Genomic DNA, 113,467 nt, shown 5'->3' with positions numbered 1-113,467 from the left:
CGAAGAAAACGAGCAGTACGACCGGCGATGGCATTGCCTCGGCCACCAACAGCACCACCGGCGGCCAGGCCCTGGGCAAGGATGCGTTCCTGCAACTGCTGGTCACCCAGCTGAAAAACCAGAACCCGCTTGATCCGCAGGACAACAGCGCCTTCGTTGCGCAGCTGGCGCAGTTCAGCAGCCTTGAGGGCATCACCACCCTCAACAGCACCGTCAGTTCGCTGGCCGGCAACTACAACTCCTCGCAAGCCTTGCAGGCGTCGTCGCTGGTGGGCCGCAACGTGATCGTGCAGACCAACACCGTTCAATTGGACGACCCAAGCAAAGGCATGACCGGTTCGGTCAGCGTTCCGTCGTCGATTGCCGGCGGCACCGTCAGCATTACCGACAGCAGCGGCACGGTGGTTCGCACCCTCGATCTGGGCAGTCGCGCCGCAGGCAGCGCGAGCTTCACCTGGGACGGCAAGGACAAGGACGGCAACCTGGTGAAGACCGGTACCTACACCGTCAAGGCCAACGCCTCGATCAATGGCACCTCGACCGATATGGCGACCTACCTGCCAGCCACGGTCAACAGCGTGACCATCAGCCAGACCGGTGGCGAGCTGATGCTCAACCTGTCCGGCAAGGGCACCGTCGCCCTGTCCAAAGTACAAACCATTGGTATATAGAGCCGACCAACCGGCACAAAGGAGTGGAATATGTCTTTCAATATCGGCCTTAGCGGTCTCTATGCAGCCAACAAACAACTGGACGTGACCGGCAACAACATCGCCAACGTCGCGACTGCCGGTTTCAAATCGTCCCGTGCAGAATTCGAAGACGTCTACTCGGCCACTCGCCTGGGTAGCGGCAGCAAGGTCATCGGCAACGGTGTGCGCCTGGCCAACGTGTCCCAGCAGTTCACCCAGGGTGACATCAACAACACCGGTAACGTGCTGGACATGGGCATTAACGGTTCCGGCTTCTTCACCATGAGCAACAACGGCTCGATTTCCTATACCCGTGCCGGTACGTTCAAAGTCGACAACGCCGGTTACATCACCAACACCGATTACACCTCGCGTCTGCAAGGTTACGGTGTGGATGCCAACGGCAAGATCATCAACGGTGTGTTGACCGACCTGAAAATCGATACTTCCAACCTGGCGCCGAAGTCCACCTCGCTGGTGACCTCGACCATCAACCTGAATTCGTCGGCACCGGTGATCGACGACACAGTGGCGGCCGGCAAGTTCGATCCGTCAAAACTTGAGACTTACACCAAGCAGTTCAGTACGCCGATCTATGATTCCCAGGGCAACTCGCACGTCATGGATCAGTACGTGGTGAAGACTGGCCAGAACACCTGGAAGGTCTACACCCTGGTAGACGGTCGTAACCCGGACGCTACTGGCAGCGATCCGAAGGTCACCGCGCCGACACCTTCTACCATGACGTTTGACTCCGCTGGCAAGCTGACCCAGGTCAGCACTCTGCCAGGTCCTGTGATCAGCAGTGACCTGAAGCTCACTGGCTGGGTGCCGGGTACTGTGGTTAACGGGACGTTCACGCCTAACGGCGCTTCGGCGAACCCGGCCGGTATCACCATTTCGATGGCGCAGACCACCCAGTACAACGCAGATACCGCTCGTTCGATCCCGACTCAGGATGGTTACGCCACTGGCCAGATCACCAACCTGACCATCGACGGCACCGGTACGCTGTTCGCCAACTTCAGCAACAACCAGAGCAAGGCCATCGGCCAGGTTGCGCTGGCCAGCTTCACCAACGAGCAAGGCCTGCAGCCTGTCGGCGGCACAAGTTGGAAAGAGACGTTCGCCTCGGGTATCCCGGGTTACGACGCGCCGAAAACCGGTACTTTGGGTGAGGTGGTGTCCAACTCGCTGGAAGAGTCCAACGTTAACCTGACCAACGAGCTGGTGGATCTGATCAAGGGCCAGAGCAACTATCAGGCGAACGCCAAGACTATCTCCACCCAGAGCACCATCATGCAGACCATCATTCAGATGACCTGATTGCGGTTTCTGATTGTGCAAGGGAGCCCCTCTTTTTGAGGGGCTTTTTTGTGGGCTATTGTTTTGTGGGCTTATCCGTTGCTGCGGTAACGGCTACTTAGGGTTTCGCCCTTACGGCGAGTCACTTTTGCAGACGCCCAAAAGTAACCAAAACGCTTGGTCCCAACGTTCGGCCCTCGCCGTGGCTCGGGTTCCTTCGCTACGGTATTCATCCGGGGGGCATCGCCTACGGTTTGCTTCGCTGCACCTCCTCTCGATGTGTTTGGCTTCGCCAAACGGTCGCTACGCTCCCACCCCCGGATGAATCCCTCCACTCAGCCTGCCGACGGGCCCTCAGATCAAAAGCGGTACTCGAGCTAACGCTCATCGTGTTGGATGGCGGAAAAGCGAGCGCTTGGCTGTGGGAGTCAGCCTGCTGGCGATGGCGGCCTGACAGCCGACCAATCTCTGACTGAACGCACCCAGGCTCATGTAGGAGCTGCCGAAGGCTGCGATCTTTTGATCTTTGGCAGAGCACTAAAGATCAAAAGATCGCAGCCTCGTTGCACTCGACAGCTCCTACAGGTAAATGGCAGACAAAAGAAAACCCCCGACAAACCAGAAGTCTGTCGGGGGTTTTCTTTTGCCTGGAGGTATCAGGCGTCTCGCGACGCCTGACCCGGCTCAGCTTATTGGCAAGCTTCGCAATCCGGCTCGTCGATCGCGCAAGCCTTTGGCACTGGCGCCGGACCGGCCGGAGCGGCCAGAACCGAATCGTCGCCGTGGTTGCCGCCGCTGGAAACAGCGTTCAGCTTGCCGGTGTTGATGGTCGACTTCTCGGTGCTGGTCGCGGCCAGGGCACGGAGGTAGTAGGTGGTTTTCAGACCACGGTACCAGGCCATACGGTAGGTCACGTCGAGCTTCTTGCCCGAGGCGCCGGCGATGTACAGGTTCAGCGACTGGGCCTGGTCGATCCACTTCTGACGACGGCTGGCGGCGTCAACGATCCACTTGGTGTCCACTTCGAACGCGGTCGCGTAGAGCTCTTTGAGTTCCTGCGGGATGCGCTCGATCTGCTGAACCGAACCGTCGTAGTACTTCAGGTCGTTGATCATGACCGAGTCCCACAGACCGCGAGCCTTGAGGTCGCGAACCAGGTACGGGTTGATCACGGTGAATTCGCCCGACAGGTTCGATTTCACATACAGGTTCTGGTAGGTCGGTTCGATCGACTGCGAGACGCCGGTGATGTTGGCGATGGTTGCGGTCGGTGCGATGGCCATGATGTTGGAGTTACGAATGCCTTTCTGTACACGGGCGCGAACCGGTGCCCAGTCCAGGGTTTCGTTCAGGTCAACGTCGATGTACTTCTGGCCGCGCTGTTCGATCAGGATCTGTTGCGAATCCAGCGGCAGGATGCCTTTGGACCACAGCGAACCGTTGAAGGTCTCGTACGCGCCGCGCTCGTCGGCCAGGTCGCAGGACGCCTGGATCGCGTAGTAGCTGACCGCTTCCATCGACTTGTCGGCGAACTCGACGGCAGCGTCGGAACCGTAAGGGATGTGCTGCAGGTACAGCGCGTCCTGGAAGCCCATGATGCCCAGACCGACCGGACGGTGGCGGAAGTTGGAGTTCTTCGCTTGCGGCACCGAGTAGTAGTTGATGTCGATCACGTTGTCGAGCATGCGCACGGCGGTGTTCACGGTGCGTTGCAGCTTGGCGGTGTCCAGCTTGCCGTCGACGATGTGGTTCGGCAGGTTGATCGAGCCCAGGTTGCAAACGGCGATCTCGTCCTTGTTGGTGTTCAAGGTGATCTCGGTGCACAGGTTCGAGCTGTGAACCACGCCGACGTGCTGCTGCGGGCTACGCAGGTTGCACGGGTCTTTGAAAGTCAGCCACGGGTGGCCGGTTTCGAACAGCATGGAGAGCATTTTGCGCCACAGGTCTTTGGCCTGGATGGTCTTGAACAGCTTGACCTTGCCCGGGTACTCGGTCAGGGCTTCGTAGTACTCGTAGCGCTCTTCGAAGGCTTTACCGGTCAGGTCGTGCAGATCCGGTACTTCGGAAGGCGAGAACAGGGTCCACTTGCCGTCATCGAAGACGCGCTTCATGAACAGGTCAGGGATCCAGTTGGCGGTGTTCATGTCGTGGGTACGACGACGATCATCACCGGTGTTCTTGCGCAGTTCGATGAACTCTTCGATGTCCATGTGCCAGGTTTCCAGGTAGGCACACACAGCGCCTTTGCGCTTGCCACCCTGGTTAACGGCTACGGCGGTGTCGTTCACTACTTTGAGGAACGGAACCACGCCTTGCGACTTGCCGTTGGTGCCCTTGATGTACGAACCCAGTGCACGCACCGGCGTCCAGTCGTTGCCCAGGCCGCCAGCGAATTTGGACAACATGGCGTTGTCGTGGATCGCGTGGTAGATGCCCGACAGGTCGTCCGGAACGGTGGTCAGGTAGCAGCTCGACAGCTGTGGACGCAGGGTACCGGCGTTGAACAGTGTTGGGGTCGAAGCCATGTAGTCAAAGGACGACAGCAGGTTGTAGAACTCGATCGCGCGGTCTTCTTTCTGCTTCTCTTCGATCGCCAGGCCCATGGCCACGCGCATGAAGAAGATCTGCGGCAGTTCGAAACGCACGCCATCCTTGTGGATGAAGTAACGGTCGTACAGGGTCTGCAGGCCCAGGTAGGTGAATTGCTGGTCGCGCTCGTGGTTGATCGCCTTGCCCAGTTTTTCCAGGTCGAAGGAGGCCAGCACAGGGTTCAGCAGTTCGAACTCGATACCTTTGGCGATGTAAGCCGGCAGTGCCTTGGCGTACAGGTCGGCCATTTCGTGGTGAGTGGCGCTCTCGGCCACGCCGAGGAAGCCCAGGCCTTCGGCACGCAGGGTGTCCATCAGCAGGCGGGCGGTGACGAACGAGTAGTTCGGCTCACGTTCAACCAGGGTACGCGCGGTCATCACCAACGCGGTGTTGACGTCGTTCAGGGCCACGCCGTCGTACAGGTTTTTCAGGGTTTCGCGCTGGATCAGGTCGCCATCGACTTCAGCCAGGCCTTCGCAGGCTTCGGTGACGATGGTGTTCAGGCGGCCCATGTCCAGCGGCGCGAGGCTGCCGTCGGCGCGGGTGATGCGGATCGACGGGTGCGCGTCGACGGCGGCTTCGACCGGGGTATGGGCTGCGCGTTCTTTCGAACGGGCGTCACGGTAGATCACGTAGTCGCGAGCGACTTTCTGCTCGCCGGCACGCATCAGGGCCAGTTCGACCTGGTCCTGGATTTCTTCGATGTGGATGGTGCCGCCCGACGGCATGCGACGCTTGAAGGTCGCGGTGACTTGTTCGGTCAGGCGGGCAACGGTGTCGTGGATTCGCGACGAAGCGGCAGCGGTGCCGCCCTCAACTGCGAGAAACGCTTTGGTGATAGCGACGGTGATCTTGTCATCGGTGTAAGGAACGACAGTGCCATTACGCTTGATCACGCGCAGTTGACCAGGCGCGGTGGCGGCCAGATCCGAATTCGAATCGGCGGCCTGCGGCAAGGTGCCCTGCGGGTTCTCGCGAGTTGTGTCGGTTTGCATGGGGGGTGATCTCCACATTCTCTATGTTTGTTTGGGCACCATCATGGTGCTCACCGTTCTGGTCCGAAGCACTACAACCGACGGGCGTCGGGCATAACAACTTCGGATCAGTAGGAAAAAGGCTAATGACGCCGCATCCTTGCCGAAGTTTTTGGCTGCGAGCCAGGGCTCGAGCCGGATTCCTTCCCGGATGACAGTAATGACTGCAACACCCGTACCGTTCCGGTCGTTTCCGACCTGAAAAACGGCGCCATCCGCAAGTGCGGTTTGGGCTTTGAAAAACTTGCTTGGTTCAACCGGAAACTGGCAATAAAGCGCTTGAGTTTCAGGCCCGAAATGTGGTTGGTCGCCTGAGCGGAAAACCCTATATGTAGGGTCTCTCCTCGCGCCGTGCTACAAGATAATGCGTTTCGAGAGGGCTTGCAACGTGCTAGCTGTGGATAAACCTGTGCGTAAATTGTGTAAGAAACCAGGAATTCCCGTGTAGGCCGCGAACCTGCTGAGCCAGACCGTTTGTCACTGTTTTTCACGCGGGAAAAACGCTTCAGCGGATTTTTAAGGGCGCGAACCCTATCACAAAAAACCGCCTTGTCCGAACGCATTTGCCGACTTGTGTTCTGCCGGTACGCCGTTTATACAATCGGGCGGGGTTTACCCATTCTTATGCTCCCAAAAGATGACAAAAAGACGGGAGCGTCGGAATCTGCGGACAACCGCACGCCTGTGTAGGAGCAGCCGCAGGGGGCAGTGTGTTTCTGCCTTATTAATAACAATAGAAAGCAGAGGTCACCGGTGGAGCAAGAAGCCTGGCAGGTATTGATAGTCGAGGACGACCAGCGACTGGCCGAACTCACCCGCGAATACCTGCAAGCCAATGGATTGCGCGTGGAGATCGAAGGCAACGGTGCGCTGGCGGCGGCGCGGATCATCAAGGAACAGCCGGACCTGGTGATCCTCGACCTGATGCTGCCCGGTGAAGACGGCCTGAGCATTTGCCGCAAGGTCCGCGACCGTTACGACGGGCCGATCCTGATGCTCACCGCGCGCACCGACGATGCCGACCAGATCCAGGGCCTCGACCTCGGTGCTGACGATTACGTGTGCAAACCGGTGCGCCCACGGCTGTTGCTGGCACGGATTCAGGCTTTGCTGCGGCGCAGTGACAGCGCCGAGCCGGTCGCGGAAAAAAGCCGCCGCCTGCAATTCGGCCCGCTGGTGGTGGACAACGCCTTGCGCGAAGCCTGGCTCAGTGACAGCGGCATCGAACTGACCAGCGCCGAATTCGACCTGCTCTGGCTGCTGGTGTCGAATGCCGGACGAATCCTCTCTCGCGAAGAGATTTTCACTGCGCTGCGTGGCATCGGCTATGACGGTCAGGACCGCTCGATCGATGTGCGCATTTCGCGCATCCGCCCGAAAATCGGCGATGACCCCGATCATCCGCGCCTGATCAAGACCATCCGCAGCAAAGGCTATCTGTTCGTTCCGGAAGCCTGCGTGGATCTGGCGCTGTGAACTCGATCTTCCTGCGCATCTATGGCGGCATGTGCGCGGCGCTGATTCTGGTGGCGGTGCTTGGGGTGCTGGCATTGCACCTGCTCAATCAGGTGCGCAGCGAGCAATACCGCGAGCGCCTGGCCCATGGCACGTTCTCGCTGATGGCCGACAACCTGCAGCCGATGAACGCAACCGAGCGCCACCGGGCATTGTTGGTCTGGGAGCGCCTGCTGGGGATTCCGCTGGCGCTGAAGACGTTTTCCGAGACCGATCTGGACCTCTCTCAGCGCGCCCGGGTGCAGCGCGGTCAGGCACTTGTGGAGCAGACCGGTCCGCATGCGGCGCGGGTCTATCGGCTGGTCAGCGACAAGGAACAGTTGCTGCTGACCGGCGATGTCCAGCAGATCAGCGAACAACTGGCCCGTGCGACTATTTACCTGCTGGCCGATGAACTGGTGCGGGTGCCGGTTGGCGAACAGCCCAAGCGGCTGGCGCAGTTAAAGGAGGAGAAAGGTTTCGGTTTTGATTTGCGCCTGGTCACGGTCAACGAGGCCGACATGGACGAAGACCAGAGCCGCCGTGTGTCCGAGGGCGATACGGTGATGGCGCTGGGCAAGGGCGGCGACTCGATCCGGGTGTTTGCCGGCATGGTCGGCACGCCGTGGGTGCTGGAGATCGGCCCTCTGTATCAGATGAATCCGTATCCGCCGCAATGGCTGGTGCTGATTGCGGCCCTCGGCCTGAGCCTGATCGGGCTGATCGTTTATCTGTTGGTGCGCCAGCTCGAACGACGTCTGCGCGGTCTCGAAGCCGCAGCCACGCGCATCGCCAAGGGCAGTCTGGAAACCCGAGTGCCGGCTCGTGGCGCTGACTCGGTGGGGCGGCTGGCGGCAGCGTTCAATGGCATGGCCGAGCACTTGCAGCAGTTGCTGGCGATCCAGCGCGAACTGGTGCGCGCAGTGTCCCATGAGTTGCGTACTCCCGTGGCGCGTCTGCGGTTCGGGCTGGAGATGATCGGCTCGGCCACCACCCCGCAGGCGCTGGAAAAGTACCGCGAGGGCATGGATCACGACATCGAGGATCTCGATAAGCTGGTGGACGAAATGCTCACCTACGCGCGGCTGGAGCAGGGGTCACCCGCGCTGACCTTTCAACGCATCGACCTCGATGCGCTGGTCAATCAAGTCATCGAAGAACTGGCGCCGTTACGTGCCGAGGTCACTGTACAACGCGGGTTGTGCCTGTCCGCTGCCGATAATGACGGCGCCTGGGTCGAGGCCGAGCCGCGCTTCCTGCACCGCGCGTTGCAGAACCTGGTGAGCAACGCGATGCGCCATGCGCACTCGAGCGTCACGGTGAGTTATCAGGTTGGGCAACTGCGCTGCCGGGTGGATGTCGAGGATGACGGGCCGGGTGTGCCGGAGTCAGCGTGGGAGCGCATCTTCACGCCGTTCCTGCGTCTGGATGACAGCCGCACACGGGCGTCGGGCGGGCATGGGCTGGGTCTGTCGATTGTGCGGCGGATCATTCACTGGCATGACGGGCGGGCGCTGATCAACAAGAGCAAGAGTCTGGGTGGGGCCTGTTTCAGTCTGAGCTGGCCGAGGAATCAGGAACGCCGCTGAGTTTTGTGCTGGTTTTGCCGGCCCCCATCGCTGGCAAGCCAGCTCCCACATTGTCCGGGGGCAGCACACGTTTTGGATACACCCCTGAAACCTGTGGGAGCTGGCTTGCCAGCGATGGGCCCCTCACCGGCGCTGAAAAATCTTCAGGCAGGAATGCTGACCAGACTCAACAACTGCCCATCCTGCACCCCGAACTGCGCGTCCAGCTCGGTGCCATGACGCCATTCACCTGAAAGATCGGTCAGCAAGCGCAAGCGAACCTGACCCTGCTCCGTCCACTCCAGCACCTCGGCGTGCTCGAAATAAAAGCGCTTCTGCACAATCGGGTACAGCGCCTTGAACAGGCTCTCTTTCACCGAAAACGTCAGGGTCACCCACAACCCCAGTTGCTCTCGCGAGCCGGCGGCCATGCGCTGCAATTCCGCTGGCGTGAGGATCTCCCCGGCCAGGCGTTCGGCACGCTCGGTCTCGAGCAGGTTTTCCAGGTCCATGCCCAAGCCGCGCCAGTGTCGCTTGTTGGCGACAATCGCCGCCGCGCGTCCGGTGCTGTGGGTGATCGAGCCGCAGATGTGCGCCGGCCACACCGGCGCCCGGTCTTCGCCAATCGCCGGAATCACATTTGAGCCTTCCAGTTGCTGCAGCGCAGCCCGGGCACAAATCCGCCCGGCGAGAAACTCGGCCTGCCGTTTGGCCACCGAGCGCTGAATGCTCGGCGGCGGCTCGATGGCGCTGCGCTGGAAGTCATCGCCGAGCAGTTGCTTCGGATCGAAACGGGTGCTGAGCAGGACGGTGTCAGGCAACACGTTGGGCAACGGCCAATGGGCGTCGAGCGGGGTGCAGCAGGCGGGGAGGGGCGGGCTGGAATTCATGGCGGGCATTTTGCCGGTTGGCGCGGATGCTGGGTAGAGCCAAAACCTGTATCAGGCGTCGCTGACCCTGTAGGAGCTGCCGAAGGCTGCGATCTTTTGTTCTTGATCTTAAGAAGCAAGATCAAAAGATCGCAGCCTTCGGCAGCTCCTACAGGGGGCGAAGTGGGTCAGCTGAAGATTTTCTGGAAGAACGCCTTCATGTCCGCCCAGGATTTTTCATCGGCCGCTTTGTTGTAGCCGATATCCGGGCCACCGTGATCGCCGTGGCTCAAGCGATCGGCATCCGGATTGGTGAAACCGTGCTTGGCGCCGTCGAGGCTGACGAATCTGTAGTCGGCGCCGGCCTTGTCCATTTCAGATTTGAACGCAGTGACGTTGTCGGCAGTGACCATGCTGTCCAGCGCGCCGTGTTCGACCAGAACCTTCGCCTTCACACTGCCGGGCGTCGCCGGGGTGGTGGTCGCCAGCGCACCGTGGAAACTCACCACGCCCGCCAGCGGCTCGCCCTGACGCGCCGCATTGAGCACCACGCCACCGCCGAAGCAGTAGCCGATGGCGGCGATTTTATTGACGTCGGTCTGCGGCTGCTTTTTCAGCAGATTCAACCCGGCCTCGAAGCGCTTGCTGGAGGCAGCGGCATCCTGGGTCGCGGCCTGCATGAACGCCATCGCATCTTTCGGGTGCTCGGTGTTCTTGCCCTCGCCATACATGTCGATCGCCAGCGCGCTGTAGCCCAGTTCGGCGAGATCGCGGGCGCGGCGTTTGGCGTAGTCGTTCAAGCCCCACCATTCATGCACCACGACGACTCCCGGGCGTTTGCCCTTGATCGCGTCGTCGTAGGCGTAGTAGCCGATCAGCCTGGTGCCGTCGGCACTCTGGTAGGGAATCTCCTGAGTCTTGATCGCGGCGTTGGCCAGACTGCTGGCGGCGAGCAAGGCGAGGGCGAGGAACAGGCGCATGGTCGGTCTCCTTATCGAAAGTGGTCAGGACAGCCTAGTCGATTTGATTCAGCGCAGGTTCAGAGAGTGTTCAGGGCAGGTACAGGGGCAGGTCAGTAACCTTGCGCCATACCCAAACAGCACTGTGATAGAGGAAACGCGATGAATCGTCTGAACAAACTGCTGCTGGCTTTTACCTTGTTGGGCTCCAGCCTTGCGGCACATGCCGATGACACCAGCAACTTCGCCGGCCTGACCTTTGGCCAGACCAGTGACAAGGTCAAAAAGTCCCACGCGCTGAACGACAACCTTGGCCACCCGGACGCCAGCGGTGCAATCGACGGCAACAACACCTACGGCGTGCGCCTCGGTCAGCAAAACTCGCAAGGTCGCTACTACGCCACCTACGACAACGTGTCCGGTTCGCACAATGGCATTAAACTGCGCCAGGAAAATCTGCTGGGCAGTTACGATCTGTTCTATCCAGTGGGCGGCAGCACCAAGCTGTTCGGCGGCGCCACGGCCGGTTTGACCAAGCTGACCCAGGATTCGCCAGGCTACAGCCGTGACAGCGATATCGGGTACGCCGTCGGTGGCCAGTTCGGTGTGCTGCAACAGGTGGCGCAGAATGTGTCGGTCGAACTTGGCTACCGTTACCTGATGAGCAACGCCAGCACTGAAATGAAAGAGAGCGGTGGCAGCAAGCAAGGCTCGCTGGACTTGACCAGCAGCGCCCAGACTTACCTGTCGGCGAACTACGCTTTCTAAAGCGCGGTTCGCTCTAGACCCTGTGGGAGCGAGCTTGCTCGCGAAAGCGGTCTATCAGTCGACAACACTGTTGGCTGATACATCGCCTTCGCGAGCAAGCCCGCTCCCACACATGCGTTGTTGGAGTTTTTGATTTACCCGGGAGAGCGTTATGAAGCTGTTGGTCGTCGAAGATGAAGCGCTGTTGCGCCATCACCTGCAAACCCGCCTGACGGAGAGTGGCCACGTGGTCGAGTCCGTGGCCAATGCCGAAGAGGCGCTGTACCAGACCGGACAGTTCAACTTCGATCTGGCGGTGATCGACCTCGGTCTGCCCGGCATGGGCGGTCTGGACCTGATTCGCCAGTTGCGTTCGAGCGGCAAGACCTTTCCGATCCTGATTCTCACTGCCCGTGGCAATTGGCAGGACAAGGTCGAGGGCCTCGCCGCCGGTGCCGACGACTACGTGGTCAAGCCGTTCCAGTTCGAAGAACTCGATGCGCGCCTCAACGCCTTGCTGCGCCGTTCCAGCGGTTTCACCCAGTCGACCATCGTTGCCGGGCCGCTGTTGCTTGATCTCAATCGCAAGCAGGCGTCACTGGATGAAGAGCCGCTGGCGCTGACCGCCTACGAATACCGCATCCTCGAATACCTGATGCGCCACCACCAGCAAGTGGTGCCCAAGGATCGCCTGATGGAACAGCTCTATCCGGACGACGACGAGCGTGATCCGAACGTGATCGAAGTGCTGGTCGGCCGCTTGCGCCGCAAGCTTGAAGGCCCGGGCGGGTTCAAGCCGATCGATACCGTGCGTGGTCTCGGCTACCTGTTCAATGAGCGCTGCACTTGATTCGTTCTCTTCGCGTTCGCTTGATGCTCGCCGCCACCACGTTGGCGGTGTTGTTCATGCTCGGCTTGCTGCCGGCCATGCAAGGCGCGTTCAGCCTGGCACTGCAGGACTCGATCGAGCAGCGCCTGGCGTCGGACGTCACCACGCTGATCTCGGCGGCACGCGTCGACAGTGGTCATCTGGTGATGCCGGCGCAACTGCCGGATGAGCGCTTCAATCTCACCGACAACCGCCTGCTCGGCTACATCTACGACCGCGAAGGCAAACTGGTCTGGCGCTCGAAAGGTACGCAGGAAGAGCAGATCAACTACAAGCCGCGTTACGACGGCATGGGTAACGAGTTCGCGCGGATCCGCGAGAGCAACGGCCAGGAGTTTTTCGTCTACGACGTCGAAGTCAAACTGCTCGGCGGCAAGAGCGCGGCTTTCAGTATCGTTGCGCTGCAACCGGTGCGCGAATATGAAAACACCCTTGAAGGCCTGCGCGAGAACCTCTATCTGGGCTTCGGCGCTGCCTTGTTGGTGCTGCTGGCGCTGTTGTGGATCGGCCTGACCTGGGGCCTCAAGGCGCTGCGTCGGCTGAGTCAGGAACTCGACGAAATCGAAAGCGGCACCCGCGAAAGCCTCACCGAACAGCACCCGCGCGAACTGCTGCGCCTGACCGGCTCGCTCAACCGTTTGCTGCACAGTGAACGCCAGCAACGCAGCCGTTACCGCGACTCTCTCGATGACCTGGCGCACAGCCTGAAAACCCCGTTGGCGGTGTTGCAAGGGGTCAGTGAAGACATGGCCCAACGCCCGGAAGATCGCGATCAAGCCTGGGTGCTGCAAACCCAGATCGAACGCATGAGCCAGCAAATCAGCTATCAACTGCAACGGGCCAGCCTGCGCAAAAGCGGTCTGGTGCGCCATCAGGTGCGGCTGCGGCCGGTGCTCCAGAGCCTGTGCGATACGCTGGACAAGGTTTACCGCGACAAACATGTTCGAGTGGCGTTTGACCTGCCGGAGCAATGTTATGTGCCGATCGAACAGGGCGCGTTGCTGGAGATGATGGGCAACCTGCTGGAAAACGCCTATCGCCTGTGCCTGAGCGAAGTGCGCATCAGCGTGCGCGAGAGCCTGACCGGTATCGAGTTGTGCATCGAAGACGACGGCCCCGGCGTGCCGCCGAATCAGCGCGCGCGAATCCTTGAGCGCGGCGAACGACTGGATCGTCAGCATCCGGGGCAGGGCATCGGGCTGGCGGTGGTCAAGGACATCATCGAAAGCTACAACGCCAAGCTGATGCTCGGGGATTCGCCGATGGGCGGGGCGGCATTCAGGATTCAGTTTCCTGCGGTTTAGGTGTTGGTCTTTCGGGCGCCATCGCTGGCAAGCCAGCTCCCACAGTGTCCGAGTCGTATACAAATTCCTTGAACGACATCAACACCTGTGGGAGCTGGCTTGCCAGCGATGAGGCCAGTCAAGGCGCCACAGACGGCGAGCAGATCACTGCTCCTGCGCCCGATAAGCCCCCGGTGTCAGCCCCGTCCATTTCTTGAACGCCCGGTGAAACGCCGACGGTTCGGAAAACCCCAGTTGCTCGGCAATCTGTTGCAACGACAGATCCGCCCGTCCCAGATGATAAATCGCGATGTCGCGGCGCAACTGATCCTTCAATTCCTGAAAACTGGTGCCTTCCTCACGCAAATGCCGACGCAGGGTCTGCGGGCTGATGTGCAACTGCGCAGCCACCGCTTCCAGGTCCGGCCAGTGCGCGCTGTCGCGGCTGAGCAAACGGCGCAGGCGGCTGCTGAGGCTGTCGCCGTCGTCCGGGCGCGACAACAGGTCGGCGGGGGAGCGTTCAAGGAAATGCTTCAAGGTGCGTTCGTCCTGCAACAGCGGCATGTGCAGGTAGCGGCTGTGAAACAGCAGGCTGCTCTGCTCGGCGCAAAACACCAACGGACAGGGGAACAGCAGGTCGTACTCGGCACCGTGCGCCGGTTTCGGGTAACTGAAGGTGGCCTGCTCCAGACGAATCCGCTGGCCGATCAGCCAACTGCCGAGGCGATGCCAGATCACCAGCAGGCTCTCGCTGAGAAAGTGATCCGGGTCCCATAACTGCGCATCATCGAGGCTCAGGCGCACCCATTCGTCTTCGCGGCTCAGGCTCAGGCGCGGGGCCGCGGGGAATAGGCTATAAAACAATAAACCGCGTTGCAGTGCCTTCTCCAGATTGCGGCAGTGGATCAGCGCGTGGCACATCATCGCGAAGCTGCCGGGTTTGCTTGGCGCGTTGCCAAAGCCCAGGTATTCGTCATCCAGCGCCAGCCACAGGCTCTGGATCAGTTGGGTGAATTGCTCCGGGGCGATGCGCGCCCGTGGCTCGTCGAGCAACTCGGGGCTGATGCCCAGTTGCTGCAGCAGCGGCGCATAGTCGAATCCCGAACGGCGTGCGCCACCGAGGGCGGCGCGGGCGAAATGACTGGCGATGGTACGTTCGCGCATAAGCGGCTGATCCTTCCTCAGGCGCCGGATGGTAGCCGGGGCAAGCGCAGGGCAACAAGGCGGATTTCCGCCAAATTGTAGGACGGGATTCGCTGACTTGGCGGAAATCCGCCACGCCTGCGTCACCGGGCAGTGACAAAAAATACCCTGCATACCCTGATATCAAAAGGCTTGCAGCGATTCGCACCAAAGTGGCACGGCGTTTGCGATAAGAGCGACAGAAGTGTGCGTCTTTCCGCTGGAATAGCGCTGCTCGACACAACAAATCCCTCCAGTGCAGGAGGGTTCGCAATTCAGGTTCTGCGCTCAACAGATGGATGTTGCCCGCGGGACGCTTGAGGACACTTGCAATGACGACTCGTCAGCCACTGTACAAATCCCTGTATTTCCAGGTGATCGTCGCGATCATCATCGGTATTGCCCTTGGTCACTACTACCCGCAGTTCGGTGTGGCGGTTAAGCCGCTGGGCGACGGGTTCATCAAGCTGATCAAAATGATCATCGCCCCGATCATCTTCTGCACCGTGGTCAGCGGCATTGCTGGCATGCAAAGCATGAAATCGGTCGGCAAGACCGGCGGTTACGCACTCCTGTACTTCGAAATCGTTTCGACCATCGCCCTGCTGGTCGGTCTGATCGTGGTCAACATCGTGCAGCCGGGCAACGGCATGCACATTGACGTCAGCACCCTGGACGCCTCGAAAGTCGCCACTTATGTGCAGCAAGGCGCAGACCAGAGCGTTGTCGGCTTCCTGCTCAACGTGATCCCGACCACCATCGTCGGCGCGTTCGCCACCGGTGACATCCTGCAAGTGCTGATGTTCTCGGTGATCTTCGGTTTTGCCCTGCACCGCCTGGGTGACTACGGCCGTCCGATCCTCGACTTCATCGATCGCTTCGCTCACGTGATGTTCAACATCATCAACATGATCATGAAGCTCGCGCCAATCGGTGCCTTCGGTGCGATGGCGTTCACCATCGGTGCCTACGGTGTCGGCTCGCTGGTGCAGCTGGGTCAACTGATGGCCTGCTTCTACATCACCTGCCTGGCGTTCATCCTGATCGTGCTGGGCGCCATCGCCCGTATGCACGGCTTCAGCGTGCTGAAGATGATCCGTTACATCCGTGAAGAGCTGCTGATCGTACTGGGCACTTCCTCGTCGGAATCGGTACTGCCACGCATGCTGATCAAGATGGAACGTCTGGGCGCGAAGAAATCCGTCGTGGGTCTGGTGATCCCGACCGGTTACTCGTTCAACCTCGACGGTACCGCGATCTACCTGACCATGGCCGCCGTGTTCATTGCTCAGGCCACCGACACGCACATGGACATCACGCACCAGATCACCCTGCTGGTGGTATTGCTGCTGTCGTCCAAAGGCGCCGCCGGTGTGACCGGTTCGGGCTTCATCGTGCTGGCCGCCACCCTGTCGGCGGTCGGTCACCTGCCGGTTGCCGGTCTGGCGCTGATCCTCGGTATCGACCGCTTCATGTCCGAAGCCCGCGCCCTGACCAACCTGGTCGGCAACGCCGTGGCGACCATCGTGGTTGCCAAGTGGGTGAAAGAGCTGGACACCGACGTGCTGCAAGCCGAGCTGGCTTCGGGTGGTCGCGGTATTGCTGACACCCGTCCGGAAGACGACCTGGGTGTGGCTGAAGGTGCTACCCCGAGCAACGTCAAGTAATCTGAATTGGCTCCAGTGTAATGCTGGAGCCTGATAACCCTTGTGGTGAGGGGATTTATCCCCGATGGGTCGCGAGGCGGCCCCTTCTTAGATAGAAGGGGACTGCTGCGCAGTCCATCGGGGATAAATCCCCTCGCTACAGGGGTTTTTTATTGCCTGCGATTTGAGCATTACGGTCACTGCCGCTGATGCATCCGGTGATTGCCGTGCGCGGCATCGCTGCCTAGTCTGAGTGCATCGCCCAAGGAGTTCGCCCATGTCCGCACCGCTGGCCTCACTGAAGATCCTGGATTTCTCGACCCTGCTACCGGGGCCATTCGCCTCGCTGTTGCTGGCCGACATGGGCGCCGAAGTGCTGCGCATCGAGTCGCCCACGCGCATGGACCTGTTGCGGGTGCTGCCGCCGCACGATCAAGGGGGGTCCGCCAGCCACGCTTACCTCAATCGCAACAAGCGCAGTCTGGCGCTGGATCTCAAGCAGCCCGAGGCACTGGAAGTGGTCAAGCAGCTGCTGACCGATTACGACATTGTCCTGGAGCAGTTCCGTCCCGGGGTGATGGAGCGTCTGGGCCTGGGTTACGAGGCGCTGAAGGCGATCAACCCGAAGCTGATTTACGTGTCGATCACCGGCTATGGCCAGACCGGCCCGTACAAGGATCGCGCCGGGCATGACATCAATTATCTGGCGCTGGCCGGGCTCTCCAGCTACACCGGACGCACCGACAGCGGGCCGTTGCCGTTGGGCATGCAGGTGGCGGATATCGCGGGCGGTTCGCTGCATGGGGTGATCGGCCTGCTGGCGGCGGTCATCGCCCGGCAGCAGAGCGGGCAGGGCACGCATCTGGACGTGAGCATGACCGATTGCGCCTTCAGCCTGAACGCCATGGCCGGTGCCGGGTATCTGGCCTGTGGCGAGGAACCGCACTGGGAAGACCAGATGCTCAATGGCGGCAGCTTCTATGACTATTACCGCTCGCGCGACGGGCGCTGGCTGTCGGTGGGCAGTCTGGAACCGGGGTTCATGCAGCAACTGTGCGCGGCGTTGGGCCGGCCGGAGCTGGCGGCGCAGGGCTTGTCGCCGAAACCCGAACAGCAACGGTTATTGAAGGATGCGCTGAAAGTCGAGTTCGAGAGGCACGACTTTGCCGAGCTGTGCGAATTGTTCGCCGGAGTCGATGCCTGTGTCGAACCGGTCTTGAACCTGAGCGAGGCGGTGCAGCATCCGCAATTGCAGGCACGGGAGCTGGTGACCCAGGTGCCGCGTGGCGACGGTACGAAACAGGCGCAGATGGCCTGTCCGCTGAAATTTTCCGAGCCACTGCCGGCGCCGCGGCATGTTGGCGCGAAGTTGGGACAGCACACGGAGCAGGTGCTGGGGGAGTTGGGGTTTGATGCTGAGCGGATTGCTCAATTGCGGGCAGCCAAGGTGATTCTCTAGCGTCTGTACCGGCCTCTTCGCGAGCAGGCTCGCTCCCACATTTCCTTGTGGGAGCGAGCCTGCTCGCGAAGGGCCAGTCGGGGCAATACAAAAACCGCCTATTCCACCCGCATCTCACCACTGAACACCAAGGTGTTGCGACAGCGCCGGCACAAATACCGCCGCCCCTGGCGCACCAGGCCATGACGCTGCGCCGAAAACGGAAAATCACTGTCGGCGCACGGGCATTTGTAAATATAGCGGGTCACGCTGCGGCGTTTCACGGCGTAGGTGTGGCAACGATCCGGTGGCAGTTCATAAACCCCGCGCATGATCAGTTGCCACTCCTCGCCGTGCGGCTGGATGCGGTCGCCGAACAGTTGATGGGCGATCAGGTGCGCGACTTCATGGGCCACGGTCTGCTTGAGGAAGTGTTCGGTGTTTTCCCGGTACAGCTGCGGGTTGAAGCGCAGCAGGTTCTCGTGCAGATGCGCGACACCGGCTTTTTGCCCGCGCAGCTTGAGGCTGACGACCGGGCGTTGGAAATGACGTTTGAAAAAGGCTTCAGCGAGTTGGTAACAGTCTTCGACGCGGGTATTGAGTTGCTCGGGCATGCTTGATGGATCTCCAGAGGCGTCGAGTATGCCGCAACCTCCAGGACTTGCGAATCGTTGACCTGCCGAATGGTCATGCGCCAAACGAGAAGGCCGCCTTGCGGCGGCCTGTATTGGCAGATCTTGTTTTTCTCGGGGGATGAAACCTGTCAGTTGGTGTACACCGGTCCTACGCCGAGGCCCCAGACAATCACGGTGAACGCCATGATGGCCACTAGCACCACCAGACCCACCGCCAGCACCGAGCTGGAAAACAGGAAGCCTTCGTCCGACGGTATGTTCATGAACGTCGGCAGCCCCACGTACAGCAGATACACCGTGTAGCAGATGGCCGCCGTGCCGACGATCATCCCCAGCCACATATGCGGATACAGCGCCGCCAGCCCGCCAACGAACAACGGCGTCGCGGTGTAGGTGGCGAACGCCACGCAACGCGCCAGGCTTGGATTGGCGTCATACGTGCGGGCCATCCAGTGCACAAAGGCGCCCATCACCGCGACCCCGCCGAGCATCGCCAGGTACGACATCACCGTCATCCAGATCGCGCTTTCGACGGTGAGCATCACCGGTGCGCGGTTGCCGATCACCCAGCCAACCTGAGTGGTGCCGATAAACGCCGAAATGGCCGGAATCGCCGCCAGGATCAGCGTGTGCGTCAGGTACATGTGGCTGATGCTTTCCTCTTGGTCGCCACGGATTTCCTTCCATTCCTGATCGGGGTGGGTAAAAAGTCCCACTACGTGATGGATCATGCCAGTCACTCCTCTTGTTATTGCCATCGCCCCCCAACGGAGCGCCTACGGGCCAAGGTGGCCGAGCAAATTCAGGTCTTCAGATGTGTGCGACCTTATGTCGCAGTATAGAAAGGACTTAACCGCACAGGGACTAGGGGCTTAGAGCAAATTGCGCTGTAAACACGGGGCGTAATCGCGGCAGGGTCTTGCGCATTTGAGGCTGGGTCACCTCTGTGGCGAGGGAGCTTGCTCCCGCTCGGCTGCGCAGCAGTCGCCAATCCTTGCTGTTCGGTGAGTCAGGAAAATAGCGGCTGCAGGTTTGGGGGCGCTTCGCACCCCAGCGGGAGCAAGCTCCCTCGCCACAGGGGATCGGTTGAAAGGGACAGACCCACGGCCCTTCGCGCTCCCTGGGTTTTTGCGTAAAATGCCCGCCTTTCGTCACACCTCACGGATTTCGCGTCATGGGCACTCTTACGGTCAACCAGAACAAACTGCAAAAGCGCCTGCGCCGCCTGGCCGGCGAAGCGGTCGCCGATTTCAACATGATTGAAGACGGCGACAAGGTCATGGTCTGCCTGTCCGGGGGCAAGGACAGCTACACCATGCTCGACGTGCTGCTGCACCTGCAGAAGGTTGCACCGATCAAGTTCGAGATCGTCGCGGTGAACATGGACCAGAAGCAGCCGGGTTTCCCCGAGCACGTGCTGCCGGCCTACCTGAAAGAGCTGGGCGTCGAGTACCACATCGTCGAGAAAGACACTTACTCGGTGGTCAAGGAATTGATTCCCGAAGGCAAGACCACCTGCTCGCTTTGCTCGCGCCTGCGTCGCGGCACGCTGTACACCTTTGCCGACGAAATCGGCGCGACCAAAATGGCCCTCGGTCACCATCGCGATGACATCGTCGAGACGTTCTTCCTCAACATGTTCTTCAACGGCACCCTCAAGGCGATGCCGCCGAAGCTGCGCGCCGACGACGGGCGCAACGTGGTGATCCGTCCGCTGGCCTACTGCAACGAGAAAGACATCCAGGCCTACTCGGACTTCAAGGAATTCCCGATCATCCCGTGCAACCTCTGCGGTTCGCAGGAAAACCTGCAGCGTCAGGTGGTCAAGGAAATGCTTCAGGACTGGGAGCGCAAGACTCCGGGCCGCACTGAAAGCATCTTCCGCAGTCTGCAGAACGTCGTGCCGTCGCAACTGGCCGACCGCAACCTGTTCGACTTCACCAGCCTGAAGATCGACGAGACCGCGGCTTCGCGCTTCGTTAACGTCGTCAACCTGTAAACCCCTTCCCTGTGGGAGCGAGCCCTGTGGTGAGGGGATTTATCCCCGATGGGGCGCGAAGCGTCCCCAGAAAAGCTGGGGCTGCTGCGCAGCCCATCGGGGATAAATCCCCTCACCACAGGGCCTGCCCCCACATGGGGTTTTTCGTTTCATTCAATAGGAGAGGGCATGCGCGATTACAAGTGGCTGCACGAATACTGTCTGAACCGCTTCGGTTCGGCGGCTGAACTGGAAGCCCATCTGCCCGTTCCCAAGACCCCCGCGCAATTGCGCAAAATCAGCGACGACCGCTACCTCTCGACCATGGCCTTGCGCGTCTTTCGCGCCGGCCTCAAGCACAGCCTGGTGGACGCCAAGTGGCCGGCTTTCGAAGAGGTGTTCTTCAAGTTCGATCCGGAAAAAGTCGTGCTGATGAGCGCCGAACATCTTGAACGCCTGATGCAGGACGCGCGCATTATCCGCCACCTGGGCAAGCTCAAGAGCGTGCCGCGCAATGCGCAGTTCATTCTCGATGTCGAGCAGGAGAAGGGCAGTTTCGGCGCGCTGATCGCCGACTGGCCGGTGACCGATATCGTCGGTCTGTGGACTTACCTGAAAAAACACGGAAGTCAGTTAGGTGGGCTGTCGGCGCCGCGCTTCCTGCGCATGGTCGGCAAGGACACCTTCGTGCCGAGCTATGACGTGGTCGCGGCGCTGAATGCGCAGAAGATCGTCGACAAGGTGCCGACCAGCCTGCGTGATCTGGCGATTGTGCAGAACGCGTTCAATCAGTGGCATGAACAGAGTGGCGGGCGGCCGATGAGCCAGATTTCGATGATGCTGGCGTACACCGTCAATCATTGACATCGAGTTGCTTCAATCGCTGGCAAGCCAGCTCCCACAGGATCCTTGTTGAAACACAATTTTGTGATCGACACAAAAACGGTGGGAGCTGGCTTGCCAGCGATAGCGATCTGTCAGGCGACAGAGACTTCGCCCTCGCCAGCCAGCTTGCGATTCAACTGATACCGCCACCGCACATACAGCAGCGCCGAGCAGAACAGCGCCAGGCTCGCGACCATCTCCAGCACGCCAAACAGCTGCCGGTTCGGGTCATAGGCCGCCAGTGCGCCTTTGATGAAATACAGATTCACCACAAAGCACATCCACGAGTGCGCACGTGCGTTGCCCATCAGCATCCCCGGCGCGAGGATCAGCCACGGGATCAGCTCGACCAGCAGAATCACCCAGGGTCGGGCGCCATGCAGGTCGGCAAACACCAGGTAGTAAACGGCGAGCAGCCCGGCGAGGCCGAAGAAGCACAGCAGGCTGACGACCCGCATCGCCTTGACGCGGGGTTCGAGCCACTCGACAGAGGGCAGGACTTTCGGCTTCTTCGCCACCCTCAGCCCTCCAGTTTCTGCGCGGTCTTGGCCAGACGCAGGCCAAGGGCACGACACAGCGCCATCTCATGCGGATCCAGACCTTTTTTGCCATCGGTCCCGGCGTGATGACTGGCGCCATACGGCGTACCGCCGCCCTGGGTTTCCAGCAGCGCCGACTCGCTGTACGGCAGGCCGGTGATCAGCATGCCGTGGTGCAACAACGGCAGCATCATCGACAACAAAGTGGTTTCCTGGCCGCCGTGCAGGCTGGCGGTGGAGGTGAACACGCCAGCGGGTTTGCCGACCAGTGCACCGGTCAGCCACAGATTGCTGGTGCCATCGAGGAAATACTTCAGCGGTGCGGCCATGTTGCCGAAGCGCGTCGGGCTGCCCAGCGCCAGACCCGCGCAATTCTTCAGGTCATCGAGCGTGGCATACAACGCGCCTTCATCCGGGATGTCCGGCGATACGGCTTCGCATTCGGTGGAAATGGCTGGCACCGTACGCAAGCGCGCTTCGAGACCCGCCTGTTCGACACCGCGCGCAATCTGCCGCGCCATCTCATTGGTCGCGCCGTTGCGGCTGTAATACAGCACCAGAATATAGGGCGCGCTCACGGCAACAGCTCCAGCACATTTTCCGGCGGACGACCGATCACGGCCTTGTTGCCGACTTCAAGAATTGGCCGCTCCATCAGTTTTGGGTGCTGGGCGATGGCGTCGATCAATTGCGCTTCGCTGAGGCTTTCGTCAGCCAGCTGAAGCATTTTGTATTCATCTTCTCCGGTGCGCAGCAACTGACGCGCGCTGATCCCGAGCTTGCCGAGCAGTGCCTTGATTTGCACCGCATTCAGCGGGGTTTCGAGGTAACGCACCGCGTTCGGGGTCAGGCCACGGGCCTCAAGAAGTTCCAGCGCGCCGCGGGATTTCGAGCAGCGCGGATTGTGATAAAGCGTCAGATCGGTCATGGCAGGTCGCTTCTGGCGTAAAGTGGCGGCTATTCTAACTGTGCAGCGCGCAATCCAGAACCTTCAGAGGCAACGGGTCGCAGGCGCCTTCAATTTTTGACCAGGGAACATGACATGACACGGCGATTGGCAGCGGCATTGACGATAATCGGGGCGTTGATGCTGGGGGGCTGCGGCAACGACTACGGCATTGACCAGAATGGTCAGAAAGTGGCGTCCGAGCGTCTGGACAAGCAATGGGTAGTGCTCAACTACTGGGCCGAATGGTGTGGCCCGTGCCGCACTGAAATCCCGGAGCTCAATCATTTGGCGGACGAACTCAAGAGCAAGAATGTCGGTGTGTTCGGGGTGAACTTCGACAACGTCCAGGGTGAAGACCTGAAGAGCGCCAGCGAGAAACTCGGCATCAAATTCACCGTGCTGGCGCAGGATCCGGCCGACCTGTTCGACCTGCCGCGCAGTGAGGCCTTGCCGGTGACCTACATCATCGACAACAAGGGCAAGGTGCGTGAGCAGTTGATGGGTGAGCAGACGGCGGCGGGGGTGATGGCGAAGCTGGAGGCGTTGCAGGCGACAAAGTAGGGCAAGTGAGGTCTTGTGGTGAGGGGATTTAGCGAAACGTCGCACCGCCCCGATGGGCTGCGCAGCAGCCCTGAAACCCGAGAGCTCGGTTTACCCTGACCCTCCGAAGGGGGGGCGCTCCGCGCCCCATCGGGGATAAATCCCCTCACCACAGGGTAGTCTCAGCAGCAGGAGGGGGTTAACCCTCTTCCAGCCACCAACGCAACGGCTTGCCTTGCGCTGGCCAGAAGCGCATCTGCTCGATCGGGGAGATGTCCCAGCGCTCAACGCCTTGCAGCGCCTGCAGGAAGCGTTGTTCCTGCTCCATCAGCGCCGGGGCGCAGAGTTTGCGGGTCTTGCCGATCGGGCCGAAGCTCAGCTTGTCGCCGTCGAGGGTGTACGGCGCGAACCAGTGGTTGCAGCCGCCATTGCCGTAAGCACGACCATCGTCGCCGAGGGTCACGGTCAGGTGGCTGTAATCCATTAAGGGCCGCTCGCCGATCCATTCCAGAATGTAGCTGCGGTTCTGCTGCAATTGCACAGGCTCTGCGGCGCAGCCCACCAGACCGGCACCGACCAGCAGCGGCAGGGCAAGGCGTTTCATTACGCAGGCTCCTGGCATTTCGGGCACAGGTGCTTGTCGCCGACGGCTTTCCAGCCCAGCTCGGCGATGCGCGCGGTGGCGGCCGGCTTCTCGGCGCTCTTGCCCAGCTTGGCGTCCACGGCGAACTCGAAGTTCAGTTCTTTGGCGCAGCTGTCGCAGTTGACCTGCCAGGTGTGGATCGCCAGTTCGCCGAACACCGGGCCGGTGGTCATCGCGGTCCATTGTCCCGGCGGATTGATCAGGTGGCGCACAGTGTCGACGGTCAGGCGCATGGACAAGTCCTTGCTGCCTTTGAGCGTGACCAACAGGACGTCACCGTTGCGAATCGAGCCACCATTGCCGGTGACCTGATAGCGGCCCGGTACGAGGGCGCGGCATTCGGTGAGGGTGTGTTGCGGGTTCATCAGGGTGTAGCGGAAATCGTGTTCGACCATGGGTCCTCCAAATCTGCGCGACATGCTAGCACGGGCTGGATTGCAGGATGGCGTACGCGTGCGACCTTCGATCCGGTTCAAATCGGTTGGCGCTCATGGCAAACTGCCGCCCTTCAATCTGAGGGAACGGAACATGGCGCTGATCGAATGTTATGAATGCAAGCGGAGCATCAGCTCCGAAGCCAAGGCGTGCATTCATTGTGGCGCTCCGATGGCGGAGCAGCATGACCACAACTCGCCGCAGGCGACGGCAGCCGCCGCGACGATTTCATTCGGCAGCCTGCCGCGCAACAAATCCGTGCCCGACGCCTTTGTTCCGCCGCCAGCTCCGGAGCCGGCGCCGAAAGTGACACCGGCCGCTGTCGGCCGGCGCCGTCGGCAGCCCGAGCCCGCGCCGCAGCCTCAGGCCAACGCTGATGGTTCGCGTCCGGTGGAAGGCTGGTTGAAGATCATGGTGTTTCTGTTGCCGATGGTCTTTGTCTGGTTCCTGCTGCGCAACGGCCACTCGATGAAACAGCGCTTTTTCGGGTTCGGCTGGCTGGCGTTGCTGATCCTCGCTTCTTCGCTGTCGCCGAAATAAACCGGCAAGCCTTCAACCTTCGACCTGGTTCTGCGGCGTGCCTGCGGCCCAGGTCGCGATGTTGTGCAGGGTGGTCGCGGCAATCGCACCCAAGGCTTCATGGGTCAGGAACGCCTGATGCGCGGTGATGATCACGTTCGGAAACGTCAGTAACCGCGCCAGCACGTCGTCCTGCAGCGGCAGGTCGCTGCGATCCTCGAAAAACAGCTGCGCCTCTTCCTCATAGACATCCAGTCCCAGATAGCCCAATTGGCCGTCCTTCAGTGCATCGATCAACGCCGGTGTGTCCACCAGGCCGCCGCGCCCGGTGTTGATCAGCATCGCCCCCGGTTGCAGATGGGCCAGTGACTCACGGTTGATCAAGTGTTTGCTTTGCGCATTGAGCGGGCAATGCAGGCTGATGATCCGCGACTGTGCGAGCAGCTCCGGCAGGCTCAGATACTGCGCGCCCAAAGCCACAACCTCCGGATTTGGATACGGATCGTAGGCCAGCAACTGACAACCGAAACCGTGCATGATTTTCGCGAACGTCGCGCCGATCTGCCCGGTGCCAACGATGCCGACCGTTTTGCCCACCAGATCGAAACCGGTCAGGCCGTGCAGGGTGAAATCGCCTTCGCGGGTGCGGTTGTAGGCGCGGTGCAGGCGCCGGTTGAGCGCCAGAATCAGCGCCACCGCGTGTTCGGCCACCGCATGTGGTGAATAGGCCGGCACCCGCACCACGGCCAACCCGAGGCGTTTCGCCGCGAGCAGATCGACATGGTTGTAGCCCGCCGAACGCAGGGCGATCAGGCGCGTGCCTCCGGCCGCCAGACGCTCCAGCACTGGCGCACTGAGATCGTCATTGATGAAGGCGCAGACCACCTCGTGGTGCTCGGCCAGGGCGGCGGTGTCGAGACTGAGCCGGGCCTGCTGAAAGTGCAGTTCTATCCCGCCCGGGCAATCGACGGCGAGGAAACTGTCGCGGTCGTAGGTCTGGCTGCTGAAAACGAGCGTGCGCATGTATTCCTCCTGGAACGGGGTGGCGAGTCAATGTTGACCACCACCACTTTATCGGCGGTTGCCAACGCCGGTATTGCCATGGGTCAGGCGCTGATTCTGGCCTGGGTCGCGAGGCGATTGATCGCCCGCTCCAATTCCTCCAACGCCGCCGGTGCTTTCGGATCGCCCTGTTTGAGCAGGGTTTCGCTGCGCTGGCAGGCCGCGCGCAATTGCGGCACGCCGCAATACCGGGTCGCGCCGTGCAGGCGATGCACACGCTCGATCAGTGCATTGTGATCGCGGGCTTCACTGGCGGCGCGAATCGCTTCGCGGTCGGCTTCCAGCGAGGCAAGCAGCATCGCCAGCATGTCCGCCGCCAGATCGGCCTTGCCGGCGGCCAGGCGCAAGCCTTCTTCGTGGTCGATCACGGGCAGTTCGTTGCTGCCCGTCGCACTCTCGCTGGCGCGCTCCGCGCCTTGATTGCGCAAGGCCAGCCCCGTCCATTTCAGCACCACTTGCGCCAGTTGCCGCTCGCTGATCGGTTTGGTCAGGTAGTCGTCCATGCCGCTTTGCAGCAAGGCGCGTTTTTCGTTGGCCATGGCGTGGGCGGTGAGGGCGACGATCGGCAGCGGTGTGCAATGCCGTTCGCTTTCCCACTGGCGGATGGTTTCGGTGGTCTGGCGTCCGTCCATGCCCGGCATCTGCACGTCCATCAGCACCAGATCGAAGGATTCGCTCTGCACTGCCTTGACCGCCGCGTAGCCGCTTTCCACGGCCAGCACCTTGGCGCCCATGTCTTCGAGCAGGGTCTGCACCAGCAACAGGTTGGCCGGATTGTCGTCGACGCACAGCACTTTCGGAGCACGGCTCGACAGCGGTTCGCCCGGCTCACTGCGCGGCTGGCGCGGGTTGGCCAGATCCGCCAGCGCCCGACGCAATTTGCGCGTGCAGGCCGGTTTGGCCTGGAGCTGACTGTGCGGGTTGGGCACCGAGAGATGGAACAGCGTCTGTTCGGTGGTCGGGCACAGCACCAGCACTTTGCAACCGAGGTGTTCGAGATCCCAGATGTGCTGGTTCAGGCGCTCCGGGAGCATGTCGTTGCTGGTGATGCCGAGCACCGCAAGGTCGATCGCCTGATCGGTCTGGTGCGCGCCGGTGACCCCGTTGGTCAGGCTCTCCAGCGTATTGAATGGCGTGACATCGAGGCCACAGTCTTCCAGTTGATGCTGCAAGGCCTGGCGCGCCAGTTCGTGATTTTCCAGCACCGCCACGCGGCGTCCGAGCAGCGGTGGGGCCGGCAAATCTTCGGTGTCGTCGCGGGTTTTCGGCAGGCTCAGGCTGATCCAGAACTCCGAGCCTTCGCCCGGGGTGCTGTCGACGCCGATTTCGCCGCCCATCTGTTCGATCAGGCGCTTGGAAATCACCAGACCCAGACCGGTGCCGCCGGGCTGGCGCGACAGCGAGTTGTCGGCCTGACTGAATGCCTGGAACAACGCGCGCACATCCTGACTCGACAGGCCGATGCCGGTGTCCTGAATGCTGATGCGCAGTTGCACGCTGTCTTCGTGTTCTTCCTCAAGCATGGCGCGCGCGACGATGGTGCCTTCGCGGGTGAACTTGATCGCGTTGCTGACCAGGTTGGTGAGGATCTGTTTCAGCCGCAGCGGGTCACCGACCAGCGACAGCGGCGTGTCGCGATAGACCAGGCTCACCAGCTCCAACTGCTTGGCGTGCGCCGCCGGCGCCAGAATCGTCAGGGTGTCCTGCAACAGGTCGCGCAGGTTGAACGGGATATGATCGAGCACCAGTTTGCCGGCCTCGATCTTCGAGAAGTCGAGGATCTCGTTGATGATCCCGAGCAGGCTGTCGGCGGACTTTTCGATGGTACCCAGATAGTCGAGCTGGCGCGGGGTCAGCTCGCTTTTCTGCAACAGATGCGTGAAGCCGAGAATGCCGTTGAGTGGCGTACGGATTTCGTGGCTCATGTTGGCGAGGAACTCGGATTTGATCCGGCTCGCCTCCAGCGCTTCTTTGCGCGCCAGGTCCAGTTCGATGTTCTGGATCTCGATGGTTTCCAGGTTCTGCCGCACGTCTTCGGTGGCCTGATCGACGCTGTGCTGCAGTTCTTCGCGCGCGTTCTGCAGGGTCCCGGCCATGCGGTTGATGCCCGAGGCCAACTCGTCCAGTTCCTGACTGCCGAGTGGTGGCAGGCGGGTTTCCAGATGACCGTCCTTGAGTTGCGCAACGGCGTGTTTGATCTGGCTCAACGGGCGGTTGATGGTGCGGCCCATGCGCAAGGCGAGCAGGGCCGCGCCGGCGAGGCCCGCGGCGATCAGCAGCAGACTGGCAAACAGACTGCGATAACCGCGCAGCAGCATGCCGTTGTGCGACAGCTCCAGTTCGACCCAGCCGAGCAGGCGCTCGGATTCTTGCGGGATCACGTCGCCGGCGAGGTTGCGATGCTTGCCGAACACCGGCATCAGATAACGTGTGGCGTCATTGCCGCTGCGCCGTTGCAGTTGTGCACTGTCGCCACTGGGGGCTTGATTGAGCATGGTCGGACCGGCGTGCGCCAGCGGTGTGCGATCTGGGGCGAGGAAGGTGACGGCGCGCACGTCAGGCTGTTCCAGCGATTGGGTGGCGATGCGTTCGAGCAGATCGGTGTTGCCGTGGCCCATGGCGGGCGCCACCAATGGTGCCAGTTGCTCGGCGATCATTTCACCGCGCTGCATCAGTTGGGTCTGCAAATCGGACTGTTGCATCCAGGTGAAATAGCCACCGAGCACCAACGCCATCAGGCTGGTGGGCAACAGGGTCAGCAACAATACGCGACCTTTGATTCCCAGTTTCTTGAGCACACCCATCTCCTGCATCCCGCTGAACTGTTGACTCGCACGTGCGTCCGGCACGCGACATTGGCGCAGTGTAGCGATTTGCAGGCAGGCAATCTTCGGAAAAATCATCTCGCCCTCGGCCGCCAGGGCGAGGCGCGTTTGTCCGGCCGGTCAAGCTTGGGTTGCCCGATGGCGGGCAATCTTGAATAATCGGCCAACTGAGAATTATTTGCAGATACTCATGACTCCTGTTTCCACCGACCTGCCACGCATTCTTGCCATCGAGGACGACCCGGTGCTCGGTGCCTATGTTCACGAACACCTGGGCCGGAGCGGCTTTGCGGTGACCTGGTGCCAGAACGGGCAGGAAGGGCTGAACATCGCCCGCCATCAGCCGTTCGACGTGGTGCTGATGGACATTCTGTTGCCGGGGCTCGATGGCCTGAAGGTGCTGACGCAGTTGCGCCAGAGCCATTCGACGCCGGTGCTGCTGATGTCGGCGCTGGGCGCCGAGGCCGATCGCATCAGCGGCTTTCGTCTGGGCGCCGATGATTACCTGCCCAAGCCGTTCAGCATGGCCGAGCTGCATGTGCGGATCGAGGCGATCCTGCGCCGGGTGGCGCTGGATCGGCGCCCGGCAGCCATTGCACCGGCGGCGATTCACGGCGCGCTGCGTTTCGACGAAGAACAGTGCGAGGTCTTCTATAACGCGCAAGCTGCCGGTTTGACCCGCAGCGAATACCGCTTGCTGGAAACCCTCAATCGCAACGATGAAGAAGTCCTGAGCAAGGCCTTCCTGTATCAGCACGTGCTGCAACGCGGCTATGCGGCCCACGACCGCAGCCTCGACATGCACATCAGCCAGATCCGCCGCAAACTCAAGGCCATCGGCTACACCGAACGAGAAGTGCGCACGGTATGGGGCAAGGGTTATGTGCTGAGTGCGCCCGATGAAAGTCTCTGACTTGCCGGGGCGGCATTCGCTGTTCTGGAAACTGGCGTGTCTGCTGGTGGCGTTCTGTCTGCTGATGATCTGGCTGAGCTGGTCGTGGGGGCGTTACATGGAGGAGCGCAATCAGTTCCTCTCCGACGAGGCGCGCGGCACCCTCAGCCGTTATGCCGGCGAGGCCGAGCGGGCGTGGCAGCGCGGTGAGCGCGACGGTGTCGATAACTGGTTGCAGAGTATGGAGTTGCGCGAGGCGGCCTGGGTCGGGGTGATCGACCGCAATCTGCAATCGTTGAGCAGCGAGCCGCTGAATGAACAGGAAATCCAGCACCTGACCTTTTTGCGCGGCCTCGACTGGCCGATCCACAAAAAGGGCCGGCCGTGGCTGCGCGTGCCGTTTCCGAAGGACCCGTCCGCCGGCAGTCTGGTGATTGAGTTGCCCGAGCGTTTCCTGCCGGGGAAATACCGGGTGTTCTGGCGGGTGATCACCAACGGCGTGATTCCGGGGCTGTTCACCTTATTGCTGTGCATTGGCCTGTATCGCTTGCTGGTAGTGCCGTTGAATAACTTGCGTGAGCAGGCCAACGCCTGGCGTGCCGACCAATTGCATGTGCGTCTGTCGAGCGGCATCACCCAGCGCCCGGACGAACTCGGCGAGCTGGCGCGGGCCTTCGACTCAATGTCCGAACGCCTGCAATCCACCGTCGCCCTGCAACAGCAGCTGCTGCGCGACCTGTCCCATGAATTGCGTACGCCGCTGAGCCGGCTGCGGGTGGCCAGTGAAAGCGAACAGGATCTGCGCCAACTGCGCGAGCGCATCGGCCGTGAAGTCGACGGCATGCAGCGGCTGGTCGAAGACACTTTGCAACTGGCCTGGCTCGACACCGAACGCGCGCCCTTGGCGGACGAAGCGATCCAGATCCAGGCGCTGTGGGAAATGCTCACCGACAACGCCTGTTATGAAAGCGGCTGGCCGAGCCTGCAATTGCAGTGCGCGGTGCCGGCGTCGTGCTGGGTGCGCGGCAACCTCAATACTTTGGCGCAGGCGCTGGAAAATATTCTGCGTAATGCCATCCGCCATTCGCCCGAGGGCGGCATCGTGCGCCTCGATGGACGGCGTGACGATGATTACTGGCATTTGTGGCTGGAGGATCAGGGCGGCGGGGTGGCCGAGGGGGATCTGCAACGGATCTTCTCGCCGTTCACCCGCCTCGACGGCTCACGCCCGGGGGATGGCGGGTTTGGTCTGGGGTTGAGCATTGCCAGGAATGCGGTGCAGCGCCAGGGCGGGACGGTGTGGGCGGAGAATGCCGGGGCGGGGTTGCGGCTGAATTTGCGGCTGGTGGCGGATGACGCTGCAATCAGTTCCGACGCCATCGCTGGCAAGCCAGCTCCCACAGTGAACTTCTGTCAGACAAATACCGTGTGAACACCTGAAACCCTGTGGGAGCTGGCTTGCCAGCGATGAGGCCATTTGCATCGCTGTGGCAACTTCAGAACGGCCGGTCTTTTGTCTCACCAATGGTGAGACTTTTACCGCTTATTCCCATAAACCATAAGCACCGCACTTTGCGTGATATGGCCTGCGAACGTTTGCCGGTATGATAGGCGCCCCCGCACGTCTGGATTGCGAATACGCCATGACCCTGCAGTACCCAACCATCGCCGATTGCGTCGGCAACACGCCGCTGGTGCGTTTGCAGCGCCTGCCCGGTGCTACCAGCAACACCCTTTTGCTCAAGCTTGAAGGGAATAACCCGGCGGGTTCGGTCAAGGACCGTCCGGCGTTGTCGATGATCACTCGCGCCGAGTTGCGCGGGCAGATTCACGCTGGCGATACATTGATCGAAGCGACCTCGGGCAACACCGGCATCGCGCTGGCCATGGCTGCCGCGATCAAGGGTTACAAGATGATCCTGATCATGCCGGACAACTCCAGTGCCGAGCGTAAAGCGGCGATGACCGCATACGGTGCCGAGCTGATTCTGGTCAGCCAGGAAGAAGGCATGGAAGGCGCGCGCGATCTCGCCCAGCGGATGGAAGCCGAAGGCCGTGGCAAGGTGCTCGATCAGTTCGCCAACGGCGACAACCCTGAGGCGCACTACACCACCACCGGCCCGGAAATCTGGCGTCAGACTCAGGGCACCATCACCCATTTCGTTAGCTCGATGGGCACCACCGGCACCATCATGGGCGTCTCGCGCTACTTGAAAGAGCAGAGCGACAGCGTGCAGATCATCGGACTGCAGCCGATGGAAGGCTCGGCCATTCCCGGCATCCGCCGCTGGCCGCAGGAATACCTGCCGAAGATCTATCAGGCCGACCGCGTCGACCGCATTGTCGACATGGCGCAAAGCGAAGCCGAGAACGTCACCCGGCGTCTGGCCCGCGAAGAAGGCATCTTCTGTGGCGTGTCCTCGGGCGGTGCGGTGGCAGCGATGCTGCGCCTGTCCAAAGAAGTTGAAAACGCGGTGATCGTCGCGATCATCTGCGACCGTGGCGACCGTTATCTGTCGACCGGCATTTTCGACGCGGCCAACTGATGGCCAAGCACGAGAGAGGCCTGCGCTTCCAGCCCACCGGCGGCAGCAAGGCCGCGCAAATCCCGACTGGCAAAAAGCAGCGCCTGAGCATCGAGCGCCTGGCCAATGACGGTCGCGGCATCGCGTTTTTCGAAGGCAAAACCTGGTTCGTCCTCGGCGCCCTCGCCGGTGAAGAAGTCGAGGCGCGGGTGCTCGGTACCCACGGCAAAGTGGTCGAAGCGCGTACCGAGCGCGTGTTCAAGGCCAGTGAACTGCGTCGCCCGGCTGCCTGTCAGCACGCCGGCCGTTGCGGTGGCTGCAGCGTGCAGCATTTGCCCCACGCCGAACAGCTTGCCCTGAAACAGCGCATGCTCGCCGAGCAGCTGTCGAAGGTTGCCGGGGTCGCGCCTGACGAATGGGCGGCGCCGCTGACCGGAGCGGAATTCGGCTATCGCCGCCGCGCGCGGATCGCCGTGCGTTGGGACATGAAAGCCAAGCAGCTCGAAGTCGGTTTTCGCGCCGCCGGCAGTCAGGACATCGTCGGTATCAACGAATGCCCGGTGCTGGTACAGCCCTTGCAACCGATCATGACCCGTTTGCCGGAGATGCTCCGTCGTTTGAGCAAACCGCAAGCGCTGGGGCACGTCGAGTTGTTCAGTGGTTCTTCGCTGGCGGTATTGCTGCGGCACATGGCGCCGCTGTCCGAAGCCGACCTGACGATCCTCAAGGATTTCTGCCAGTTCCATGACGCGCAACTGTGGCTGCATGGCGACGGCGAGCCGCAACCGGTGGATGCCACGCAGTCGCTGGGTTATCGCCTGGAACAGTGGGATCTGGATCTGGCCTGGCGGCCGGGGGATTTCATCCAGGTCAACGCCGGGGTCAACGAGGCGATGGTCGCGCAGGCACTGGACTGGCTGAAGCCGACCGGTGACGAGCGCGTACTCGACCTGTTCTGCGGTCTGGGCAACTTCGCCTTGCCGCTGGCCAAAAGCGTGCGTGAAGTGGTGGCGGTGGAGGGCGTGCAGACCATGGTCGGCCGTGCCGCTGCAAATGCTGCTAGCAACAATTTGCATAACACAAAGTTTTTTCAAGCCGATTTATCCCAGCCTTTGACCGATGTCGAATGGATCGGAAACGGCTTTTCTGCGGTACTCTTGGACCCACCGCGTGACGGTGCTTTCGAGGTGGTGCGCAAGCTCGCGACCCTGGGTGCCGAGCGGTTGGTTTATGTGTCGTGCAACCCTGCAACTCTGGCGCGCGATACGGTCGAATTGATCAAGCAGGGCTACCGGTTAAAACGTGCCGGGATTCTCGATATGTTTCCTCAGACGGCGCATGTCGAGGCCATGGCGTTATTTGAAGCGAGCCAGGATGGCTCGTCTGAATCCGTCTGATCTGTCCGCGCAGCGCTCGCTTCAGCCCCGCGAGCGCAAACGGGCATTAGGGATCAGCGATTTGACGCATTGAATCTGCGTCGTAGGGAAGGTAAAGCAGCATGGTACAGGTGAGAGCACACCAGCCGATCAACACCGACGGCAGTATCAATCTCGAGGCTTGGCTCGATCACGCGGTCAGTGTCGACATGGCACTGGATCGCGAAGCCTTGAAAGAAGCCTGCGAGTTCGCTCGCGAGGCCGAACAGCAGTCCAATGCCAAGAAGAACCTGTGGGCCGAGGGCAGCGGCAGTTTCAGTACGGGCCTGGAGATCGCCGAGATTCTCGCCGACCTCAAGCTCGACCAGGATTCGCTGGTCGCGGCGGTGCTGTACCGCGGCGTGCGTGAAGGCCAGATTGAACTCGCGGCCGTCAGCCAGCGTTTCGGTCCGGTGGTGGCCAAGCTGATCGACGGCGTGCAGCGCATGGCGGCGATCAGTGCCAGCCTCAGCCCGCGCCAGTCGATGGTGATGGGCACCCAGGGCCAGGTGGAAAACCTGCGCAAGATGCTGGTGGCGATGGTCGACGACGTCCGCGTCGCGCTGATCAAACTGGCCGAACGTACCTGCGCGATCCGTGCAGTGAAAACCGCCGACGACGAGAAGCGTAACCGCGTCGCCCGGGAAGTCTTCGACATCTATGCGCCGCTCGCGCACCGACTCGGCATCGGCCATATCAAGTGGGAACTGGAGGACTTGTCCTTCCGTTACCTGGAACCGGATCAATACAAACAGATCGCCAAGCTGCTCCACGAGCGGCGGCTGGACCGTGAGCGCTTCATCAGCGATGTGATGACCCAGCTCAAGGATGAATTGCAGGCCACCGGCGTCGACGCCGACATCAGCGGCCGGGCCAAGCACATCTATTCGATCTGGCGCAAAATGCAGCGCAAGGGTCTGGAGTTCAGCCAGATCTACGACGTGCGCGCGGTGCGCGTGCTGGTGCCGGAAATGCGCGACTGCTACACCGCGCTCGGCATCGTCCACACCCTGTGGCGGCACATCCCGAAAGAGTTCGACGACTACATCGCCAACCCGAAAGAGAACGGCTACCGCTCGCTGCACACGGCGGTGATCGGTCCGGAGGGCAAGGTGCTTGAGGTGCAGATTCGTACCCACGCCATGCACGAGGAGGCCGAGCTGGGCGTGTGCGCGCACTGGCGCTACAAGGGCACCGACGTCAAATCCGGCTCCAATCACTACGAAGAGAAAATCTCCTGGCTGCGTCAGGTCCTCGAGTGGCATGAAGAGCTGGGTGATATCGGTGGTCTGGCCGAACAGCTGCGAGTCGATATCGAACCGGATCGGGTCTACATCTTCACCCCGGACGGCCACGCCATCGACTTGCCGAAAGGCGCGACGCCGCTGGACTTCGCCTACCGCGTGCACACCGAGATCGGTCACAACTGCCGTGGCGCCAAGATCAATGGTCGCATCGTGCCACTCAACTACAGCCTGCAGACCGGTGAACAGGTCGAGATCATCACCAGCAAGCACGGTACGCCAAGCCGCGACTGGCTGAACCCGAACCTGGGCTATGTCACCACCTCCCGGGCGCGAGCGAAGATCGTTCACTGGTTCAAGTTGCAGGCCCGTGACCAGAACGTCGCGGCGGGTAAAACCCTGATCGAGCGCGAACTCAATCGCCTCGGTCTGCCGGCGGTGGATTTCGACAAGCTGGCCGAAAAGGCCAACATGAAAACCGCCGAAGACATGTTCGCCGCCCTCGGTGCCGGCGACCTGCGTCTGGCGCAACTGGTCAACCTGGCGCAGCAACTGGTCGAGCCGGAACGCGGTAACGAACAACTGGAGCTGATTCCGCGCAAGGCGACCGGTTACAAGCCGGGCAAGCGCGGCGACATCCAGATTCAGGGCGTCGGCAACCTGATGACGCAAATGGCTGGCTGCTGCCAGCCGCTGCCGGGCGATGCGATTGTCGGTTACATCACCCAGGGCCGCGGCGTGAGCATCCACCGTCAGGACTGCGCCTCGGTGCTGCAACTGGCCGGGCGCGAGCCGGAGCGGATCATCCAGGTCAGCTGGGGTCCGGTGCCGGTGCTCACCTATCCGGTGGACATCGTCATCCGCGCCTACGACCGTTCCGGTCTGCTGCGTGACGTCTCGCAGGTGCTGCTCAACGAGCGGATCAACGTGCTGGCGGTCAACACCCGCTCGAACAAGGAGGACAACACCGCGCTGATGTCGCTGACCATCGAGATTCCGGGTCTGGATGCGCTGGGGCGTTTGCTGGGGCGGATTTCGCAGTTGCCGAACATCATCGAAACGCGGCGTAACCGTACCCCATAACGCGGTCCCCTGTAGGAGCTGCCGAAGGCTGCGATCTTTTGATCTTGAAAATCAAAATCAAAAGATCGCAGCCTTTGGCAGCTCCTACACGGTTGAGTGAGATTTTGTATGTACAGCCTTGAAGACCTGCTCCACCTGATGAACCGTCTGCGCGACCCGCAGTACGGTTGCCCGTGGGACATCAAGCAAACCTACGCAACCATCGTTCCGCACACCCTCGAAGAAGCCTACGAAGTGGCTGACGCCATCGAGCGCGGTGACTTCGATCATTTGCAGGGCGAGCTGGGCGATCTATTGTTTCAGGTGGTCTATTACAGCCAGCTGGCCCGGGAAGAAGGGCGCTTCGAATTCGCCGGGGTGGTCGACAGCATCACCCGCAAGCTGATCCGCCGTCACCCACACGTCTTCCCCACCGGCGATCTGTATGCGCCGCTGGATGTGCCGCGCCTGAGCGAAGACCAGGTCAAGCAGCGCTGGGAAGAGATCAAGGCCGAAGAACGTGCCGAGAAATCTGCCGCGCCCGAGCAGCTTTCACTGCTCGATGATGTGCCCGCCGCATTGCCGGCGCTGTCGCGTTCGGCCAAGTTGCAAAAACGTGCCGGACAGGTCGGGTTCGACTGGCCGGATGCCCTGCCGGTACTGGACAAGGTGCGCGAAGAGCTCGATGAAGTGCTCGAAGCCATGTCCGAAAATGATCCCCAAGCGGTGGCCGACGAGATCGGCGATCTGCTGTTTTCCGTGGTCAATCTGGCCCGGCATCTGAAGGTCGATCCGGAAACTGCGCTGCGTGGCGCCAACGCCAAGTTCGAACGACGTTTCCGTTTTATCGAACAGGCATTGCGCGACACCCGTCGTCCCATGGAAGATTGCACCCTCGAAGAGTTGGACGCCCTGTGGGGTGAAGCCAAACGCCAGGAAAAGAATCTGCCCAGCTGCGGCTGAGCCGTTGCCCAAGTGAGTAAGCATTAATGAGCCTTTCCCTTCGCGACCAGTTGCTCAAAGCAGGCCTGGTCAACCAAAAGCAGGCCAAGCAGGTCAGCAAAGACAAGCAGAAGCAACAGCGCCTGGCCCACAAAGGTCAGGCCGAACTGGATGATTCGCAGCAGCGCGCCGCTCAGGAAGCCATGGCCGAGAAGGTCAAGCGCGACCAGGAGCTGAATCGTCAGCAGCAGGAAAAGGCCGAGGCCAAGGCCCGTGCCGCGCAGGTCAAGCAGTTGATCGAAGTCTCGCGTCTGCCCAAGCTGACCACCGAGGACTACTACAACTTCGTTGACGACAAGAAGGTCAAGCGCATCTCGGTCAACACGCTGATGCGCAACAAACTCAGCAGCGGTTCGCTGGCGATCGTGCACCATGCCGGCGGTTACGAAGTGATCCCTCGTGAAGCGGCCCTGAAGATCCAGGAGCGCGACCCGCAGCGTATCGTGCAGCTCAACGTGCAGACCGAAGAGGTCAATGCCGAGGACGATCCGTACGCGGCCTATCAGATCCCTGATGACCTGATGTGGTAAACCGATAAAGCTGTAATAACGACAAACTGTGGCGAGGGAGCTTGCTCCCGCCGGGGCGCGGAGCGGCCCTTGTTTTAAAGCAGGGCCTGCTGCGCAGTCCAGCGGGAGCAAGCTCCCTCGCCACAGGTTCAATATCGCCTAAGCGGATTTCAGATCCCGCTGCTGTTCCTGCAGTTCAAGTTCGGCCTTGTAGTTGTGGGCATCGATCTCGTTATGGAACATGCCGACCAGCAAGTCTTGTTGATGCACATCCCAGATCCGTACACCGGCGGCTACGCCTTCATGGGACATGTGTGAATCGTCGCGTTCAGTTACTTTTACAGTCATCTGCTAGCTCCAATCTCTGTTATCTGCAGCAAGGCGTGTGCAGGCCTCTGTTATAGAATTTGTTAGCCTGCTAAGTAAACGCTTGATTTGCGCAAGGTGTTGTTGCGGTTTTTGCAACAGTGCTGCAGCCCGCTAAATCCGCGACATTCGGTCGCAGGGCGGGAAGTTGCATGACAGAAGTTTCATCTTGGAAGGTACTGATGTCCTCTGTAGGAGCTGCCGCAGGCTGCGATCTTTTGACTTTGATTTTTAAAAGACAAGATCAAAAGATCGCAGCCTTCGGCAGCTCCTACAGGGCTTATGCATTACTCAGTCATTTCTGCAGGCCAAAAAAAACGCCCCGAACCAGTCGGGGCGTTTTTATGTGCGGCTCAGCAGAAGGGAATTACTTGCCTTCCCAGCGCTTCAGCACGAGGGTGGCGTTGGTGCCGCCGAAGCCGAAGCTGTTGCTCATCACGGTGTTGATGGTGGCGTTCTCGCGGGTCTTGGTCAGCACCGGCAGATCGGCCACTTCAGGGTCCAGCTCGTCGATGTTGGCGGAGCCGGCGATGAAGTTGCCTTCCATCATCAGCATGCAGTAGATCGCTTCGTGAACGCCAGCGGCGCCCAGGGAGTGACCTGACAGGCTCTTGGTCGAGCTGATCGCAGGCGCCTTGTCGCCGAACACTTCGCGCACACCTTTCATTTCCGCGACGTCGCCGACCGGAGTCGAAGTGCCGTGGGTGTTCAGGTAGTCGATCGGGGTGTCGACGGTGGACATTGCCATCTGCATGCAGCGGATCGCGCCTTCGCCGCTTGGGGCAACCATGTCGTAGCCGTCGGACGTTGCGCCGTAGCCAACGATTTCGGCGTAGATCTTGGCGCCACGGGCCAGCGCATGTTCCAGCTCTTCAACCACGACCATGCCGCCACCGCCAGCGATGACGAAACCGTCACGGTCGGCGTCGTAGGCGCGGGAGGCTTGTTCCGGGGTGTCGTTACGCTTGCTGGACAGGGCGCCCATTGCGTCGAACAGGAACGACTGGCTCCAGTGCTCTTCTTCACCGCCACCGGCGAAGACGATGTCCTGCTTGCCCATCTGGATCTGTTCCATGGCGGTACCGATGCAGTGAGCACTGGTGGCGCAGGCAGACGCGATGGAGTAGTTCAGGCCCTTGATCTTGAACGGCGTGGCCAGGCAGGCGGAAACGGTGCTGCTCATGGTCCGCGTTACACGGTATGGGCCAACGCGTTTCACGCCTTTCTCGCGCAGGATGTCCAGCGCTTCCATCTGGTTCAGGGTCGACGCGCCGCCGGAACCGGCGATCAGGCCGGTACGCGGGTTGGACACTTGCTCTTCGGTCAGGCCGGAGTCAGCAATGGCGTCTTTCATGGCCAGGTAGGCGTAAGCCGCTGCGTGGCCGACGAAACGATAGATCTTGCGATCGATCAGTTCTTCAAGGTTGAGGTCGATGGAGCCGGAAACCTGGCTACGCAGACCCATTTCAGCATATTCCGGGTTGAACCGGATGCCAGGGCGGCTTGCACGCAGGTTAGCGGAGACGGTCTCTTTGTCATTGCCCAGGCACGAAACAATGCCCAGACCAGTGATAACGACGCGGCGCATGCGAATAACCCTTAGAAGTTGTCAGTGGAGGTGAACACGCCGACGCGAAGGCCTTCGGCGGTATAGATTTCGCGACCGTCGACAGTCACCGAACCGTCGGCGATGGCCAGGTTCAGCTTGCCCTTGAGGACGCGTTTGATATGAATGTTGTAGGTGACTTTCTTGGCGGTCGGCAGGACCTGGCCGAAGAATTTCACTTCGCCCGAACCCAGCGCACGGCCACGGCCCGGCAGGCCTTGCCAGCCCAGGAAGAAGCCGACCAGTTGCCACATGGCGTCCAGACCGAGGCAGCCCGGCATCACCGGATCGCCTTCGAAGTGGCACGCGAAGAACCACAGGTCAGGGTTGATATCCAGCTCGGCGACCAATTCACCTTTGCCGTACTTGCCGCCTTCTTCGCTGATCAGGGTGATGCGATCCACCATCAGCATGTTCGGGGCGGGCAGTTGCGCGTTACCTGGGCCGAACAGCTCACCGCGACTGCAGCGCAGCAGGTCTTCCCGAGTAAAGGCGTTTTGTTTGGTCATGCGAGCTCCTCAATAATCCCATGCGGCAGGTGGGGCAAATCTTCCCGGCCGATCGACGCGTTCATGCCTCGTACCGGCAGCCTACTCATAGACTATTGCGTTGTGGTGAAAGTCACAGCACCAAGGACATGAATGTACACTTGTGCACTGAAATTTTTATTCAAGCCTCTTTTGAGGCTCGTTCGGGTGCCTAAGACTGCCGCACTTTCGCTTTTCACGCCAGTCGCAGATGGTCGAAAAACCGTCACTACTGCACCCAGCGCTGCAGAATCTGTTGTAGGTCATTGCGTTTGAACGGCTTCGCCAGGTAATCGTTCATGCCCGCCGACAGGCAGGTTTCGCGGTCGCCCTGCAGCGCGTTGGCGGTCAGCGCAATGATCGGCACCTCGCCGCGCCCTGGCAGTTGGCGGATCTGCCGGGTTGCCTCATAGCCGTCGATGATCGGCAGCCGGCAGTCCATCAGAATCACTTCGAACTCATTGCCTTCGGCGCTGCGCACCGCCTGCGCGCCATCGGTGGCGACGCTGACGGTGAAGCCAAGGCTGCGCAGCATCGCCTCGATCACGGTCTGGTTGACCGGATTGTCCTCCACCAGTAACACATGGCGCCCCTCGCCATGCCCGTTGCCATTGGCCGCGCGCGGTGCCGCCAGCGGCGGCAATGTCTGCTTATATAAGGCCAGCGGGATTTCCAGGGTGAACACCGAGCCCAGGCCTTCTTCACTTTGCGCGCGCAACGTCCCGCCCATGCGTTCGGCCAGGGTGCGGGCGATCGGCAGGCCGAGGCCGGTGCCGCCATAGCGCCGGGAAATCGAACTGTCAGCCTGCTGGAAGGCGTTGAACATCAACTCCAGACTTTCCGAGGAGATGCCGATGCCGCTGTCACGCACCGAACAGGTGAACCACAGCAGTTCGTGATCCAGCGACTGCCATTGCGCTTCGATACTGACCCGGCCACGCTCGGTGAACTTCAAGGCATTGCCCACCAGGTTAACCAGAATCTGCCGGATCCGCGTCGGGTCACCTTGCACCTGCATGTCGCGCATGTCCTCGGGGATCCGCAGGTTCAGGGCCAGGCCGCGCTGCACCGCGCTGTGCTGGAACGACTGGGCGCAAGCGCCGATCAGGTCGGCCAGGTTGAATGGAATGTGCTCAAGCTCCAGCTCCGAACGTTCGATCCGCGAGAAGTCGAGGATGTCGTTGATGACTTTCAGCAGATGTTCGGTCGACTCCGAAGCGAGCGCCGCGTACTCGATCTGCTCCTCGGTCATGTCCGTGGTTTCCAGCAACTGCAACATGCCCAGCACACCATTCATGGGCGTACGCAGTTCGTGGCTCATCATCGCCAGGAAATCGGATTTGGCGTTGTTGGCCTTTTCCGCTTCCTCGCGGGTCTGGATCAGTTGCGCCATCGCCTGATGCTGTTCGCGACTGGCCTGCTCCAGTGCCTGGGCGAGGTTGTTGATGTGCTGCGACAGGGCGCCCAGTTCCGTGTCATCGACAATCGGCAGCGGGGTCTTGTAGTCGCCTTGCTGAATTGCCTTGACCGCGTTGCCGATATCGCGGATCGGCGCCGACAGGCTGCCGGCCAGACGCCGCGCCAGCACAAACGTGAAGAGCAGGGCGAACAACGCCAGAATCCCGGCCTTGAACAGAATTTCCTGCTGACGCTGACTGAAGGCATCGTTGGACAGGCCGACGATCACCCGACCCAGATAGTCCTCGCTGGTCACGTTATTGCTGGCTTTGGCGTCGTGGAAAAAATCACTGTTGAGGGCGATCCGTTGCAGGCGCACCGGGGCCTGAAACACCTCGACCTGATGCGGGCGGTTGTGCGCGTCGGCGGCCTGTTCTACGTAGGCCAGGATCCGGTTGGCGCTGTCCTGTACTTCCAGAAAACGCACGTTTGGTGTGGCCAGGGTCGCTTTGAGCAGGCTTTCCAGCACTTCGTTGTTGCCGGAAATCACTCCGTACTCGGTGGCGGGCGCCAGTTGGTTGGCGATCAGTTGCCCGGTGTGATTGAGCTCCTGCCGCAAATCCTGAATCCGCACAAAGGTAAAGAAACTGATCAGCAGCAGCGTAAGCAGCAGGGCCGGGCCGAGGCTGATCAATTGCGTGCGGGTGTTGATGTCCCAGCGGCGACGCAGATTCATGGGTGGCTTTCTCCTTCAGCCAACTGGCGGGCGACAGACGCTTCATCGATTGGCTCGATACCCAGGGAACGAGCGACCTGCGCATTACTTGAGACCTTGAAGCGATCGGGGTAGAGCGCGCGCGGCCATGTTGCCGGGGGACGGTCCAGTAACCCGTCAAGGATCGCCAGCCAGTCGGGCTGATCGCTGTAAGTGCTGGCGAGGCTGCCGGCACGCACGAACGCAACGTTCGGCCCGATCAGTGCCACTTGCCGGGAGTAACTGCTGAGCAACAGGTTTTTCACGGTTTTCGGGTTGTACAGGTCGGGGTCGTCGAGGCCCAGCAGCACCTCGCTGTTTCTCAGCACGCCTTGCAACGGGCGACTGTCCTGGGTGTTGTCCCAGCGCTGGCTGACGATTTGCAGATTCAGCGGCGCTGCGGCCTGATGCAGCTCCTTGAGCAGGAATTCGCTGTGCTGGTCGAACAGCACGCCGACCCGCCGCACCTGCGGCAGAATCCGCCGAATCAGCTGCAGTTGCCGCCCCAGCGGCGGATCGCTCCACAGCAGACTCAAGTGCGGTGGCTGTGCGGCACCCAGGCGTTGCCGCGCTTGCAAACGGCTGATGCGCAACACCAGCGTCGGCGGCCCCTGGGACTCCTGCAGGCGCCAGTCGAGGCTGGGCAGATCGAGCAGAATCATCCGCAAATTGCCCGGCAACTTGCCCGGCGCCGGCAGGCTGGCCAGCGGCTGAAACCGCACGTTGTCAGTGGGGCGCAGCTCGCTCAGGGCCTGGACGAAGGCTTGCACCCCGGGGCTTTCTTCGGCGCCGGTCAACAGGATATCGGCGGCTTGCACCGCCACGCCGTGCAGCCACGCGGTCAAGAACAGACAGGCACCCGCCAGCCAGTGGCCAAGGGTGGGCGTCTTGTTTGCCGTGGCGTAGCGCACCCTAGAACTCCAGCTCGGCGCTGAAATACAGCACCCGGCGCTCGTCGTACTGGTTGTCGACGAAAGTGGTCGGTTCGTTGTCGAGCCGCTGCTGCAGCACGCCGGCCAGTTGCAGTTGGGCTTTGCCCAGCGGGATGCGTTTGGCGATGCGCGTGTCGACCCGCTCGAAACGATAGCCGTTAAGCGCGTTGTCGCCGTAATAGAAGAGGGCGCTGTTCCAGCCATGGCCCCAATCGCGCAGCCAGCCGGCAGAGCCGCTGTTGCGTGAGGTGAATTGCTGATCCAGCGGATTGCTCGCTTCGGCATCGACGTAGGCATAAGTGAAGCGCAGGCGGTCGATCAGGCTCAGGCGCCAGTCGAGCTGGGTTTCAGTGCCGCGAAAGCGCGAGCTGTTGGCGTTGCTGGCGATGTACTGGTTGTTACGCAGCGGCTCGCTGATCATTCCGGTGATTTCGTCGTAGAACAGCTTCACGTCCACGGCCAGCCCCCACTCGGCGAAATAGCCGTTGTAGCCCAACTCGCGCGAACGCATGTGTTCCTGATCGAGATTGCCCGGGCCACGGGTCTTGACGAAGTAGCGCGCCGAAGACTGGCCATAGGCGGACGGCCGCAGGTTGCTCACCTGATAGCTCCAGTTGACGTTGTTCTCGAACATGTCCGGCGAGCGGATCGCCTCCGAGTACACCGCGCGCAGGCCATGGCGTGGGTTGATCAGGTAGTTGACGGCGAACCGGGGCGTCAGCGAACTGCCGATCAGTTGGGTGTTTTCAAACATGGCGCCGCCCTGCAACAGCCAGTGTTCACTGGCGCGCCACTCCAGTTGGCCGAACGCGCGCCAGGTGGTGTCGTCCAGCGTGCCGTTGAAGTAGGTCTCGGAGTCGGCCCGGTCGTAACGATAGTTCATGCCGCTGACCAGTCGCAGGCTGTCGGACAGGCTGAGGGTGTCCTGCAATTCCAGATCGTAGCGCGACTCGCGGGCGCTTTGGTCGATGTCGCCACACAAGGTCTGGCTGGCACCGTTGCGCCATTGATCCAGCACTTGATTGGCCAGAGCCATTTCCTGTGGCGTTCCGGCTTCCGGACCGGGGCCGGTGAAGCGGGTGATGTTGCGCGCCAGGCGTTCGGTGTAGTTCGGGTTGAGCTGCCACAGCTGTGTCAGTTGCGGGCTGAACGACACTTCGGCATCACAGGCGCGCCATACTTGCTGGCGATCCCAGTGCTGCGCCGAGCCTTGTATATAAAGGCTGTGTTGCGGATTGATGTCGAGACTCCAGCGCACCGAGCCGGCGTAATCCTTGGCGACCACGTCGGAATTGTTCCCGGCAGCGGTAATCCCCGAGAACACCGGGCGGTAGGTATAAGGGCGCTGGTTGGTACCGTCCTTGGCATTGACCTGCCAGTCGAGGCTCTGGTTGTCGCTCAGGGTCTGACTGACGGCGAGGCTGAAGCGGTTCAAACGGCGGCTGTCGCGGTAATCGGCGCCGGTGCGGTCGCTGTCGAAGCCATCGTCTTCCTGGCCGGACAGCGACAGGCGCAAGTCGCCGCCGTTCCAGCCCGTACCCTGGCTGGCATAGAAATCGTTAATGCCGCGCTGGCCGCGGGTGTACTTCAGGCGTGTGCCGTGGCTGTCTGCCGGGTTGCGGGTGATGATGTTGACCACCGCCATCAGCGCGTTGGCGCCGTAGCTGACCGTGTTCGGCCCACGGAAAACCTCGATCCGCTCGATGTCTTCCATGGCCACCGGAATATCACTCCAGTCCACCGTGGCCAGGCCCGCGCGGTACACCGAGCGGCCATCGATCAGCACCTGCATGCGTCGCGCTTCGCTGGCATTGGTCCCGTGATAGTTGACCGCCGCCTGATTGCCGCTGATGTTGCCGACCATCATTCCCGGCACCAGCCGCAGCAATTCACTGATGTCGCGGGCGCCACTGGCGTTGATCAGTTCACTGTCGAGTACGGTCATGCTCCCCGGCACTTCCGCCGGTGTCTGTTTCAGGCGTGTGGCCGTCAGCACCTGCGGCAGCGTTTCGCTGTCGACAAACAGGTCGTCCGCCTGCAACACCGGGCTGAACAGCAGCGCCAGCAACAGGGATGAACGTGAAGGGGGAGAGCCAAAAGACACGACACAGCCTTGATCACAAAGAATTGGCGCGCATGTTAACCGAGGACAGTGACTTTTCCAGTCACGATGCTGGCATTTTCCTAGGTTTTATTGGTCTTCTTCCTACAAGTGCCGGTAATTGACGCAGGGGCTGGCCGCGCTTCGGTCGCCCCGTATAATGCCGGCATCGCCACTGGTATGGATTAACGGATTGCATATGACTGAACAGCGCCCGATTGCGGTCCTGGGAGGCGGAAGTTTTGGTACCGCCGTGGCCAATCTTTTGGCCGAGAACGGCCATCAAGTCCTGCAGTGGATGCGCGACCCCGAGCAGGCCGAGGCCATCCGGGTCAATCGCGAGAATCCGCGTTACCTCAAAGGCATCAAGATCCTGCCGGGGGTGACGGCGGTCACCGACCTGCAGGCCACCCTCGACGCCTGCGAACTGTGCTTCGTCGCGCTGCCGTCGAGCGCCCTGCGCACGGTGCTGGCTGCTCATGCCGAGCGCCTGAGCGGCAAGATGCTGGTCAGCCTGACCAAGGGCATCGAAGCCCACACCTTCAAACTGATGAGCCAGATCCTCGAAGAGATCGCCCCGCAGGCGCGCATCGGCGTGCTGTCCGGGCCGAACCTGGCGCGGGAGATCGCTGAGCACGCGCTGACCGCCACGGTGGTTGCCAGCGAAGACGAAGAACTCTGCAAAGCGGTACAGGCTGCGTTGCATGGTCGCACCTTCCGCGTTTACGCCAGTGCTGACCGTTTCGGTGTCGAACTGGGCGGCGCGTTGAAAAACGTCTACGCGATCATTGCCGGCATGGCGGTAGCGCTGGAGATGGGCGAGAACACCAAGAGCATGCTGATCACTCGCGCCCTGGCCGAGATGACCCGGTTCGCGGTGAACCAGGGCGCCAATCCGATGACCTTCCTCGGTCTGGCCGGGGTCGGTGACTTGATCGTGACCTGCTCGTCACCCAAGAGCCGCAACTATCAGGTCGGGTTTGCCCTCGGTCAGGGCTTGAGCCTTGATGAAGCCGTGTCGCGCCTGGGCGAAGTCGCTGAAGGCGTGAACACCCTGAAGGTGCTCAAGGCCAAGTCCCAGGAGGTTGGCGTGTACATGCCGCTGGTCGCCGGGCTGCATGCGATCCTGTTTGAAGGACGCACGCTGGAGCAGGTGATCGGTCTACTGATGCGGGCCGAGCCGAAAACCGACGTCGACTTTATTTCCACCAGCGGTTTCAACTGATTCAACAGGAAGCGAGCCATGAACGATCCGAAAACCGAAGCCAAGTACGAATCCATCCTCCTGCGGGTGCTGTGGATGATCGTCTACGTGCTGGTCTGGCAAGTGGCGCAGTTCATCCTCGGCGCGGTGGTGCTGGTGCAACTGGTCTATCGTTTGATTTACGGCGCGCCGAGCGCCAGCCTGATGAATTTCGGCGACAGCCTGAGCCAGTTCCTTGCGCAGATCGGCCGCTTCGGCAGCTTTCACAGCGACCAGAAACCCTGGCCGTTCGCCGACTGGCCGACCCCGCGTGCCCCGGAAGGCGAGACGCCGCACGCCGTGCCGCCAGCCCCGCATCCGGCCCGCGATGAGGAACCCAAGCTATGAAACTCTGGGTATTACGTCACGGTGAGGCCGTGCCTTATGGCTCGTGCCCCGACTCTGAACGGGAACTGACCGCGCACGGTCGCCAAGAGGCCTTGAGCAGCGCAGCCCGATTGATCGGTCAGCCGCTGACGGCGATTTACGCCAGCCCTTATCTGCGCGCACAACAGACTGCGCAGATCGTTCGCGAGGCTCTGGGGTTCGAGCCGGAGATCCGCACCGTCGATTGGCTGACGCCGGAGAGCGATCCGGACAAGGTGGCGGATCAGCTGGTGTCGGTGAGCAATGTGCTGCTGGTCAGCCATAACCCGTTGGTGGGCAACCTGCTGAGCTATCTGCAGCATGGCGCCGGGTATCCGCCGGAGAAGGTCAGCACCGCTGGCCTGGCCGAACTGGAAAGTCCTGAGTTGTTGATAGGCTCGATGACCCTCAACAGCCTCAAGCACCCCTAAAAGCAAAAGATCGCAGCCTGCGCAGGTCTCTGTTGGAGCTGCCGCAGGCTGCGGTCTTTTGATCTTGTTTCTTTTGGTAAAAAATCCAACCAAGCACTTGCTTGGTTGACTACGCTTGCTCCAGACCCAAAAAACAGGAGCGAGTCGCATGTCTGCCGCCTTCCGTTTACCGCTGGACGTATTCTACGAGCGTGAGGCCCGGCACCCGCGCCAGCGTTTTCTGGTGCAGCCCATCGGTGGCGGGCAGGTCGAGACGCTGACCTGGGCCGACGTCGGCCATCAGGCCCGTTGCGCCGCGCACTGGCTGCGCGCACGGGAATTGCCGCAAGGCAGCCACATTGCACTGATCTCGAAAAACTGCGCGCACTGGATCATTGCCGATCTGGCGATCTGGATGGCCGGACACGTCTCGGTGCCGCTGTATCCCAACCTCACGGCAGACTCGGTGAATCAGGTCCTGACACATTCGGAAAGCGTGCTGGCGTTCATCGGCAAGCTCGATGACTGGCCGGGTATGTCGGTCGGTGTGCCGGCGGATCTGCCAACCATCAGTCTGCCGCTGCATCCGCCCGGCGAGTTTGATTTCAGTTGGGATGACCTGCTAAGGAGCTCGCCGATCCAGGACGATCCACGCCCGGCGGCCGAACAACTGGCGACCATCATCTACACCTCCGGCACCACCGGGTTGCCCAAAGGCGTGATGCACAGTTTTGCCAATCTGGGGTTTGCCACGACTCGCGGCACGCAACTGTTCGGGCTCAACGAGCAAGACCGCCTGCTGTCGTACCTGCCGCTGTGCCATGTCGCCGAACGAATGTTCGTTGAACTGGCGGCGATTTATACCGGGCAAACCGTGTTCTTTGCCGAAAGCCTCGACACCTTCATCACCGATCTGCAGCGGGCGCGGCCCACGGCGATGTTCGGCGTGCCGCGCATCTGGACCAAATTCCAGATGGGCGTGTACGGCAAGATCCCGGCCAAGCGCCTGGATTTCCTGCTTGGCCTGCCATTCATTGGCAAGCGGGTCGGGCACAAGGTGTTGGCCGGGTTAGGCCTTGATGCCTTGCGCGTTGCCCTGTCCGGTGCGGCACCGGTGCCGCAGACTCTGCTCAGCTGGTATCGGAAACTCGGCCTTGATGTGCTGGAGGTGTATGGCATGACCGAGAGTTGCGGCTATTCGCACATCTGCCTGCCGGGTCAGTACAAGCAAGGCTGGATCGGCAAGCCGTGCCCGGAGGTCGAGGTGCGGATCGACGAGTCCGGTGAGGTGCAGGTGCGCAGTCAGGCGAACATGCTTGGCTATTTCAAGGAACCGCAGAAAACCGCCGAGACCCTCACCGAGGACGGCTTTCTGCGTACCGGCGACAAGGGCGAACAGGATGCCGAGGGGCGTTTGCGCCTGACCGGCCGGCTCAAGGAAATCTTCAAGACCAGCAAAGGCAAATACGTGGCCCCGGCGCCGATTGAAAACCGGCTGGCGGTGCATTCGCGGATCGAACAGGTCTGTGTCGTTGGTGATGGCCTGAGTGCCCCGCTGGGCTTGTGCGTGCTGTCGAACGTCAATCAGGAGGAGGCGCGGGCGAGTCTGCATTCGAGCCTGGAGAAGCTGCTCGAAGAGGTCAACGCCGTGCTCGACAAGCACGAACGCCTGCGCCGGCTGGTGGTGGTCAAGGACAGCTGGGCGGTGGAAAACGGCTTTCTCACGCCGACCTTGAAGATCAAGCGCAACGTCATCGAAGACACTTATGGCGCGCGGTTTGAAGAATGGAGCGCGCGCAGCGAGGCGGTGCTGTGGCAGGATTGAGTGACGATCAAAACAACAAAGGAAGCCTGCGATGACCTTGTGGCGCACCACTCCGAACATCGAGCAGTTGAACGCAATCCAGAAAAACACCATCGGCGAAGTGCTGGATATCCGCTTTGAGTCCTTCGACGAAGCGTCGTTGACGGCGAGCATGGTCATCGATCACCGCACCCATCAACCTTATGGTCTGCTGCACGGCGGCGCTTCGGTGGTGCTGGCGGAAACCGTTGGTTCCATGGCCAGTTACCTGTGCATCGATGCCAGCAAATTCTATTGCGTGGGGCTGGAGATCAATGCCAACCATCTGCGCGGTTTGCGCAGCGGGCGGGTGACCGCAGTGGCTTCGCCAATTCACATCGGTCGCACCACGCATGTCTGGGACATTCGCTTGACCAGCGATGAAGGCAAGGCCAGTTGCGTCTCGCGTTTGACCATGGCGGTGGTGCCGTTGGGCGAGCAGCCACCGGCCCGGTGATCTGCTGAAGATAACAAGATCGCAGCCTGCGGCAGCTCCTACAGAATGTAAGCGATTCCCATGCAGGGGCTGGCGCAGCCTGCGATCTTTTGCTTTTCACGACAACTCCACCACCCTTTCTGGCAGTTATGGTCATTGCTGCCGATCCTGGTCTTACGGACAATCAACATCACGTTTCCCGTTCATGGATAAGTCCGCATGTCGCAACCGATCTTTTTCGCCCACGCCAACGGGTTTCCCTCGGGCACCTATGGCAAGTTGTTCGCGGCGCTGGCGCCCGAGTACCGGGTTGCGCATCTGGAGCAGCATGCCCATGACCCGCGTTTCCCGGCGGACGACAACTGGTACAACCTGGTCGACGAACTGATCCACCATTTGCAGCAGCAGGATCAACCGGTGTGGGGCGTCGGCCATTCCTTTGGCGGCGTGTTGCACCTGCACGCCGCATTGCGCTGCCCAGAGCTGTATCGCGGCGTGGTCATGCTCGACTCGCCGGTGCTGACCCGCACTGATCAATGGGTGATCCGCGCGGCCAAGCGCTTCGGCTTCATCGACAGACTGACCCCGGCCGGACGTACGCTGGGGCGACGCGAGGAGTTCGCCGACCTCGACACGGCGCGCAGCTACTTTGCCGGCAAGACCCTGTTTCGCGGTTTCGATCCGGAATGCTTCGATGCCTACCTGCAACACGGGTTGCAGACGGTCGGCGACAAGTTGCGTCTGCGCTTCGACCCGGCCACCGAAATCAGTATCTATCGCGGCGTGCCGCACACCAGCCCGGGCCGTACGCGCCAATTGCAGGTGCCGCTGGCCGTGGTGCGTGGTCACAAGAGCCGGGTGGTCATGCGTCATCACACGCGGTTCGTCGGGCGCCTGCCCCAGGGTGAAGCCCTGAGCATGCCCGGCGGACACATGTTCCCGCTCGAACGTCCGCAAGACACCGCGCGCCTGCTCAAAGAGCTGTTTACGCGTTGGGAGCGCCGCCTACAGAAGGACTGCGCATGAGCCCGACCTTCGAAGAAGTGCGCCTGAGCCTGCCGCATATCGAACTGGCGGCGCACTTGTTCGGCCCCGAGGACGGTCTGCCGGTGATCGCCCTGCATGGCTGGCTCGACAACGCCAACAGCTTCGCGCGCCTGGCGCCGAGGCTCAAAGGCCTGCGCATCATTGCCCTGGACATGGCCGGGCATGGGCATTCCGGGCATCGTCCGAACGGCGCCGGTTATGCGCTGTGGGATTACGCTCACGATGTGCTGCAGGTTGCCGAGCAACTGGGCTGGAAGCGCTTCGGCCTGCTCGGGCATTCGATGGGCGCCATCGTTTCGCTGGTGCTGGCCGGTTCGTTGCCGGAGCGCATCAGCCATCTGGCGCTGATCGATGGGGTGATTCCGCCTACAGATAAAGGCGAAAACGCCGCCGAGCGCATGGGCATGGCCTTGCAGGCGCAGCTGGATCTGCGCGAGAAGCGCAAACCGGTCTACAACACCCTCGATCGTGCCATCGAAGCGCGGATGAAAGGGCTGGTGGCGGTCAGTCGCGAAGCCGCCGAACTGCTGGCGCAACGCGGTTTGATGCCGGTGCCCGGCGGTTATACCTGGCGCACTGATAATCGGCTGACTCTGCCATCGCCGTTGCGCCTGACTCAGGAGCAGGCGATGGCGTTCGTCCAGCGCATCACCTGTCCGGCGCAACTGGTGGTCGCCGCCGACGGCATGCTGGCCAGACATCCGGAGTTGCTGGAGCGTCTACCCTTTAGCCAGGAACAGCTGGCGGGCGGGCATCATTTGCACCTGAACGATGAGTCCGGTGCCGACCTTGTCGCAGACTGTTTCAATCGCTTCTTCGCCATTCCTTGACTTGCACCGGGCAACTGTCGAGGCTGGGCGGGTTGAAATGGGAGACAAACACGATGGATTTCTATACCGCTGCGACCCCGACCCGCCAAGCCATGCCGATCCGATGAGCCTGACTATGCGGTCACTCAGTCTGTTGGCGCTGTGCTGTTTCAGTCCCGTTCTCTTCGCTGCCGATGTGCCAGGCAGCCAGGATCTGCAGATCGTGCCGCGCCTGGCCGATGCGCAGATTGTCGACTATCGCCCTCCGGTGGAGCTCGAGCGGATCTATCCGCTGGGCTCGATTCGCAAGATCAGCGGCCAGTTGCGCTTCGACGGCCAGGTCACCGCGCGCGGCCAGACCACTTCGGTCACCTATGAATTGCCCCCGGAGCACTCCGCCACCGAAGCCTTCACTGCTGCTCGCGAAGCCCTGCAAAAGCAGGACGCCGAGTTGCTGTTCTGGTGCCAGGCCCGCGACTGCGGCGAAAGCAGCCTGTGGGCCAATGAAGTGTTCGGCAATGCCAAGCTGTACGGTGCCGACGAGCAACAGGCCTATCTGCTGTTGCGTCTGGCTGCACCGAAGGACAACACCCTGGTGGCGCTCTACAGCATCACCCGCGGCAATCGCAAAGCCTACCTGCATGTCGAACAGTTCGAAGCGGGCGCGCCGTTGGGCGAGTTGCTTCCGACGTCGGCGACGCTGTTGCGACAGCTCAAAAGCACCGGCGAACTGGACTTTCCCAAGCTGACCGGGGACCCGGATGACACCTGGCTACGACTGATTTCCCGCGGCTTGAACCTCGACACCACCCAGCGCGTGACGATTTCCGGGCCGAAGGCCGAGGCCTGGCGTCAGGCATTGATCGGTCAGGGCGTGCGCGCGGCGCGGATGGAGGCGGGGAGCGCCGACGGCGCTGGCCTGCGCATTGATCTGTTGCGATAAGCTGCATCAGACGTGCGCGCATGGCGTGTTCGCCTACGCTTTGACCGACTGACTTCTTCGAGACTTTACATGCTCAATAATGATCGGCTGTTGGTGCAGATTCTCCTGCTGGTGCTGTTTGGTGCCAGCCTGTGGGTGATGGCGCCGTTCTGGTCGGCGCTGTTCTGGGGGGCGGTGCTGGCGTTCGCCAGTTGGCCGCTGATGCGTCTGTTGACCCGTTGGCTCAATGGCCGCGAATCACTTGCTGCGGCTATTTTGACCCTTGGCTGGATGCTGCTGGTGGCGGCGCCACTGGTGTGGCTGGGTTTCAATCTGGCCGATCACGTGCGCGATGCCACGGCGTTCATCAAGGATGTACAGGTCGACGGCCTGCCGGAAGCACCGGCCTGGCTCGGCAGCGTGCCGCTGGTCGGCGAGCGGCTGGTCGGGGTCTGGAACAGCATCGATCAGCAGGGCGCCGCGCTGATGGTGTCGATCAAGCCGTATCTGGGGCAGGTCGGCAACTGGTTGCTGGCGCGCAGTGCGCAGATCGGCGGCGGAATCCTCGAGCTGACCCTGAGCATTGTCTTCGTGTTCTTTTTCTATCGCGACGGGCCGCGACTGGCGGCATTTGTGCACGGTCTGCTGGAGCGGCTGATTGGCGAGCGGGCCGGGTATTACATCGAGCTGGTGGCCGGTACCGTGCAGCGGGTGGTCAACGGAGTGATCGGTACGGCAGCGGCGCAGGCGATTCTGGCGTTGATCGGGTTCCTGATTGCCGGGGTTCCTGGGGCGCTGGTGTTGGGGATCGTGACGTTCCTGTTGAGCCTGATTCCGATGGGGCCGCCGTTGGTGTGGATTCCGGCGACGGCCTGGCTGGCGTGGAAGGGCGAGTACGGGATGGCGGTGTTTCTCGGGATCTGGGGCACGTTCATCATCAGTGGCGTGGATAACGTGTTGAAGCCTTATCTGATCAGCCGGGGCGGGAATCTGCCGTTGGTGATTGTGTTGCTTGGGGTATTTGGCGGGTTGATTGCGTTTGGGTTTATCGGGCTGTTTATCGGGCCTACGTTGTTGGCGGTGGCTTATAGTTTGTTGACGGATTGGAGCAAGAGTCAGGCTCGGGTTTAGATTTGGCTGGGGTGGTTTGACTTGGCGGCCTCTGGGCCGACCATGCTCCTGGGGTTTTGGGTGTTTATCCGTTGCTTCGGGTGTTGCGGCTGGCGGTTTCGCCCTTACGGCGAGTCACTTTTGCAGACGCCCAAAAGTAACCAAAACGCTGGGCCCCGGCGTTCGGCCCTCGCTTAGGCTCGGGTTCCTTCGCTCCGGGATTCATCCGGGGGCATCGCCTCCGGTTTGCTTCGCTGCACCTCCTCTCGATGTGTTCGACTGCGTCGAACGGTCGCTGCGCTCCCACCCCCGGATAAACCCCTCCACTCAGCCTGCCGAAGGGGCCGGCACGGCAAGATCAAGAGCTGCAGCCGAGCTAACGCTCATCCTGTTGAGTGGTGAAAAGCATGCGGTCTGCCTGGACTGCTTTGCTTTTTTGTGGAAGCGAGCTTGCTCGCGAAGGCGGCCTATGGGCCGACCAGTTTCCAACAGACCACACCCAATCCACCTGTGGGAGCTGGCTTGCCAGCGATGGCGGCCTGCGAGCCGACCAATCTCCAACAGACCGCACCCATTCCCACTGTGGGAGCGAGCTTGCTCGCGAAGGCGGCCTATGGGCCGACCAATTTCCAACAGACCACACCCAATCCACCTGTGGGAGCTGGCTTGCCAGCGATGGCGGCCTGCGAGCCGACCAATCTCCAACAGACCGCACCCATTCCCACTGTGGGAGCGAGCCTGCTCGCGAAGACGGCCTGGCAGCCGACCAATCTCCAACTGAACACACCCATTCCCACTGTGGAAGCGAGCCTGCTCGCGAAGGCAGCCTGACAGCCGACCAATCTCCAACTGACCACACCCAATCCCACGGTCGGAGCCAGCCTGCTGGCGATGAGGCTCTCTCAGGCAACCACTCTCTTCTCGCTGTACTCAAATGACCGTTCCCACACCACTGCATGGAAACGATCACACATCACTACATCAACTCAAGTCGCCACATTCAGGTATTTGCCCACCGGCGCAGCATTGTCCAGGGAATACTGCTTGCTCAAGTTGGCAATCATCCGGTTCAGCGCTTCGCTGGTGGTCTGGGTGCTGGCGGTCCTTTCTTCAGGCGGATGTTCGCGACCGGCTTGCAATGCTGCTTTCAGTTCGTCGCTGCTCACGTCGCCGCTGCTGTCGCTGTCCAGCGCTTTAAGCAGTGCGGCGCTGGTGTCGGTGCTGGTCGTTGAGGTGTTGTCGCGGGTCTGTTGCGCGCTGCTCAGTTCGGTGGCGCTGATGCTGCCGTCGCCATCGGCATCCAGTTGGCTGAACAATTCATCACTGGAAGTTTGCTGCGGTGGCGGTGGTGGCGGGGTGAGGCTGGCGGTGAGTTCGTCCTGGCTGACGGTGCCGTCCTTGTTCTTGTCCAGCGCGGAGAAGATCTGGTTGCTGTCGGCGCTGCTGCCGGCGCTGGTGAGGCCGTTGCTCAGTTCGTCGCTGCTGATGGCGCCGTCGCCATCGGTGTCGAGGGCGCTGATCAGGGCGTCGGCGAGGTCGGTGTTTGGTGCTTGATCCTGAGGTGGCGGTGGGGGCGCCATGGCGGTCATTTCTTCGGCGCTGAGGCTGCCGCTGGCGTCGCTGTCCAGGTCGCCGAACTGCTTGCTCAGGTTGATCAGCAAACCGTCGTCGGACTTCTGCGACAGGGCGCTTTTCAGCTCGTCCTGATCCACTGCACCGTCGCTATTGCTGTCGAGTCTGGCGAACAGTTGCTTTTGCAGTTGCTGGCTGCGGGCGTTCTGGGTGGCGGTGCTGCTGGTGCTGGTATAGCTCGTGTAGTTGCTGACGCTACCGATCATGGGCTCACTCCTTGGACTGTAAAGCCGGTCGGTGTACCGGCTTGTACAGACTCAAGGAGCAAGTTGTCCTGGGTATTTTGGCTTTGTACCGGGTGGTACACAGTGGGGAGGACACCAGAAACCCTCAGGGGGACAGGTGTTCTTCTCAGGCGCGCGGCAGGCGGATGATTGCGGTCAGGCCGCCGCCGGGTGTTTCTTGCAGATTCAACTGCCCACCCAAACGCTGCGCCGCTTCACGGGCAATGGTCATGCCCAGGCCGACGCCGCCGGAGTTGCGGTTGCGGGAGCCTTCCAGGCGATAGAACGGTTCGAACACCGCTTCGCGTTGGTCTTCGGCTATGCCCGGGCCGTGGTCGATCACGCGGATCAGCAGTTGTTCGCGTTGATCCTGCAGTTCGATGCGCGCCTGCCCGGCGTAGCGCAGGGCATTGTCCATCAAGTTATTGATGCACGAGCGCAGCGCCATCGGTTGCACCTGCAGCGGCGCGCAATGGCCGCTGACTTCAACGTCTGCGCCTTGATCCTGAGCGTTCTCGCACAACGATTCGACCAGCGCCTGCACGTCCATCAACTGCAGGGCTTCGCTGGTGCGTTGTTCGTGCAGGTAGGTGAGGGTGGCGTCGAGCATGCCGATCATGTCGTTGAGGTCCTGGCGCATCTGACCTTGCAGCTTTTCGTCGTCGATCTGTTCCAGGCGCAGTTTCAGTCGCGACAGCGGGGTGCGCAGGTCGTGGGAGACGGCGCCGAGCATGCGTGCCCGTTGCTGCACCTGTTCGCGGATGCGTTGTTGCATCAGGTTGAAGGTGTGCGCCGCTTGCCGTGCCTCACGCGGGCCGGACTCGTCCAGCGGCGGGCTGTCGAGGTTTTCGCTCAGACGCTCGGCGGCGTCGCTCAGGCGCTGGATCGGTCGGCTGAGCAGTTTGGCGCCGTACCACGCAGCAATCATCAGCGAGATGAACTGGAACGTCAGCGGCACCAGCGGTCCGCCGAACCACGGACGTGGCGGGCGATGGGCGAAACGCGTATCCGGCGGCGGATGTTGGCCGTCGACCCCCTCGGCAAATTCCGGCGGGGGCGGCGGTGGGGGCGGGCCGTAGTGGTGAAACCAGGCAAAGGCCAGCAGATGCGCCAGGACGATCGCCACGAACAGCATGCCAAACAGGCGGCCGAACAGCGTGTCGAAGCGCCCTCGCATCAGCCGATGTCCCGCGCGTCGAACAGATAACCTTCACCGCGCACGGTTTTGATCAACTGCGGGGCTTTCGGGTCGTCGCCGAGTTTTTGTCGCAGGCGCGACACCAGCAAATCGATGCTGCGGTCGAACGCTTCGATCGAACGGCCCCGGGCGGCGTCCAGCAGTTGTTCGCGGCTGAGTACCCGACGCGGGCGTTCAATGAACACCCAAAGCAAGCGGAATTCGGCATTGGACAGCGGCACCACCAGACCATCGTCGGCAATCAGCTGACGCAGCACGCTGTTGAGGCGCCAGTTGTCGAAGCGGATGTTGGCCCGCTGTTCGGTGCGGTCATCGCGCACCCGGCGCAGGATGGTCTGGATCCGCGCCACCAGTTCCCGTGGCTCGAACGGTTTGGCCATGTAGTCGTCGGCGCCCAGTTCCAGGCCGATGATGCGGTCGGTGGGCTCGCAGCGGGCGGTGAGCATGAGGATCGGGATGTCCGATTCGGCACGCAGCCAGCGGCACAGCGACAGGCCGTCTTCGCCGGGCAGCATCAGGTCGAGTACCACCACGTCGAAATGTTCGGCCTGCATCGCCTGGCGCATGGCTGCGCCGTCGGTGACGCCGCTGGCGTGGATGTTGAAGCGCGCGAGGTAGTCGATCATCAGCTCGCGGATCGGCACATCGTCATCGACGATCAGCGCGCGGATGCTCCAGCGCTTGTCGTCTTTCTGCTCATCAGTCACGGTCGTTTGGGTGTTGTGCATGGGGCTGTTCATCTGCCAGTAGGCCGCCAACCACAAAGATGGGCTGCGAGGTGGTGGTTTCAGCATAGGCGTCCTGCCGTGAGGCGGGAAGTGCTGATGTAAGGACGTGTTGCGGCTGGCGAGGCTAGCGCGGGCGCATGTTGGCGGCGTGTCGGTTGTGTATCGGGTTCGACACAATAGCAGCGAGCGCTATGCTGATCACGGTTGCGGCGACGATTTACCGATCATCGGGTGCCGCGCCGTCGCCGCTTCCGCTACAATGCGCGCCGATTTCGACTTGCCTGAGAGCCCATCCATGTCCGCCTGCCAGACTCCTATCATCGTCGCCCTGGATTTCCCCACCCGTGACGCCGCACTGAAGCTGGCCGACCAGTTGGACCCGAAACTGTGCCGGGTCAAAGTGGGCAAGGAACTGTTCACCAGTTGCGCCGCGGAAATCGTCGGCACCCTACGTGACAAAGGCTTTGAAGTGTTCCTCGACCTGAAATTCCACGATATTCCCAATACCACCGCGATGGCTGTGAAAGCCGCTGCCGAGATGGGCGTGTGGATGGTCAACGTGCATTGCTCCGGTGGCCTGCGCATGATGGCGGCCTGCCGTGAAGAGCTCTCCAAGCGCAGCGGCCCGCAACCGCTGCTGATCGGCGTGACTGTGCTGACCAGCATGGAGCGCGAGGATCTGGCCGGTATCGGTCTGGACATCGAGCCGCAGGAGCAGGTGCTGCGTCTGGCCGCGCTGGCCGAGAAGGCCGGAATGGATGGACTGGTGTGCTCGGCGCTGGAAGCCACCGCGCTGAAGTCGGCGCATCCTTCGCTGCAACTGGTGACCCCGGGGATTCGCCCGGCGGGCAGTGCGCAGGACGATCAGCGCCGTATCCTGACCCCGCGTCAGGCACTGGATGCCGGTTCCGATTACCTGGTGATCGGCCGTCCGATCAGTCAGGCGGCGGATCCGGCCAAGGCCCTGGCCTCGGTCGTGGCAGAACTGGCCTGATCAGTTTCCGCAGGTATTAGCATTACCTGTAGGAGCTGCCGAAGGCTGCGATCTTTTGATTTTGCTTGTTAAAGGCAAGATCAAAAGATCGCAGCCTTCGGCAGCTCCTACAGAGGCTGCGATCTTTTATTTTAGATTTTCAGCACCAACTTGCCGAAATTCTCCCCGCTGAACAATTTCATCAGTGTCTCTGGAAAGGTCTGCAGACCTTCGACGATGTCTTCCTTGCTTTTGAGTTGTCCCTTGGCCATCCAGCCGGCCATTTCCTGGGCGGCACTGGCGTATTGCGCGGCGTAGTCCATCACCACAAAGCCCTCCATGCGTGCGCGGTTGACCAGCAATGACAGGTAGTTGGCCGGGCCTTTGACCGCTTCCTTGTTGTTGTACTGGCTGATGGCGCCGCAAATCACCACCCGGGCTTTTGGCGCCAGACGACTGAGCACGGCGTCGAGGATCTCGCCGCCGACGTTATCGAAATACACGTCTACGCCTTTCGGGCACTCGCGCTTGAGCCCGGCCAGCACGTCTTCGTGCTTGTAATCGATGGCGCCGTCGAAGCCCAGTTCATCGATCAGGTACTTGCACTTGTCGGCCCCGCCGGCGATGCCGACGACCCGGCAGCCTTTGATCTTGGCGATCTGCCCGGCAATGCTGCCCACCGCGCCCGCAGCCCCGGACAGCACCACGGTGTCGCCGGCCTTCGGTGCGCCGACGTCGAGCAGCGCGAAGTAGGCGGTCATGCCGGTCATGCCCAGTGCAGACAAATACACCGGCAGCGGCGCCAGTTTCGGATCGACCTTGTAGAAACCTCTGGGCTCGCCGAGGAAATAATCCTGCACGCCGAGGGCGCCGTTGACGTAGTCGCCGACGGCAAAGCCCGGGTTATTCGAAGCGATGACTTTGCCGACGCCCAGAGCGCGCATCACTTCACCGATTTCCACCGGCGGGATGTAGGACTTGCCCTCGTTCATCCAGCCACGCATGGCCGGGTCGAGGGACAGATATTCGTTCTTGACCAGAATCTGCCCTGCCGCAGGTTCGCCGACCGGGACTTCCTGATAAGTGAAGGTCTTGCGGGTGGCAGCACCCACCGGGCGTTTGGCGAGCAGGAACTGGCGATTGGTCTGGCTGGTCATGGCAGGCACTCGAACTGAATGAAGTCTTGTTGATAGACCCTCAAGGCCAATGCTGCAAGGTGGGCTGATGCGGCGAATGCACGATGATCCAGTGCAGTGATAGTCGCCCGGCGGGTTTTATCACTGCGACGCATGAAGGCATAAACAGCCTTCTGATAGTGCTGATGCGGGGCGGGCCGTGATGGCTATGCTGCGAGTCTGCAAACCCTCCTGCATCTCTCCTCCGAGGACATTAATAATGAGCATGACGTTTTCCGGTCAGGTTGCCGTAGTCACTGGCGCGGCCAATGGCATTGGCCGCGCGACCGCCCAGGCGTTCGCCGCCGAAGGCCTGAAAGTGGTGGTGGCCGATCTGGACGCGGCAGGGGGCGAGGGTACGGTGGCGCTGATTCGTACAGCCGGTGGTGAAGCGACCTTCGTGCGCTGCAACGTTACCGTTGAAAGCGAAGTGAAGAATCTGATGGACGAGGTGATCAATACCTACGGTCGTCTCGACTATGCCTTCAACAATGCCGGGATCGAAATCGAGCAAGGCAAGTTGGCAGATGGCTCGATGGACGAGTTCGACGCGATCATGGGCGTCAACGTCAAGGGCGTCTGGCTGTGCATGAAGTACCAGTTGCCGTTGCTGCTGGCCCAGGGCGGCGGGGCGATCGTCAACACTGCTTCAGTGGCAGGGCTTGGCGCGGCACCGAAGATGAGCATCTATGCGGCGTCCAAACACGCGGTGATTGGCCTGACCAAATCGGCGGCGATCGAATACGCGAAGAAGAAAATCCGCGTCAACGCTGTGTGCCCGGCGGTGATCGACACTGACATGTTCCGCCGGGCCTACGAGGCCGATCCGAAAAAGGGCGAGTTTGCCAATGCGATGCACCCGGTGGGGCGTATTGGCAAGGTCGAGGAAATCGCCAGTGCCGTGCTGTATCTGTGCAGCGATGGCGCGGCGTTCACCACCGGTCACTCTCTGGCCGTGGATGGCGGCGTCACTGCCTTTTGAAGCCCAATGGCAAGACCCGAGAAACCCGCCTGAGCGCGGGTTTTCTTATTCTTGGGCTGCCGTTTCTTTAAACCGCTAAACAATGTGTATCAAACGGTTAGAACGTCTGCTTTTGACGGCGTTGTCGCACAGCCTGAACGACGCGGCTGTGATTTACTGCCGCCAGCAAAACGGACAGGAGTTTGCGTGCTCATGGAATTGAGAATTGACCGACAGGCAATGGTGCCGGTCGTACAGCAGATTGTTGATGGAATGACCGAGTGGATCTCGCGAACGGGTGTGGCGCCGAGCACGCGACTGCCCTCCGTCAGACAGATAGCACGCTCCAATCTGCTCAGCCAGTCGTGTGTGACCGAGGCCTGCGAGCGGCTGGTGGCGCAAGGTATCCTGGCCCCGCGTCAGGGCGCGGGATTCATGGTCGCCGCGCACAGTCGCGCTTTGCTCGGGCTTGAATACGGGCGGGCCGAGAGCGGCTTGAAACTCGGCGAGGGCGGTTTGCCGCAAAGCTGGCGCGAGTCCGATGACCTGAGCTATGCAATCCGTCAGGTGGCGCGAACCGACATGGCGAGTCTGTTCAATTACAGCACTCCGCTGGGGTTTGCGGCGCTGCGTGCGCAGATCGTCAGACGTCTCAGGCTGATCGACATCCAGGCCCTGGCGGAACAGGTGCTGACGACCTCCGGTGCCAGCCAGGCGCTGGATCTGCTCGTGCGTACGCTGGTTAAGGCCGGGGACTGCGTTGTTGTCGAAACCCCGGGCTATGCGCCGCTGTTCGAGCTGTTGCGCCCGGGGCGCGCGCAGCTGCTGGAAGTCCGGCGTACGCCAAGCGGGCCTGACCCTCAGGCGCTGGAGGCGCTGTTGCGTCAGTGCCGGCCCGTCGCGATGTTCGTCAACAGCCATCACCACAATCCCACCGGTTCCTGCCTGAGTCCGTGTGTGGCACAGCAGATCCTGCGATTGTGCAACGCGCACGATGTGCAACTGATCGAAGACGATGTCTACGCCGATCTGCACAATGGCAACGGTGTACGTCTGGCCGCACTTGATGAACGGGTGATTTACGTCGGCAGTTTTTCCAAGACGCTGAGCAGCTCGCTGCGCGTCGGTTTTTTATACGCCGGGCCAGAACTGATCGCGCGTCTGGCCCGGGTCAAGATGATCAGCAGCATGGGAGCCTCGAGTTTCAATGAAGCGGTGCTGGCGAGCCTCCTGGCCAGTGGCGCCTATCGAAAAATGGTCCAGCGCCAGCGTCAACGCCTGAATACCGACCGCGTCGCCGCATTGCAGGCATTGGAGGACGCAGGCTGGGAGGTTTTCGGCAAGCCGTGTGGCGGCCTGTTCATCTGGGCCCGCTCCCCGCTGAGTGATCCGGAGCGCTTGCACAGGCATGCGCAGTGCAGTGGTGTCAGTCTCAGCCCTGCGGGGGCTTTCAGTCCGAGCGGCGAGATCAGTCAGTGGCAGCGAATCAATGTGGCCTATGCCTGTGATCCACGGGCCCGGCAGTTTTTTCGCAGTACCGGCGTGAATCGACCTCAAGCGTTCTGAAAACGACGCGTGCGTAGCTTTTTGCCATTATTCCGACGCCAGAGACTTGTGCTGCTCCATGACCGTTGCGAATCTTCGGCAACAGACTTTGGCAGGGGACTACGCGCAATGATTTCGGCCGTGCAAGGACGTTTTGCCAACCTCGGTATGGCAAAGAAACTGGGTCTCGGGTTCGTACTGGTGCTGCTGTTGACTGCGCTGGTGGCTGCCATTGGAGTCTGGTCCCTGCAGACCATCAGCCAGCGCTTCGACGGCTTGAAGCAAATGTCGTCGCTCAACAGTGCCTTGCTCAAGGTGCGGTTGCTGGAGCAGGACTATGCGCTGCACAGCAACCCGAAAACGGTTGATGCCGTGCACGAGGGCGTCGACGGTCTGTTGGCCCAGGCCGCGCAACTCAAGGCGCAGACGCCGGCGAACGGGGCGGTGATGAGCGATGTCGAGCAAGCCTTGGGCGACTATCGCAAGGCGTTTGACGAGTTCGTTTCACTGACCCAGGCCAAGGATCTGGCGCTGGAAATGGCCAGTTGGTCGGTGTCCAGCGTGGCCAATAACCTGGACGTGCTGCAAGCCGGGCTGGCCGATGATGGCGCGTATACGTTAAAGGACAGCGAAGGCAAGGATGGTGCGCAGTTCATCGAACAGGCCAGTCAGGTCAGTCAGGTGTCGCGGTTGATGCTGCAAGCGATGAACGAGGCACGGGTTCGTCTCGATCAGAGCCGCAAGGGCGATGCCGACAGTGCCGGCAAGGGCAGCATCGAACAGGCGGCCCAGGCCCAGGCTCAGGCCGAGCAGTTGAAGACCACGGTCAAGGATGAGGGCTATTTGACGGTGCTCAACGAAGTGTCCGGGCACATCGCCGGTTTCAACGACAAACTGGCCGAGTACACCGGTCTGCTGGCCCAGGAAAAAACCGTCTATGAACAGTTGCACCAGCGCGCGGCGCAAGTGATGTCGCGTGTCGACCAGGCCTATGTGGCGGAAGACGGCGCAATGCAGGTGGAATTGAAGAAAAACTCGGTGCTGATCCTCGGTTCTTCGGCGTTGGCCTTATTGGTGGGGCTGATTGCCGCGTGGGTCATTACCCGGTTGATCGTCGCGCCGCTGCGCGCTGTGATGCGCGTCGCCCAGCAGATTGCGGCCGGAGATTTGAGCGCGAAAGTCGAGGTTACCCGGCGTGATGAAATCGGCCAGTTGATGCTGGCGATGCAGCAGATGGGGGCCGGGTTGAGCACGATTGTCAGCGGATTGCAGGCGGGCATCGAGCAGTTGGCCAGTTCCGCGCAATCGCTGTCGGCGGTCACCGAGCAGACCAACCTCGAGGTCAACAGCCAGAAGGAAGAGACCGAGCAGGTGGCCACGGCCATGAACCAGATGACCGCCACCGTGCATGACGTGGCGCGCAATGCCGAGGAAGCCGCGCTGGCCGCGCAAACCGCGGATGGCAAGGTCGAGACCGGGCAGCAGGTGGTGCGCCAGAGCATGGCGCGGATCGAGCAACTGGCGGATTCGGCAACGTCGGCCAGTTCGAGCATCGAAAGCCTCAGTGCGCAGATCCAGAATATCGGTACGGTGCTGGATGTGATCAAAAGCGTTGCCGAGCAGACCAACCTGCTGGCGCTCAACGCGGCGATCGAAGCAGCGCGGGCCGGGGAGCAGGGCAGGGGCTTTGCGGTGGTGGCCGATGAGGTTCGTGCGTTGGCGCGACGTACGCAGCAGTCGACGGAGGAGATCGAGCGGCTGGTCAGTACGTTGCGTTCGGCGGCGCATGCTTCCGTGCAGCAAATTCAGAGCAGTGGCGAGTTGGTGAAGCTTGCCGTCAGTGATGCCCTGCAGACCGAAAGTGCGCTGGGGAGTATTGCGGCGGCGGTGTCGTTGATTCAGCAGATGAATCAGCAGATTGCGGCGGCGGCCGAGGAGCAGAGTTCGGTGGCTGAGGAGATTAATCGCAGTGTGACGAGTATTCGTGCGAGTGCGGATCAGTCTTCGATAGCGATGCGGGGGAATGCGGTTTCGAGTGTTGAGCTGGCGCGGTTGGGGGGGGAGCTCAAGGGGATGGTGGGGCATTTTCGGCTTTGACTTGGCGGCCTCTGGGCCGACCAGGTTCTTGGGGTTTTGGGTGTATATCCGTTTTTTTGGGTGTTGCGGCTGACGGTTTCGCTCTTACAGCGACTCCCTTTGGCAAACGCCCCAAAGGAAGCAAAGGTCTTTGGCCCCAACGTACGGCCCTCGCCGTGGCTCGGGTTCCTTCGCTCCGGGATTCATCCGGGGGCATCGCCTCCGGTTTGCTTCGCTGCACCTCCTCTCGATGTGTTCGACTGCGTCGAACGGTCGCTGCGCTCCCACCCCCGGATAAACCCCTCCACTCAGCCTGCCGACGGGGCCGGTACGGCAAGATCAAGAGCTGCAGCCGAGCTTGCGCTCATCCTGTGTAGGAGCTGCCGAAGGCTGCGATCTTTTGATCTTGATCTTGATCTTGATCTTGATCTTGATCGTGATCTTGACCTTGATCTTGATCTTGATCTTGATCTTGATCTTGATCTTGTGGGAGCTGGCTTGCCAGCGATGGCGGCCTGACAGCCGACCAATCTCTAACTGAATGTTCTCAATGGCAGCCAGCTCACCCCCCACAAAAAAGCCACCTCTCGGTGGCTTCTCTTAACTCTCGACACTCAGTCGTAGATCACTTTCTTCTTCCAGTCCGCGTCGGCTTCAACTTCCTTGAGGCCTTCGGTCAACTGGTTCACTTCGCCTTCGACCGGTGCAATTTTGTCCATGACCTGAGCGTTGGCGCGGGCCAGCAGTTTTTCCAGGTATTGCAGTTGTTCCGAGTACATCTGCGGGTCTTGCTGTTTGCGCAGGTATTGCACGCCGCGTTCGAAGGCGAGGCGGGCCTGGCCTGGCTGGTTTTGTTGCAGGGATTGTTGGCCGAGGTTGTTGAAGAACTCGATGTGCAGCAGGACCAGGATGTGGCGGACTTCCTTGATCCAGTGTTTGGCTTCGTTCGGCGGCAGGAAGCCGTCGTGGGCGGCGCGGGTGATCTGGCCGTGGAGGGCTTCGAGCAGGAAGCGGACGTCCTTGGCTTTGGCTTCGGTCAGGATCGGTGCCGGCGGGTTGTTGACCGGAATCGATTCGCCCTGGGCTACCAGTGCGCTGAGTTCAGTGAGCCGTGCCTTGATCGTGGCGCTGGTTTTTTCCAGGTTCAGCAGACGCTGGCAGACGTTCAGTTCCAGACGCGTCAACAGTAGCTTGAGTGCCGGCGTCATGAACTGACCGGGGAAGGTTTCAGTCAGTTCGCCGCAGCGGCGCAGGCGGTCGTTGAGTTCGACTTTGGTACGGGCCTTCTCCAGTTTGTTGTTTTCCACCACATGGTTCATGTAGCCAATGGCGATCAGAATTGCGATCCCGGCTACGACTAGCAGGGTGATCATGAGTGGTGTCACCGGTAAGACCTCTTTATAGGGTTCGCATGCGAGTGTAGTGGCTGGGCACTTGGGCGCCCAGCGCCGCTCGACGAGTTGATTCAGCAGCTTCTGTGTATATCGGCTGCACACTGCTTATATGAATGCTGGCGCAAGGTGCGCAGATTGCCATCATTGTGTTGCGGACTATAACGCCTTGGCGAGTGGCGGAATATAGGCGTCAATCGTCGGGCGACGGAAAAGCCCGAATGCTCTCGTAAAGCAGGTCGAAGTCATTGATTTAAATAAATTTATATTCGGGGGTTGACGACCTCTCAAACCATCCATAGAATGCGCGCCACTTGCAGCGTAAAGCACACAGCGAAACGCGGCAGGGAGTGAATGTTGTAGTGTGTCCCCTTCGTCTAGTGGCCTAGGACACCGCCCTTTCACGGCGGTAACAGGGGTTCGAGTCCCCTAGGGGACGCCAATGCGGGAATAGCTCAGTTGGTAGAGCACGACCTTGCCAAGGTCGGGGTCGCGAGTTCGAGTCTCGTTTCCCGCTCCAATTTTAAACAGCACTGCTTTCGGGCAGGGCTGAGTGAAACCAGAACCTGATCTTCGGAGACGGCTCTGGACACCGAAACACACACCATGTGTTCCGGGTAGCGTGTCCCCTTCGTCTAGTGGCCTAGGACACCGCCCTTTCACGGCGGTAACAGGGGTTCGAGTCCCCTAGGGGACGCCATTTGCGGGAATAGCTCAGTTGGTAGAGCACGACCTTGCCAAGGTCGGGGTCGCGAGTTCGAGTCTCGTTTCCCGCTCCAAATTCTAAAAGCGCCGCTCAGTGAGCGGCGTTTTTATTAGTGAAAGTTGTAGCCTGTCCCCTTCGTCTAGTGGCCTAGGACACCGCCCTTTCACGGCGGTAACAGGGGTTCGAGTCCCCTAGGGGACGCCATTGCGGGAATAGCTCAGTTGGTAGAGCACGACCTTGCCAAGGTCGGGGTCGCGAGTTCGAGTCTCGTTTCCCGCTCCAATTTCACAAAAACGCCGATCAGTGATGATCGGCGTTTTTGTTTGTGCAGCATTTTGCACGCAACAAAAAAGGACCTTCGGGTCCTTTTCTGTTTTCACGTCAGGCCCGCTGAATCACGGGCCTGTGTCTTGTCAGAGCTTCGGCAGCTGGCCGACACGGCCCATCATCTCAGTGACGATCTGCAGGTCCAGCAGGAACTGGTCAACCGTCTTGAACTCACCGTCGGTATGGCCGGTGTATTTGACTTCAGGACGGGCCAGTCCGAATTGCACGCCGTTCGGCAAGTCATGCACCGAGGTCGCCCCGGCCGAGGTGCCGAACTCATGCTTCATGCCCTGGTTCTCAGTGGCCACCGCCAACAGTGCTTTGACCCATTCGCCTTCCGGGTTGCGATACATCGGTTCGTCGATCGAGTAGGTGAAGTCCGCGGCGACGTGGGTTTTCTTGCTCCAGGCGGCGAGTTTGTCAGCGATTTCCTTCTGCAGCACTTCTGGCGATTTACCCTTCGGCACGCGCAAGTTGACAGCCAGTTTGAAGGCCTTGTCGTCCACACCGACGTAGGTCAGCGAAGCAGTCAGCGGGCCCATGAACGAATCGGAGAAGCCGACGCCAAGTTTTTTCCCCAGATAATCCAGGCCCCAGTTGTTGGACGCATAGCGGGCCGCGTCGGTGATCTGGTTGTGCTTGAGCGCCACCTTGCCGTCGAGACCGTTGATGAAGTCGAGCATCCGCGCGACCGGGTTGACGCCGGACTCGGGTTCGGAGGAGTGCGCGGACACACCGGTGACGCTCAGCTTGACGTCTTTGCCGTCAACCTTGGCCGCCACTTTGAAGTCGCCACCGTGTTTTTTCGCGTACTCGTTGCCGGCCTTCTGCAGGCTCGCCGCCAACTGCTCCGGCTTGTCGGTGACGAGGGTAGCGACCGAAACCGACGGGATCTGGTTGGTCGCCAGGCCGCCGGTCATCGAAGTGATTTCGGCGCCACTGCCTTCAGCCTTGCGCAGCGGGAAATTGGCCATGACCGTGCCGTAGCCTTTCTCGGCGATGACCACCGGGTAACCGCCATCCAGTGCCATGTTGTAGTTCGGCGTCGGGTTGTGTTCGAAGTAATAGGGGATCGCGTCACCCGTGGTTTCTTCGGTGGTGTCCACCAGCAGTTTGAAGTTGCGTGCCAGTGGCAGCTTTTCTTCCTTGATCACTTTCATGGCGTACATGGCGACGACGATGCCGTTCTTGTCGTCTTCGGTGCCACGGCCATACATGCGGTCGCCGATCAACGTCACTTTGAATGGATCGAGTTTGGTGCCGTCCTTCAGCACCCAGTTTTCCGGGGTGACCGGGACCACGTCGGCATGGGCGTGAATGCCCACGACGTCATCGCCGCTGCCGTCGAGGGAAATTTCATAGACACGGTTGTCGACGTTGCGGAATTTCAGGTTGAACGATTCGGCGAGGTTCTTGATCTTTTCGGCGATTTTGATGAACTCGGGATTGTCGTGCTGAGCCACGCCTTCTTTGCGGAAGGTCGGGATTTCCACCAGTTCGCGCAGCGTTTCCAGGGCGGCTTTGCCGTACTTGGCGCGGGTGTAGATGCCCAGCAGGCGATTGATCTCGTTCTGCTGCTCGGCGGTCAGGGTCTTGTTGTCGAGAAAACCATTGATCGCCGGGGCGAGGTTGTCGGTCTTGCCCGGATTGCTGCTCGCTACCGCACCGAGAAACTGACGAAAATCGCTGACCGTCGTATCGCTGAACGCCTTGAGGATCGCAGCACTTTGCTCGGGGCTGATGTTGGCTTGGGCCGGCAGGGTGAACGACGAAAGACTGGCCAGAACCAGGCTGGTGGCAGCCAGACGCTTGAGGGAAAAATTCATTGCAGTGGGCATTCCTTTGCAGGCATTTACAGGGGAAGTGTTTGAAAGTTGAAACAAATCTTTTCCAAACTAACATCACGAAGGTGTTGAAGGGGAGTCCCTGAAGTGGGATCCGTCGCACAGAAATGCAAAAGCGGCGCACAAACGAAAAAGGCCCGATCGGTGTTGAACGGATCGGGCCTTTTGTTTTGGCGCAGCGTTTACATCGACAGCACCAGCCTGCCGGCGAACAGAATCAGGATCACGCCCATGCTGCGTTCGAACCAATGGCCCATGCGCATGAACAGGGACCGCACCCGGCTGCTGGAAAAAAACAGTGCGACGATCACGAACCACAGCGCGTTGACGAAGCACATCCACACCCCGTACAGCGCCTGGATGTTCAGCGGGGTAGTGGCGCTGATGATCGTGGTGAAGATCGCCAGGAAAAACAGCGTGGCCTTGGGGTTGGTCGCATTGGTCAGAAAACCGGTGCTGAACGCCTTGAACAGTGACTGCGCGACCAGCGGCTCGTCGGTATTGTTTTCACCCTCGAGCGTGGACTTCGGTTTGCTGCGAATCAGGCTGATGCCGAGGTAAAAGATGTACGCGCCACCGATCACCTTGGCCACGGTCAGCAACCACGGCGTGGTGTGCATGAGCGCGCCAACACCGAGCAAAGTATAGAGAACGTGCACCGAAATACCGGCGCCGATGCCCAGTGCGGTGCAGATGCCCACCAGTCGGCCGAAACGTACGCTCTGGCGGATGGTCACGGCGAAGTCCGGGCCGGGAGCGACCACGGCCAGAAAGTGAATGGTGGCCAGTGCCAGAAACTCGCCCAGGTAGTTCGATAACATCTCAGCTCCAGAAGGTCAGGGGTGAAGCATTGCCGCGATAGCCGACAAAGAATGAAAGGCTCAGTCGCGGATCCGCTACGCCCGGCGTCACCGAGTGCATGCAGCGCGAATTGAACATGATGAAATCGCCCGGCTCCGGCCGCACTTCCAGGGTCGGTGGGCCGAGCAGCGCCGGGTCGATGCCGTAGCTGTCGCCGCGCATCTCGTCGAAGCGGTCCGGGCTGATATCGTCGTCCCACATCTGCAGCGCACCGCCCTCGGTCGGCATGTTCAAGTACACGTTGCAGGCGAACTGCGCTTCCAGGCTGCGGGCCTGAAAGCTGTCCGGGGCGTCCTTGGCGAAAATATCGTGATGAGCGAGGAAACACACACCGGGTTTGACCACCCGCGACAGGCCGACATACATCTTGCGGCCATAGAGGTTTTCCAGATGAGCGCCGGCCGGCCAGGACTCGTCGAGCATGCAGCGCAGGGTATCGACCGGCGAGGAGTAGGGGGCGCAACGTTCGCGCAGTTCAGCGATGTTGCGGGTGGCGCGTTCGAAGTAGTCCTCGATCAGCAGCGGCTGGTTTTCCGCCTCGTAAAACGCCATGCCGATGCGGCCGATGCTCGGCGCGTTGATGTAGCCTTCAAAGCCCGGAGCAAGAATCTTGTCGCCAAGCTGAACCGCCAGCGGCTCCGGCAGAAAGCCTTTGACGCGGATGGCGAGGACTTCTTCGTTGGCCAGTTTTTTTATGCACGTCTCATCGAGACGCTCGACGTCTAGCATCATTGTTTTAGGTCCATCTATCGATAGTCAACGGAACCGGCGAGTGCGGTTCCCCCGGCGCCGGACGCTGCGCGAGGCAGCGTCCGAGATGCTTAATCCACGCTGTAGTGGACGGATAACGTGCCTTTCTTCTGCGAAAGGGACGCGATCGTGACTGTGCCCAAATCCTTCAGGCTGCGTACATGGGTGCCACCACAGCCGTAGGCCGGCAGCTCGCCAAAACCGATTTCCCGCGCGCCTTCGCGCAGCGAGGTCAGGCGGGGCAGGTCGTGTTCGATCCACTCACGAATACCGTATTGAACGGTTGGTGCGTCGACTTCCTGAGCCGCATCGCCCGGTTTGAACTGCACCCGGCCTTCGTCTGGCCAGTGGTGCGCCTTGACCGGCGTCCAGCCCATGGCTTGCACGAAATGCCCGATCAGGTGTCCGGCTGAATGCATGCGGGTGTTGTAGCGGCGACGTTGTTCATCGACGTGGATGCAGGTCATGCCGAGTTTCACCGGACGGTCGACGTAATGCACGATCCGATCCGGCTCCTGAACCACGCGCAGCACCTGGCTTTCGCCGATCATGCCGGTATCGCAAGGCTGCCCACCGCCTTGCGGATGAAACAGCGTGGCGCGCAACACCACGGCAAATTCGTTCTCGTGGGGCGTGCAGTCGAGGACTTCCACATTAGCCTTGAGGTCATCACTATGGAAAAAGAGGCGAAGCGTCATATTCCATGCCCTTATTAAAGTGTCTTTTTTTATTATATGAATCGTGCAATAACGTGATAATCCGTTCAAACATCAAAGGACTTGTGCGCTGTGAGCATCAATCTTCCGCTGCCGCTGCTCGGTGAAATGGCGATCTTCGTCAAGGTCGTGGAGACCGGCAGTTTCTCCGAAGCCGCCCGCCAGCTGGGTTCGTCGCCGTCGGCGATCAGTCGCAGCATTTCCCGACTGGAAAAGGCTCTGGCCACGCGTTTGCTGCAGCGCACGACGCGTAAATTGCGTCTGAGTGATGGTGGTGAAGAAGTGTTCAAGCGCTGTCAGGAGATGGTCAGCGCCGCTAAATCGGTGATGGAGATCAGTGGGCAGTTCACCCACGAGGCGGAAGGGCTGGTGCGGGTCAGCGTGCCGAAAGCGGTCGGACGCTTCGTGATTCATCCGCACATGCCCGAGTTTCTGCGGCGTTATCCGAAAGTCGATGTCGAGTTGCTGCTGGAAGACCGCCAGGTTGATTTGATTGACGATCATGTCGACCTGGCGATTCGTATTACGGACCGTCCGCCGGCGGGGCTGGTCGGGCGACAGTTGCTGACCATCGACCATTTGCTCTGCGCCACCCCGCAATACCTGGCCGACCACGGCACACCGACGCATCCGCATGATCTGCTCAATCACAGTTGTATCTATCTGGGAGAAACCCCGAGCGATGCCCGCTGGAAATTCAAGAAGGGCAGTAAAGCGGTGACGGTCGGCGTGCGTGGCCGCTATGCCGCCAACCACACCGGCGTGCGGCTCGGAGCCGTGTTGCAGCACATTGGTATCGGCAGCTTGCCGTACTTCACCGCGCGTTATGCGCTGGAGCAGAAACTGATTGTGCAGGTGCTGCCGGAGTGGACATTCCTCGCGTCCTATCACGGTGGGCTGTGGCTGCTGCATTCACCGACGCGTTATCTGCCGCCGAAGCTGCGGGTGTTCATCGATTATCTGGTGGAGTGTCTGGAGAAAGAGCCGACGTTGAGCAAGCCGGGGAAGGCGGGTGCGCCGAATAATCTGGCGATGGCGTATGAATTGCCGGAGAGTGAGGGCCTGCTTTAAAAGCAAAAGATCACAGCCTTCGGCAACTCCTACATGAATCACATGATTCCCTGTAGGAGCTGCCGAAGGCTGCGATCTTTTGATCTTTGGAAGCTTAGTGCTTGCTGTCTTGAGCAGACATCGCCAACAGCTGTTTTTCCTGGTTCCAGTCGAACGGTTCCTCGTTCTGTTCGGCTTCGTAGCGACGTTCTTCCAGTGCCTGATACAGGTCGATTTCTTCATCGGACAGGTAGTGCAGGCAGTCGCCAGCGAAGAACCACAGCAGATCCCGCGGGATCAGGTGGGCAATTTGCGGATAGCGGGTAATCACTTGGGTCAGGATGTCCTGGCCCAGGTACTGGCTTTCGATCGGATTGATCGGCAGGGATGCCAGCAGTTCGTCAAAGCGCTCCAGGAACAAGGCATGGCTTTCTTCGGGAACCTGATCGGCCTCACCTACGGCGACCAGGATACTGCGCAGGTGGTCGAGCAAAACAAGATGATCGGCAACGACGTTGGACACGAGATAAGTCCTCAAGAGCAAAACGGGCGCGGGAGTATAAAGCTCTCGCGCCCGTTTTTCACAAATAAACAGCTACACGGTCGTCAGCATCAACGGACTTTGCCTTCTGCCTGTTTCAGTTCTTCCTTGTCGAAATCATCGACGTCAATCACCTTGCGCCGTGCGGCTTCAGCATCGCGCAGGGTTTGCGCCTCCGCCGCTTGCAACACCCCGGCCTCCAGTGCGGCGTCGATAGCGTGTTCGCCCGCCGCCGGTTTGACCTGGCCGCTTTTCAGCGCAGTGTGCAGTTTCTTGTGCAGGGGTTGCGCGGCACCCAGCAGATCGCTGGCGTGTTGCAGGGCACCCACGGCATCGTCGGCGGACTGCGGGCGATAGCAACCGGCGAGCAGTTCTTCGAGAGTCGGATCGCCTTTGGCGCGACCAATAACAGCTGCCACTTCGGCACCGAGCTTGTCCGATGGGCCTTTGTGGCGACGGCCGAACGGGAACACGATCACCCGCAGCAGGCAGCCAAACACTTTGTTCGGGAAGTTGCTCAGCAGCTCATCCAGTGCCCGTTCCGACTGACCGAGGCTTTCTTCCATCGCCCAACGGAACAGCGGCTCCATATGCGCCGGCGAATCCAGGTCGTGATAACGCTTGAGCGCGGCGGAGGCCAGGTACAGGTTGCTCAATACATCGCCGAGACGCGCCGACAGGCGTTCGCGACGCTTCAGTTCGCCACCCAGCAACATCATGCTGAAGTCGGCGAGCATGGCGAAAGCCGCTGCCTGCCGATTGAGTGCGCGGAAATAACCTTGGCTGATCCTGTCCCCTGGCGCATGTTCGAAGTGGCCAAAGCCCAGGTTCAGCACCAGGGTGCTGGCGGCGTTGCCGACGGCAAAACCGATGTGCTTGAGCAGCAGGCCATCGAATTCTTTCAGTGCCTGTTCCTTGTCTTCACGGCCGGCGAGGGCCATTTCCTTGAGCACGAAGGGATGGCAGCGAATGGCGCCCTGACCGAAGATCATCAGGTTGCGCGAAAGGATGTTGGCGCCTTCCACGGTGATGAAGATCGGCGCGCCGTTCCAGCTGCGCCCGAGGTAGTTGTTCGGCCCCATGATGATCGCCTTGCCGCCGTGCACATCCATGGCGTGGGTGATGCACTCGCGGCCGCGTTCGGTCAGGTGGTACTTGAGAATCGCCGACAGCACCGACGGTTTCTCGCCCAGATCCACTGCGTTGGCAGTCAGCATCCGTGCGGCGTCCATCATCCAGGCGTTGCCACCGATCCGCGCCATGGCTTCCTGAATGCCTTCGAAGGCCGACAGCGGGACGTTGAACTGCTCACGAATCTGCGCATATTGTCCGGTCACCAGACTGGTGAACTTGGCCGCGCCAGTGCCGACGGCTGGCAGCGAAATCGAACGCCCGACCGACAGGCAGTTCATCAGCATCATCCAGCCCTTGCCGAGCATTTCCTGGCCGCCGATGAGATAGTCCAGCGGGATGAATACGTCTTTGCCCGAGTTCGGGCCGTTCATGAATGCGGCGCCCAGTGGCAGGTGTCGACGGCCGATTTCCACGCCCGGGGTATCGGTGGGAATCAGCGCCAGGCTGATGCCGAGATCTTCCTTGTCACCCAGCAGATGCTCCGGGTCATAGGCTTTGAAGGCCAGACCGAGCAGGGTCGCCACCGGACCGAGGGTGATGTAGCGTTTTTCCCAGTTCAGGCGCAGGCCGATGACTTCCTGGCCGTCCCATTGACCTTTGCAGATGATCCCGGTGTCCGGCATGGCGCCAGCATCGGAACCGGCCAGCGGGCCGGTGAGGGCGAAGCACGGAATGTCGTCGCCACGGGCCAGTCGGGGCAGGTAGTGATTGCGTTGTTCGTCGGTGCCGTAATGCAGCAGCAGTTCGGCCGGGCCGAGGGAGTTGGGCACCATTACGGTGGAGGCGAGGTCGCCGCTGCGGGTGGCGAGTTTCATCGCCACTTGCGAGTGAGCGTAGGCGGAAAAGCCCTTGCCGCCGAATTCCTTGGGAATGATCAGGGCGAAGAAGCCGTGTTCCTTGATGTGGCTCCAGGCTTCGGGCGGCAGGTCCATCGACTGGCCGATCTGCCAGTCAGTGACCATCGCGCAGAGCTCTTCGGTCGGGCCGTCGATAAAGGCCTGTTCCTCTTCGCTCAGTTGCGCTTTCGGGTAGGACAGCAGCTTGTCCCAGTCCGGACGGCCGCTGAACAGCTCGCCGTCCCACCAGACGGTACCGGCATCGATCGCGTCGCGTTCGGTCTGCGACATCGGCGGCAGGGTTTTCTGGAACCAGTTGAACAGCGGCGCGGTGAAGTGTTTGCGGCGCAGGTCGGGCAGCAGCAACGGCGCAGCAACCACCGCGAGCACGACCCACAGCACCAGCAGCAACCAGCCCGGCGCATGGCTGAAAATACCCATCGCCAGCAGGTAAATGGCGACGATGCCCAACGCGGGCAGCGGGGCGATGCGGCGGTGAGCGAGGTACGCCACACCGACGATCAGAACCAGTATCCACAACAACAGCATATGTAATCCTCCGTGAACCAGGGCCAACCGACCCACCAGAGCTTAGACGGCATCTGTAAAACGGGTGGTCAGAACATGGTGATTGAACTCGTGGGAAACCCCGGATGGTTTTCGTAGGTTCGGTGGGCAACACCCGTGGGAAATCGTTCGCCATTCCCGCGTCTTCGCGTGCATGTTTGGCCGAAACGTCGTTATCTCTGTGCTTGAGCTGTCGCTAGACTCGGGGCTCCCCCCAGGAGAACATCGTCATGCGCGAGTATCTGAGTCCCGGCCGCTTCATCGATAGTGACCACCCGGCGGTGGTGGAGTTCGCCGAACAGCACCGCGGTGCCAGCCGTGACCCGCTCGAGCAGGCGCTCGGTCTCTATTACGCCGTACGTGAAGCGGTGCGCTACAACCCCTACACGTTCAGCCTCGACCCGCAGACCCTGTGTGGCAGCCATGCGCTGGCGACCGGAGAAAGTTATTGCGTGCCCAAGGCCACCTTGCTGGCCGGGTGTGCGCGGCATTGCGGCATTCCCGCACGCATCGGTCTGGCCGACGTCAGGAATCACCTGTCGACCCCGCGTTTGCTGGAGCTGTTGCGCAGCGATGTGTTCGCCATGCACGGCTACACCGAGCTGTTCCTCAACGACCGTTGGGTCAAGGCCACACCGGCCTTCAACCAGCAACTCTGCGAACTGTTCAACGTCGCACCGTTGGACTTTGACGGGATCCATGACAGCGTTTTCCACCCGTACAACCGAGACGGCGCGTTGCTGATGGAGTATCTGGTCGATCACGGGCAGTTCGCCGATGTGCCGGAACGGTTCTTCTTCGAACATCTGGAAAAGTGCTACCCGCACCTGTTCGGCGAACATCAGGCGAAGGTGCTGGGCGATATGCAGAGTGATTTGAGCCGTACATGATCCGGCGTATGCTGCCTGCCCACGCATTGAAAAAGAGGCGGTCATGCTGAAGATCTGGGGACGGAAAAACTCATCGAATGTCAGGAAGCCACTGTGGGCCGCCGAGGAGCTTGGCCTGGCCTATGAGGCGATTGACGCGGGTGGCGCTTTCGGGGTGGTCGACACACCTGAATATCGGGCGATGAACCCGAACGGCCGGGTCCCGGTGATCGAGGATGACGGCTTTGTGCTGTGGGAATCGAATGCGATCGTGCGTTACCTGCTGGCCAAACATGCGCCGAACAGCCATTGGTTTCCGGCAGACCTGCAAGCCCGGGCCATCGCCGACAAATGGATGGACTGGACCACCTCGAGTTTTGCCGGGCCGTTCCGCACGGTGTTCTGGGGTGTGGTGCGTACGCCAGCGGACCAGCAGGACTGGCCAGCGATCAACGCCGCAATCAAGGAGTGCACGGTTCTGCTGGCCATGGCCGATCAGGCCCTCGCCAGCCAGCCATACCTGTCCGGCCGAGAAATCGGCATGGGCGATATTCCCCTCGGCAGTTTCATTTATGCCTGGTTCGAGATGCCCATCGAACGCGCCGCGCAGCCGCATCTGGAGGCCTGGTACGCACGGTTGAAGCAGCGTCCGGCCTATCAGAAAGCGGTTATGACCGCGTTGACTTGATAATAACTATCGACACTCTTGACTGTACTTGTGTGGCGGCGGCAAGCACCATTGCGTTCACGCGCCGTGGTTGTTTTGTTCGCCGCCCGGCCCAATCTTTCCTTTTCTTCCCTTCTTGGTGCGTAAATCCGATATGAGTTCCGCTCTGTCCATCCGGCAGCTAACCAAAACCTACGGCAACGGGTTCCAGGCCTTGAGTGGTATCGATCTGGACGTCGCCGAAGGTGACTTTTTCGCCTTGCTCGGCCCTAATGGCGCGGGCAAATCCACGACCATCGGCATTCTCTCGACCCTGGTCAACAAGACCAGCGGCACGGTGAATATCTTCGGTCATGACCTGGACAAGAACCCCGCCGCGCTCAAGCGCTCGATCGGCGTGGTGCCCCAGGAATTCAACTTCAACCAGTTCGAAAAGACTTTCGACATCGTCGTGACCCAGGCCGGTTACTACGGCATCCCGGCGAAAATCGCCAAGGAGCGCGCCGAGCAGTACCTGACCCAGCTTGGCCTGTGGGACAAGCGCGATGTGCCGTCGCGCTCGCTGTCCGGCGGCATGAAGCGGCGTCTGATGATTGCCCGCGCCTTGGTGCATGAGCCGCGCCTGCTGATCCTCGATGAGCCGACCGCAGGCGTCGACATTGAACTGCGTCGTTCGATGTGGACATTCCTCACCGAGCTGAACCAGAAAGGCATCACCATCATCCTCACCACGCACTATCTGGAGGAGGCTGAGCAGTTGTGCCGCAACATCGGCATCATCGACCACGGCACCATCGTCGAGAACACCAGCATGAAACAGCTGCTGGGCCAATTGCACGTCGAGACCTTCCTGCTGGATCTGAAAAACGACTTGCACGCTGCGCCACCATTGATCGGCTATCCCGCGCGGTTGCTCGACGGTCATACCCTGGAGGTCCAGGTCGACAAATCCATGGGCATCACCGCTCTGTTCACTCAGTTGGCGCAACAGAACATCGAAGTGCTGAGCCTGCGTAACAAAACCAATCGCCTCGAGGAGCTGTTCGTGTCCCTGGTGGAGAAAAATCTGTCGAAGGTGGCGGTATGAGTTCCGAATTGCGCCCCAACCTCGTCGCCCTCAATACCATCGTTTACCGTGAAGTCCGGCGTTTTACCCGGATCTGGCCGCAGACCCTGCTGCCGCCGGCGATCACCATGGTTCTGTATTTCGTGATCTTCGGTAACCTGATCGGCAAGCAGATCGGCGGCATGGGTGGCTTCAGTTACATGGAGTACATCGTGCCGGGGCTGATCATGATGTCGGTGATTACCAACTCCTACGGCAACGTGGTCTCGAGCTTCTTCGGCAGCAAGTTCCAGCGTTCCATCGAGGAACTGATGGTCTCGCCGGTGTCGCCGCACACCATTCTGATCGGCTACACCATCGGCGGCGTGCTGCGTGGTCTGATGGTCGGGGTGATCGTGACCATTCTGTCGCTGTTCTTCACCCATCTGCAGGTGCATCACCTCGGCGTGACCTTGTTGGTGGTGATTCTGACCGCGACGATCTTCTCGCTGCTGGGCTTCATCAACGCGGTGTTTGCGCGCAACTTCGATGATATTTCGATCATCCCGACGTTTGTGCTGACGCCGCTGACCTACCTCGGTGGCGTGTTCTACTCGATCACCTTGCTGCCGCCGTTCTGGCAGACCGTGTCGCTGGCCAACCCGGTGCTGCACATGGTCAACGCTTTCCGCTACGGCATTCTCGGGGTGTCGGATATCCGCATCGGTATCGCGATCACCTTCATGCTGGTGGCGACTGTGGTGTTGTACCTCGGTTGTGCGCGGTTGCTGGTGAGTGGGCGCGGAATGCGGACCTGATCCGATACCACGTCGCTGCCATCGCGGGCAAGCCCGCTCCCACAGGATTTGTGTCGTTCAAAAAATTTCGGGCAAACCAGATTCTGTGGGAGCGGGCTTGCCCGCGATGGGGCCCATTCAGACGCTACAAAAAACGGCCTCCCTTGCGGAGGCCGTTTTGCATTCAATGCACGCGGTTCTTTTTGCGTCGCGCCCATTGCCGCGCCACCCACCAGCGCCAGTACAGCATCACCGTGAAGTAGGCGAGGATGCCCAGAAGCAGTCCGCATACCACCGACCCCAGCAAAAACGGCTGCCACATGGTCGAGAGCTCGCCGCTGATCCATTCCCAGGTCAAGGAGTCGGGCAGGGTGCGGGCGGGCACATTCATCAACCAGGCTCCGGCCTGATAAGTACAGAAAAACACCGCCGGCATGGTGATCGGGTTGGTCAGCCACACGAGGCTGACGGCAATCGGCATGTTGCCGCGCACGGTGATCGCCAGTGCGGCCGCCACCAGCATCTGCGCCGGAATCGGCAGGAACGCGGCGAACAGGCCGACGGCCATCGCCCGGGCCACCGAGTGACGATTGAGGTGCCAGAGGTTCGGGTCATGCAACAACTTGCCGAGAAAGCGTAAGGATTTGTGTTCCCTGATGCTCGTCGGGTCGGGCATGTAACGTTTGAATAAGCGCCGGGGCATAAGGCTTCTCGGTCGGTTAAGGCGGCAAGTATGTCTGGATTCTACGAAGCGCCCATTCAGACTTTGTGACAATTGTTGACGACGCCCCGCCTTCGCAGCAGCTATGCCTAACGCAGGAACCCTCAAGGACAGGCTTATGCGCACAGGGATGATGGCGCTGGCAGTCGGTCTGCTGGTACCCGTTTTTTTGCCGGTTTTACCGCCGGTCGGAATGATGATGTTGTTGCCATTGGTGGGACTGATGTTGCTGCCGTTTCGCAGCTATCCGCTGGCGTTTCTGCTGTTCGGTTTCACCTGGGCGTGCGTCAGTGCACTGTGGGCGTTGAATGATCGCCTGCCGGCAGCGCTTGACGGCGAAACCCGTTGGGTCGAGGGGCGGGTGGTCGGCTTGCCGCAAACCAGCGAAGGCGTCGTGCGTTTCGAGCTGGCCGATGCCCGCTCGCGACACGAGAAATTGCCGTCGTTGATGCGTCTGGCGTGGCACGCCGGGCCGCCGCTCAACAGCGGCGAGCGTTGGCGGCTGGCGGTGAAGCTCAAGCGCCCGAGTGGCCTGCTCAATCCCGATGCGTTCGATTACGAAGCGTGGCTACTGGCGCAACGCATCGGCGCGACCGGCACGATCAAAGACGGTCAGCGCCTGGCCGAGGCCAGTTGGGCGTGGCGCGACAGCATTCGCCAGCGCTTGCTTGAAGTGGACACGCAGGGCCGGGGCGGTGCACTGGCGGCGCTGGTGCTCGGTGACGGCTCCGGGCTCAGTCGCGAGGATTGGCAGATCCTGCAGGACACCGGCACCGTGCATCTGCTGGTGATTTCCGGTCAACACATCGGGATGTTGGCGGCGGTCGTGTATCTGCTGATCGCCGGGCTGGCGCGCTATGGCTGGTGGCCGCTGCGCTGGCCCTGGCTGCCATGGGCCTGTGGGCTGGCGTTTGCCGCAGCGCTCGGCTACGGCTTGCTCGCCGGGTTTGATGTGCCGGTGCAACGGGCCTGCGTGATGGTCGGGCTGGTGTTGTTGTGGCGCCTGCGCTTTCGCCATCTCGGCGCGTGGTGGCCGCTGTTGCTGGCCTTCAATGCGCTGCTGTTATTCGATCCGTTGGCCAGTTTGCGTCCCGGTTTTTGGCTGTCGTTCGCCGCCGTGGGGATTTTGATTTTCACCTTCGGCGGGCGCCTCGGCGCGTGGAATTGGTGGCAGACCTGGACCCGGGCGCAATGGCTGATTGCGCTGGGCCTGTGCCCGCTGTTGCTGGCGCTGAACCTGCCGATCAGCCTCAGCGGTCCCCTGGCGAATCTGCTGGCGGTGCCGTGGGTCAGTCTGCTGGTGCTGCCACCAGCGCTGCTGGGCACGCTATTGTTGCCGGTGCCTTACGTCGGTGCAGGCTTGTTGTGGCTGGCCGGTGGTTTGATCGACTGGCTGTTTCGCGGCTTGTCGGTGATCGCCGGGATCTGGCCGGCATGGATCTCACCGTCGCTGCCGTGGTGGAGCTTGTTGATTGGCAGTCTCGGGGCCGTATTGTTGCTGTTGCCGCGCGGTGTGCCCTTGCGACCATTGGGCTGGCCGTTGCTGTTGATTTTGCTGGCGCCGCCTCGCGAGCGGGTGGCCGAGGGACTGGCTGATATCTGGCAACTTGATGTCGGTCAGGGCCTGGCGATCCTGATCCGCACGCGTCATCACACATTGCTCTACGACACCGGTCCACGTTTCGGCGATTTCGATCTGGGGCAGCGAGTGGTGCTGCCGGCGCTGCACAAACTGGGGGGTGAGCGCATCGACCTGATGCTGCTCAGTCATGCCGATGCCGACCATGCCGGTGGTGCGCTGGCGGTATCGCGGGGCCTGAAAGTGACGCGGGTGATCAGCGGCGATCCTCCGGGGCTGCCCGCCATCCTGCGGGCCGAAGCCTGTGAAAGCGGACGTCAATGGCAGTGGGACGGGGTCCGGTTTCAGCTGTGGCAGTGGTCGGCGGCCCATGACAGCAATCAGCGCTCCTGCGTGTTGCAGATCGAGGCCAATGGCGAGCGTCTGCTGCTGACCGGCGATATCGACACGGCTGCCGAACGGGCTCTGCTGGAGAGTCCGTTGGCCCTGCCGACGCACTGGCTGCAAGCGCCGCATCATGGCAGTCGCAGTTCGTCTTCAATGGCGCTGCTTCGGGCACTGAGGCCGCATTCGGTGCTGATCTCCCGGGGGCAGGGCAATTCGTTCGGGCATCCGCACCCGCTGGTGCTGGCGCGTTATCGTCAGCAAGGGTTGCGCATCTACGACAGCGCGCAGCACGGCGCCATCCATCTGCGCCTGGGCGGCTTTCAGGCGCCGTGGCTGATGCGTCAACAGCGGCGTTTCTGGCGTTGAAACACCATTGATCGCGGGATCGCCGAATGCGGCATCAGGTCGTCGGGGCGGCGGGTCTTAATCGCGAACCGGTATGGTAAAGTGGCGCACTTTTTCGAGGGGACTGTCACTGTGTGGGAATTGGTCAAATCCGGCGGCTGGATGATGTTGCCGATCATTCTGAGTTCCATCGCGGCCATGGCGATTGTCGCCGAGCGCCTGTGGACCCTGCGCGCCAGCCGCGTCACCCCCGAGCATCTGCTGGGCCAGGTCTGGGTCTGGATCAAGGACAAGCAGCTCAATAAAGAAAAGCTCAAGGAATTGCGCGCCAACTCGCCGCTGGGTGAAATCCTCGCCGCGGGCCTGGCCAACTCCAAGCATGGTCGCGAGATCATGAAGGAATGCATCGAAGAAGCCGCCGCGCGGGTGATTCACGAGCTCGAACGCTACGTCAACGCGCTGGGCACCATTGCTGCCATGGCACCGTTGCTGGGCCTGCTGGGCACAGTACTGGGCATGATCGATATTTTCAGCGCTTTCACCGGTTCCGGCATGGCCACCAACGCTTCTGTGTTGGCCGGTGGTATTTCCAAGGCACTGATCACCACCGCAGCGGGCCTGATGGTCGGTATTCCATCGGTGTTCTTCCACCGTTTCCTGCAGCGCCGCATCGATGAACTGGTGGTGGGCATGGAGCAGGAAGCGATCAAACTGGTCGAAGTGGTGCAGGGCGACCGTGACGTCGATCTGGCCGGGGACAAAGCGTGAAATTCCGTCGCAAACCCCGGGAAACGATCGACATCAACCTCGCGTCGCTGATCGACGTGGTGTTCATCCTGTTGCTGTTTTTCGTCGTGACCACCACCTTCACCCGTGAGACCCAGTTGCGCGTTGATCTGCCGGAATCGGTCAGCGGCTCGCCTGCCGAAGACCAGCAGCTCAAGCAACTGGACGTCGCGATCAGCGCCGAAGGTGTGTTCTCGGTGAACAACAAGATTCTGCCGAAGAACGACCTGGCGACGCTGATGGAAGCCATGCAGAAAGAAGCCAACGGTGACACCAACATGCCGTTGTCGATCAGTGCCGACGGCAAGACCCAACACCAATCGGTGATCACCGCCATGGACGCGGCCGGCAAGCTCGGTTTCAGCCATCTGCGCATGACCACGGTCGAGGCGGCGCCCAAATCCTGATGAGCCTGTCCGATCGTTTGCTCGCCGCGTGGTATCAGGGGCACCCGGCCCTGACGCTGCTGCGGCCGCTGGAAATGCTCTACCGCCGCGTGGTGGTCAACAAGCGCCAACGCTTTCTCGACGGTGAAGGCCCGATCTATCAGCCACCGGTTCCGTTGATCGTGGTCGGCAACATCACCGTCGGCGGCACCGGCAAGACGCCGATGATCCTGTGGCTGATCGAGCATTGCCGCCGTGCCGGCCTGCGCGTCGGCGTGGTCAGTCGTGGTTACGGCGCCAAACCGCCGCAACTGCCGTGGCGGGTCACCGCCGAGCAGAGCGCCGATATCGCCGGCGATGAGCCGCTGTTGATCGTGCAGCGCACCGGCGTACCGCTGATGATCGACCCTGATCGCAGTGCCGCGGTCAAAGCCTTGCTCGCCAGTGAACCGCTGGACCTGATCCTCTCCGACGATGGCATGCAACATTACCGTCTGGCGCGGGATCTGGAGCTGGTGCTGATCGACGCCGCTCGTGGTTTGGGCAACAAGCGCTGCCTGCCGGCCGGTCCGTTGCGCGAGCCGATCGAGCGCCTGCAAAGCGTCGATGGCGTACTGTTCAACGGTGCCACGGCGGATCGTGAAGAGGGTTTCGCCTTTCACCTGCAGCCGACGTCGCTGGTCAATCTGCGCAGCGGCGAGCGCCAGCCGCTGGCGCATTTTGCGCCCGGTCAATCGGTGCACGCGGTGGCCGGGATCGGCAATCCGCAACGTTTCTTCAATACCCTCGAAGCGCTAGACTGGCGGGCAATCCCCCATGCGTTTGCCGACCACGCCGAATACAGCGTGCAGGTCTTGAATTTCACACCGTCATTGCCGTTGGTGATGACCGAGAAGGATGCGGTGAAGTGCCGTGCCTTCGCGGCTGACGACTGGTGGTATCTGGCGGTCGATGCCGTGCCGTCACCGGCCTTCGTGGCCTGGTTCGACACCCAGTTGATGCGCCTGTTGCCCGATCGTCTTTTGCCTTAACTCTTTATCCAGGGAATGTTCATGGACACCAAATTGCTCGATATCCTCGCGTGCCCGATCTGCAAAGGCCCGCTCAAGCTCAGCGCCGACAAGACCGAACTGATCAGCAAGGGCGCCGGTCTGGCCTATCCGATCCGCGACGGCATCCCGGTGATGCTCGAAAGCGAAGCGCGCACCCTGACCACTGACGAGCGTCTGGATAAATGACCACTGCTTTCACCGTTGTCATCCCGTCGCGCTACGCCTCGACCCGCCTGCCGGGCAAACCGCTGCTGGATATCGCCGGCAAGCCGATGATCCAGCATGTCTGGGAACAGGCGAGCAAAAGCAGCGCCAGCCGCGTGGTGGTTGCGACTGACGATGCGCGCATCGTCGAGGCCTGCAAGGCGTTCGGCGCGGAAGTGGTGCTGACCCGTGAAGATCACAATTCCGGCACCGATCGTCTGGCTGAAGTCGCCGCCAAACTGGGCCTTGCGCCGGACGCGATCGTGGTCAACGTGCAAGGCGATGAACCGTTGATCCCGCCAAGCGTGATCGACCAGGTCGCCGCCAACCTCGCGGCCCACACCGAAGCGCGCATGGCCACGCTGGCCGAGCCGATCGAAGACGTCGAAACCCTGTTCAACCCCAACGTGGTCAAGGTCGTCAGCGACATTAACGGTCTGGCGCTGACCTTCAGTCGCGCCACCTTGCCGTGGGCCCGCGATGCTTTCGCCAAGAGCCGCGACGTGTTGCCCGAAGGCGTGCCGTACCGTCGCCACATCGGCATTTATGCCTACCGCGCCGGCTTCCTTCAGGACTTTGTGAGCTGGGGCCCGTGCTGGCTGGAAAACACCGAATCGCTGGAGCAGCTGCGTGCTCTGTGGCATGGCGTACGGATTCATGTGGCCGATGCGTTGATCGCGCCGCCAACCGGGGTCGACACCGTTGAAGACCTCGAGCGCGTTCGTCGCCTGCTGGAGGCCTGATGCGCGTTCTGTTCGTGTGCCTGGGCAACATCTGCCGGTCGCCCACCGCTGAAGGCGTGTTGCGCCACAAACTGCGCGCAGCGGGGCTGGAAAATCAGGTCGAAGTGGCCTCCGCCGGCACCGGTGACTGGCACGTCGGCAATCCGCCGGACAAACGCAGCCAGGCCGCAGCCAAAGTGCGTGGTTATGACCTGTCAGCGCAACGTGCGCAGCAGGTCAGCCGTGCCGATTTCGCCAGTTACGACCTGATTCTGGCCATGGACCACAGCAACCTGCGCAACCTCAAGGCCCTGCAGCCGTCCACTGGCAAGGCTGAACTCGATCTGTTTTTGCGGCGTTACGCCGGTGTGGTCGATGAAGTGCCGGATCCGTACTACGACGGCGATCAGGGCTTCGAGCAGGTACTGGACCTGATCGAAGCGGCGTGTGACCAACTGTTGATCGAAGTGAAGGGCCGGTTATGAGTTTGCAGCTTCAATCACAGGTTTCGCTGAAACCGTTCAACAGTTTTGGCGTCGACGTTCGCGCGCAGTTGTTCGCCGAGGCCCACAGCGACGCCGACGTCCGCGAAGCCCTGGCCTACGCGACTGCCCATGACGTGCCGTTGCTGGTGATCGGCGGCGGCAGCAACCTGCTGCTGACTGCAGATATTCCGGCGCTGGTGCTGCGCATGGCGACCCGAGGCATTCGGCTGATCAGTGACGACGGCAACCGTGTAGTGATCGAAGCCGAAGCCGGCGAGCCGTGGCATCCGTTCGTGCAGCACACCCTGGCGCAGGGTTTTTCCGGTCTGGAAAACCTCAGCCTGATCCCCGGCACCGTGGGTGCTGCGCCGATGCAGAACATCGGCGCCTACGGGGTCGAGATCAAGGATGTGTTCGCCGGGCTGACCGCGCTGGACCGCCAGACCGGCGAACTGCGCGACTTCAGCCTGGAGGAGTGCAACTTCGCCTACCGCGACAGTCTGTTCAAGCAGCAGCCGGGACGTTGGCTGATCCTGCGGGTGCGCTTCAAGCTTGATCGTGTCGCGCATCTGCATTTGGAATACGGCCCGGTGCGCCAGCGCCTGACCGAGCAGGGCATCGAGCAACCGACGCCCAGCGACGTCAGCCGCGCAATCTGCAGTATCCGCAGCGAAAAACTGCCGGATCCGGCGGTGCTCGGCAATGCCGGCAGTTTCTTCAAGAATCCACTGGTATCGGCTGCACTGGTCGAGCAGATCAAGGCGCAACACCCGGATCTGGTGGCCTATGCACAGCCGGACGGGCAGGTGAAACTGGCGGCCGGTTGGCTGATTGAGCGCGCCGGTTGGAAAGGTTTTCGCGAGGCTGATGCCGGCGTGCATAAATTGCAGGCGCTGGTGCTGGTCAACTACGGCACCGCCACCGGCCTGCAATTGCTGGAGCTGGCGCAACGCATCCAGAAAGATATTGCCGAACGTTTCAATGTCGAACTGGAAATGGAGCCGAACCGTTATTGAGGCTACGCTTCAAGTCGGTATCCAAAGCCCTGCACTGAGCGAAAGTGCAGGGCTTTTTTGTTAACGGTGGGTTAACTTAGCCAGCTAACGATAACCGTCATTTGCTCCACCCAAGGCCCGGTGCAGACGTTCGCGTCGGCACAAGAGAGCCTATGCCAATCACATATCAGTCAGCGATGACCCTGTGGCGAGGGAGCTTGCTCCCGCTGGGGCGCGTAGCGGCCCCGCTTTCAAGAGGGGCCTGCTCCGCAGTCCAGCGGGAGCAAGCTCCCTCGCCACAGGTTCAGTGTTCGGCTTCACTGATGTGTATTGGCCCATTAGCCTGAGTCGATCTGCGTGAACCACCGCCAGTTCTGCTCGACCCCATAACCACTAATATGCGGGCGTGCCCATGATTACCCTGAAACTAAACGGTCAAGACCATTCCCTCGATGTCACGGAAGACATGCCGCTGTTGTGGGCTATTCGTGATGTCGCCGGTTACAACGGCACCAAATTTGGCTGCGGCATGGGCCTGTGTGGCGCCTGCACCATTCACATCGACGGCTTGCCGGCGCGCAGTTGCATCACGCCGATCGGCTCGGTGATCGGGCAGAACGTCAGTACCATCGATAACCTGCACGCCGATCCGGTCGGGAAAGTCGTTCAGCAAGCCTGGCTCGACAGCGCTGTGGCGCAATGTGGTTTCTGTCAGGGCGGGCAGATCATGTCTGCCACGGCGTTGCTTAAAACCAATCCGGATCCGAGCGACGAGCAGATCGAAGAAGCGATGGTCGGCAACATTTGCCGGTGCGGCACGTATAACCGGATCAAGACCGCGATCCGTCAGGCCTCGACTCACCTGAAGGAGGCCAAGGCATGAGCCGCTTGCCGAACGATTTCGCCCTGAGCAATCTCAGCCGCCGCGGTTTTCTCAAAGGCGTCGGCGCCACGGGCGCATTGGTGCTGGCCGCGAGCTGGGGCTGGCAGGAGGCATTGGCTGAAGACGCGCCGAAGAAGTTTGGCGCTGATGGCATGCCTAACGGCTGGATTGACGATCCCAAGGTTTACGTGAGCATTGCCGCAGATGGCACGGTCACTGTGGTCTGCAACCGCTCGGAAATGGGCCAGGGCGTGCGCACCAGTCTGACCATGGTGGTCGCCGATGAACTGGACGCCGATTGGGCCAAGGTCAAAGTGCAGCAAGCGCCGGGCGATGAAGTGCGGTTCGGCAACCAGGACACTGACGGTTCACGCAGCATGCGTCACTGGTATGAACCGATGCGCCGTTGCGGCGCGGCGGCCCGGACCATGCTGGAACAAGCCGCCGCTGCGCAGTGGCAGGTGCCGGTGGGCGAGTGCCGTGCGCAGTTGCACAAAGTGCTGCACACACCGTCCGGCCGCGAGCTGGGTTACGGCGAACTTGCCGCCGCAGCCGGTGCGCTGGCGGTGCCAGCCCGTGACAGCCTGCGCCTCAAGCAGCCGTCGGAGTTTCGCTACATCGGCAAGGAAGGCACCAAAGCCATTGACGGTGCCGACATCGTCAACGGACGCGCGGTGTATGGCGCCGACGTGCATTTCGACGGCATGCTCTACGCGACCATCGCCCGTCCGGCGGTGTATGGCGGCAAGGTCAAGTCGCTGGATGACAGCGCCGCGCTGAAGGTTCCGGGTGTGCTGAAGGTCATGCAGATCGAGAGCCGTCCACTGCCTTCGGAATTCCAGCCGCTGGGCGGCGTTGCGGTGATTGCCAGCAATACCTGGGCGGCGATCAAGGGCCGCGAGGCGCTGAAGATCGAATGGGACGACGGGCCCAACGCCAGTTACGACTCGATCGCTTACCGCAAAGCGCTGGAAGCGGCGTCGCGCAAACCCGGCAAAGTGGTGCGCAATACCGGTGATATCGACAAGGCACTGAGCGGCGCTGCCAGTAGCCTCGAAGCCTCCTACTATTTGCCGCATCTGGCCCAGGCACCGATGGAGCCGATGGTCGCCATCGCTCGCTACGACAAAGGTGTGTGTGAAGCGTGGGCGCCGAGCCAGGCGCCGCAGGTGACTCGCGAGCGCATCGCCGAGCGTCTGGGGCTGCCGTTCGACAATGTCACCTTCAACGTCACGCTGCTTGGTGGTGGTTTCGGCCGTAAATCCAAGCCGGATTTCGTCGTCGAAGCGGCGATCCTTGCCAAGGAGTTCCCCGGTAAAGCGGTGCGAGTGCAATGGACCCGCGAAGATGACATCCATAACTCGTATTTCCACACAGTGTCCGCCGAGTATTTGAAGGCGGCTGTCGGCAAGGACGGCATGCCGTCCGGCTGGCTACACCGTACCGTGGCGCCGAGCATTACTGCGCTGTTTGCTCCGGGCATGAACCATGAGGCGGCGTTCGAACTGGGCATGGGCTTTACCAACATGGCCTACGCGATTCCCAACGTGCGCCTGGAAAACCCCGAAGCCACGGTGCATACCCGGGTCGGCTGGTATCGCTCGGTGTCGAACATTCCTCACGGGTTTGCGATTCAGAGTTTTGTCGATGAACTGGCGCACAAGGCCGGTGTTGATCCGCTGAAGTATCAGATCAAGTTGCTCGGCCCGGATCGGCAGATCGATCCGCGCACCCTGAGCGAGGAATGGAACTACGGCGAATCCCCCGAGCGCTACCCGATCGACACCGGACGCATGCGCACGGTACTGGAAACTGCGGCCAAGGCTGCCGGTTGGGGACGTCAGTTGCCCAAGGGCCGAGGCCTCGGCCTGGCGGTGCATTACAGCTTCGTCACCTATGTGGCGGCGGTGATCGAAGTCGAGGTCAAGGACGACGGTACGCTGATCGTGCACAAGGCTGACATCGCCGTCGATTGCGGGCCGCAGATCAACCCGGAACGCATCCGCTCGCAGTTCGAAGGCGCCTGTGTGATGGGCCTGGGCAACGCGGTGCTGGGTGAAATCAGCTTCAAGGACGGCAAGGTCCAGCAGGACAACTTCCACATGTACGAAGTGGCGCGCATGTCGCTGGCGCCGAAGGCAATCGCGGTGCATTTGGTGACGCCGCTGGGCGACGTGCCGTTGGGTGGTGTCGGTGAACCCGGCGTACCACCGATTGCGCCGGCGCTGTGTAACGCCATCTTCGCTGCCACCGGCCAGCGCATCCGCAACCTGCCGGTGCGTTATCAGTTGCAGGGTTGGCAGAAGGCGCAAGCGTGATGGACAGCGCCGATCTCAACGTTCTGCGCAGCGTGCTCGAATGGCGCCGCGCCGGGCAGCGAGTGGTGCTGTTCAGCGTGGTGCAGACCTGGGGCACCGCGCCCCGGGCGCCGGGTGCGATGCTCGCGTTGCGCGAGGACGGCGTGGTGATTGGCTCGGTGTCGGGCGGTTGTGTCGAGGATGACTTGATCGCCCGTCTGCACGACGGGCGCATCGCCAGCGACGGACCACCGGTGCAACTGATTACCTATGGCGTCACCCGCGAGGAGGCTGCGCGCTTCGGCTTGCCCTGTGGCGGCACGTTGCGTCTGACCGAAGAGCGGGTCGCTGATCCGGCGTGGGTCGCCGAATTGCTCGCGCGGTGTGAAGCGCATGAAATTGTCGCCCGTGAGCTGAACATCGAAACCGGTGAAGTGGTGCTGTCAGCGGCGAGCAAAACCGATGTGCTGGCATTCGACGGCAAGACCCTGCGCGCCATTTATGGCCCGCGCTGGCGTCTGCTGTTGATCGGTGCCGGGCAGCTGTCGCGCTACGTAGCGGACATGGCCCGGCTGCTGGATTTCGAAGTGCTGATTTGCGATCCGCGTACCGAGTTCGTCTACGGTTGGGAAGAGCATCATGGGCGCTTTGTCCCGGGCATGCCGGATGACGCTGTACTAAGCATTCAGACGGACGAACGCACAGCCATTGTCGCGCTGACCCACGACCCACGTCTGGATGATATGGCGTTGCTTACGGCGCTCGATTCGCCGGCCTTCTATGTCGGTGCACTCGGTTCGCGGGTCAACAGCCAGAAGCGCCGGGACAATCTGGCTCAGCTAGGCTTGTCAGAATCAGCCATTGCGCGATTGCATGGGCCGATCGGTCTGCACATCGGCAGCCATTCACCGGCGGAGATTGCCCTGTCGTTGTTGGCGGAGATTGTGGCGATCAAGAACGGCGTCGAGTTGAAACAGAAAAACGTTAGGGACAAGCCATGAGTCAATCCATTGCAGTGATCGTATTGGCAGCGGGCGAGGGCAGTCGCTTTCGTGAAGTTGCCGGTGCCGACAAGGACAAGCTGCTGGCCGATTGCACCGGACGCGACGGTGCGGTGCGTTCGGTGATCGAGCAGGTGCTGCTGAGTCTGCCGGCCAATCTCGACAAGCGGGTGCTGGTGACCACTGAAGCACGGCCGCAGGCGATGCGCATGGCGCAGGCTTATGGCTGCGATGTGGTCTCGATTGAATCGACCGGAATGGGTGACAGCATTGCGGCAGGCGTTGCGGCTTGCCCGGACGCCGATGGCTGGCTGATCGTGCTGGGGGATATGCCGTTTATCTTGCCATCGAGTATTGAGCGGGTGGTGGCGGCGATGGCTGACGACGCTGTGAGCGTACCGGTGAAGGACGGCGAGTTTGGCCATCCGGTGGGTTTCGGGCGTTCATACGGAGCGGGGTTGCAGGCGCTGACCGGTGATCGCGGTGCCAGGCCGTTGTTCAAGCAGGGGCGGGTGGTGGAAGTGGCGGTGGATGATCCCGGGGTGGTGTGGGATATCGATGTGCCAGAAGCGTTGGTTTTTAGATAACAGCAAGATCAAAAGATCGCAGCCTTCGGCAGCTCCTGCACAGGTCTCCTGTAGGAGCTGCCGAAGGCTGCGATCTTTTGATATTCCAAATGGAATAAAAAAAGCCCCGCCAGGTTTTCACCCGGCGGGGCTTTTTATTGGCTTTCGGAATCAGACGATCGGTTTAGGCTCGTGTTCTTTTTCCTCGGCCGCTTGGTGATGCTCGACCGCGTCCTGAACGGAGCGTGGTGCTTCGGCGATCACCGATTCAACCACGGCTTCTACGGCAGCAACCTCGACCACTTCAGCAGCCGGAGCAGCAGCGGCAGCCAGTTCGGCTTCCTTCTGCAGGCGCTCGGCTTCACGCTTGCGGCGACGCACTTCACGTGGGTCGTTTGGCGCACGGCCGTTTGGCGTCAGGGCGCTGACCGGTGCGGCTTCAACCACTGGAGCAGGCTCTTCGGCCACCACAGGTGCTTCGACCGGTGCTTCAACGACTGGCGCTGGAGCAGGTGCAGCGGCTTCGACCACTGGCGCGGCAGCCTTGGCTTCTTCAACCACTGGGGCTTCAACGACTGGCGCTGGCGTTTCAGCCACGGCAGGCTCGGCAACCCAGTTGAACGCGGTCTGTTCTTCGCGAACTTCACGCACGGTTTCGGTCACGGTTTCAGCAACCGGCTCTGCGGCCACGACTGGCGCCTCAACGGCAGGTTCAGCAGCGGCTTCAACCTGAGGCAGTGTTTCTTGAACCGGTGCCACTTCGACTTCCGGAGCAGCAACCACTTCCACCGGGGTAGTGGCCTCAACAACCGGCGCTTCCACTGGAGCGGTTTCCTGAACAGCGGCGGTAGCGCGTTCGGCTTGCTCGTGAGCCTGTGCCTCGGCCGGAGCGCTGATCACGCTGCTGGCAACAGCGGCGGTGACGGCCAGGCCGGCAGCCAGATCGGCAGCGCTTGGAGCAGCGGCGTTTTCGCCGGACTCGGATTCTTCCGAACCTTCGATCACGTTGCCGTTGGCATCACGCTGACGCTCGCGACGGTTGCTGCGACGACGCTGACCACGGGAGCGACGACGTGGACGATCGCCTTCGGCGTTGTCCTGGCCGTCTTCCGGCAGTTGCTCATCGTTAGTGTTCACTTCTTCTTCAGCGACGGCGGCAGCGGCCTGCTCGGCGCGCGGTTGACGTTCTTCACGCGGCGGACGCGGTGCGCGTTCTTCGCGTGGCTGACGGGCCGGACGCTCTTCTGCGACCACGGCGGCGGTTGCAGCCGCTACGGGTGCAGCCGGAGCGGCGTCCAGAGGCTCGCGCAGTTCACGCACGCGCTCTTCACGCTCGCCACGTGGCTTGCGGTCTTCACGTGGAGCACGTGGCGCACGTTCTTCACGCGGAGCGCGTGGAGCACGTTCTTCGCGAGCGGCTGGCGCCTCCGTACGGGCTTCACGTGGCTCGCGGACTTCACGGGCTTCACGTGGCTGACGCTCTTCACGCGGCTCGCGTGGGGTGCGTTCTTCACGCGGTGCACGTTCTTCGCGCGGCTTGCGCTCTTCATCGCGGCGACCGTTACGGTTGCGGCTCTGCTGACGACCGTTGCGACGCTCTTCGTTGCGGGCCGGACGCTCGGTGGCCGGTTTTTCAACGACGACCGGTGCGGCTGGCTCTTCTTTGGTAGCGAACAGGCTGACCAGTGATTTCACCAGACCTTTGAACAGGCTTGGCTCTGGCGCGGCAACCGGAGCCGGCGCAGCGGCGGGCGCGGCGACTTCGGTCGGCACTGGCGCGTTGGCGCGGGCCGGAGCAGTCTTGACCGCGGCTTCCTGGCGAACCAGGGTGCGGGTCGCAGCGGCTGGCTGGACTTCTTCGACTTCGGCAGCGGCGGCAGCGATTTCGTAGCTGGACTGGTTGGTCGCGGCTTCCGGGCTGTCGTCACGCAGACGCTGAACTTCGAAGTGCGGGGTTTCGAGGTGGTCGTTCGGCAGAATGACGATACGGGCACGGGTGCGCAGTTCGATCTTGGTGATCGAGTTGCGTTTTTCGTTTAGCAGGAACGCGGCAACCGGGATCGGCACCTGAGCGCGCACTTCGGCAGTGCGGTCTTTCAGGGCTTCTTCTTCGATCAGGCGCAGGATTGCCAGCGACAGCGATTCGACGTCACGGATGATGCCGGTGCCGTTGCAGCGCGGGCAGACGATGCCGCTGCTTTCGCCCAGGGATGGACGCAGGCGCTGACGGGACATTTCCAGCAGGCCGAAGCGCGAAATGCGGCCGATCTGCACGCGAGCGCGGTCGGCTTCCAGGCATTCGCGGACTTTCTCTTCCACGGCGCGCTGGTTCTTGGCCGGGGTCATGTCGATGAAGTCGATGACGATCAGGCCGCCGATGTCGCGCAGGCGCAACTGACGGGCGATTTCTTCGGCGGCTTCAAGGTTGGTCTGCAGGGCGGTTTCTTCGATGTCGCTGCCTTTGGTGGCGCGCGCCGAGTTGATGTCGATGGACACCAGGGCTTCGGTCGGATCGATAACGATGGAACCGCCGGAAGGCAGTTCGACGACGCGCTGGAAAGCGGTCTCGATCTGGCTTTCGATCTGGAAACGGTTGAACAGCGGCACGCTGTCCTCGTACAGCTTGATCTTGCTGGCGTACTGCGGCATCACCTGGCGGATGAAGGTCAGGGCTTCGTCCTGGGCTTCAACGCTGTCGATCAGCACTTCGCCGATGTCCTGGCGCAGGTAATCGCGGATGGCGCGGATGATCACGTTGCTTTCCTGGTAGATCAGGAATGGCGCGGAGCGATCCAGCGAGGCTTCTTTGATGGCGGTCCACAGTTGCAGCAGGTAATCGAGGTCCCACTGCATTTCTTCGCTGCTGCGGCCCAGGCCGGCAGTGCGCACGATCAGGCCCATGTCGGCCGGTGCAACCAGACCGTTCAGCGCTTCACGCAGTTCGTTGCGTTCTTCGCCTTCGATGCGACGGGAGATACCGCCGGCACGCGGGTTGTTCGGCATCAGCACGAGGTAACGACCGGCCAGGCTGATGAAGGTGGTCAGGGCAGCGCCCTTGTTGCCACGTTCTTCTTTTTCGACCTGAACGATGACTTCCTGGCCTTCGCTCAGGACGTCCTTGATGTTGACGCGGCCTTCGGGGGCTTTCTTGAAGTATTCGCGGGAGATTTCTTTGAGGGGCAGGAAGCCGTGGCGCTCGGAGCCGAAATCGACAAAGGCAGCCTCAAGGCTTGGTTCGATGCGAGTGATACGGCCTTTGTAGATGTTGGCCTTCTTCTGCTCGCGTGCACCGGATTCGATGTCCAGGTCGTAGAGGCGTTGGCCATCTACCAGTGCAACACGCAACTCTTCGGGTTGAGTTGCGTTAATCAGCATTCTTTTCATGTAGTACCGTCGGTTTCCGGGCTGCCGGAAACGGCGTTCGGCACACACGACTTCTCACGGTCGGTGTCAGGTGCGTCGGGAGTGGTTGGCCATTCCCGTGTCCAGCGATGTCAGGCCAATTGGGCCGATATCGCGACGTACGCGTCCTGCTTGCTGTGGCTACTTAAGCACTCAGTCAGGAGGAGGAATCAACCAGCGGCTGTGGACGAGATGAAGCGTCTTGATAAAGCCTATTGCTACACAGTCCGGCGGTTGTGCATCTCCACCCTACACGTATCCCTGATAATTCGGGTGCTGCCGCGCGCAGAATCCGCAGCGGGTTGGCATTTACCGTGAGCTCCGAAAGGGGAGGTCACGCATCATGGCTAATTCAGGCGATGTTTCCGAAGCCTTCGCTCGGGGTCATCTGCAGCTGACTGCACTTTGTGAACTGGCCTCGAATATGTGCCTGTCAGGCGAGTGAAAACTCTGCTCGACGGTGTAATTCAGGCCTCATGTCACCTGCGCTTGTTACAACTGCAAACTCCACCGTTACGTAGCGAAAGCCCCGTAGGACGGCCTCGCGTCCTGGTGAATTGCGTTGGTCAGGGCCGGTTTTTGACCGTGGTTCCGCTGTCCAGGCCGCTTTTGGCGGCGTTCGCGACTATAGCAGCAATGATTAAGTGCTTCAATTCCATAAAAATTGTTATCATCCGCGGCATGACAACTACTGCCCCTTCGACTCCAGGCGTTCAACTGCTTGAAGTCTCGCCGGAGTATGCCGGCCAACGAATCGACAATTTCCTCCTTGCCCGGCTCAAAGGCGTGCCCAAGACCTTGATTTACCGCATTTTGCGTAAAGGCGAAGTGCGTGTGAACAAGGGGCGGATCAAGCCCGAATACAAGCTGCAGGCCGGCGATATCGTGCGCGTGCCGCCGGTTCGCGTGCCTGAGCGCGACGAGCCGGTGCCATTGGCTCAAGGCCTGTTGCAGCGTCTGGAAGCCTCGATTGTCTACGAAGACAAAGCCCTGATCGTGATCAACAAGCCCGCCGGCATTGCGGTTCACGGCGGCAGCGGCTTGAATTACGGGGTGATCGAAGCCTTTCGTCAGTTGCGTCCCGATGCCAAGGAGCTGGAGCTGGTTCACCGTCTCGACCGTGACACTTCCGGCCTGCTGATGATCGCCAAGAAGCGCAGCATGTTGCGTCACTTGCACGCGGCATTGCGCGGTGACGGTGTCGACAAGCGTTACATGGCCCTGGTTCGCGGCAACTGGGCGACCTCGATCAAGCAAGTCCGTGCGGCGCTGGGCAAGAGCAACCTGCGCTCCGGCGAACGGATGGTCGAGGTCGACGAGGAGGAGGGCAAGGAGTCGGTGACCGTGTTCAAGGTCCTGCGCCGGTTTGGCGACTTTGCCACCCTGATCGAAGCCAAGCCGATCACCGGGCGCACCCACCAGATCCGCGTCCACACCTTGCACGCCGGGCATTGCATTGCCGGCGACACCAAGTACGGCGATGACGGTTTCAGCAAGGAAATCCGTGATCTGGGCGGCAAGCGCCTGTTCCTGCACGCCTACATGCTGACCGTGCCGCTGCCCGATGGCGGTGAACTCAAGCTGCAAGCCCCAGTCGATGAAATGTGGGCCAAGACCGTGGAGCGATTGAGTGCGCCCATCTGATTACAAGCTGCTGATTTTTGATTGGGACGGCACCCTCGCCGATTCCATTGGTCGGATTGTCGAGGCGATGCATTCGGCGTCCACGCGTTCCGGTTTCGAGTTGCGCGATGATTTTGCCGTCAAGGGCATCATCGGTCTGGGCTTGCCCGAGGCAATCCGTACCTTGTACCCGGACATCAGCGATGCCGAAATGACCCTGTTTCGCGAGTATTACGCCGATCATTACATCGCGGCAGAAGCCGTGCCTTCGCCGCTGTTCGAGGGTGTGGTCGAGTCGATGGCGTCGTTTCGCGAGCAGGGCTATCACCTGGCGGTCGCGACCGGCAAGAATCGTCGCGGACTGGACCGGGTGCTCAAGGCCAATGGCTGGGAAGATTATTTCGATATCACCCGCGCCGCCGACGAGACCGCGAGCAAGCCGCATCCGTTGATGCTTGAGCAGATTCTCGCGCATTGCGGCGTGCGGCCCGAGCAGGCGCTGATGGTCGGGGATTCGTCCTTCGATCTGCTGATGGCGCGCAATGCGGGCATGGCGTCGGTGGCTGTCAGCTATGGCGCGCAGTCGATCGAGTCGCTGCAGCAGTTCGAGCCGCGCCTGTCGATCGACCGTTTTAGTGAATTGCACGCCTGGCTGGGGCAGCAGGCTTAATACGTTTTTGCTGGGGTACAGCGCATGACCGACGAATGGAAAGCACCGGCCAAGGCAAGTGCCGACGACGGTGACGAGAAAAGCTGGAAGCTGCTGGAAAAGACTTTGCTGGCCAGTGTGCAGGAGCAGCGTCGCTCGCGGCGTTGGGGGATTTTCTTCAAGCTGCTGACATTTGTTTACCTGTTTGTTGCGCTGATCCTGTTCACGCCGCTGATGGACATGGAGAAGAGCGCCACCCGTGGCCCGAACTACACTGCGCTGATCGACGTCACCGGCATGATTGCCGACAAGGAGCCTGCCAGTGCCGACAACATCGTCGGCAGTCTGCGGGCAGCCTTTGAGGACAAGAAGGTCAAAGGCGTGATCCTGCGGATCAACAGCCCTGGCGGCAGTCCGGTGCAATCGGGTTATGTGTATGACGAGATCAAGCGTCTGCGCGGCCTGCATCCGGATACCAAGGTGTATGCGGTGATTTCCGATCTCGGTGCGTCCGGTGCCTATTACATCGCCAGTGCGGCGGATCAGATCTATGCCGACAAGGCCAGTCTGGTCGGTTCCATTGGTGTGACGGCGGCGGGTTACGGTTTTGTCGGCACCATGGACAAGCTGGGCGTCGAGCGTCGCACCTATACGTCGGGCGAGCACAAGTCGTTTCTGGATCCGTTCCAGCCGCAGAAGCCTGATGAGACTGCTTTCTGGCAGACCGTGCTCGACACCACGCACAAGCAGTTCATCAATAGCGTCAAGCAGGGGCGTGGCGATCGCCTGAAGGATAAAGAGCATCCGGAGCTGTTCTCCGGGCTGGTCTGGTCTGGCGAGCAGGCGCTGCCGCTGGGTCTGATCGATGGTTTGGGTAATGCCAGTTCGGTGGCGCGGGATGTGATTGGCGAGAAAGAGCTGGTGGATTTCACCGTGCAGGAGTCGCCGTTCGACCGCTTCTCGAAAAAGCTTGGTGCCAGTGTGGCTGAGCAGTTGGCGATGTGGATGGGGTTCCACGGGCCTTCATTGCGCTGATTCGTTGTAAAGATCAAAAGATCGGAGCCTGCGGCAGCTCCTACAGAGATCAATGTAGGGGCTGCCGCAGGCTGCGATCTTTTGCTTTAAGGGATTTGCACGCCTTCGGCCAGCAACATGTCGATCAGGCGAATCAGTGGCAGGCCGATCAGGCTGGTGGCGTCAGGCCCCTCGGTGGACTGAAACAGGCTCACCCCCAACCCTTCGGCTTTGAAACTGCCGGCGCAGTCGTAGGGCTGCTCAAGGCGCAGGTAGCGCTCGATGCGTCCTTCGTCGAGCTGGCGCATGTGTACGGTAAATGGCACGCAGTCGACCTGGCAGTGACCCGTCTGGCTGTTGAGCAGGGCCAGGCCGGTGAGGAAGGTTACGCTGGCGCCGCTGGCCGCCAGCAGTTGCTCGCGAGCCTTGTCGAAGGTGTGCGGCTTGCCGATGATCCGTTCGTCGAGCACTGCGACCTGGTCTGAGCCGATAATCAGATGAGTGGGGTGGCTGGCGGCCAGTGCCCGGGCTTTCTGTTCGGCGAGGCGCTTGACCAGTTCGATGGCGGATTCGCCCGGCTGGTGGCTTTCGTCGATATCCGGCGAGCTGCAGACGAACGGCAGGTGCAGACGGGCGAGCAATTCACGGCGATAAGTCGAGCTCGAAGCAAGTAATAAAGGCAGCATGGGCGTCTCCTGAGGCAGACGCGAATTCTAGCGGAGGCACGCAAGTGACGGACAGGGCACAATTTCCTTTGACATGGGTGGGGGCATCCCTATAATGCTGCGCCTATGTTGAATGACCCGATTCCACCTCACGTTGACCCGCGCAAATTGGCTGACCGTGGCACCACCCTTCAAGGTGAACTGCTGCTGGCCGATTTGAAGAGACTCTGCGACCCGCTTTCCGACGATGTCGGTACGGTGCAGGCCAAATTCGTTTTTGAGCGAGATGAACGTAAATCTGTGGTGATCCACAGTTTTATCGACACCGAAGTCAAAATGGTTTGCCAGCGTTGTCTTGAGCTGGTCACCCTGCCGATCCACAGCGAATGCAGTTACGCTGTTGTGAAGGAGGGTGCGAATACCCAGTCGTTACCGAAAGGTTATGACGTGCTGGAACTGGGCGAAGATCCATTGGATCTGCAGTCACTGATCGAGGAGGAGCTTCTGCTCGCCTTGCCCATTGTGCCTGCTCATCATCCGGAAGAATGCCAGCAGCCGGCGGGAGCAGATGAGCCCGAACCGAGCGAGGACGAGGTAACGCGGTCCAACCCGTTCAGTGTATTGGCGCAGTTAAAGCGTGACCCAAACGTTTAGGAGTTAATCAATTATGGCTGTTCAGCAGAACAAAAAATCCCGCTCTGCCCGTGACATGCGCCGTTCGCACGACGCTCTCGAGGCTAGCACCCTGTCTGTAGAAAAAACCACTGGTGAAGTTCACCTGCGTCACCACGTATCGCCAGAAGGCGTATACCGTGGCCGTAAAGTGATCGACAAGGGCGCTGACGAGTAATCACTTGTCCGCTCAAGTCATCGCGATTGACGCAATGGGCGGGGACTTCGGTCCCCGCAGCATTGTTCAGGCCAGCCTTGCTTGCCTTTCTGCTACGCCCTCGCTGCACCTGACCCTCGTCGGTCAACCCTCCCTTCTTGAAGAACTGATCAACGGCCAATCGGCTGCCGATCGCGCGCGCCTGACGATTGTCCCGGCGTCTGAAGTCATCACCATGGACGAAAAGCCGACCCAGGCCTTGCGTGGCAAGCCGGATTCGTCGATGCGTGTCGCCCTGGAGCTGGTGCGTGACGGCAAGGCCCAGGCCTGTGTCAGCGCCGGCAATACCGGGGCGTTGATGGCGCTGTCGCGTTTCGTGCTCAAGACCTTGCCGGGGATTGACCGGCCGGCGATGGTGGCGGCGATTCCGACGCAGAAGGGCTATTGCCAGTTGCTCGATCTGGGCGCCAACGTCGATTGCAGCGCCGAGCATCTGTTGCAGTTCGCGGTGATGGGCTCGGTGGCGGCGCAGACGCTGGGCATCGCCCGGCCGCGTGTCGCGTTGCTGAATATTGGCACCGAAGACATCAAGGGCAATCAGCAGGTCAAATTGGCGGCGACCCTGCTGCAGGCGGCGCGCGGCATCAACTATATCGGCTTTGTCGAGGGCGATGGTTTGTATCGCGGCGAGGCGGATGTGGTGGTCTGTGACGGTTTTGTCGGCAATATCCTGCTCAAGTCCAGCGAAGGCCTGGCGACGATGATCGCTGCACGCATCGAGGCCTTGTTCAGGAAAAACTTCGCTTCCCGCGTAGTAGGTGCTCTGGCCCTGCCATTGATGAAACGTCTGCAAGCGGATCTCGCGCCTGCGCGACATAACGGCGCAAGCTTCCTCGGCTTGCAGGGTATCGTGGTGAAAAGTCACGGTTCGGCCGGGGTTCAGGGCTTTCAGAGTGCGATTCAGCGCGCGCTGATCGAGATTCAGGAGAACCTCCCCGAACGCCTCCACGGTCGTCTGGAGGATTTGTTGTCTTAGGCGTTTTCGTCGGACAATGCTTAAATGTGACCGCCCGGTTCAAAGGGCCATCCAACTGTCAGTTTCTTGCGTCCCCCGGTGGGGCGTCACTTTCCGACGACAAGATCATTAGGGGCTTGTTACATGTCTGCTTCCCTCGCATTCGTCTTTCCAGGACAGGGTTCGCAGTCCCTCGGCATGCTGGCCGAGCTGGGCGCGGAACATCCGTTGATCCTCGAAACCTTCAAAGAAGCCTCCGCTGCTCTGGGCTATGACCTGTGGGCACTGACCCAGCAGGGCCCGGAAGAGCTGCTCAATCAAACCGACAAAACCCAACCGGCCATTCTGACCGCCTCGATCGCCCTGTGGCGTCTGTGGCTGGCTGAAGGTGGCGCGCGTCCGGCATTCGTTGCCGGTCACAGCCTGGGTGAATACAGCGCCCTGGTTGCTGCCGGCAGCCTGAGCCTGGCTGATGCGGTGAAACTCGTTGAGCGCCGTGGCCAGCTGATGCAGGAAGCCGTTCCGGCCGGGCAGGGTGGCATGGCCGCCATTCTCGGTCTGGAAGACGCTGATGTGCTGGCCGCCTGTGCCGAAGCGGCGCAAGGTGAAGTGGTCAGCGCGGTGAACTTCAACTCGCCGGGCCAGGTGGTGATTGCCGGTGCCAAGGCTGCCGTCGAGCGTGCCATTGAAGGTTGCAAGGCCCGTGGTGCCAAGCGTGCCATGCCGTTGCCGGTGAGCGTGCCGTCGCACTGCGAGCTGATGCGTCCGGCGGCCGAGCGCTTTGCCGAATCCATCGCTGCCATCGACTGGCAGGCACCGCAGATCCCGGTCGTACAGAACGTCAGCGCGCAAGTGCCGGCCGATCTGGAAACCCTCAAGCGTGATCTGCTCGAGCAACTGTACAAGCCCGTTCGCTGGGTTGAATCGGTCCAGACTCTGGCCGCCAAAGGCGCCACCAGTCTGGTCGAATGCGGTCCGGGCAAAGTCCTGGCCGGTCTGAACAAACGTTGCGCCGAAGGCGTTTCGACTTCCAACCTCAATACCCCAGACGCTTTCGCTGCCGCCCGTGCAGCGCTGGCCTGAATCAGGAGAAACTTGCATGAGTCTGCAAGGTAAAGTTGCACTGGTCACCGGTGCAAGCCGCGGTATCGGCCAGGCTATCGCACTGGAACTGGGTCGTCAGGGCGCCATCGTTGTTGGCACTGCGACCTCCGCCAAAGGCGCCGAGGCCATTGCTGCCACCCTGAAAGAGCATGGTATCCAGGGCACGGGTCTGGAACTGAACGTCACCAGCGACGAATCGGTCAGCGCGGTGCTGGCGAGCATTCAGCAGCAGTTCGGTGCGCCGGCAATTCTGGTCAATAATGCTGGCATCACCCGCGATAATCTGATGATGCGCATGAAAGACGATGAATGGTACGACGTGATCGATACCAACCTGAACAGTCTGTATCGCCTGTCCAAGGGCGTTTTGCGTGGCATGACCAAAGCGCGCTGGGGCCGAATTATCAGTATTGGCTCGGTGGTGGGTGCCATGGGCAACGCAGGCCAAGTAAACTATGCAGCCGCCAAGGCCGGTCTGGAAGGTTTCAGCCGTGCGATGGCGCGTGAAGTCGGTTCGCGTTCGATTACGGTCAACTCGGTAACCCCAGGGTTCATCGACACCGATATGACCCGCGAACTGCCGGAAGCACAGCGTGAAGCCTTGCAGACGCAGATTCCGCTGGGTCGTCTGGGGCAAGCTCAAGAGATCGCTTCGGTGGTCGCTTTTCTTGCATCCGACGGTGCGGCATACGTCACTGGGGCTACAATCCCGGTGAACGGTGGGATGTACATGTAAGTAAAATGTGACGGATTGCTTCAAAAAAATGTCATACGAGCTGTCTAAAATCCGTTATAAAGCTGCAATCTATTTATAGGCAGAGGGCCGCAGGGTTTGAGGAGTGAAGCTTTCAGTTGAAAAGCTGAAAAGCCTTTCTATACACTTACCCACTGGCCAGCTGCCTGAATTTGTCCATTAGGAGTGAAAACAAGGTATGAGCACCATCGAAGAGCGCGTCAAGAAAATCGTTGCCGAGCAACTGGGTGTTAAAGAAGAAGAAGTGGTCAATACTGCTTCCTTCGTTGAAGACCTGGGTGCCGACTCCCTTGACACCGTTGAGCTGGTGATGGCTCTGGAAGAGGAATTCGAGACCGAAATCCCTGACGAAGAAGCTGAGAAGATCACTACTGTACAAGCTGCAATCGACTACGTTACTAGCCACCAGGCGTAATAGTTTGTAATCGTTGTCTGCTGTCATGGAAAAACCGCACTGCCATCATGGCGTGCGGTTTTTTCTTTAGGCCTGATGCAAAGTCGTCATTTGAAAAAGGAGAGTGCTGTGTCGCGTAGACGCGTCGTAGTCACCGGTATGGGTATGTTGTCGCCACTGGGCACGGATGTGCCGAGCAGTTGGCAGGGCATTCTGGCTGGCCGCAGTGGCATTGGTCTGATCGAACACACCGACCTTTCTGCCTATTCCACCCGTTTTGGCGGCTCGGTAAAGGGCTTCAATGTCGAGGAATACCTGTCGGTCAAAGAAGCACGCAAGCTCGACCTGTTCATTCAGTACGGTCTGGCCGCGGGTTTTCAGGCTGTTCGCAATGCTGGTCTGGAAGTCACCGACGCCAACCGTGAGCGCATTGGCGTGGCCATGGGCTCGGGCATCGGCGGTCTGACCAACATCGAAGAAACCAGCCGTACCCTGCATGAGACGGGCCCGCGTCGAATCTCGCCATTCTTCGTGCCAGGCTCGATCATCAATATGATTTCCGGTTTTCTGTCCATCCACCTGGGTGCGCAGGGACCGAACTACGCCATTTCCACTGCCTGTACCACCGGTACGCACTGCATTGGCATGGCGGCGCGCAACATCATGTACGACGAAGCCGACGTGATGATCGCCGGCGGTGCCGAGATGGCCGCGTGCGGTCTGGGCATGGGCGGCTTCGGCGCGTCCCGTGCGCTGTCGACCCGCAACGACGAGCCGACCCGCGCCAGTCGTCCATGGGACAAGGGCCGTGATGGCTTCGTGCTGTCCGACGGTGCCGGTGCGCTGGTGCTCGAAGAACTCGAGCACGCCAAGGCTCGCGGCGCGACCATTTATGCCGAGCTGATCGGCTTCGGCACCAGTGGCGATGCGTTCCACATGACTTCGCCACCCGCTGATGGCGCTGGTGCAGCGCGCTGCATCACCAATGCCCTGCGCGATGCGAAAATCAACATCGACCAGGTGCAGTACATCAACGCCCACGGTACCTCGACCCCGGCCGGCGACCTTGCCGAAGCCAATGCGATCAAGACCGTGTTCGGTGAGCACGCCTACAACCTGGCGGTCAGCTCCACCAAGTCCATGACCGGTCACCTGCTGGGTGCGGCGGGCGCGGTCGAGGCGATCTTCAGTGTGCTGGCAATCAACAGCCAGGTGGCCCCGCCAACCATCAACCTCGACGAGCCGGACGAGGGCTGCGATCTCGATTTCGTGCCGCACACGGCGCGCAACATGGACATCGATGTCGTACTGTCCAACTCCTTCGGGTTTGGTGGCACCAACGGCACGTTGGCGTTCCGTCGGTTCGCCGGCTGATGGACAGCTGGGTCGACGGTCAGCCGGCTGACGCTCTGTCGCTGAAAGATCGCGGCCTGGCTTATGGCGATGGGCTGTTCGAGACCATCGCCGTGCGCGGCGGCCAGCCGATATTGCTGGATCGTCACCTGACGCGTTTGGCCGAGGGCTGCTCGCGTCTGGCTATCGCTGCGGATATTGATCGGGTTCGCACGGAACTGCGGGCCTATGCCGCGGCAATGGGCGAGGGCGTACTCAAGCTGATCCTCACCCGTGGTGATGGCTTGCGTGGCTACGCGCCCGATCCTGCGGCGCAAGGTCGACGCATCCTGCAAGGCAACCCGCCTGCGGCTTATCCTGCCGTGCATGGCGAGCAGGGTGTGCGCCTGTTTCCCTGCGCCACGCGGCTGTCGAATCAGCCGTTGCTGGCCGGGCTCAAGCATCTGAATCGTCTGGAGCAAGTGCTTGCCCGCGCCGAATGGCGCGACAGCGAACACGCCGAAGGCTTGATGCTTGATCAGGCCGGACGCGTCATCGAAGGCGTGTTCAGCAACCTGTTTCTGGTGCGCGACGGCGTACTGATCACCCCGGATCTGAAGCGCTGTGGCGTGGCCGGTGTGATGCGTGCCGAACTATTGTTTCAGGCCGAGTCATTGGCCATCTCCACCCAAATTACCGATGTCAGCCTCGAACAGCTGCAATGGGCTGACGAAGTCTTTATCTGCAACAGCGTTTATGGCGTCTGGCCGGTACGCGCCTACGCTGCACTGAGCTGGCCGGTTGGCCCGCTCACCCGTAAACTGCAAACCATTGCCCGCGCGCTACTGGATGCCTGATTCGTGAGACGTAAATTCTTGCTGCTGCTGGAAACCGGACTGGTTCTGGCAGGGCTGTTACTGGGCGCCAGCGCCTGGAAAATTCATTCGGCGCTGGAACAGCCTCTGAACATCACGCAGGAAGAACTGCTGGATGTGCCGAAAGGCTCGACACCGACCCGCACCTTTCTTGAACTCGAAACCGAGGGGGTCATCAAGGACGCCTTCTGGTTGCGCATTTACTGGCGCTTCAATCTGGCCGGCACACCGATCCATACCGGCGAGTACCGCATGCAGCCAGGCATGACCGTCAACGGTCTGATCGACTTGTGGAAGCGTGGCGAAGTGGTGCAGTACAGTCTGACGCTGGTCGAGGGCTGGAATTTCCACCAGGTCCGCGCTGCGCTGGCAAAAGATGAAAAGATCGAGCAAACCCTCAAGGGCCTGAGCGACAGCGAAGTGATGGAGAAAATCGGTCATCGGGGATTGTTCCCGGAAGGTCGGTTCTTCCCGGATACCTACCGTTTCGTGCGGGGCGTTTCCGATGTCGAATTGCTGAAGAAGGCCTTTGACCGGCTCGATGAAGTGTTGGCCAAGGAGTGGGAAAACCGCTCGGCCGATGCGCCGTACAGCGAGCCTTATCAGGCGCTGATCATGGCGTCGCTGGTGGAGAAGGAAACCGGCGTACCACAGGAGCGCGGGCAGATTGCCGGCGTGTTCGTGCGCCGCATGGCGCTGGGCATGCAGTTGCAGACCGACCCGACCGTGATCTATGGCCTGGGCGACCGCTACACCGGCAAGTTGACCCGTGCTCATCTCAAGGAGCCGACGCCCTACAATACCTATGTGATTCCCGGGTTGCCGCCGACGCCGATTGCCATGGTCGGTCGCGAGGCGATTCACGCCGCGCTCAATCCGGTGGAAGGCAACAGCCTGTATTTCGTCGCCCGTGGCGATGGCAGCCATGTGTTCTCCGATGACCTGGATGCACACAACAGTGCGGTGCGCGAGTTCCAGCTCAAGCGCCGCGCCGATTACCGCTCCAGCCCGGCCCCGGCGAATGCGCCGGCGGCTCCGGCCACGGCGACGGAGGAGGCGATTCCTGCCGCGTCCCCGAATACCGCGCCTGAAGCGCTGCCGCAGGTTCCGCCTCAGGAACCTGCGCCAGCCCCTGCTGCCGAGCCTGAGACGGCGGCACCGCAAAATGCGCAATGACTTTGATTAAGGACTGCCTGTGACTGGCTTGTTTATTACCCTGGAAGGCCCGGAAGGCGCTGGCAAGAGCACCAACCGCGAGTACCTCGCCGAGCGTCTGCGCGTCGAAGGTATCGAAGTGGTGCTGACTCGCGAACCCGGCGGAACGCCACTGGCCGAACGGATTCGCGACGTGCTGCTGGCCCCGGCCGATGAGGTCATGAACCCCGACACCGAGCTGTTGCTGGTGTTCGCCGCGCGCGCCCAGCATCTGGCCGAAGTGATTCGCCCGGCACTGGCCCGTGGCGCGGTGGTGTTGTGTGATCGTTTCACCGATTCGACATACGCCTATCAGGGCGGCGGTCGTGGTTTGTCAATGGAGCGCATTGCTGCGCTGGAGACGTTCGTTCAGGGCGACTTGCGGCCGGATCTGACACTGATTTTCGATCTGCCGGTGGAAATGGGTCTGGCTCGCGCCAGTGCCCGTGGCCGTCTGGATCGTTTCGAGCTGGAAGGCCGGGCGTTTTTCGAAGCGGTGCGCAATGCGTTTCTCAAGCGCGCTGAGGCTGATCCTGCACGCTATGTGCGCATCGATGCCGGTCAGCCATTGGTCAAGGTTCAGCAATCGCTGGACACCTTGATTCCGAACTTGCTGGAGCTGATTCGTGGCTGAGGCCTATCCATGGCAGGACAGCCTCTGGCAGCAACTGGCCGGACGCAGTCAGCACGCTCATGCGTATTTGCTGCACGGCCCGGCCGGGATCGGCAAGCGCGCGCTGGCCGAACGCCTGATGGCCAGCCTGCTTTGTCAGCGTCCGACACCGGAAGCCTGCGGTGAGTGCAAATCGTGCCTGCTGCTCAAGGCCGGCAGCCACCCGGACAATTACATCCTTGAGCCCGAGGAAGCCGACAAGGCGATCAAGGTCGACCAGGTACGCGATCTGGTCAGTTTCGTGGTGCAGACCGCGCAACTGGGCGGGCGCAAGGTGGTGCTGATCGAGCCGGTGGAGTCGATGAACATCAACGCCGCCAACGCCTTGCTAAAAAGCCTTGAAGAGCCTTCCGGCGATACCGTGCTGTTGCTGGTGAGCCACCAGCCGAGCCGTTTGCTGCCGACGATCAAGAGCCGCTGCGTGCAGCAGGCGTGTCCGCTGCCCGGTGAGGCCATGAGCCTGCAATGGCTGGCACAGGCGCTGCCGGAGTGTTCCGAAGAGGAGCGCATCGAATTGCTGACGCTGGCGGCAGGTTCGCCACTGGCGGCGGTCAGCTTGCAGTCCCAGGGCGTGCGCGAGCAGCGGGCGCAGGTGGTCGAAGGGGTGAAGAAGTTGCTCAAGCAGCAGCAATCGCCGACACAATTGGCCGAAGAATGGAAAAGCATTCCGATGCTGCGCCTGTTCGACTGGTTCTGCGACTGGTCGAGCCTGATCCTGCGCTATCAATTGACCCAGGATGAAGCCGGCCTCGGTCTGACCGATATGCGCAAAGTCGTGCAGTACCTGGCGCAGAAAAGCGCCCAGGGCAAAGTCCTCGATATTCAGGACTGGATTCTCGCCCAGCGGCAGAAAGTCCTGAGCAAAGCCAACCTCAACCCGGCACTGCTGCTGGAAGCGTTGTTGGTGCAATGGGCGGGTTTGCCTGGTCAAAGATAAGAATGTGTACCTAGACTCTGAACATCAGCAGTGGAGGTCAACATGAATGAAGCCATCAGCCCCGGGCCGCGCAACGGCATCCTGTCCCTGACGATCAAGGACAAATCGGTGCTTTACGCCGCCTACATGCCGTTCATCAAAAACGGTGGCCTGTTCATCCCGACCAACAAGAGTTACAAGTTGGGCGACGAGGTGTTCATGCTGCTGAACCTGATGGACGAGGCGGAGAAGATCCCGGTGGCCGGCAAGGTCGCCTGGATTACCCCCAAAGGCGCTCAGGGCAACCGCGCAGCCGGCGTCGGCGTGCAATTCAACGAGGGCGACAACACCGCCCGCAGTCGCATCGAAACCCATCTGGCCGGAGCACTGAAATCCGACCGTCCCACTCATACGATGTAAGTAGCCGTCTTTTTTATGCTCGTAGATTCCCATTGTCACCTTGATCGCCTCGACCTCGCCGCCCACGACGGCTCGCTGGATGCTGCACTTGATGCGGCCCGCCAGCGTGGGGTCGGGCATTTCCTGTGCATCGGCGTGAGTGCCGACAACGCTGCCGACGTCAAGGCCCTGGCCGAGCGCTATGACGACGTCGATTGCTCGGTCGGTGTGCACCCATTGGACGTGCAACCGGGCGCGGCGCCGGCACTGGACTGGCTGCTGCATGAGCTCAATCACCCGAAAGTGGTGGCGATTGGTGAAACCGGTCTGGATTATCACTACGAGCCAGAAGCCGCCGAGCTGCAACAGGCATCCTTCCGTCTGCACCTGCAAGCCGCCCGGCAGACCGGTAAGCCAGTGATCATCCACACCCGTGGCGCCCGTGCCGATACCCTCGAACTACTGCGTGAAGCGGCGTTGCCCCAGGCCGGTGTGCTGCATTGCTTCACCGAAGACTGGGACATGGCCAAGGCTGCGCTGGACATGGGTTATTACATTTCCCTGTCGGGCATCGTCACCTTCCGCAATGCCGACGCCCTGCGTGATGTGGCGAGCAAGGTGCCGGCCGATCGCCTGTTGGTGGAGACCGACTCGCCGTATCTGGCGCCGATCCCGTATCGCGGCAAACCGAACCTGCCGCAGTATGTGCGCGAGGTGGCGGAGTTTCTGGCGATGCTGCGTGGGGAAGACTATGAGCGGTTTGCCGAGCAGACCACCGAGAACTTCAAGCGGCTGTTTCCCTTGGCGCATGTAAAAGGCTGATCGTGAAGGAGCTGCCAGCTCCCAGCTCCTACAAGCGCGGTGGGCGTAAATGACAGGGATTTACGCCAAATCGCAGGCAAAAAAAACCCGGGTTCTGGGGGGTGAATCCGGGTTAAGACCATTAGGAGTAAAACAAAGGCACGCGGTCCCTTGGTACCTTTACCGGCACGGCACTTGGGGGAGATGCCGCCCGACAGTTCAAGTATTGATCAGTCTGGCGTTCAGTCCAGTTGAGCGGTCGGGGTTTTTAAACAAATTTGGAATACGTGCGCTTCAGTTGAGTTCTCATTGCCGCCTCAGCGTTCGCAAAATGAACAAGAAACACAGATATGGTCGGATGATCCGTGCATTTTTGTGCAAGTTAGGCATAATACGCGGCTTCGAATTTTGACCCCTACAGACCTTTTCTTATGCACAAAGAACCTCGTAAGGTCCGTGAGTTTCGTCGCCGTGAGCAAGAAATTCTCGATACCGCGCTCAAGCTGTTCCTCGAACAAGGTGAAGACAGTGTCACCGTCGAGATGATTGCTGATGCCGTGGGTATCGGCAAAGGCACGATCTACAAGCACTTCAAATCCAAGGCCGAGATCTATCTGCGGCTGATGCTCGATTACGAGCGCGATTTGAACGAGCTGCTGCATTCGGCCGATGTCGACAAGGACAAGGAAGCGCTGTCCCGTGCCTACTTCGAATTCCGTATGCGCGACCCTCAGCGCTATCGCCTGTTCGACCGTCTCGAAGAGAAGGTGGTGAAAGGCAATCAGGTACCGGAAATGGTTGAGGAGCTGCACAAGATCCGTGCCTCGAACTTCGAACGCCTGACCTTGCTCATCAAGGGCCGGATCAGCGAAGGCAAGCTCGAAGACGTGCCGCCGTACTTCCACTACTGCGCGTCCTGGGCGCTGGTGCACGGCGCGGTCGCGCTGTATCACTCGCCGTTCTGGAGCAACGTGCTCGAAGATCAGGAAGGCTTCTTCCAGTTCCTGATGGACATCGGCGTGCGCATGGGCAACAAGCGCAAGCGCGATCCGGAAACCCCGAGCAGCTGAATCATTCAGCGGCCTTATTGCGCCATGATTTCGCTACATGACGCAGTACCGCAGGAATATACTCAGGCATAGGGCTTGCTAAAACTTGATTTGTGAGTCAAGTTTTAGCGGCTCGAAATTCTATCGCCGGAGTGATCATGATCGTTGACCGTCAAGGCAGGCGTTTTCGCAATTTGCGCATCAGCCTGACTTCAGCCTGCAATTACGCCTGTACCTACTGCGTGCCCAACGGCAAGCGGTTGGTGGCTGCGCAGGATGAACTGTCGGCCGAGGCCATGGCCCGTGGCGTGGCTTATCTGATCGAAGCCGCCGGCATCGAGCGCCTGCGCATCACCGGCGGCGAGCCGCTGGTCAGCCCCAAACTCGAATCTTTCATGAGCGCCGTCGGCAAGATGGGCCTGGAAGACATCAGCCTGACCACCAACGGTCAACTCCTGGCGAAAAAGCTGCCGCTGCTGGTGGACGCCGGTCTGCGCCGGATCAACGTATCCCTCGATACCTTGGATGCCGGCGCGTTCCGCAGCATCGCCCGTGGCGGCGATCTGGCGACCGTGCTCGATGGCATGGACCAAGCGAAAGCGGCGGGGCTGAAGATCAAGATCAACATGGTGCCGTTGCGCGGGCAGAACCTGGATCAGGTGATGCCGCTGCTCGATTACTGCCTGGAACGTGGCTACGAGCTGCGTTTCATCGAGTTGATGCGCATGGGCCACCTCGCTACTGACTCCAATGCCTTCCTGCAACAGTTCGTCAGCCTGCAGCAATTGCTGAGCCTGATTGGCGAGCGTTATGAGTACGCACAAGCCGATGCGCCGGTGGACGCCACGGCCGTACGCTATGCGATCCCGGGGCTGGGCCATTTCGGTGTGATTGCCAACGAAAGCGTGCCGTTCTGCAGAACCTGTTCGCGCTTGCGTCTGTCGTCGACCGGCTGGCTGCACGGCTGCCTGTCGTCGAGCAACCGCCACTATGTCGGCGATCTGCTCGACAAGCCGCGTCATCAGGCATTGCCGGCGTTGCAGCGTCTGTTGGTCAAGGCGCTGGGCGACAAGCAGGAAGTGGCGTTCTCCGGTGGTGCGACCGTCATGAAGATTATCGGCGGCTGATCTTTTTTTTCGCGAGCAGGCTCGCTCCCACAGGGTTTTTCTTAATCCTGTGGGAGCGGGCCTGCTTGCGAAAGCATTTCATCATCCGGCAAAGATCCTGAGCTGGCGCAAAAGCTGCATCCAACGGCCATTCGCCGGTTTTCCGTCACCGGCTTCTGGAGGATGAGGATGCGTAGCCTGGTTTTGCTGCTGGCCGTTTTGGCGCTTGGCGGCTGTATGACTGTCAGCGATATGGCCGAAGGCACTCGCTATCAGATGAGCGACGCGGGGCTGCTGGATCACAGCGACAGCCGTCGGGTGAACAACTTCCGCATTCAGCCGGACTCGTTCATCTACATCGCCCAGGGTTCATTCGCGCCGCCGGGTGGTTCCTATCCGCGCCCGAACGTTGTGGCCGAAGAAGCGTTCAAAGGTTTTGTCGAATACTTCCCGATGGTCCGCCGTGCGCGAGCCCCGGAAGGCCTCGATCAGGCATTGGGCGAAGCTCGCGATGCCGGTGCTCACTACCTGCTGTATACCCGCTTCGCCAAGGCTGACGACCGCATCGGCAACTCCGACGAGTGGCTCGATCAGGAAGCCGTGGATCGCCTCGGCATCGACGGCGGGGTGATTCAGATCATGTTGATCGAGACCAGCACCCAGTATTTGATTGATACTGCACGGATCAAGAGTCGTGGCGGTTTACTGACGTTCCACGATAACAAGCCGGAAGACCTGATCGGCCCGCCACTGGCGCAATACGCGCGCAGCCTGCTGGGAGTCGGCGACCAATAAACCCAAGGAGTACGCCATGAGTGGCCCGCAAAAAGCCAATGACCTATTGGGACAGATCCCCAAAACCAAAGGCCTGCCGCCGGTGCATTTGTGGAATCCGGACTTCTGCGGCGACATCGACATGCGCATCGCCCGTGACGGCACCTGGTATTACCTGGGCACGCCGATCGGGCGCAAGCCGATGGTCAAGCTGTTCTCCACCATCATCCGCCGCGACGGCGATGATTACTTCCTGATTACCCCGGTGGAAAAGGTCGGGATCAAAGTCGACGACGCGCCGTTTGTGGCGATTGCCGTGGAGGTTGAAGGCGAGGGTGAAGCGCAGTTGCTGCGCTTCACCACCAACGTCGAGGAGACCGCCGAGGCCGGGCCGGAACATCCGATCCGCGTCGAGATCGACCCGGTGACTCAAGAGCCCGCGCCTTACGTGCACGTGCGCACTAACCTTGAAGCGCTGATTCACCGCAATGTGTTTTACCAACTGGTGGAACTGGCGGTCAGTCGCGAAATCGACGGGCAGCGCTGGTTGGGCGTATGGAGTGGCGGCGAGTTCTTCCGCATCGGCCTCGAGCCTTAAACAAAAATCCCTGTGGGAGCGAGCCTGCTCGCGAAGACGATATGTCAGTCGATCTTAGGGCGACTGATACATCGCTTTCGCGAGCAGGCTCGCTCCCACATAGGATTTTAGAGTCACCTTAAAATCCCGATTGACTGTTAATCATATGATGATTAGCGTGAACACCCATCGCCAAGCGCTTTGAGGTCTTCATGTCCAGCAGCTTTCATGCATCAACAGTCGATTGGCTGGGCAGCTGGATTGCCGCTGGCCAGGTGAAACCGGGGCAGACGATCAAGGTCGAGGCCGATCTGGGCGAGCAGCTCGGCGTCAGCCGCACGGTGATTCGCGAGGCGATCAAGACGCTGGTCGCCAAAGGCATGCTTGAGGTCGGACCGAAAGTCGGCACCCGCGTGTTACCGGTGCGGCGCTGGAACCTGTTTGATCCGCAAGTCGTCGGCTGGCTATCGCGCAATGGCTTGCCGGAAAATTTCGTCGATGACCTGCTCGACCTACGCCGTACCATCGAACCGATGGCCGTGCGCTGGGCCTGCGAGCGCGCCAGCCTGGAGCAGATTCACGCGGTGCAACGGGCCTACAACGCGCTGGAGCGGGCGGTCGACAGCGGCATCGATTACAACCGTGCCGACCAGGTGTTCCACGAGTGCATTCTGGCAGCCAGCCATAACCAGTTCATTGAGCAAATGGTCCCGGCCCTCGGCGCCTTGCTCGCGGTGTCGTTTGAAGTCTCCGCCGCTGACCCTGATGAACTGCGTCGCACATTGCCGATCCACAAGGACATGGCTGACGCCATCGCCGCCCGCGATGCGGCGCGCGGGGTGTGGGCCTGCATGACCCTGATCGACAATGCCGACCTGGCAATCAAGCGCTTTTACCCGCAGGTGATGGCCGACAAAAAGCCAGCTGAAAACACAAATTCCCACCATAAAAACCACAAGAACCAAGGAGTTGCCATGAGCTGGACCGCCGTAACCCAACACCGCGCCAGACTCGGTGAAGGCCCGTTCTGGGACGCCCCCACCCAGGCGCTGTACTGGGTCGATATCGCTGGCCAACAGGCGCTGCGACTGATCGGCAACAACGTGCAGATTTGGCAGATGCCTGAGCACGTTTCGGCGTTTATCCCTTGCGCCAGCGGCGACGCGTTGGTGACCCTGAGCAGCGGCGTGTACCGTCTGGACCTCGATTCCCCGGGCCTTGAGCCACGCCTGACGCTGTTCTGCATCGCCGACCCGCAACCGGGCAATCGGCCCAATGAAGCGCGCTGCGACGCCCAAGGGCGACTGTGGCTCGGCACCATGCAGAACAACATCGGCGCCAACGGCGAAGACCTGCCGGTCGAGCGTCGTTCCGGTGGCCTGTTCCGCATTGATCCCGACCAGCGCGTCACACCGTTGCTGCGTGGCTTGGGGATTCCCAACACCTTGCTGTGGAGCGACGACGGCACCACGCTGCTGTTCGGCGACAGCCTCGACGGGGTGCTCAATCGCTATTTCATTCACACCGACGGCAATCTTGATGTCGCCAACCGCTGGTACGGTCCTGACCAGAACGGCGGCCCGGACGGTTCGGCAATGGACGCCGAAGGCTACGTGTGGAATGCCCGTTGGGACGGCAACTGCCTGCTGCGCCTGACACCCGAAGGGCAAATCGATCGCAAAATCGACCTGCCCGTCAGCCGCCCGACCAGCTGCGTATTCGGTGGCGAAGACCTGAAAACCCTGTACATCACCAGCGCCCAGAGTCCGCATAACCATCCACTGGATGGCGCGCTATTGTCGATGCGGGTCGATGTGCCGGGCAAACTCTGCACGCGGTTTGCAGGTTGAATCCCAAAATATGGGATGCAAAATTATATATTGAGATTATTCGGTGGTCGGGTTTATAGTCGGCTCCAGCAGTAACACGCACTCACACTTAAAAAGAACAAAACAGGTGAAGTGATGCAGCGAATCTCTATCGCACTCCCCAACGGAGTCAGCGTCTCGCAACGGCCCGGCGTCGCTCGCCGCGCCTGCCTGTTTCGTTTCCACAGTCTTCCAGACCGGACATCGG

The 113,467-nt window shown here is 60.9% G+C and carries 105 protein-coding genes, 6 tRNA genes and 2 pseudogenes (1 of these 113 only partly in view); 79 read left to right on the top strand and 34 right to left on the bottom strand.

The genetic code is table 11. From position 1 onward, the window contains the following. Both flgD and flgE read left to right on the top strand, forming a co-directional pair. Window positions 1-671: the 3' portion of a flagellar hook assembly protein FlgD gene (gene flgD / locus AC193Q_RS12795; protein WP_047295813.1), read on the top strand. It extends 58 nt beyond the left edge of the window; only the last 671 of its 729 coding nucleotides appear in the window; its start codon lies beyond the left edge, outside the window; the stop codon is at window positions 669-671. A 30-nt stretch (window positions 672-701) separates the two neighbouring features. Then, window positions 702-2,018: a flagellar hook protein FlgE gene (gene flgE / locus AC193Q_RS12790; protein ID WP_041075033.1), complete on the top strand. Its 1,317-nt coding sequence runs from the start codon at window positions 702-704 to the stop codon at window positions 2,016-2,018. Between the two features lie 668 nt (window positions 2,019-2,686). Here flgE and AC193Q_RS12785 read toward each other — a convergent pair. Further along, a complete protein-coding gene (locus tag AC193Q_RS12785; protein WP_041067575.1) occupies window positions 2,687-5,581 on the bottom strand; it encodes a ribonucleoside-diphosphate reductase subunit alpha in 2,895 nt (964 codons plus the stop codon). 792 nt (window positions 5,582-6,373) lie between these two features. Between AC193Q_RS12785 and AC193Q_RS12780 the strand changes: the two genes are divergently transcribed. Both AC193Q_RS12780 and AC193Q_RS12775 read left to right on the top strand, forming a co-directional pair. Beyond that, window positions 6,374-7,096 (top strand): response regulator, encoded by a 723-nt coding sequence (locus AC193Q_RS12780; RefSeq protein WP_127652323.1) that lies wholly within the window; start codon window positions 6,374-6,376, stop codon window positions 7,094-7,096. Continuing rightward, window positions 7,093-8,703, top strand: coding sequence for an ATP-binding protein (locus AC193Q_RS12775; protein WP_483879588.1), 1,611 nt, complete (start codon window positions 7,093-7,095; stop codon window positions 8,701-8,703). The genes AC193Q_RS12780 and AC193Q_RS12775 overlap by 4 nt, the downstream gene beginning before the upstream one ends. A gap of 143 nt (window positions 8,704-8,846) precedes the next feature. On the opposite strand, the gene AC193Q_RS12770 is transcribed toward AC193Q_RS12775, so the two are convergent. Both AC193Q_RS12770 and AC193Q_RS12765 read right to left on the bottom strand, forming a co-directional pair. Continuing rightward, window positions 8,847-9,572 carry a 4'-phosphopantetheinyl transferase family protein gene (locus tag AC193Q_RS12770; protein WP_483879587.1) on the bottom strand — a complete coding sequence of 242 codons (726 nt, stop codon included), beginning with the start codon at window positions 9,570-9,572 and terminating at the stop codon, window positions 8,847-8,849. A 167-nt stretch (window positions 9,573-9,739) separates the two neighbouring features. Further along, window positions 9,740-10,531: a dienelactone hydrolase family protein gene (locus AC193Q_RS12765; protein WP_483879586.1), complete on the bottom strand. Its 792-nt coding sequence runs from the start codon at window positions 10,529-10,531 to the stop codon at window positions 9,740-9,742. Between the two features lie 141 nt (window positions 10,532-10,672). Here AC193Q_RS12765 and AC193Q_RS12760 point away from each other — a divergent pair, with 141 nt between their 5' ends. The 3 genes from AC193Q_RS12760 to AC193Q_RS12750 all read left to right on the top strand — a co-directional run bounded on the left by AC193Q_RS12760 (window position 10,673) and on the right by AC193Q_RS12750 (window position 13,450). Further along, complete coding sequence (locus tag AC193Q_RS12760; RefSeq protein ID WP_027612287.1) at window positions 10,673-11,278, top strand: membrane protein; 606 nt, start codon at window positions 10,673-10,675, stop codon at window positions 11,276-11,278. 151 nt (window positions 11,279-11,429) lie between these two features. Beyond that, the gene (locus tag AC193Q_RS12755) at window positions 11,430-12,107 is read left to right on the top strand and encodes a response regulator transcription factor (protein WP_027612288.1); all 678 of its coding nucleotides are present in this window, start codon (window positions 11,430-11,432) and stop codon (window positions 12,105-12,107) included. Beyond that, entirely contained in the window at window positions 12,104-13,450 is a 1,347-nt protein-coding gene (locus AC193Q_RS12750; RefSeq protein ID WP_047295802.1) for an ATP-binding protein, read from the top strand. Before AC193Q_RS12755 ends, AC193Q_RS12750 begins: the two co-directional genes overlap by 4 nt. A gap of 144 nt (window positions 13,451-13,594) precedes the next feature. Here the strand turns inward: AC193Q_RS12750 and AC193Q_RS12745 are convergent, their stop codons facing one another. Further along, a complete protein-coding gene (locus AC193Q_RS12745) occupies window positions 13,595-14,593 on the bottom strand; it encodes an AraC family transcriptional regulator (RefSeq protein ID WP_047295800.1) in 999 nt (332 codons plus the stop codon). A gap of 350 nt (window positions 14,594-14,943) precedes the next feature. Between AC193Q_RS12745 and AC193Q_RS12740 the strand changes: the two genes are divergently transcribed. Together AC193Q_RS12740 and AC193Q_RS12735 are read left to right on the top strand one after the other, a co-directional pair. Beyond that, window positions 14,944-16,278, top strand: a complete 1,335-nt coding sequence (locus AC193Q_RS12740; protein ID WP_041067561.1) for a dicarboxylate/amino acid:cation symporter — start codon at window positions 14,944-14,946, stop codon at window positions 16,276-16,278. Between the two features lie 256 nt (window positions 16,279-16,534). Next, window positions 16,535-17,716 (top strand): CaiB/BaiF CoA transferase family protein, encoded by a 1,182-nt coding sequence (locus AC193Q_RS12735; RefSeq protein ID WP_483879585.1) that lies wholly within the window; start codon window positions 16,535-16,537, stop codon window positions 17,714-17,716. Between the two features lie 98 nt (window positions 17,717-17,814). Here the strand turns inward: AC193Q_RS12735 and AC193Q_RS12730 are convergent, their stop codons facing one another. Both AC193Q_RS12730 and AC193Q_RS12725 read right to left on the bottom strand, forming a co-directional pair. Continuing rightward, window positions 17,815-18,309: a SprT family zinc-dependent metalloprotease gene (locus AC193Q_RS12730; RefSeq protein WP_047295796.1), complete on the bottom strand. Its 495-nt coding sequence runs from the start codon at window positions 18,307-18,309 to the stop codon at window positions 17,815-17,817. A 149-nt stretch (window positions 18,310-18,458) separates the two neighbouring features. After that, window positions 18,459-19,061 carry a Yip1 family protein gene (locus tag AC193Q_RS12725; protein ID WP_053122787.1) on the bottom strand — a complete coding sequence of 201 codons (603 nt, stop codon included), beginning with the start codon at window positions 19,059-19,061 and terminating at the stop codon, window positions 18,459-18,461. Window positions 19,062-19,504: 443 nt separating this feature from the next. Between AC193Q_RS12725 and ttcA the strand changes: the two genes are divergently transcribed. Further along, window positions 19,505-20,329 (top strand): tRNA 2-thiocytidine(32) synthetase TtcA, encoded by an 825-nt coding sequence (ttcA, locus tag AC193Q_RS12720; RefSeq protein WP_041067551.1) that lies wholly within the window; start codon window positions 19,505-19,507, stop codon window positions 20,327-20,329. Between the two features lie 168 nt (window positions 20,330-20,497). After that, window positions 20,498-21,172: a DNA-3-methyladenine glycosylase I gene (locus tag AC193Q_RS12715; RefSeq protein ID WP_121186706.1), complete on the top strand. Its 675-nt coding sequence runs from the start codon at window positions 20,498-20,500 to the stop codon at window positions 21,170-21,172. Between the two features lie 113 nt (window positions 21,173-21,285). On the opposite strand, the gene AC193Q_RS12710 is transcribed toward AC193Q_RS12715, so the two are convergent. The 3 genes from AC193Q_RS12710 to arsC are packed head-to-tail and all read right to left on the bottom strand — an operon-like array spanning window position 21,286 to window position 22,660. Next, a complete protein-coding gene (locus tag AC193Q_RS12710) occupies window positions 21,286-21,711 on the bottom strand; it encodes a DUF2069 domain-containing protein (RefSeq protein ID WP_121186704.1) in 426 nt (141 codons plus the stop codon). A gap of 2 nt (window positions 21,712-21,713) precedes the next feature. After that, complete coding sequence (gene wrbA / locus AC193Q_RS12705; RefSeq protein WP_483879584.1) at window positions 21,714-22,310, bottom strand: NAD(P)H:quinone oxidoreductase; 597 nt, start codon at window positions 22,308-22,310, stop codon at window positions 21,714-21,716. Then, window positions 22,307-22,660: an arsenate reductase (glutaredoxin) gene (gene arsC / locus AC193Q_RS12700; RefSeq protein WP_483879583.1), complete on the bottom strand. Its 354-nt coding sequence runs from the start codon at window positions 22,658-22,660 to the stop codon at window positions 22,307-22,309. The genes wrbA and arsC overlap by 4 nt, the downstream gene beginning before the upstream one ends. 114 nt (window positions 22,661-22,774) lie before the next feature. Here arsC and AC193Q_RS12695 point away from each other — a divergent pair, with 114 nt between their 5' ends. Continuing rightward, entirely contained in the window at window positions 22,775-23,242 is a 468-nt protein-coding gene (locus AC193Q_RS12695) for a TlpA disulfide reductase family protein (protein WP_041067536.1), read from the top strand. A 178-nt stretch (window positions 23,243-23,420) separates the two neighbouring features. Here AC193Q_RS12695 and AC193Q_RS12690 read toward each other — a convergent pair whose 3' ends face one another. Together AC193Q_RS12690 and AC193Q_RS12685 are read right to left on the bottom strand one after the other, a co-directional pair. Further along, on the bottom strand, window positions 23,421-23,825 hold the full coding sequence (locus AC193Q_RS12690) for an META domain-containing protein (protein ID WP_047295783.1): 405 nt from the start codon (window positions 23,823-23,825) through the stop codon (window positions 23,421-23,423). Further along, window positions 23,825-24,259 (bottom strand): hypothetical protein, encoded by a 435-nt coding sequence (locus tag AC193Q_RS12685; RefSeq protein ID WP_041067531.1) that lies wholly within the window; start codon window positions 24,257-24,259, stop codon window positions 23,825-23,827. Before AC193Q_RS12685 ends, AC193Q_RS12690 begins: the two co-directional genes overlap by 1 nt. Window positions 24,260-24,392: 133 nt before the next feature. Here AC193Q_RS12685 and AC193Q_RS12680 point away from each other — a divergent pair, with 133 nt between their 5' ends. After that, the gene (locus tag AC193Q_RS12680; protein WP_483879582.1) at window positions 24,393-24,839 is read left to right on the top strand and encodes a hypothetical protein; all 447 of its coding nucleotides are present in this window, start codon (window positions 24,393-24,395) and stop codon (window positions 24,837-24,839) included. 12 nt (window positions 24,840-24,851) lie between these two features. Here AC193Q_RS12680 and AC193Q_RS12675 read toward each other — a convergent pair whose 3' ends face one another. Then, window positions 24,852-25,841 (bottom strand): 2-hydroxyacid dehydrogenase, encoded by a 990-nt coding sequence (locus AC193Q_RS12675; RefSeq protein WP_121186698.1) that lies wholly within the window; start codon window positions 25,839-25,841, stop codon window positions 24,852-24,854. A gap of 83 nt (window positions 25,842-25,924) precedes the next feature. After that, complete coding sequence (locus tag AC193Q_RS12670) at window positions 25,925-28,678, bottom strand: response regulator (RefSeq protein ID WP_095669292.1); 2,754 nt, start codon at window positions 28,676-28,678, stop codon at window positions 25,925-25,927. 217 nt (window positions 28,679-28,895) lie between these two features. Between AC193Q_RS12670 and AC193Q_RS12665 the strand changes: the two genes are divergently transcribed. From AC193Q_RS12665 to AC193Q_RS12635, 7 genes are all read left to right on the top strand, one after another. After that, complete coding sequence (locus tag AC193Q_RS12665; RefSeq protein WP_041067521.1) at window positions 28,896-29,618, top strand: response regulator transcription factor; 723 nt, start codon at window positions 28,896-28,898, stop codon at window positions 29,616-29,618. Beyond that, a complete protein-coding gene (locus AC193Q_RS12660; RefSeq protein WP_483879581.1) occupies window positions 29,605-31,029 on the top strand; it encodes a histidine kinase sensor domain-containing protein in 1,425 nt (474 codons plus the stop codon). The genes AC193Q_RS12665 and AC193Q_RS12660 overlap by 14 nt, the downstream gene beginning before the upstream one ends. A gap of 211 nt (window positions 31,030-31,240) precedes the next feature. Continuing rightward, a complete protein-coding gene (cysM, locus tag AC193Q_RS12655) occupies window positions 31,241-32,143 on the top strand; it encodes a cysteine synthase CysM (RefSeq protein ID WP_179295020.1) in 903 nt (300 codons plus the stop codon). Then, complete coding sequence (gene rlmD, locus AC193Q_RS12650) at window positions 32,143-33,519, top strand: 23S rRNA (uracil(1939)-C(5))-methyltransferase RlmD (RefSeq protein WP_121186694.1); 1,377 nt, start codon at window positions 32,143-32,145, stop codon at window positions 33,517-33,519. The genes cysM and rlmD overlap by 1 nt, the downstream gene beginning before the upstream one ends. A gap of 101 nt (window positions 33,520-33,620) precedes the next feature. Beyond that, window positions 33,621-35,864, top strand: a complete 2,244-nt coding sequence (gene relA / locus AC193Q_RS12645) for a GTP diphosphokinase (RefSeq protein WP_041067509.1) — start codon at window positions 33,621-33,623, stop codon at window positions 35,862-35,864. Between the two features lie 108 nt (window positions 35,865-35,972). Next, window positions 35,973-36,806, top strand: coding sequence for a nucleoside triphosphate pyrophosphohydrolase (gene mazG, locus AC193Q_RS12640; protein WP_483879580.1), 834 nt, complete (start codon window positions 35,973-35,975; stop codon window positions 36,804-36,806). 26 nt (window positions 36,807-36,832) lie between these two features. After that, window positions 36,833-37,375: a DUF2058 domain-containing protein gene (locus tag AC193Q_RS12635; RefSeq protein ID WP_007968960.1), complete on the top strand. Its 543-nt coding sequence runs from the start codon at window positions 36,833-36,835 to the stop codon at window positions 37,373-37,375. Window positions 37,376-37,513: 138 nt separating this feature from the next. On the opposite strand, the gene AC193Q_RS12630 is transcribed toward AC193Q_RS12635, so the two are convergent. From AC193Q_RS12630 to AC193Q_RS12605, 6 genes are all read right to left on the bottom strand, one after another. Further along, window positions 37,514-37,702, bottom strand: a complete 189-nt coding sequence (locus AC193Q_RS12630; protein ID WP_003227153.1) for a hypothetical protein — start codon at window positions 37,700-37,702, stop codon at window positions 37,514-37,516. A 385-nt stretch (window positions 37,703-38,087) separates the two neighbouring features. Further along, entirely contained in the window at window positions 38,088-39,308 is a 1,221-nt protein-coding gene (fabB, locus tag AC193Q_RS12625) for a beta-ketoacyl-ACP synthase I (RefSeq protein WP_003227152.1), read from the bottom strand. A gap of 11 nt (window positions 39,309-39,319) precedes the next feature. Then, a complete protein-coding gene (fabA, locus tag AC193Q_RS12620; RefSeq protein WP_003227150.1) occupies window positions 39,320-39,835 on the bottom strand; it encodes a 3-hydroxyacyl-[acyl-carrier-protein] dehydratase FabA in 516 nt (171 codons plus the stop codon). A gap of 247 nt (window positions 39,836-40,082) precedes the next feature. Beyond that, window positions 40,083-41,987: a response regulator gene (locus AC193Q_RS12615; protein ID WP_182402042.1), complete on the bottom strand. Its 1,905-nt coding sequence runs from the start codon at window positions 41,985-41,987 to the stop codon at window positions 40,083-40,085. Continuing rightward, window positions 41,984-42,916, bottom strand: a complete 933-nt coding sequence (locus tag AC193Q_RS12610; protein WP_121186688.1) for an ABC transporter substrate-binding protein — start codon at window positions 42,914-42,916, stop codon at window positions 41,984-41,986. Before AC193Q_RS12610 ends, AC193Q_RS12615 begins: the two co-directional genes overlap by 4 nt. Window position 42,917: 1 nt before the next feature. Continuing rightward, complete coding sequence (locus tag AC193Q_RS12605) at window positions 42,918-45,041, bottom strand: TonB-dependent receptor plug domain-containing protein (RefSeq protein ID WP_095668567.1); 2,124 nt, start codon at window positions 45,039-45,041, stop codon at window positions 42,918-42,920. Between the two features lie 196 nt (window positions 45,042-45,237). Here AC193Q_RS12605 and AC193Q_RS12600 point away from each other — a divergent pair, with 196 nt between their 5' ends. The 9 genes from AC193Q_RS12600 (at window position 45,238) to AC193Q_RS12560 (ending at window position 53,245) form a co-directional block, all read left to right on the top strand. Further along, on the top strand, window positions 45,238-46,263 hold the full coding sequence (locus tag AC193Q_RS12600; protein ID WP_047295760.1) for an NAD(P)H-dependent glycerol-3-phosphate dehydrogenase: 1,026 nt from the start codon (window positions 45,238-45,240) through the stop codon (window positions 46,261-46,263). Window positions 46,264-46,281: 18 nt separating this feature from the next. Beyond that, a complete protein-coding gene (locus AC193Q_RS12595; RefSeq protein WP_121186682.1) occupies window positions 46,282-46,629 on the top strand; it encodes a DUF4389 domain-containing protein in 348 nt (115 codons plus the stop codon). After that, window positions 46,626-47,078, top strand: a complete 453-nt coding sequence (gene sixA / locus AC193Q_RS12590) for a phosphohistidine phosphatase SixA (protein WP_041067483.1) — start codon at window positions 46,626-46,628, stop codon at window positions 47,076-47,078. The genes AC193Q_RS12595 and sixA overlap by 4 nt, the downstream gene beginning before the upstream one ends. A gap of 148 nt (window positions 47,079-47,226) precedes the next feature. After that, a complete protein-coding gene (locus AC193Q_RS12585; RefSeq protein WP_121186680.1) occupies window positions 47,227-48,882 on the top strand; it encodes an AMP-binding protein in 1,656 nt (551 codons plus the stop codon). A 31-nt stretch (window positions 48,883-48,913) separates the two neighbouring features. After that, window positions 48,914-49,357, top strand: coding sequence for a hotdog fold thioesterase (locus AC193Q_RS12580; protein WP_083368209.1), 444 nt, complete (start codon window positions 48,914-48,916; stop codon window positions 49,355-49,357). Window positions 49,358-49,555: 198 nt separating this feature from the next. After that, window positions 49,556-50,362, top strand: a complete 807-nt coding sequence (locus AC193Q_RS12575) for an alpha/beta fold hydrolase (RefSeq protein ID WP_121186678.1) — start codon at window positions 49,556-49,558, stop codon at window positions 50,360-50,362. After that, window positions 50,359-51,213 carry an alpha/beta hydrolase gene (locus AC193Q_RS12570; RefSeq protein WP_108183510.1) on the top strand — a complete coding sequence of 285 codons (855 nt, stop codon included), beginning with the start codon at window positions 50,359-50,361 and terminating at the stop codon, window positions 51,211-51,213. The genes AC193Q_RS12575 and AC193Q_RS12570 overlap by 4 nt, the downstream gene beginning before the upstream one ends. Window positions 51,214-51,328: 115 nt before the next feature. Next, on the top strand, window positions 51,329-52,135 hold the full coding sequence (locus AC193Q_RS12565; protein ID WP_121186676.1) for a DUF4892 domain-containing protein: 807 nt from the start codon (window positions 51,329-51,331) through the stop codon (window positions 52,133-52,135). 69 nt (window positions 52,136-52,204) lie between these two features. Next, window positions 52,205-53,245 carry an AI-2E family transporter gene (locus tag AC193Q_RS12560; protein WP_047295744.1) on the top strand — a complete coding sequence of 347 codons (1,041 nt, stop codon included), beginning with the start codon at window positions 52,205-52,207 and terminating at the stop codon, window positions 53,243-53,245. 965 nt (window positions 53,246-54,210) lie between these two features. Here the strand turns inward: AC193Q_RS12560 and xopAW are convergent. The 3 genes from xopAW to AC193Q_RS12545 form a co-directional block, all read right to left on the bottom strand. Then, the gene (gene xopAW / locus AC193Q_RS12555) at window positions 54,211-55,062 is read right to left on the bottom strand and encodes an EF-hand domain-containing protein (protein ID WP_121186672.1); all 852 of its coding nucleotides are present in this window, start codon (window positions 55,060-55,062) and stop codon (window positions 54,211-54,213) included. Between the two features lie 145 nt (window positions 55,063-55,207). After that, a complete protein-coding gene (locus AC193Q_RS12550; RefSeq protein ID WP_121186670.1) occupies window positions 55,208-56,257 on the bottom strand; it encodes an ATP-binding protein in 1,050 nt (349 codons plus the stop codon). Continuing rightward, complete coding sequence (locus tag AC193Q_RS12545) at window positions 56,257-57,006, bottom strand: response regulator (protein ID WP_041073744.1); 750 nt, start codon at window positions 57,004-57,006, stop codon at window positions 56,257-56,259. Before AC193Q_RS12545 ends, AC193Q_RS12550 begins: the two co-directional genes overlap by 1 nt. A gap of 295 nt (window positions 57,007-57,301) precedes the next feature. Here AC193Q_RS12545 and pyrF point away from each other — a divergent pair, with 295 nt between their 5' ends. After that, on the top strand, window positions 57,302-58,000 hold the full coding sequence (gene pyrF, locus AC193Q_RS12540; protein ID WP_047295723.1) for an orotidine-5'-phosphate decarboxylase: 699 nt from the start codon (window positions 57,302-57,304) through the stop codon (window positions 57,998-58,000). 131 nt (window positions 58,001-58,131) lie between these two features. Here pyrF and AC193Q_RS12535 read toward each other — a convergent pair whose 3' ends face one another. Beyond that, on the bottom strand, window positions 58,132-59,136 hold the full coding sequence (locus tag AC193Q_RS12535; protein WP_483879579.1) for an NADP-dependent oxidoreductase: 1,005 nt from the start codon (window positions 59,134-59,136) through the stop codon (window positions 58,132-58,134). Between the two features lie 238 nt (window positions 59,137-59,374). On the opposite strand from AC193Q_RS12535, the gene AC193Q_RS12530 reads away from it, so the two are divergent. The 4 genes and pseudogenes from AC193Q_RS12530 to AC193Q_RS12515 all read left to right on the top strand — a co-directional run bounded on the left by AC193Q_RS12530 (window position 59,375) and on the right by AC193Q_RS12515 (window position 63,757). Continuing rightward, complete coding sequence (locus AC193Q_RS12530) at window positions 59,375-60,136, top strand: SDR family oxidoreductase (RefSeq protein ID WP_041073750.1); 762 nt, start codon at window positions 59,375-59,377, stop codon at window positions 60,134-60,136. Window positions 60,137-60,328: 192 nt separating this feature from the next. Continuing rightward, window positions 60,329-61,681 carry an aminotransferase-like domain-containing protein gene (locus AC193Q_RS12525; RefSeq protein WP_483879578.1) on the top strand — a complete coding sequence of 451 codons (1,353 nt, stop codon included), beginning with the start codon at window positions 60,329-60,331 and terminating at the stop codon, window positions 61,679-61,681. A 108-nt stretch (window positions 61,682-61,789) separates the two neighbouring features. Continuing rightward, window positions 61,790-62,848 (top strand): annotated as a pseudogene (locus AC193Q_RS12520) (methyl-accepting chemotaxis protein); the annotation flags it as partial. Between the two features lie 27 nt (window positions 62,849-62,875). Then, a complete protein-coding gene (locus tag AC193Q_RS12515) occupies window positions 62,876-63,757 on the top strand; it encodes a methyl-accepting chemotaxis protein (protein WP_483879632.1) in 882 nt (293 codons plus the stop codon). Window positions 63,758-64,075: 318 nt separating this feature from the next. Here AC193Q_RS12515 and AC193Q_RS12510 read toward each other — a convergent pair whose 3' ends face one another. Both AC193Q_RS12510 and AC193Q_RS12505 read right to left on the bottom strand, forming a co-directional pair. Beyond that, window positions 64,076-64,309 carry a hypothetical protein gene (locus AC193Q_RS12510; RefSeq protein ID WP_483879577.1) on the bottom strand — a complete coding sequence of 78 codons (234 nt, stop codon included), beginning with the start codon at window positions 64,307-64,309 and terminating at the stop codon, window positions 64,076-64,078. A 41-nt stretch (window positions 64,310-64,350) separates the two neighbouring features. Next, the gene (locus tag AC193Q_RS12505; RefSeq protein WP_476285836.1) at window positions 64,351-65,109 is read right to left on the bottom strand and encodes a hypothetical protein; all 759 of its coding nucleotides are present in this window, start codon (window positions 65,107-65,109) and stop codon (window positions 64,351-64,353) included. A 384-nt stretch (window positions 65,110-65,493) separates the two neighbouring features. Between AC193Q_RS12505 and AC193Q_RS12500 the strand changes: the two genes are divergently transcribed. From AC193Q_RS12500 to AC193Q_RS12475, 6 genes are all read left to right on the top strand, one after another. Beyond that, a tRNA-Glu gene (locus AC193Q_RS12500) sits at window positions 65,494-65,569 on the top strand. Window positions 65,570-65,571: 2 nt separating this feature from the next. Next, a tRNA-Gly gene (locus tag AC193Q_RS12495) sits at window positions 65,572-65,647 on the top strand. A 104-nt stretch (window positions 65,648-65,751) separates the two neighbouring features. Further along, window positions 65,752-65,827 (top strand) — tRNA-Glu (locus tag AC193Q_RS12490). 3 nt (window positions 65,828-65,830) lie between these two features. After that, window positions 65,831-65,906: transfer RNA gene (locus tag AC193Q_RS12485), tRNA-Gly, on the top strand. Window positions 65,907-65,961: 55 nt separating this feature from the next. Then, window positions 65,962-66,037, top strand: a tRNA-Glu gene (locus AC193Q_RS12480). A 2-nt stretch (window positions 66,038-66,039) separates the two neighbouring features. Then, a tRNA-Gly gene (locus AC193Q_RS12475) sits at window positions 66,040-66,115 on the top strand. 131 nt (window positions 66,116-66,246) lie between these two features. On the opposite strand, the gene AC193Q_RS12470 is transcribed toward AC193Q_RS12475, so the two are convergent. From AC193Q_RS12470 to AC193Q_RS12455, 4 genes are all read right to left on the bottom strand, one after another. Then, entirely contained in the window at window positions 66,247-67,986 is a 1,740-nt protein-coding gene (locus AC193Q_RS12470) for a dipeptidase (protein WP_121186666.1), read from the bottom strand. Between the two features lie 200 nt (window positions 67,987-68,186). Then, the gene (locus tag AC193Q_RS12465) at window positions 68,187-68,825 is read right to left on the bottom strand and encodes a LysE family translocator (RefSeq protein ID WP_047295709.1); all 639 of its coding nucleotides are present in this window, start codon (window positions 68,823-68,825) and stop codon (window positions 68,187-68,189) included. Window position 68,826: 1 nt separating this feature from the next. Further along, window positions 68,827-69,597, bottom strand: a complete 771-nt coding sequence (locus AC193Q_RS12460) for a 2OG-Fe(II) oxygenase (RefSeq protein ID WP_095668580.1) — start codon at window positions 69,595-69,597, stop codon at window positions 68,827-68,829. Between the two features lie 89 nt (window positions 69,598-69,686). Then, window positions 69,687-70,313, bottom strand: coding sequence for a serine-tRNA(Ala) deacylase AlaX (locus AC193Q_RS12455; protein ID WP_041069080.1), 627 nt, complete (start codon window positions 70,311-70,313; stop codon window positions 69,687-69,689). A gap of 90 nt (window positions 70,314-70,403) precedes the next feature. On the opposite strand from AC193Q_RS12455, the gene AC193Q_RS12450 reads away from it, so the two are divergent. Continuing rightward, window positions 70,404-71,402 carry a LysR family transcriptional regulator gene (locus AC193Q_RS12450; RefSeq protein ID WP_041069083.1) on the top strand — a complete coding sequence of 333 codons (999 nt, stop codon included), beginning with the start codon at window positions 70,404-70,406 and terminating at the stop codon, window positions 71,400-71,402. Window positions 71,403-71,496: 94 nt separating this feature from the next. Here the strand turns inward: AC193Q_RS12450 and AC193Q_RS12445 are convergent, their stop codons facing one another. Continuing rightward, entirely contained in the window at window positions 71,497-71,904 is a 408-nt protein-coding gene (locus AC193Q_RS12445) for a PA2817 family protein (protein WP_483879576.1), read from the bottom strand. Window positions 71,905-71,993: 89 nt separating this feature from the next. Beyond that, window positions 71,994-74,441: an acyl-CoA dehydrogenase gene (locus AC193Q_RS12440; RefSeq protein WP_047295702.1), complete on the bottom strand. Its 2,448-nt coding sequence runs from the start codon at window positions 74,439-74,441 to the stop codon at window positions 71,994-71,996. A gap of 248 nt (window positions 74,442-74,689) precedes the next feature. On the opposite strand from AC193Q_RS12440, the gene AC193Q_RS12435 reads away from it, so the two are divergent. The 4 genes from AC193Q_RS12435 to AC193Q_RS12420 all read left to right on the top strand — a co-directional run bounded on the left by AC193Q_RS12435 (window position 74,690) and on the right by AC193Q_RS12420 (window position 77,858). Beyond that, window positions 74,690-75,349 (top strand): transglutaminase-like domain-containing protein, encoded by a 660-nt coding sequence (locus AC193Q_RS12435; RefSeq protein WP_095668582.1) that lies wholly within the window; start codon window positions 74,690-74,692, stop codon window positions 75,347-75,349. 43 nt (window positions 75,350-75,392) lie between these two features. Next, window positions 75,393-76,016 carry a glutathione S-transferase gene (locus tag AC193Q_RS12430; protein ID WP_121186662.1) on the top strand — a complete coding sequence of 208 codons (624 nt, stop codon included), beginning with the start codon at window positions 75,393-75,395 and terminating at the stop codon, window positions 76,014-76,016. A gap of 133 nt (window positions 76,017-76,149) precedes the next feature. After that, a complete protein-coding gene (locus AC193Q_RS12425; protein WP_121186661.1) occupies window positions 76,150-77,082 on the top strand; it encodes an ABC transporter ATP-binding protein in 933 nt (310 codons plus the stop codon). Then, window positions 77,079-77,858: an ABC transporter permease gene (locus AC193Q_RS12420; RefSeq protein WP_041069097.1), complete on the top strand. Its 780-nt coding sequence runs from the start codon at window positions 77,079-77,081 to the stop codon at window positions 77,856-77,858. Before AC193Q_RS12425 ends, AC193Q_RS12420 begins: the two co-directional genes overlap by 4 nt. 163 nt (window positions 77,859-78,021) lie before the next feature. On the opposite strand, the gene AC193Q_RS12415 is transcribed toward AC193Q_RS12420, so the two are convergent. After that, entirely contained in the window at window positions 78,022-78,540 is a 519-nt protein-coding gene (locus AC193Q_RS12415; RefSeq protein ID WP_047295696.1) for a DUF2062 domain-containing protein, read from the bottom strand. A gap of 136 nt (window positions 78,541-78,676) precedes the next feature. Here AC193Q_RS12415 and AC193Q_RS12410 point away from each other — a divergent pair, with 136 nt between their 5' ends. The 12 genes from AC193Q_RS12410 to AC193Q_RS12355 all read left to right on the top strand — a co-directional run bounded on the left by AC193Q_RS12410 (window position 78,677) and on the right by AC193Q_RS12355 (window position 90,267). Further along, entirely contained in the window at window positions 78,677-80,890 is a 2,214-nt protein-coding gene (locus AC193Q_RS12410) for a DNA internalization-related competence protein ComEC/Rec2 (RefSeq protein WP_121186659.1), read from the top strand. Between the two features lie 111 nt (window positions 80,891-81,001). Continuing rightward, window positions 81,002-81,637 (top strand): MotA/TolQ/ExbB proton channel family protein, encoded by a 636-nt coding sequence (locus tag AC193Q_RS12405; protein WP_047295693.1) that lies wholly within the window; start codon window positions 81,002-81,004, stop codon window positions 81,635-81,637. Beyond that, window positions 81,634-82,062: an ExbD/TolR family protein gene (locus AC193Q_RS12400; protein WP_027612340.1), complete on the top strand. Its 429-nt coding sequence runs from the start codon at window positions 81,634-81,636 to the stop codon at window positions 82,060-82,062. The genes AC193Q_RS12405 and AC193Q_RS12400 overlap by 4 nt, the downstream gene beginning before the upstream one ends. Then, window positions 82,062-83,072, top strand: a complete 1,011-nt coding sequence (lpxK, locus tag AC193Q_RS12395) for a tetraacyldisaccharide 4'-kinase (protein WP_047295691.1) — start codon at window positions 82,062-82,064, stop codon at window positions 83,070-83,072. The genes AC193Q_RS12400 and lpxK overlap by 1 nt, the downstream gene beginning before the upstream one ends. A gap of 21 nt (window positions 83,073-83,093) precedes the next feature. Then, entirely contained in the window at window positions 83,094-83,279 is a 186-nt protein-coding gene (locus AC193Q_RS12390; protein ID WP_003174668.1) for a Trm112 family protein, read from the top strand. After that, window positions 83,276-84,040: a 3-deoxy-manno-octulosonate cytidylyltransferase gene (gene kdsB / locus AC193Q_RS12385; protein WP_047295688.1), complete on the top strand. Its 765-nt coding sequence runs from the start codon at window positions 83,276-83,278 to the stop codon at window positions 84,038-84,040. The genes AC193Q_RS12390 and kdsB overlap by 4 nt, the downstream gene beginning before the upstream one ends. Next, window positions 84,040-84,504 (top strand): low molecular weight protein-tyrosine-phosphatase, encoded by a 465-nt coding sequence (locus AC193Q_RS12380; protein ID WP_047295686.1) that lies wholly within the window; start codon window positions 84,040-84,042, stop codon window positions 84,502-84,504. The genes kdsB and AC193Q_RS12380 overlap by 1 nt, the downstream gene beginning before the upstream one ends. Further along, window positions 84,501-85,520: a UDP-N-acetylmuramate dehydrogenase gene (murB, locus tag AC193Q_RS12375; RefSeq protein ID WP_476286530.1), complete on the top strand. Its 1,020-nt coding sequence runs from the start codon at window positions 84,501-84,503 to the stop codon at window positions 85,518-85,520. Before AC193Q_RS12380 ends, murB begins: the two co-directional genes overlap by 4 nt. A 391-nt stretch (window positions 85,521-85,911) precedes the next feature. Then, the gene (locus AC193Q_RS12370; RefSeq protein WP_047295682.1) at window positions 85,912-86,382 is read left to right on the top strand and encodes a (2Fe-2S)-binding protein; all 471 of its coding nucleotides are present in this window, start codon (window positions 85,912-85,914) and stop codon (window positions 86,380-86,382) included. Beyond that, window positions 86,379-88,700, top strand: coding sequence for a xanthine dehydrogenase family protein molybdopterin-binding subunit (locus AC193Q_RS12365; RefSeq protein ID WP_483879575.1), 2,322 nt, complete (start codon window positions 86,379-86,381; stop codon window positions 88,698-88,700). The genes AC193Q_RS12370 and AC193Q_RS12365 overlap by 4 nt, the downstream gene beginning before the upstream one ends. Next, on the top strand, window positions 88,700-89,680 hold the full coding sequence (locus AC193Q_RS12360) for an XdhC family protein (RefSeq protein WP_483879574.1): 981 nt from the start codon (window positions 88,700-88,702) through the stop codon (window positions 89,678-89,680). Before AC193Q_RS12365 ends, AC193Q_RS12360 begins: the two co-directional genes overlap by 1 nt. After that, window positions 89,677-90,267, top strand: coding sequence for a nucleotidyltransferase family protein (locus tag AC193Q_RS12355; protein WP_483879573.1), 591 nt, complete (start codon window positions 89,677-89,679; stop codon window positions 90,265-90,267). The genes AC193Q_RS12360 and AC193Q_RS12355 overlap by 4 nt, the downstream gene beginning before the upstream one ends. Window positions 90,268-90,417: 150 nt before the next feature. Here the strand turns inward: AC193Q_RS12355 and rne are convergent, their stop codons facing one another. Then, on the bottom strand, window positions 90,418-93,630 hold the full coding sequence (gene rne, locus AC193Q_RS12350; RefSeq protein WP_483879572.1) for a ribonuclease E: 3,213 nt from the start codon (window positions 93,628-93,630) through the stop codon (window positions 90,418-90,420). Window positions 93,631-94,329: 699 nt separating this feature from the next. Here rne and rluC point away from each other — a divergent pair. The 3 genes from rluC to sppA are packed head-to-tail and all read left to right on the top strand — an operon-like array spanning window position 94,330 to window position 96,955. Next, window positions 94,330-95,292: a 23S rRNA pseudouridine(955/2504/2580) synthase RluC gene (rluC, locus tag AC193Q_RS12345; RefSeq protein WP_007950779.1), complete on the top strand. Its 963-nt coding sequence runs from the start codon at window positions 94,330-94,332 to the stop codon at window positions 95,290-95,292. Then, window positions 95,279-95,941, top strand: coding sequence for an HAD-IA family hydrolase (locus AC193Q_RS12340; protein ID WP_086794189.1), 663 nt, complete (start codon window positions 95,279-95,281; stop codon window positions 95,939-95,941). Before rluC ends, AC193Q_RS12340 begins: the two co-directional genes overlap by 14 nt. A gap of 24 nt (window positions 95,942-95,965) precedes the next feature. Beyond that, window positions 95,966-96,955: a signal peptide peptidase SppA gene (sppA, locus tag AC193Q_RS12335; RefSeq protein WP_027612352.1), complete on the top strand. Its 990-nt coding sequence runs from the start codon at window positions 95,966-95,968 to the stop codon at window positions 96,953-96,955. An 86-nt stretch (window positions 96,956-97,041) separates the two neighbouring features. On the opposite strand, the gene AC193Q_RS12330 is transcribed toward sppA, so the two are convergent. Beyond that, entirely contained in the window at window positions 97,042-97,620 is a 579-nt protein-coding gene (locus AC193Q_RS12330) for a Maf family protein (protein ID WP_047295667.1), read from the bottom strand. A gap of 105 nt (window positions 97,621-97,725) precedes the next feature. Between AC193Q_RS12330 and AC193Q_RS12325 the strand changes: the two genes are divergently transcribed. The 19 genes and pseudogenes from AC193Q_RS12325 to AC193Q_RS12235 all read left to right on the top strand — a co-directional run bounded on the left by AC193Q_RS12325 (window position 97,726) and on the right by AC193Q_RS12235 (window position 113,241). Continuing rightward, window positions 97,726-98,253 (top strand): YceD family protein, encoded by a 528-nt coding sequence (locus AC193Q_RS12325; protein WP_003204262.1) that lies wholly within the window; start codon window positions 97,726-97,728, stop codon window positions 98,251-98,253. Window positions 98,254-98,266: 13 nt separating this feature from the next. Then, a complete protein-coding gene (gene rpmF / locus AC193Q_RS12320) occupies window positions 98,267-98,449 on the top strand; it encodes a 50S ribosomal protein L32 (RefSeq protein WP_003179396.1) in 183 nt (60 codons plus the stop codon). 4 nt (window positions 98,450-98,453) lie between these two features. Further along, window positions 98,454-99,464 (top strand): phosphate acyltransferase PlsX, encoded by a 1,011-nt coding sequence (plsX, locus tag AC193Q_RS12315; protein WP_080963300.1) that lies wholly within the window; start codon window positions 98,454-98,456, stop codon window positions 99,462-99,464. A 123-nt stretch (window positions 99,465-99,587) separates the two neighbouring features. Then, window positions 99,588-100,526, top strand: a complete 939-nt coding sequence (gene fabD / locus AC193Q_RS12310) for an ACP S-malonyltransferase (RefSeq protein ID WP_483879571.1) — start codon at window positions 99,588-99,590, stop codon at window positions 100,524-100,526. 16 nt (window positions 100,527-100,542) lie between these two features. Continuing rightward, a complete protein-coding gene (gene fabG / locus AC193Q_RS12305) occupies window positions 100,543-101,283 on the top strand; it encodes a 3-oxoacyl-ACP reductase FabG (RefSeq protein ID WP_483879570.1) in 741 nt (246 codons plus the stop codon). Window positions 101,284-101,479: 196 nt separating this feature from the next. After that, entirely contained in the window at window positions 101,480-101,716 is a 237-nt protein-coding gene (gene acpP, locus AC193Q_RS12300) for an acyl carrier protein (protein ID WP_003175607.1), read from the top strand. Window positions 101,717-101,824: 108 nt separating this feature from the next. After that, window positions 101,825-103,069, top strand: a complete 1,245-nt coding sequence (gene fabF, locus AC193Q_RS12295; protein WP_027612357.1) for a beta-ketoacyl-ACP synthase II — start codon at window positions 101,825-101,827, stop codon at window positions 103,067-103,069. Beyond that, entirely contained in the window at window positions 103,069-103,884 is an 816-nt protein-coding gene (gene pabC, locus AC193Q_RS12290) for an aminodeoxychorismate lyase (RefSeq protein WP_121186641.1), read from the top strand. Before fabF ends, pabC begins: the two co-directional genes overlap by 1 nt. 3 nt (window positions 103,885-103,887) lie before the next feature. After that, complete coding sequence (gene mltG / locus AC193Q_RS12285; protein ID WP_121186639.1) at window positions 103,888-105,078, top strand: endolytic transglycosylase MltG; 1,191 nt, start codon at window positions 103,888-103,890, stop codon at window positions 105,076-105,078. 19 nt (window positions 105,079-105,097) lie between these two features. Then, window positions 105,098-105,730: a dTMP kinase gene (tmk, locus tag AC193Q_RS12280; RefSeq protein WP_041069196.1), complete on the top strand. Its 633-nt coding sequence runs from the start codon at window positions 105,098-105,100 to the stop codon at window positions 105,728-105,730. Then, window positions 105,723-106,706: a DNA polymerase III subunit delta' gene (locus AC193Q_RS12275; protein WP_041069199.1), complete on the top strand. Its 984-nt coding sequence runs from the start codon at window positions 105,723-105,725 to the stop codon at window positions 106,704-106,706. The genes tmk and AC193Q_RS12275 overlap by 8 nt, the downstream gene beginning before the upstream one ends. A gap of 42 nt (window positions 106,707-106,748) precedes the next feature. Further along, window positions 106,749-107,105: a PilZ domain-containing protein gene (locus AC193Q_RS12270; RefSeq protein ID WP_027612362.1), complete on the top strand. Its 357-nt coding sequence runs from the start codon at window positions 106,749-106,751 to the stop codon at window positions 107,103-107,105. A gap of 15 nt (window positions 107,106-107,120) precedes the next feature. Continuing rightward, window positions 107,121-107,906: a TatD family hydrolase gene (locus tag AC193Q_RS12265; RefSeq protein WP_121186635.1), complete on the top strand. Its 786-nt coding sequence runs from the start codon at window positions 107,121-107,123 to the stop codon at window positions 107,904-107,906. Between the two features lie 410 nt (window positions 107,907-108,316). Beyond that, window positions 108,317-108,955, top strand: coding sequence for a TetR/AcrR family transcriptional regulator (locus AC193Q_RS12260; protein ID WP_007950805.1), 639 nt, complete (start codon window positions 108,317-108,319; stop codon window positions 108,953-108,955). Window positions 108,956-109,092: 137 nt separating this feature from the next. Then, entirely contained in the window at window positions 109,093-110,061 is a 969-nt protein-coding gene (locus tag AC193Q_RS12255) for a GTP 3',8-cyclase MoaA (RefSeq protein ID WP_121186633.1), read from the top strand. Between the two features lie 168 nt (window positions 110,062-110,229). Beyond that, window positions 110,230-110,835 (top strand): DUF4823 domain-containing protein, encoded by a 606-nt coding sequence (locus AC193Q_RS12250; protein ID WP_041069208.1) that lies wholly within the window; start codon window positions 110,230-110,232, stop codon window positions 110,833-110,835. 16 nt (window positions 110,836-110,851) lie between these two features. Next, window positions 110,852-111,412 carry a DUF1285 domain-containing protein gene (locus tag AC193Q_RS12245; protein ID WP_041069211.1) on the top strand — a complete coding sequence of 187 codons (561 nt, stop codon included), beginning with the start codon at window positions 110,852-110,854 and terminating at the stop codon, window positions 111,410-111,412. A 191-nt stretch (window positions 111,413-111,603) separates the two neighbouring features. Continuing rightward, window positions 111,604-112,311, top strand: a pseudogene (locus AC193Q_RS12240) (FadR/GntR family transcriptional regulator); the annotation flags it as partial. A gap of 54 nt (window positions 112,312-112,365) precedes the next feature. Then, on the top strand, window positions 112,366-113,241 hold the full coding sequence (locus tag AC193Q_RS12235; protein WP_121187802.1) for an SMP-30/gluconolactonase/LRE family protein: 876 nt from the start codon (window positions 112,366-112,368) through the stop codon (window positions 113,239-113,241). The last annotated feature ends 226 nt before the right edge of the window (window positions 113,242-113,467 follow it).

Source organism: Pseudomonas sp. F2 (genome assembly GCF_057174385.1).
The sequence above is the reverse complement of the archived record's forward strand: the minus strand, read 5'-3'. Positions and strand labels throughout refer to the sequence as shown.

Bases quoted from the DNA above. Each gene is read 5' to 3' on its own strand.
- flgE (WP_041075033.1), top strand. From the start codon at position 702: ATGTCTTTCAATATCGGCCTTAGCGGTCTCTATGCAGCCAACAAACAA.
- AC193Q_RS12785 (WP_041067575.1), bottom strand. From the start codon at position 5,581: ATGCAAACCGACACAACTCGCGAGAACCCGCAGGGCACCTTGCCGCAG.
- AC193Q_RS12770 (WP_483879587.1), bottom strand. From the start codon at position 9,572: ATGAATTCCAGCCCGCCCCTCCCCGCCTGCTGCACCCCGCTCGACGCC.
- AC193Q_RS12765 (WP_483879586.1), bottom strand. From the start codon at position 10,531: ATGCGCCTGTTCCTCGCCCTCGCCTTGCTCGCCGCCAGCAGTCTGGCC.
- AC193Q_RS12760 (WP_027612287.1), top strand. From the start codon at position 10,673: ATGAATCGTCTGAACAAACTGCTGCTGGCTTTTACCTTGTTGGGCTCC.
- AC193Q_RS12755 (WP_027612288.1), top strand. From the start codon at position 11,430: ATGAAGCTGTTGGTCGTCGAAGATGAAGCGCTGTTGCGCCATCACCTG.
- AC193Q_RS12745 (WP_047295800.1), bottom strand. From the start codon at position 14,593: ATGCGCGAACGTACCATCGCCAGTCATTTCGCCCGCGCCGCCCTCGGT.
- AC193Q_RS12740 (WP_041067561.1), top strand. From the start codon at position 14,944: ATGACGACTCGTCAGCCACTGTACAAATCCCTGTATTTCCAGGTGATC.
- AC193Q_RS12735 (WP_483879585.1), top strand. From the start codon at position 16,535: ATGTCCGCACCGCTGGCCTCACTGAAGATCCTGGATTTCTCGACCCTG.
- AC193Q_RS12730 (WP_047295796.1), bottom strand. From the start codon at position 18,309: ATGCCCGAGCAACTCAATACCCGCGTCGAAGACTGTTACCAACTCGCT.
- AC193Q_RS12725 (WP_053122787.1), bottom strand. From the start codon at position 19,061: ATGATCCATCACGTAGTGGGACTTTTTACCCACCCCGATCAGGAATGG.
- ttcA (WP_041067551.1), top strand. From the start codon at position 19,505: ATGGGCACTCTTACGGTCAACCAGAACAAACTGCAAAAGCGCCTGCGC.
- AC193Q_RS12715 (WP_121186706.1), top strand. From the start codon at position 20,498: ATGCGCGATTACAAGTGGCTGCACGAATACTGTCTGAACCGCTTCGGT.
- arsC (WP_483879583.1), bottom strand. From the start codon at position 22,660: ATGACCGATCTGACGCTTTATCACAATCCGCGCTGCTCGAAATCCCGC.
- AC193Q_RS12695 (WP_041067536.1), top strand. From the start codon at position 22,775: ATGACACGGCGATTGGCAGCGGCATTGACGATAATCGGGGCGTTGATG.
- AC193Q_RS12690 (WP_047295783.1), bottom strand. From the start codon at position 23,825: ATGAAACGCCTTGCCCTGCCGCTGCTGGTCGGTGCCGGTCTGGTGGGC.
- AC193Q_RS12685 (WP_041067531.1), bottom strand. From the start codon at position 24,259: ATGGTCGAACACGATTTCCGCTACACCCTGATGAACCCGCAACACACC.
- AC193Q_RS12680 (WP_483879582.1), top strand. From the start codon at position 24,393: ATGGCGCTGATCGAATGTTATGAATGCAAGCGGAGCATCAGCTCCGAA.
- AC193Q_RS12675 (WP_121186698.1), bottom strand. From the start codon at position 25,841: ATGCGCACGCTCGTTTTCAGCAGCCAGACCTACGACCGCGACAGTTTC.
- AC193Q_RS12665 (WP_041067521.1), top strand. From the start codon at position 28,896: ATGACTCCTGTTTCCACCGACCTGCCACGCATTCTTGCCATCGAGGAC.
- AC193Q_RS12660 (WP_483879581.1), top strand. From the start codon at position 29,605: ATGAAAGTCTCTGACTTGCCGGGGCGGCATTCGCTGTTCTGGAAACTG.
- cysM (WP_179295020.1), top strand. From the start codon at position 31,241: ATGACCCTGCAGTACCCAACCATCGCCGATTGCGTCGGCAACACGCCG.
- rlmD (WP_121186694.1), top strand. From the start codon at position 32,143: ATGGCCAAGCACGAGAGAGGCCTGCGCTTCCAGCCCACCGGCGGCAGC.
- relA (WP_041067509.1), top strand. From the start codon at position 33,621: ATGGTACAGGTGAGAGCACACCAGCCGATCAACACCGACGGCAGTATC.
- mazG (WP_483879580.1), top strand. From the start codon at position 35,973: ATGTACAGCCTTGAAGACCTGCTCCACCTGATGAACCGTCTGCGCGAC.
- AC193Q_RS12635 (WP_007968960.1), top strand. From the start codon at position 36,833: ATGAGCCTTTCCCTTCGCGACCAGTTGCTCAAAGCAGGCCTGGTCAAC.
- AC193Q_RS12630 (WP_003227153.1), bottom strand. From the start codon at position 37,702: ATGACTGTAAAAGTAACTGAACGCGACGATTCACACATGTCCCATGAA.
- fabB (WP_003227152.1), bottom strand. From the start codon at position 39,308: ATGCGCCGCGTCGTTATCACTGGTCTGGGCATTGTTTCGTGCCTGGGC.
- fabA (WP_003227150.1), bottom strand. From the start codon at position 39,835: ATGACCAAACAAAACGCCTTTACTCGGGAAGACCTGCTGCGCTGCAGT.
- AC193Q_RS12615 (WP_182402042.1), bottom strand. From the start codon at position 41,987: ATGAATCTGCGTCGCCGCTGGGACATCAACACCCGCACGCAATTGATC.
- AC193Q_RS12600 (WP_047295760.1), top strand. From the start codon at position 45,238: ATGACTGAACAGCGCCCGATTGCGGTCCTGGGAGGCGGAAGTTTTGGT.
- AC193Q_RS12595 (WP_121186682.1), top strand. From the start codon at position 46,282: ATGAACGATCCGAAAACCGAAGCCAAGTACGAATCCATCCTCCTGCGG.
- sixA (WP_041067483.1), top strand. From the start codon at position 46,626: ATGAAACTCTGGGTATTACGTCACGGTGAGGCCGTGCCTTATGGCTCG.
- AC193Q_RS12585 (WP_121186680.1), top strand. From the start codon at position 47,227: ATGTCTGCCGCCTTCCGTTTACCGCTGGACGTATTCTACGAGCGTGAG.
- AC193Q_RS12580 (WP_083368209.1), top strand. From the start codon at position 48,914: ATGACCTTGTGGCGCACCACTCCGAACATCGAGCAGTTGAACGCAATC.
- AC193Q_RS12575 (WP_121186678.1), top strand. From the start codon at position 49,556: ATGTCGCAACCGATCTTTTTCGCCCACGCCAACGGGTTTCCCTCGGGC.
- AC193Q_RS12570 (WP_108183510.1), top strand. From the start codon at position 50,359: ATGAGCCCGACCTTCGAAGAAGTGCGCCTGAGCCTGCCGCATATCGAA.
- AC193Q_RS12565 (WP_121186676.1), top strand. From the start codon at position 51,329: ATGCGGTCACTCAGTCTGTTGGCGCTGTGCTGTTTCAGTCCCGTTCTC.
- AC193Q_RS12560 (WP_047295744.1), top strand. From the start codon at position 52,205: ATGCTCAATAATGATCGGCTGTTGGTGCAGATTCTCCTGCTGGTGCTG.
- xopAW (WP_121186672.1), bottom strand. From the start codon at position 55,062: ATGATCGGTAGCGTCAGCAACTACACGAGCTATACCAGCACCAGCAGC.
- AC193Q_RS12550 (WP_121186670.1), bottom strand. From the start codon at position 56,257: ATGCGAGGGCGCTTCGACACGCTGTTCGGCCGCCTGTTTGGCATGCTG.
- AC193Q_RS12545 (WP_041073744.1), bottom strand. From the start codon at position 57,006: ATGCACAACACCCAAACGACCGTGACTGATGAGCAGAAAGACGACAAG.
- pyrF (WP_047295723.1), top strand. From the start codon at position 57,302: ATGTCCGCCTGCCAGACTCCTATCATCGTCGCCCTGGATTTCCCCACC.
- AC193Q_RS12535 (WP_483879579.1), bottom strand. From the start codon at position 59,136: ATGACCAGCCAGACCAATCGCCAGTTCCTGCTCGCCAAACGCCCGGTG.
- AC193Q_RS12530 (WP_041073750.1), top strand. From the start codon at position 59,375: ATGAGCATGACGTTTTCCGGTCAGGTTGCCGTAGTCACTGGCGCGGCC.
- AC193Q_RS12525 (WP_483879578.1), top strand. From the start codon at position 60,329: ATGGAATTGAGAATTGACCGACAGGCAATGGTGCCGGTCGTACAGCAG.
- AC193Q_RS12515 (WP_483879632.1), top strand. From the start codon at position 62,876: ATGCTGGCGATGCAGCAGATGGGGGCCGGGTTGAGCACGATTGTCAGC.
- AC193Q_RS12505 (WP_476285836.1), bottom strand. From the start codon at position 65,109: ATGATCACCCTGCTAGTCGTAGCCGGGATCGCAATTCTGATCGCCATT.
- AC193Q_RS12470 (WP_121186666.1), bottom strand. From the start codon at position 67,986: ATGAATTTTTCCCTCAAGCGTCTGGCTGCCACCAGCCTGGTTCTGGCC.
- AC193Q_RS12465 (WP_047295709.1), bottom strand. From the start codon at position 68,825: ATGTTATCGAACTACCTGGGCGAGTTTCTGGCACTGGCCACCATTCAC.
- AC193Q_RS12460 (WP_095668580.1), bottom strand. From the start codon at position 69,597: ATGATGCTAGACGTCGAGCGTCTCGATGAGACGTGCATAAAAAAACTG.
- AC193Q_RS12455 (WP_041069080.1), bottom strand. From the start codon at position 70,313: ATGACGCTTCGCCTCTTTTTCCATAGTGATGACCTCAAGGCTAATGTG.
- AC193Q_RS12440 (WP_047295702.1), bottom strand. From the start codon at position 74,441: ATGCTGTTGTTGTGGATACTGGTTCTGATCGTCGGTGTGGCGTACCTC.
- AC193Q_RS12435 (WP_095668582.1), top strand. From the start codon at position 74,690: ATGCGCGAGTATCTGAGTCCCGGCCGCTTCATCGATAGTGACCACCCG.
- AC193Q_RS12430 (WP_121186662.1), top strand. From the start codon at position 75,393: ATGCTGAAGATCTGGGGACGGAAAAACTCATCGAATGTCAGGAAGCCA.
- AC193Q_RS12425 (WP_121186661.1), top strand. From the start codon at position 76,150: ATGAGTTCCGCTCTGTCCATCCGGCAGCTAACCAAAACCTACGGCAAC.
- AC193Q_RS12420 (WP_041069097.1), top strand. From the start codon at position 77,079: ATGAGTTCCGAATTGCGCCCCAACCTCGTCGCCCTCAATACCATCGTT.
- AC193Q_RS12415 (WP_047295696.1), bottom strand. From the start codon at position 78,540: ATGCCCCGGCGCTTATTCAAACGTTACATGCCCGACCCGACGAGCATC.
- AC193Q_RS12410 (WP_121186659.1), top strand. From the start codon at position 78,677: ATGCGCACAGGGATGATGGCGCTGGCAGTCGGTCTGCTGGTACCCGTT.
- lpxK (WP_047295691.1), top strand. From the start codon at position 82,062: ATGAGCCTGTCCGATCGTTTGCTCGCCGCGTGGTATCAGGGGCACCCG.
- AC193Q_RS12390 (WP_003174668.1), top strand. From the start codon at position 83,094: ATGGACACCAAATTGCTCGATATCCTCGCGTGCCCGATCTGCAAAGGC.
- kdsB (WP_047295688.1), top strand. From the start codon at position 83,276: ATGACCACTGCTTTCACCGTTGTCATCCCGTCGCGCTACGCCTCGACC.
- AC193Q_RS12380 (WP_047295686.1), top strand. From the start codon at position 84,040: ATGCGCGTTCTGTTCGTGTGCCTGGGCAACATCTGCCGGTCGCCCACC.
- murB (WP_476286530.1), top strand. From the start codon at position 84,501: ATGAGTTTGCAGCTTCAATCACAGGTTTCGCTGAAACCGTTCAACAGT.
- AC193Q_RS12370 (WP_047295682.1), top strand. From the start codon at position 85,912: ATGATTACCCTGAAACTAAACGGTCAAGACCATTCCCTCGATGTCACG.
- AC193Q_RS12365 (WP_483879575.1), top strand. From the start codon at position 86,379: ATGAGCCGCTTGCCGAACGATTTCGCCCTGAGCAATCTCAGCCGCCGC.
- AC193Q_RS12360 (WP_483879574.1), top strand. From the start codon at position 88,700: ATGGACAGCGCCGATCTCAACGTTCTGCGCAGCGTGCTCGAATGGCGC.
- AC193Q_RS12355 (WP_483879573.1), top strand. From the start codon at position 89,677: ATGAGTCAATCCATTGCAGTGATCGTATTGGCAGCGGGCGAGGGCAGT.
- rne (WP_483879572.1), bottom strand. From the start codon at position 93,630: ATGAAAAGAATGCTGATTAACGCAACTCAACCCGAAGAGTTGCGTGTT.
- rluC (WP_007950779.1), top strand. From the start codon at position 94,330: ATGACAACTACTGCCCCTTCGACTCCAGGCGTTCAACTGCTTGAAGTC.
- sppA (WP_027612352.1), top strand. From the start codon at position 95,966: ATGACCGACGAATGGAAAGCACCGGCCAAGGCAAGTGCCGACGACGGT.
- AC193Q_RS12330 (WP_047295667.1), bottom strand. From the start codon at position 97,620: ATGCTGCCTTTATTACTTGCTTCGAGCTCGACTTATCGCCGTGAATTG.
- AC193Q_RS12325 (WP_003204262.1), top strand. From the start codon at position 97,726: ATGTTGAATGACCCGATTCCACCTCACGTTGACCCGCGCAAATTGGCT.
- rpmF (WP_003179396.1), top strand. From the start codon at position 98,267: ATGGCTGTTCAGCAGAACAAAAAATCCCGCTCTGCCCGTGACATGCGC.
- fabD (WP_483879571.1), top strand. From the start codon at position 99,588: ATGTCTGCTTCCCTCGCATTCGTCTTTCCAGGACAGGGTTCGCAGTCC.
- fabG (WP_483879570.1), top strand. From the start codon at position 100,543: ATGAGTCTGCAAGGTAAAGTTGCACTGGTCACCGGTGCAAGCCGCGGT.
- acpP (WP_003175607.1), top strand. From the start codon at position 101,480: ATGAGCACCATCGAAGAGCGCGTCAAGAAAATCGTTGCCGAGCAACTG.
- pabC (WP_121186641.1), top strand. From the start codon at position 103,069: ATGGACAGCTGGGTCGACGGTCAGCCGGCTGACGCTCTGTCGCTGAAA.
- AC193Q_RS12270 (WP_027612362.1), top strand. From the start codon at position 106,749: ATGAATGAAGCCATCAGCCCCGGGCCGCGCAACGGCATCCTGTCCCTG.
- AC193Q_RS12265 (WP_121186635.1), top strand. From the start codon at position 107,121: ATGCTCGTAGATTCCCATTGTCACCTTGATCGCCTCGACCTCGCCGCC.
- AC193Q_RS12260 (WP_007950805.1), top strand. From the start codon at position 108,317: ATGCACAAAGAACCTCGTAAGGTCCGTGAGTTTCGTCGCCGTGAGCAA.
- AC193Q_RS12255 (WP_121186633.1), top strand. From the start codon at position 109,093: ATGATCGTTGACCGTCAAGGCAGGCGTTTTCGCAATTTGCGCATCAGC.
- AC193Q_RS12250 (WP_041069208.1), top strand. From the start codon at position 110,230: ATGCGTAGCCTGGTTTTGCTGCTGGCCGTTTTGGCGCTTGGCGGCTGT.
- AC193Q_RS12245 (WP_041069211.1), top strand. From the start codon at position 110,852: ATGAGTGGCCCGCAAAAAGCCAATGACCTATTGGGACAGATCCCCAAA.
- AC193Q_RS12235 (WP_121187802.1), top strand. From the start codon at position 112,366: ATGAGCTGGACCGCCGTAACCCAACACCGCGCCAGACTCGGTGAAGGC.